At 71.3% G+C, this 94,472-nt stretch carries 80 protein-coding genes, 1 pseudogene and 1 riboswitch (1 of these 82 running past the window's edge); of the genes and pseudogenes, 55 read left to right on the top strand and 26 right to left on the bottom strand.

Going from position 1 to position 94,472, the window contains the following annotated elements; translation table 11 throughout:
* Nucleotides 1-125 precede the first annotated feature (125 nt).
* The 6 genes from AB0P17_RS19385 (at nt 126) to AB0P17_RS19360 (ending at nt 5,860) form a co-directional block, all read left to right on the top strand.
* A complete protein-coding gene (locus AB0P17_RS19385; protein ID WP_365812479.1) occupies nt 126-896 on the top strand; it encodes an enoyl-CoA hydratase-related protein in 771 nt (256 codons plus the stop codon).
* A 136-nt stretch (nt 897-1,032) separates the two neighbouring features.
* Nucleotides 1,033-1,671, top strand: a complete 639-nt coding sequence (locus tag AB0P17_RS19380; RefSeq protein WP_365812477.1) for an ATP-binding protein — start codon at nt 1,033-1,035, stop codon at nt 1,669-1,671.
* A 154-nt stretch (nt 1,672-1,825) separates the two neighbouring features.
* The gene (locus AB0P17_RS19375) at nt 1,826-2,635 is read left to right on the top strand and encodes a polysaccharide deacetylase family protein (RefSeq protein WP_365812475.1); all 810 of its coding nucleotides are present in this window, start codon (nt 1,826-1,828) and stop codon (nt 2,633-2,635) included.
* Nucleotides 2,635-3,909 (top strand): YncE family protein, encoded by a 1,275-nt coding sequence (locus tag AB0P17_RS19370; RefSeq protein WP_365812473.1) that lies wholly within the window; start codon nt 2,635-2,637, stop codon nt 3,907-3,909. Before AB0P17_RS19375 ends, AB0P17_RS19370 begins: the two co-directional genes overlap by 1 nt.
* 79 nt (nt 3,910-3,988) lie before the next feature.
* Nucleotides 3,989-4,747: a hypothetical protein gene (locus AB0P17_RS19365; protein ID WP_365812471.1), complete on the top strand. Its 759-nt coding sequence runs from the start codon at nt 3,989-3,991 to the stop codon at nt 4,745-4,747.
* A 66-nt stretch (nt 4,748-4,813) separates the two neighbouring features.
* Nucleotides 4,814-5,860 carry a CopD family protein gene (locus AB0P17_RS19360; RefSeq protein ID WP_365812469.1) on the top strand — a complete coding sequence of 349 codons (1,047 nt, stop codon included), beginning with the start codon at nt 4,814-4,816 and terminating at the stop codon, nt 5,858-5,860.
* 27 nt (nt 5,861-5,887) lie between these two features.
* Here the strand turns inward: AB0P17_RS19360 and AB0P17_RS19355 are convergent, their stop codons facing one another.
* Nucleotides 5,888-6,985, bottom strand: coding sequence for a L,D-transpeptidase (locus AB0P17_RS19355; protein ID WP_365812467.1), 1,098 nt, complete (start codon nt 6,983-6,985; stop codon nt 5,888-5,890).
* A 312-nt stretch (nt 6,986-7,297) separates the two neighbouring features.
* On the opposite strand from AB0P17_RS19355, the gene AB0P17_RS19350 reads away from it, so the two are divergent.
* Nucleotides 7,298-8,269 carry a family 16 glycosylhydrolase gene (locus AB0P17_RS19350; RefSeq protein ID WP_365812465.1) on the top strand — a complete coding sequence of 324 codons (972 nt, stop codon included), beginning with the start codon at nt 7,298-7,300 and terminating at the stop codon, nt 8,267-8,269.
* Nucleotides 8,270-8,282: 13 nt separating this feature from the next.
* Here the strand turns inward: AB0P17_RS19350 and AB0P17_RS19345 are convergent, their stop codons facing one another.
* The 7 genes from AB0P17_RS19345 to gcvT all read right to left on the bottom strand — a co-directional run bounded on the left by AB0P17_RS19345 (nt 8,283) and on the right by gcvT (nt 16,520).
* Nucleotides 8,283-9,473: an alpha/beta hydrolase gene (locus tag AB0P17_RS19345; protein WP_365812463.1), complete on the bottom strand. Its 1,191-nt coding sequence runs from the start codon at nt 9,471-9,473 to the stop codon at nt 8,283-8,285.
* A 77-nt stretch (nt 9,474-9,550) separates the two neighbouring features.
* On the bottom strand, nt 9,551-10,519 hold the full coding sequence (locus AB0P17_RS19340; protein WP_365812462.1) for a LysR family transcriptional regulator: 969 nt from the start codon (nt 10,517-10,519) through the stop codon (nt 9,551-9,553).
* Nucleotides 10,520-10,699: 180 nt separating this feature from the next.
* On the bottom strand, nt 10,700-11,791 hold the full coding sequence (locus AB0P17_RS19335; RefSeq protein WP_365812499.1) for an aminoglycoside phosphotransferase family protein: 1,092 nt from the start codon (nt 11,789-11,791) through the stop codon (nt 10,700-10,702).
* A 258-nt stretch (nt 11,792-12,049) separates the two neighbouring features.
* The gene (locus tag AB0P17_RS19330) at nt 12,050-13,447 is read right to left on the bottom strand and encodes an L-serine ammonia-lyase (protein ID WP_365812459.1); all 1,398 of its coding nucleotides are present in this window, start codon (nt 13,445-13,447) and stop codon (nt 12,050-12,052) included.
* A 121-nt stretch (nt 13,448-13,568) separates the two neighbouring features.
* Entirely contained in the window at nt 13,569-14,837 is a 1,269-nt protein-coding gene (gene glyA / locus AB0P17_RS19325) for a serine hydroxymethyltransferase (protein WP_365812457.1), read from the bottom strand.
* A gap of 63 nt (nt 14,838-14,900) precedes the next feature.
* Complete coding sequence (gene gcvH, locus AB0P17_RS19320; RefSeq protein WP_365812455.1) at nt 14,901-15,278, bottom strand: glycine cleavage system protein GcvH; 378 nt, start codon at nt 15,276-15,278, stop codon at nt 14,901-14,903.
* Nucleotides 15,279-15,380: 102 nt separating this feature from the next.
* Nucleotides 15,381-16,520, bottom strand: a complete 1,140-nt coding sequence (gene gcvT, locus AB0P17_RS19315; RefSeq protein WP_365812452.1) for a glycine cleavage system aminomethyltransferase GcvT — start codon at nt 16,518-16,520, stop codon at nt 15,381-15,383.
* Between the two features lie 146 nt (nt 16,521-16,666).
* Nucleotides 16,667-16,764: riboswitch (glycine riboswitch) on the bottom strand.
* Nucleotides 16,765-16,983: 219 nt separating this feature from the next.
* Here gcvT and AB0P17_RS19310 point away from each other — a divergent pair.
* The 10 genes from AB0P17_RS19310 to AB0P17_RS19265 all read left to right on the top strand — a co-directional run bounded on the left by AB0P17_RS19310 (nt 16,984) and on the right by AB0P17_RS19265 (nt 28,128).
* Nucleotides 16,984-17,703: an AAA family ATPase gene (locus AB0P17_RS19310; RefSeq protein ID WP_365812450.1), complete on the top strand. Its 720-nt coding sequence runs from the start codon at nt 16,984-16,986 to the stop codon at nt 17,701-17,703.
* Between the two features lie 90 nt (nt 17,704-17,793).
* Nucleotides 17,794-18,528 (top strand): enhanced serine sensitivity protein SseB, encoded by a 735-nt coding sequence (locus tag AB0P17_RS19305; protein WP_365812498.1) that lies wholly within the window; start codon nt 17,794-17,796, stop codon nt 18,526-18,528.
* A 281-nt stretch (nt 18,529-18,809) separates the two neighbouring features.
* Nucleotides 18,810-19,604, top strand: coding sequence for an enhanced serine sensitivity protein SseB C-terminal domain-containing protein (locus tag AB0P17_RS19300; RefSeq protein WP_365812448.1), 795 nt, complete (start codon nt 18,810-18,812; stop codon nt 19,602-19,604).
* A gap of 360 nt (nt 19,605-19,964) precedes the next feature.
* Complete coding sequence (locus AB0P17_RS19295) at nt 19,965-20,963, top strand: ABC transporter permease (protein WP_365812446.1); 999 nt, start codon at nt 19,965-19,967, stop codon at nt 20,961-20,963.
* Nucleotides 20,964-21,005: 42 nt separating this feature from the next.
* On the top strand, nt 21,006-22,766 hold the full coding sequence (locus tag AB0P17_RS19290) for an ABC transporter substrate-binding protein (RefSeq protein ID WP_365812445.1): 1,761 nt from the start codon (nt 21,006-21,008) through the stop codon (nt 22,764-22,766).
* A gap of 160 nt (nt 22,767-22,926) precedes the next feature.
* Complete coding sequence (locus AB0P17_RS19285; RefSeq protein ID WP_365812443.1) at nt 22,927-23,934, top strand: ABC transporter permease; 1,008 nt, start codon at nt 22,927-22,929, stop codon at nt 23,932-23,934.
* A complete protein-coding gene (locus AB0P17_RS19280) occupies nt 23,931-25,070 on the top strand; it encodes an ABC transporter ATP-binding protein (protein WP_365812441.1) in 1,140 nt (379 codons plus the stop codon). The genes AB0P17_RS19285 and AB0P17_RS19280 overlap by 4 nt, the downstream gene beginning before the upstream one ends.
* A 17-nt stretch (nt 25,071-25,087) precedes the next feature.
* Nucleotides 25,088-26,350: a dipeptide ABC transporter ATP-binding protein gene (locus tag AB0P17_RS19275; protein ID WP_365812496.1), complete on the top strand. Its 1,263-nt coding sequence runs from the start codon at nt 25,088-25,090 to the stop codon at nt 26,348-26,350.
* Between the two features lie 216 nt (nt 26,351-26,566).
* Nucleotides 26,567-27,217, top strand: coding sequence for a trimeric intracellular cation channel family protein (locus AB0P17_RS19270; RefSeq protein ID WP_365812494.1), 651 nt, complete (start codon nt 26,567-26,569; stop codon nt 27,215-27,217).
* Nucleotides 27,218-27,294: 77 nt separating this feature from the next.
* Entirely contained in the window at nt 27,295-28,128 is an 834-nt protein-coding gene (locus tag AB0P17_RS19265) for a thioesterase family protein (protein ID WP_365812439.1), read from the top strand.
* A 150-nt stretch (nt 28,129-28,278) separates the two neighbouring features.
* Here the strand turns inward: AB0P17_RS19265 and AB0P17_RS19260 are convergent, their stop codons facing one another.
* A complete protein-coding gene (locus AB0P17_RS19260; protein WP_365812437.1) occupies nt 28,279-29,142 on the bottom strand; it encodes an alpha/beta hydrolase in 864 nt (287 codons plus the stop codon).
* Nucleotides 29,143-29,338: 196 nt separating this feature from the next.
* Here AB0P17_RS19260 and AB0P17_RS19255 point away from each other — a divergent pair, with 196 nt between their 5' ends.
* Complete coding sequence (locus AB0P17_RS19255) at nt 29,339-30,502, top strand: cysteine desulfurase family protein (protein ID WP_365812435.1); 1,164 nt, start codon at nt 29,339-29,341, stop codon at nt 30,500-30,502.
* Nucleotides 30,503-30,506: 4 nt separating this feature from the next.
* Here AB0P17_RS19255 and AB0P17_RS19250 read toward each other — a convergent pair whose 3' ends face one another.
* Nucleotides 30,507-31,247, bottom strand: coding sequence for a peptidoglycan recognition family protein (locus AB0P17_RS19250; protein WP_365812433.1), 741 nt, complete (start codon nt 31,245-31,247; stop codon nt 30,507-30,509).
* A 60-nt stretch (nt 31,248-31,307) separates the two neighbouring features.
* On the opposite strand from AB0P17_RS19250, the gene mnmA reads away from it, so the two are divergent.
* On the top strand, nt 31,308-32,435 hold the full coding sequence (gene mnmA / locus AB0P17_RS19245; RefSeq protein ID WP_365812431.1) for a tRNA 2-thiouridine(34) synthase MnmA: 1,128 nt from the start codon (nt 31,308-31,310) through the stop codon (nt 32,433-32,435).
* A 37-nt stretch (nt 32,436-32,472) separates the two neighbouring features.
* On the opposite strand, the gene AB0P17_RS19240 is transcribed toward mnmA, so the two are convergent.
* The 5 genes from AB0P17_RS19240 to AB0P17_RS19220 all read right to left on the bottom strand — a co-directional run bounded on the left by AB0P17_RS19240 (nt 32,473) and on the right by AB0P17_RS19220 (nt 36,810).
* The gene (locus AB0P17_RS19240) at nt 32,473-33,156 is read right to left on the bottom strand and encodes a hypothetical protein (protein ID WP_365812429.1); all 684 of its coding nucleotides are present in this window, start codon (nt 33,154-33,156) and stop codon (nt 32,473-32,475) included.
* Between the two features lie 296 nt (nt 33,157-33,452).
* Nucleotides 33,453-35,195, bottom strand: coding sequence for an alpha/beta hydrolase (locus tag AB0P17_RS19235; RefSeq protein WP_365812427.1), 1,743 nt, complete (start codon nt 35,193-35,195; stop codon nt 33,453-33,455).
* 25 nt (nt 35,196-35,220) lie between these two features.
* Nucleotides 35,221-35,640 (bottom strand): hypothetical protein, encoded by a 420-nt coding sequence (locus tag AB0P17_RS19230; protein ID WP_365812425.1) that lies wholly within the window; start codon nt 35,638-35,640, stop codon nt 35,221-35,223.
* A 105-nt stretch (nt 35,641-35,745) separates the two neighbouring features.
* Nucleotides 35,746-35,955: a DUF397 domain-containing protein gene (locus AB0P17_RS19225; RefSeq protein ID WP_365812423.1), complete on the bottom strand. Its 210-nt coding sequence runs from the start codon at nt 35,953-35,955 to the stop codon at nt 35,746-35,748.
* Nucleotides 35,956-35,958: 3 nt separating this feature from the next.
* Nucleotides 35,959-36,810 (bottom strand): helix-turn-helix transcriptional regulator, encoded by an 852-nt coding sequence (locus AB0P17_RS19220; protein ID WP_365812421.1) that lies wholly within the window; start codon nt 36,808-36,810, stop codon nt 35,959-35,961.
* A gap of 251 nt (nt 36,811-37,061) precedes the next feature.
* Here AB0P17_RS19220 and AB0P17_RS19215 point away from each other — a divergent pair, with 251 nt between their 5' ends.
* Nucleotides 37,062-37,559 (top strand): ATP-binding protein, encoded by a 498-nt coding sequence (locus AB0P17_RS19215; RefSeq protein WP_365812419.1) that lies wholly within the window; start codon nt 37,062-37,064, stop codon nt 37,557-37,559.
* Between the two features lie 23 nt (nt 37,560-37,582).
* Here the strand turns inward: AB0P17_RS19215 and AB0P17_RS19210 are convergent, their stop codons facing one another.
* The 5 genes from AB0P17_RS19210 to AB0P17_RS19190 form a co-directional block, all read right to left on the bottom strand.
* Nucleotides 37,583-38,359 (bottom strand): alpha/beta fold hydrolase, encoded by a 777-nt coding sequence (locus AB0P17_RS19210; protein ID WP_365812417.1) that lies wholly within the window; start codon nt 38,357-38,359, stop codon nt 37,583-37,585.
* 87 nt (nt 38,360-38,446) lie between these two features.
* A complete protein-coding gene (locus AB0P17_RS19205) occupies nt 38,447-38,776 on the bottom strand; it encodes a DUF427 domain-containing protein (RefSeq protein ID WP_365812415.1) in 330 nt (109 codons plus the stop codon).
* Nucleotides 38,777-38,817: 41 nt separating this feature from the next.
* Nucleotides 38,818-39,642, bottom strand: a complete 825-nt coding sequence (locus AB0P17_RS19200; protein ID WP_365812413.1) for a MerR family transcriptional regulator — start codon at nt 39,640-39,642, stop codon at nt 38,818-38,820.
* Between the two features lie 15 nt (nt 39,643-39,657).
* The gene (locus AB0P17_RS19195) at nt 39,658-40,419 is read right to left on the bottom strand and encodes an ABC transporter permease (RefSeq protein ID WP_365812410.1); all 762 of its coding nucleotides are present in this window, start codon (nt 40,417-40,419) and stop codon (nt 39,658-39,660) included.
* Entirely contained in the window at nt 40,416-41,237 is an 822-nt protein-coding gene (locus AB0P17_RS19190) for an ATP-binding cassette domain-containing protein (protein ID WP_365812408.1), read from the bottom strand. The genes AB0P17_RS19195 and AB0P17_RS19190 overlap by 4 nt, the downstream gene beginning before the upstream one ends.
* Nucleotides 41,238-41,440: 203 nt before the next feature.
* Between AB0P17_RS19190 and AB0P17_RS19185 the strand changes: the two genes are divergently transcribed.
* The 19 genes from AB0P17_RS19185 to AB0P17_RS19095 all read left to right on the top strand — a co-directional run bounded on the left by AB0P17_RS19185 (nt 41,441) and on the right by AB0P17_RS19095 (nt 65,870).
* Nucleotides 41,441-41,980, top strand: a complete 540-nt coding sequence (locus tag AB0P17_RS19185; RefSeq protein WP_365812407.1) for a TIGR00730 family Rossman fold protein — start codon at nt 41,441-41,443, stop codon at nt 41,978-41,980.
* Nucleotides 41,981-42,053: 73 nt separating this feature from the next.
* Nucleotides 42,054-42,743, top strand: coding sequence for an SDR family oxidoreductase (locus AB0P17_RS19180; RefSeq protein WP_365812405.1), 690 nt, complete (start codon nt 42,054-42,056; stop codon nt 42,741-42,743).
* Nucleotides 42,740-43,774 carry a methionine synthase gene (locus AB0P17_RS19175; protein ID WP_365812403.1) on the top strand — a complete coding sequence of 345 codons (1,035 nt, stop codon included), beginning with the start codon at nt 42,740-42,742 and terminating at the stop codon, nt 43,772-43,774. Before AB0P17_RS19180 ends, AB0P17_RS19175 begins: the two co-directional genes overlap by 4 nt.
* A 42-nt stretch (nt 43,775-43,816) precedes the next feature.
* Nucleotides 43,817-46,063 carry an NAD-dependent DNA ligase LigA gene (gene ligA / locus AB0P17_RS19170; RefSeq protein WP_365812401.1) on the top strand — a complete coding sequence of 749 codons (2,247 nt, stop codon included), beginning with the start codon at nt 43,817-43,819 and terminating at the stop codon, nt 46,061-46,063.
* Nucleotides 46,064-46,325: 262 nt separating this feature from the next.
* The gene (locus AB0P17_RS19165) at nt 46,326-48,452 is read left to right on the top strand and encodes a bifunctional diguanylate cyclase/phosphodiesterase (RefSeq protein WP_365812399.1); all 2,127 of its coding nucleotides are present in this window, start codon (nt 46,326-46,328) and stop codon (nt 48,450-48,452) included.
* 225 nt (nt 48,453-48,677) lie between these two features.
* Nucleotides 48,678-48,974: an Asp-tRNA(Asn)/Glu-tRNA(Gln) amidotransferase subunit GatC gene (gatC, locus tag AB0P17_RS19160; RefSeq protein WP_010984178.1), complete on the top strand. Its 297-nt coding sequence runs from the start codon at nt 48,678-48,680 to the stop codon at nt 48,972-48,974.
* A gap of 6 nt (nt 48,975-48,980) precedes the next feature.
* A complete protein-coding gene (gatA, locus tag AB0P17_RS19155; RefSeq protein ID WP_365812397.1) occupies nt 48,981-50,489 on the top strand; it encodes an Asp-tRNA(Asn)/Glu-tRNA(Gln) amidotransferase subunit GatA in 1,509 nt (502 codons plus the stop codon).
* Between the two features lie 8 nt (nt 50,490-50,497).
* A complete protein-coding gene (locus AB0P17_RS19150; protein ID WP_365812492.1) occupies nt 50,498-50,728 on the top strand; it encodes a hypothetical protein in 231 nt (76 codons plus the stop codon).
* Nucleotides 50,729-50,806: 78 nt separating this feature from the next.
* Nucleotides 50,807-52,027, top strand: a complete 1,221-nt coding sequence (locus AB0P17_RS19145; protein ID WP_365812490.1) for an AAA family ATPase — start codon at nt 50,807-50,809, stop codon at nt 52,025-52,027.
* Nucleotides 52,024-52,617: a hypothetical protein gene (locus tag AB0P17_RS19140; RefSeq protein ID WP_365812395.1), complete on the top strand. Its 594-nt coding sequence runs from the start codon at nt 52,024-52,026 to the stop codon at nt 52,615-52,617. Before AB0P17_RS19145 ends, AB0P17_RS19140 begins: the two co-directional genes overlap by 4 nt.
* An 8-nt stretch (nt 52,618-52,625) precedes the next feature.
* Nucleotides 52,626-54,125 (top strand): Asp-tRNA(Asn)/Glu-tRNA(Gln) amidotransferase subunit GatB, encoded by a 1,500-nt coding sequence (gatB, locus tag AB0P17_RS19135; protein ID WP_365812488.1) that lies wholly within the window; start codon nt 52,626-52,628, stop codon nt 54,123-54,125.
* 235 nt (nt 54,126-54,360) lie between these two features.
* The gene (locus AB0P17_RS19130) at nt 54,361-55,617 is read left to right on the top strand and encodes an SLC13 family permease (protein ID WP_365812393.1); all 1,257 of its coding nucleotides are present in this window, start codon (nt 54,361-54,363) and stop codon (nt 55,615-55,617) included.
* 5 nt (nt 55,618-55,622) lie between these two features.
* Nucleotides 55,623-56,120 (top strand): universal stress protein, encoded by a 498-nt coding sequence (locus AB0P17_RS19125; RefSeq protein ID WP_365812391.1) that lies wholly within the window; start codon nt 55,623-55,625, stop codon nt 56,118-56,120.
* A gap of 150 nt (nt 56,121-56,270) precedes the next feature.
* Complete coding sequence (locus AB0P17_RS19120; RefSeq protein WP_365812487.1) at nt 56,271-58,433, top strand: phosphocholine-specific phospholipase C; 2,163 nt, start codon at nt 56,271-56,273, stop codon at nt 58,431-58,433.
* A gap of 187 nt (nt 58,434-58,620) precedes the next feature.
* Nucleotides 58,621-60,843: an MMPL family transporter gene (locus tag AB0P17_RS19115; RefSeq protein WP_365812388.1), complete on the top strand. Its 2,223-nt coding sequence runs from the start codon at nt 58,621-58,623 to the stop codon at nt 60,841-60,843.
* 54 nt (nt 60,844-60,897) lie between these two features.
* Nucleotides 60,898-61,464, top strand: coding sequence for a GNAT family protein (locus AB0P17_RS19110; protein ID WP_365812386.1), 567 nt, complete (start codon nt 60,898-60,900; stop codon nt 61,462-61,464).
* A gap of 76 nt (nt 61,465-61,540) precedes the next feature.
* Nucleotides 61,541-62,236: a hypothetical protein gene (locus AB0P17_RS19105; protein ID WP_365812384.1), complete on the top strand. Its 696-nt coding sequence runs from the start codon at nt 61,541-61,543 to the stop codon at nt 62,234-62,236.
* Nucleotides 62,237-62,474: 238 nt separating this feature from the next.
* Nucleotides 62,475-62,648 (top strand): hypothetical protein, encoded by a 174-nt coding sequence (locus AB0P17_RS19100; RefSeq protein ID WP_365812382.1) that lies wholly within the window; start codon nt 62,475-62,477, stop codon nt 62,646-62,648.
* 114 nt (nt 62,649-62,762) lie between these two features.
* Complete coding sequence (locus tag AB0P17_RS19095) at nt 62,763-65,870, top strand: AAA family ATPase (RefSeq protein WP_365812380.1); 3,108 nt, start codon at nt 62,763-62,765, stop codon at nt 65,868-65,870.
* Between the two features lie 56 nt (nt 65,871-65,926).
* Here AB0P17_RS19095 and AB0P17_RS19090 read toward each other — a convergent pair whose 3' ends face one another.
* From AB0P17_RS19090 to AB0P17_RS19080, 3 genes are all read right to left on the bottom strand, one after another.
* Entirely contained in the window at nt 65,927-66,106 is a 180-nt protein-coding gene (locus AB0P17_RS19090; protein WP_365812377.1) for a DUF6191 domain-containing protein, read from the bottom strand.
* Between the two features lie 52 nt (nt 66,107-66,158).
* Nucleotides 66,159-67,325, bottom strand: coding sequence for a PQQ-dependent sugar dehydrogenase (locus AB0P17_RS19085; protein WP_365812374.1), 1,167 nt, complete (start codon nt 67,323-67,325; stop codon nt 66,159-66,161).
* A 157-nt stretch (nt 67,326-67,482) separates the two neighbouring features.
* The gene (locus tag AB0P17_RS19080; protein ID WP_365812371.1) at nt 67,483-68,499 is read right to left on the bottom strand and encodes an aldo/keto reductase; all 1,017 of its coding nucleotides are present in this window, start codon (nt 68,497-68,499) and stop codon (nt 67,483-67,485) included.
* A 194-nt stretch (nt 68,500-68,693) separates the two neighbouring features.
* Between AB0P17_RS19080 and AB0P17_RS19075 the strand changes: the two genes are divergently transcribed.
* From AB0P17_RS19075 to AB0P17_RS19040, 8 genes and pseudogenes are all read left to right on the top strand, one after another.
* Nucleotides 68,694-69,677, top strand: coding sequence for a 2-hydroxyacid dehydrogenase (locus tag AB0P17_RS19075; protein WP_365812369.1), 984 nt, complete (start codon nt 68,694-68,696; stop codon nt 69,675-69,677).
* A gap of 451 nt (nt 69,678-70,128) precedes the next feature.
* Nucleotides 70,129-73,002 (top strand): EAL domain-containing protein, encoded by a 2,874-nt coding sequence (locus AB0P17_RS19070; RefSeq protein WP_365812367.1) that lies wholly within the window; start codon nt 70,129-70,131, stop codon nt 73,000-73,002.
* A 204-nt stretch (nt 73,003-73,206) separates the two neighbouring features.
* Complete coding sequence (locus tag AB0P17_RS19065) at nt 73,207-75,063, top strand: acetolactate synthase large subunit (RefSeq protein WP_365812365.1); 1,857 nt, start codon at nt 73,207-73,209, stop codon at nt 75,061-75,063.
* A 29-nt stretch (nt 75,064-75,092) separates the two neighbouring features.
* Entirely contained in the window at nt 75,093-75,617 is a 525-nt protein-coding gene (gene ilvN, locus AB0P17_RS19060) for an acetolactate synthase small subunit (protein WP_329822124.1), read from the top strand.
* A gap of 164 nt (nt 75,618-75,781) precedes the next feature.
* Nucleotides 75,782-76,798: pseudogene (gene ilvC, locus AB0P17_RS19055) on the top strand (ketol-acid reductoisomerase); the annotation flags it as partial.
* 303 nt (nt 76,799-77,101) lie between these two features.
* Entirely contained in the window at nt 77,102-78,694 is a 1,593-nt protein-coding gene (gene serA / locus AB0P17_RS19050; RefSeq protein ID WP_365812362.1) for a phosphoglycerate dehydrogenase, read from the top strand.
* 139 nt (nt 78,695-78,833) lie between these two features.
* Nucleotides 78,834-79,475 (top strand): helix-turn-helix domain-containing protein, encoded by a 642-nt coding sequence (locus AB0P17_RS19045; RefSeq protein ID WP_365812360.1) that lies wholly within the window; start codon nt 78,834-78,836, stop codon nt 79,473-79,475.
* Nucleotides 79,476-79,507: 32 nt separating this feature from the next.
* A complete protein-coding gene (locus tag AB0P17_RS19040) occupies nt 79,508-80,776 on the top strand; it encodes an MFS transporter (RefSeq protein WP_365812358.1) in 1,269 nt (422 codons plus the stop codon).
* 94 nt (nt 80,777-80,870) lie between these two features.
* On the opposite strand, the gene AB0P17_RS19035 is transcribed toward AB0P17_RS19040, so the two are convergent.
* Nucleotides 80,871-82,040 carry a helix-turn-helix domain-containing protein gene (locus AB0P17_RS19035; protein ID WP_365812356.1) on the bottom strand — a complete coding sequence of 390 codons (1,170 nt, stop codon included), beginning with the start codon at nt 82,038-82,040 and terminating at the stop codon, nt 80,871-80,873.
* A gap of 263 nt (nt 82,041-82,303) precedes the next feature.
* Here AB0P17_RS19035 and AB0P17_RS19030 point away from each other — a divergent pair, with 263 nt between their 5' ends.
* The 3 genes from AB0P17_RS19030 (at nt 82,304) to AB0P17_RS19020 (ending at nt 85,398) form a co-directional block, all read left to right on the top strand.
* Entirely contained in the window at nt 82,304-83,230 is a 927-nt protein-coding gene (locus AB0P17_RS19030) for a proline dehydrogenase family protein (RefSeq protein WP_365812355.1), read from the top strand.
* Between the two features lie 57 nt (nt 83,231-83,287).
* Complete coding sequence (gene pruA / locus AB0P17_RS19025) at nt 83,288-84,919, top strand: L-glutamate gamma-semialdehyde dehydrogenase (protein WP_365812353.1); 1,632 nt, start codon at nt 83,288-83,290, stop codon at nt 84,917-84,919.
* A 341-nt stretch (nt 84,920-85,260) separates the two neighbouring features.
* Nucleotides 85,261-85,398: a hypothetical protein gene (locus AB0P17_RS19020; RefSeq protein ID WP_365812351.1), complete on the top strand. Its 138-nt coding sequence runs from the start codon at nt 85,261-85,263 to the stop codon at nt 85,396-85,398.
* Nucleotides 85,399-85,488: 90 nt separating this feature from the next.
* Here AB0P17_RS19020 and AB0P17_RS19015 read toward each other — a convergent pair whose 3' ends face one another.
* Nucleotides 85,489-87,063 (bottom strand): metallophosphoesterase family protein, encoded by a 1,575-nt coding sequence (locus AB0P17_RS19015; RefSeq protein WP_365812349.1) that lies wholly within the window; start codon nt 87,061-87,063, stop codon nt 85,489-85,491.
* 182 nt (nt 87,064-87,245) lie between these two features.
* On the opposite strand from AB0P17_RS19015, the gene AB0P17_RS19010 reads away from it, so the two are divergent.
* The 4 genes from AB0P17_RS19010 (at nt 87,246) to AB0P17_RS18995 (ending at nt 93,164) form a co-directional block, all read left to right on the top strand.
* The gene (locus AB0P17_RS19010) at nt 87,246-88,289 is read left to right on the top strand and encodes a 3-isopropylmalate dehydrogenase (protein ID WP_365812347.1); all 1,044 of its coding nucleotides are present in this window, start codon (nt 87,246-87,248) and stop codon (nt 88,287-88,289) included.
* Nucleotides 88,290-88,523: 234 nt separating this feature from the next.
* On the top strand, nt 88,524-89,624 hold the full coding sequence (locus tag AB0P17_RS19005) for a branched-chain amino acid aminotransferase (protein ID WP_365812346.1): 1,101 nt from the start codon (nt 88,524-88,526) through the stop codon (nt 89,622-89,624).
* A gap of 418 nt (nt 89,625-90,042) precedes the next feature.
* Nucleotides 90,043-91,650, top strand: a complete 1,608-nt coding sequence (gene cimA, locus AB0P17_RS19000) for a citramalate synthase (RefSeq protein ID WP_365812344.1) — start codon at nt 90,043-90,045, stop codon at nt 91,648-91,650.
* Between the two features lie 140 nt (nt 91,651-91,790).
* A complete protein-coding gene (locus AB0P17_RS18995) occupies nt 91,791-93,164 on the top strand; it encodes a hypothetical protein (protein ID WP_365812342.1) in 1,374 nt (457 codons plus the stop codon).
* A 98-nt stretch (nt 93,165-93,262) separates the two neighbouring features.
* Here AB0P17_RS18995 and AB0P17_RS18990 read toward each other — a convergent pair whose 3' ends face one another.
* A complete protein-coding gene (locus tag AB0P17_RS18990) occupies nt 93,263-93,880 on the bottom strand; it encodes a YceI family protein (protein WP_365812340.1) in 618 nt (205 codons plus the stop codon).
* A gap of 251 nt (nt 93,881-94,131) precedes the next feature.
* Here AB0P17_RS18990 and AB0P17_RS18985 point away from each other — a divergent pair, with 251 nt between their 5' ends.
* On the top strand, nt 94,132-94,472 hold the 5' portion of the coding sequence (locus AB0P17_RS18985; protein WP_365812338.1) for a hypothetical protein. 169 nt of this gene lie beyond the right edge of the window; 341 of the gene's 510 nt are visible here — the first part of the coding sequence; its start codon is at nt 94,132-94,134; the stop codon falls past the right edge of the window.

The raw sequence follows: 94,472 nt of genomic DNA, 5'->3' as shown, positions 1-94,472 counted from the left end.
AGGCGGAGGAGGGAGGCGACGCGGGAGCGTCGGGTCCTCCGGCTCCACCGTCAACGCCGCCGGGCGCCGCCCATCGGCACGCGACGCCGCCCCACTTCTCCGCCCGACCTCTTAACCTCGTGCGTATGGCATTTGTGAATCTTGAGGTCTCCGGCGGCGTCGGTACGATCCGGCTCGACCGCCCTCCGATGAACGCGCTCGACACCGCCCTCCAGGACCGGCTGCGCGAACTGGCCGTGGAGGCGGGCGCGCGGGACGACGTACGCTCCGTGATCCTCTACGGCGGCGAGAAGGTCTTCGCGGCCGGCGCCGACATCAAGGAGATGCGGGCGATGGACCACGCGGCGATGATCGGGCGCTCCCGGGCGCTCCAGGAGTCGTTCACGGCCGTGGCCAGGATCCCCAAGCCGGTCGTCGCGGCCGTCACCGGGTACGCGCTGGGCGGCGGCTGCGAGCTGGCCCTCTGCGCGGACTACCGCATCGCAGGGGACAACGCCAAGCTCGGCCAGCCCGAGATCCTGCTGGGGCTGATCCCGGGCGCGGGCGGCACCCAGCGGCTCGCGCGGCTGATCGGCCCGTCCCGCGCCAAGGACCTGATCTTCACCGGCCGTCAGGTGCGGGCGGACGAGGCGCTGGCCATCGGACTGGTCGACCGGGTGGTCCCGGCGGCCGAGGTGTACGAGCAGGCGCACGCCTGGGCGGCGAAGCTCGCGCAGGGGCCGGCGCTCGCGCTGCGCGCCGCGAAGGAGTCGGTCGACGCGGGTCTCGAAACGGACCTGGAGACCGGACTCGCCGTCGAACGGACGTGGTTCGCGAGCCTGTTCGCCACCGAGGACCGCGAGCGCGGCATGCGCTCCTTCGTGGAGGAGGGGCCGGGCAAGGCGAAGTTCCTCTGAGAACCGCCCTGTTGGACATGCGTGGCCGCTACGTCAACCCCGTGCATCGCTCGGCGGAACCTTAAGGCGGGCTTAAGGATGCCTGCGCGATCACATTTGGTGATCTTTCAATCGGTTCTCGTCATCGCAGGTCGGGATGGGTGCTCAAGCTCAATTTCTGCCAAGGGCATATGCCGATCACGCCCCCCGGAATGCCTCGTTCCGGGGGGCCGAATACCAGGGAACGGCCACGGTGGGAGCGCCGTGCGGCCATGATGGGGGCATGGCGGGCCTGGAGGGTACGGAGCAGCCGCGGCAGCGCGGACACGCCGCCGCCGAGCGGTGGATACCCTCCGTCGACGACGAACAGGCGCTCAAAGCGCTGGAATTGTTCGGCAATCCGACGGAGGCGGAAGTGCGGCTGCCGTCCCGCCCCGAATCCGCCGCCGCCGCCCGCCGGATCACCCACACCGTGGTGCTGCGTCAGTGGCAGCTCTCGCCGGGGACCGCCGAGTACGCGGTCCTGCTCGTCTCCGAACTGGTCGGCAACGCCGTCCGCCACACCGGTGCCCGCGTCTTCGGGTTACGGATGCTGCGCCGCCGCGGCTGGATCAGGATCGAGGTGCGCGATCCCTCGCGCGGCCTGCCGTGCCTGATGCCGGTGCGTGAGCTGGACACCAGCGGGCGCGGGCTCTTCCTGGTCGACCGGCTCTCCGACCGGTGGGGCGTGGACCTGCTGCCGCGCGGCAAGACCACCTGGTTCGAGATGCGGGTCGCGGACCGCCAGATTCCGTAGCCACCGCGACACCCCGCGACATCTCACGGCACTCCGCCGCGCCTCTTGGCGCGTCATGACGTCGATCGCACGTCGCGCCGCCCCACGACACCCGCGAGGGGCGCCCAGCGGGTCAATCATCAGATTTCATGCCATTTACGCCTTAAATGGGGTCGTGATCCCGATCGACCGCCGCAGTGCACTGCGCGCAGCAGCCGGCGCTGCCGTCACGGGCGCCCTCGCCACCAGCTGCTCCGACACAACCCCCACTTCTGTAAAGCCGTCAGCGGCCGCACCCGGCAACAGCCCGGGAGCCTCGGGCCCCAGCCCCGGCACGGCACGTTCCGCCACGCGGAGCGCCCCCGCGCCCCGGCGCTTCCCCGGGCAGCCCGCCGAGATCGAGCACGGCCCCCGCGACCGCCCCCGCGTCGCCCTCACCTTCCACGGCCAGGGCGACCCCGCCACCGCCACCGCCCTGCTCGCCCAGGCGGAACGCGCCGGGGCCCGGGTCACCGTCCTCGCGGTCGGCACCTGGCTCGACGAACAGCCCGCCCTCGCCCGCCGGATCCTCGACGGCGGCCACGACCTCGGCAACCACACACTGCACCACACCGACATCTCCGCCATGGACGAGGCGGAGGCGTACGCGGAGATCACCGGCTGCGCCCGGCGGCTGCGCCGGCTCACCGGCTCCATCGGCACCTGGTTCCGGCCGTCCCGCACCCAGCACGCCACCCCGCTCGTCCAGCGGCTGGCCCGGCGGGCCGGCTACCCGCACGTCCTCTCGTACGACGTCGACTCCCTCGACTTCACCTCGCCCGGCGCCGCGGCCGTCGTCCGCACCGTCACCGGAGAGATCCGCGACGGCTCCGTGGTGAGCCTGCACTTCGGCTACGCGGACACGGTGGCCGCGCTGCCCGCCCTCCTCGACGCACTGGAACGCCGCGGCCTGCGCGCGGTGACGACCACGGAGCTGCTGACCTGATGCACCGAACTCCTTCCCGCGCCCGCCGCCGCGCCCCGCGCCCCGCCTGCCGCTCCGACCGCCCCGGCTCCCGCCTCAACTCACCCCGTGCCGCACGCTGTTCGAGGCGTCTCGCGGCCGCCGCCGCGGCCTTCTCCCTCGCCGCCGTGCTCGCGGGGTGCGGTGACTCCGGCGAGCCGGTCCGTACGGGGGCCACCGCCACCAAGGCCACGCGCCCGGCCGCCCCGGTGCGGTCTGTGCCCGCCGGTCTGCCGGGCATGCCCCCGGTGCAGGACCCCAAGGACATCTACGCCGCCGACCGTCCCGGCATGCTCTCGCCCGTCGTACGGGGCTTCCCCTCGCGGGTGTACGTGCCCAACACCAACTCGGACACGGTCTCCGTCATCGACCCGGCGACGTACGAGGTCATCGAGACGATCCCGGTCGGCCGGCAGCCGCAGCACGTCGTGCCGTCCTGGGACCTCAAGACCCTCTGGGTCAACAACAACCGCGGCCACACCCTCACCCCGATCGACCCCGCCACCGGCAAGGCCGGCGAACCGGTCGACGTGCACGACCCGTACAACCTCTACTTCACGCCCGACGGCAAGTACGCCGTCGTCATGGCCTCCCTCGACCGGGAACTCGTCTTCCGCGATCCGCACACCATGAAGGTGGTCAAGACGGAGCCGGTCACCTGCGCGGGCGTCAACCACGCGGACTTCTCGGCGGACGGCCGGTACTTCATCGTCTCCTGCGAGTTCTCCGGCGAACTCCTGAAGGTCGACACCGCGAAGATGAAGGTCGTCGGCCAGCAGACCCTGCCCTTCGAGGGGGCGATGCCCCAGGACGTGAAGATCTCGCCGGACGGCGGCACGTTCTACATCGCGGACATGATGGCCGACGGCATGTGGGTGCTGGACGGGAAGAAGTTCTCCACCCCGAAGCTCCTGCCCACCGGCAAGGGCACGCACGGTCTCTACGTGAGCCGGAACTCCCGCGAGATGTACGTCTCCAACCGGGGCGAGGGCTCCATCTCCGTCTTCGACTTCAAGCAGGACAAGCTGACGAAGAAGTGGCACCTGCCCGGCGGCGGCAGCCCCGACATGGGCGGTGTCTCGTCGGACGGCAAGGTCCTCTGGCTGTCGGGGCGCTACAACGCGGAGGTGTACGCGATCGACACCACCAGCGGCAAGGAGCTGGCCCGGATCCCGGTCGGCGGCGGACCGCACGGTCTCGCGGTCTACCCGCAGCCGGGCCGCTACTCGCTCGGGCACACGGGCGTCTTCCGCTGACCGCAACACGCCCGGCAACACGCCCCAATCCGGGTGACGGTCCACGGCCCGCCGCCGCGGAGCGTGGAGGGTGCTCCCCATGACCACTTCTCGCCTGCGGCGGCGGGCGGCGGCCGTCGCCCTCTCCGTCGCCGCCGTGTTCGTCCCCGTCGCCTCGGCCACGGGGGCCGTGTCAGGACCGGAACCGTCCCCCTCGGCCACCGTGAAACCCGCCGAACCCGCCCCGCCGGCCCCGGCCCCGCCCGCGGCGGCGCAGCCCACGCCGCCCGCACCGACCGCACCGCCCGCCCCGGGTACACCAGGCGCACCGGCGGCCCCGGAGGCCGAGCCCGCCCCGGCCCCCGACCGGTGTCCGCTCGTCGAGGACAAGATGTTCGCCGCGGTGGACCACCGGGTCGAGGTCGCGCGGATCACCCCGACGCCGTACTGGCGTACCGACTGCCGGCAGCTCTACCGCGCCGACGACCGGGCGCCGCAACTCGTCTTCGAACAGGGCCTCCACCCCGACGCGCCGGTGGACGGCCGGTACGACCTGAGCCGCCACACCGCGGCCGGGCAGGGCTCGCCGTACGTCTCGGCCGGCTACGACCACGACCTCTACAAGTCCACGGTGGGGGACAAGCCCGTCTACAACTACTACATCGACGCGCCCGGCGGCGTCGACGTCGACCGGACCCTCGGCGCCCCCCGGCAGCCCGAGGGGAGCGACCAGGTCGCCTTCCCCGGCGGCGTCGCCCGGGAACGCGTCGTCGGCGCCTGCCCGGTGGACCTGGCGAAGAAGACCGAGATCATGGCGCAGTGCCAGGACAACCCGCACTACAAGCCCTGGCGCGGCTGACACATCGGCTTCGGGATGCTTATGGTCGCGTTGCCGCCCCGCGCGATCCGTAGAGATGATGAGCAGGTGATATTTCCTGGTCCGTCCGTCGACGCCACCGCCCACGGTTCCGGCCGCAGAGCCAGGCCGACCACCGCGGCTCTCGTCGCGGGCGGGGCGCTGGCGGCGCTGCTCCTCGTACTGCTGGGCGCGAGCGCCGCCGCCCGGGGCACGGGGGAACTGCGCATACCCGGCGCGGGCGCCACCACGGTGCTGCGCGCGGTTGTCTTCGCCGCGCTCGCCGTGCACCTCGGCGAACTCGCGGGCGGCCGGCTCGCCCGCTCCGGAACCGCCCGCTCCGGACCACTCCGTACCGCCCCCGGTACCGCCGTCGGGACTGCCTCCTCGACGGGACCCCTGACCGCCCCCGTGGCGTTCTCCGAGCCGCGCCGCTGGGCCGTCGCCGCGTCGCTCGCCGGGGCCGCCGCCTCGGCCGGGCAGATCGTGCTGCTGGCCCGGGTCAGCGGGCTCGACCTCACCACGGTGTACGGCACCGCCGACGGCCGCCTCCTGCTCGTCATGGCCAACGGCTTCCTGCTGGCCGCCGGCTGCGCCACCCTGACCCGCCCGGCCCTCGCCCTCGTCCCGCTCGCCGCCGTCGTCGGCGCGGAGGCGCTGCGGGCCCACCCGGAGCCGTACACCCCGCTGCTGGGCGCCGCGCTCACCGTCGTCCATCTCACCGCGGCGTCGCTCTGGACCGGCGGGCTGCTGTACGTGCTGCGGGCGATGTGGCTCCGCCGCGGCGTCCCGGGCGGGGCGGGGGACCTGCTCGTCCGGTACGCCCGGCACGCGGGCCGGCTGCTCGCCGCGCTCGCCGCCACCGGCACGGTCTCGGCCCTGCGCAGGCTTCCCGCCGACGTCGTCCTCACGACGGCGTACGGCCGGGTGCTGATCGCCAAGCTCGTCCTGGTGGCCGTGGTGTGCGCGCTGGCGCTGGCGGCCCGGCGCCGGCTGGGCGGGGGTGGCGACCCCACCCGCCCCGCCCGCGCCGAACTGGCCGTACTGGCCCTGGTCGTACTGGTCTCGGCGGTCCTGACGGTGGTCCCGGACCCGCACTGGGTCAGTACCCGCTGACCGGGACCCGGCCGCCGGACGCCCGGGTCACCGCAGGGCGCTGCCCGCCAGCCACCGGCTCCAGGGGATGTTCCAGTCCCCGTAACCGTTGCCCGGATCGACCGTCTCCGGCGTCCCCGTGACCTGTACGACGTCCCCGGGGATGACCTCCTCGAAGAAGCGCCGCGCCGTGCCGTCCGTGGGGAGACCGACGCAGCCGTGCGTGATGTTCTCGCGCCCCGCGTGGACGTCGGCCAGCGGGTTCTCGTGGAGGTAGGTGCCGGAGGACGTCAGATGGACGGCGTAGTTGTAGTAGCCCTTGTACGCGTCGCCGAAGCCGACGGTGCTGGAGTCCATCAGCACCCGGCGCTCCTTGTCCGAGACGACCATGACGCCGTTCCAGGTCTCCATGCCGGGGGCCCCGGCCGTGATGGGGATCCGGGTGGCGACCCCGCCCTTCACGACCGTCATGAAGTGGCCGGGCACGTCGACGGTGGCGACGAGGGACCGGCCGACGGAGAAGCGCCGGTTCAGCGTGCCCGCCGGGCCGGAGCCGGATCCGGGGCGCGGGCCCGCGTGGAGGGTGACCTTCGTGCCGGGGGTCCAGTAGGTGCGGGGGCGGTAGTCGAGGCGCTGGCCGTCGTCGAGGTGGCGGTCCTTCACCCAGCTCCAGGCGCCGGTCACGGGCGGCCTGCTGGTGACGGTCAGGGCCCGTTCGACGGCGGCCCGTTCGGCGGCGGGCACGGGCTGCTCGAAGGTGAGCGACACCGGCATCCCGACGCCGACCACGGCTCCCTCCTCGACGTTGACGTGGACGCCCTCCAGCACGGCGGGCACGGGCGCCGCCGGGCGCGCCGCGGGGCGGACGGTGGCGGCCTCGGTGGCGGGCACGGCCTTGTCGTCCTCGGACGCGCCGGAGCCTCCGGCGCCCAGCAGCGAACAGCCCGTCAGCGCGAAGGCGGCGCACAGGGCCGCGGCTCCCCAGGCGTACGGGACGCGGGGACGGACGCGGTCACGCGCGGACGCGGGGAACGGGGCAGGGAACGGGGCAGGGACAGAGGCAGGGAATGGGGCAGAGGCGGGCCCACGGGCACAGGCGCGGGCGCGGGCGGTGTGATCGGTCTTGATGTCGGCTCCCGGGGTCATCGTGTCCCCCCTCGCTGGTGTTCCGGATGGTGCGGTGGACTTGCGGCATGCGTGAGATCGGCGTACAGCACGCGGGCCGGACAAAGGACATGGGAACGGGTCGGTCGGGACGGAGAACGAATCCGACGCCTTCTACGCCCCGACGTTCCCCCGAATGGTCGGCCGTCCCTACGCCATGACGGGTGATCACACCGTCATCCCGGTCGCCGCCGTCACCGGGGAGGGGGGAGCCTGCCGCACCCGTTGACGCCTGATGATCCCCTTGGGAATGTGTGGAGTCCTGATGCTTTCTGTCCCATCTTGGGAGTCGTCATGCGGGACGTACCGGCACGGAGCGAGTCGCACGGCAACGATGGCAGTGACAGCAGTGACAGCAGTGACAGCAGAGACAGCAGAGACAGCAGAGACGGCGGCCGCGGGCGCGAGGGCCACGCCGCCCGCAGGGGCTTCCTCGGCGGGGCCGCGGCGCTCGGCGGGGCGATGGCGCTGGGCGCCGCACTGCCCCGTACGGCGCGGGCCGCCGCCGCGCCCGGCACGCCCGGCACGGCACGCCCGGCGCGGGCGGCGGCCGCGTGGGAGGACGTGATCAACGGGTCCTTCGGCAGCTACGCCGCCTTCGAGGCGGAGTGGAACTACCGGTACCCCTGGGGAAGTGACCACAACGGCAGCGCCCGGATGTACGGCAGTTCCACCGACCACAACCACATCTATCTCAACTCCGGCGTGCTCACCCTCCAGGCGACCCGGATCACCTGGGACGAGGGCACGAGCAGCTCGACGCCGCACCTGCCGATCCGCTACCACTCGGGCGCGGTGCACGCGAAGAACCAGATCGTGGTGACCGACCAGTTCCCCGACTACGAGGTCAAGGGCGAGTTCCAGGCCCCGAGCGGGGCGGGCACCTGGCCGGCGTTCTGGCTGACCGGGGTCAACAGCTGGCCGCCGGAGAGCGACATCCTGGAGTTCAAGGGGAACACCAACAACTGGTTCAACACCTTCCGCACCTCCTCGGACGTGTCGACCACGATCGTCGGCGTCTCCTCGCCCGGCTCCTGGCACACGTACCGCGCCTGGATCACCAAGGTGAGCGCCACGGACGTGGACATCCACTACTACCTCGACGGCACCTGGAAGGCCGCCCACCGGGGGGCCGGGTTCGTCGGCAAACCGCTCTGGCTGATCGTCAACCTCCAGATGGAGGGCTCCTCGGGCTCCTCGGGGCCGGGCGGCGACACCTTCTACCGGGCGCGGAACGTCTACGTGGGCCGCAACCGCACCGTGTGACCGGCGTACCGGTTCACGGACGGTGGAAGGTCACCTCCGGGTAGGCGGCGGACTCCCCGTCCAGCAGCGGACGCGGTACGTGGCGCAGATGGCGGTCGAAGAAGGCGGCGAGGTACTCCCGGACGATCGCGTTCGCCCGTTCCGGCGGGAGGGTGGCCCCCGTGGGGTCCTCCATGCCGAGCTGGTCGATCACCGCCGAGACATCCGTGAACGAGGTGACGTGCGCCGAACCGGCCACCGTCAGCCAGCGCTTCCAGCCGTCCGGCCGCTCCCAGGTGGTGTCCCAGCTCGCGTCCCCGCCGCCGGGGCGGTGCAGGCTGTCCGTGCCCAGCAGCAGGAACGGGCGCCCGGTGAGCCCGGCGCCGGGCGCCTTCCGGTGGAAGCTGCCGTCCATGTTGACCCCGGCCAGGACGCGTGGGTCGTCGGACATGGTCTGCTCGGCGGAGTCGCCGCCGATGGAGTGCCCCGCCATGCCGATCCGGGAACGGTCGATCAGCCGGGCGCGCTCCCACGCGGGCCGCGCGCCGGCCAGCCGGTCCAGCAGGAAGGAGACGTCGGCGGAGCGTACGTCGGCCACGGCCGGCTTCCCCTCCTCGCCGCGTACCTCGCATGCGACGCAGGAGGTGAAGGAGCCGTCGGGCCAGCTCGTACCGAAGCTCTCGTACGCGTGGTCCACCAGCGCGACGACGTAGCCGCGGCTGGTCAGGTCCTCCGCGAGGAGCGAGAGGGTGAGCCGGGAGAGGGAGAAGCCGGGCGAGAGCACGACGAGCGGATAGCGCCCCGGCAGCGCCCGCACGTCCAGACGGGAGTGCACGCGCGTCGCGCTCATCGGCTCGGCGAGAGAGCCGGGGACACCGTTGTTCATTAGGAAGGCACGGGCCTCGTCGGCCGTCAGATACGGCGCCGGTCGGCCGGTGCCCGGCGCGGCCGGGTAGTACATCGACACCAGCAGCCGGCGCGGCCCCGACTCCGGCACCCACGGATCGGCGCGGTCCCGGTCCACCAGGCGCAGGGTGTCCCGGCCGACCCCGTACGGGCCGGTGGGGCGGGGCAGTTCGGCACCGGCCGCGGCCGGGGAGACGGCCTCGGCGCCGGGTGCGGGGGCCGCGGCGGCCGTTCCGGCGGAGAGCGCCGAGAGGCCCGGGGCGGCGAGGGCGAGGATCAGGGCGGCGGAGAGGGCGTAGGCGCGGGTTCTCTTCGTCATACCGTTAGAGACGACCGGGGCATGGGCGAAGTTGCCGTAATCCGGGGGAAGTCGGGGTGACCGGGGCGTCCGCGGGGTCAGTTGCCCTGCTGCGGGCGTCCCGGCCCCGCGGCGCGCAGGGCCCATGCCGGGGTCCAGATCTCCGGCGCGGTGAGGTGGGGGCGCGCGGCGGCGGTGAGGTGGTCGCGGAGTGCGGTGAGGGCCGGGTGCGGATTGTCGGTGCGCCAGACCAGGCAGTGCGGGTAGACCGGGGCCGGATCGCGCAGGGGGATGCGCCGAAGATCGTGGCCGGCGGGCCAGACGAGGGGGGTGCGCTCGCTCAGGAAGGTCCCCAGCGTCGCGGAGTCCGCGATCGTGTCCAGCAGCGCCTCGACGCCGAAGTCGGGGCCGATGGCGTCGACGGTGAGCCCGAACGCGGCGGCGAGCTCGTCGTAGTAGGCGGCCCACTCCGTTCCCGACCGGTTGCCGGGCATCCAGATCCGCCGGCCCGCGAGCTGGGCGGGGGTGACCGCGTCGGCGGCGGCGTACGGATGGGCCGGCCCGGTGACGAGCTGGAGCGGCTCGTCGAGGACCGGGGCCGCCTCGACCCCTTCGGGAAGCGGCAGTCCGGGCAGGGTGACGGCGCGGAACGTCGCGTCGATCGTGCCGTCGCGTACCGCGGCGAACGCCTCCTCGGCGCTGAAAACCGTCATGACGTCGAGATCGGTCCCGGGATGCGCGCGGTGGAAGTCGCGCAGCAGCCCCGCCGTGGAGAGCCGCCGGCCGATCACGTCGACGCGCAGCGGGCGGCACCCCGGCCGTACGGAGGCGGCGGCCCGCTCCTCGGCCCGCAGCAGCGCGCGGGCGTGCGGCAGGAACGCCTGCCCGTCGATCGTGAGCCGGGCCCCGCGCGGCGCCCGGGTGAAGAGCCGTACGCCGAGCTGTTTCTCCAGCGCGGCGACGCGCTTGGACACGGCCTGCTGCGTGATCGACAGGCTGCCCGCGGCTTCCTGGAACTGGCCCGCGTCCGCGGCGACGACAAAGGTGCGTACGGCGGTGAGATCCATGACCGCCAAGCTAACAGCACAACCGATGGTTGTGGCACGGGGGTGAAATGGTTGTTTGATCCGGTACGCGGGGCTCGCTTTGCTGTCCCGCGTCAACGCACGGTTGCCCGAACCGTGCACCGGAGGTGCCCTACCTCCCCTCGCGGACCACTCGGGCGACAGCCCGGTCAGGCTCCGCAATCAGGGGCCGGCCGCCCCGGCCCTGCCCAGGGCCGCCAGCTCGGCGCGCAGCAGCCCGCTCACATGGCGGTCCCTGGCCTCCTGCTCCGGGCCGGAGAAACCTCTCGGCACCACCTCGACCAGCATGATCAGATAGAGGTAGCAGCGATAGAGGCCGAGCCGCCGCCGGGTCTCGGCGTCGAAGTCGACCCGGCCGCCGGCCGACCGGTATCCGTCGAGGAACGCCCCGTCGCGCTCGATGTCCTCGAAGAGGGCCAGCGAGACCAGCTCCGCCAACGGGTCGCCCCAGAAGGCGCGTTCGCCGTCGATCAGGCCGCTGATCCGGTGCGGCTCGTCCGGGGCGGCCCGGTCGACCAGGATGTTGCCGTCCCAGAGGTCGAAGTGGACCAGGACCGGCGTGGTCACGGCGTCGAGCGGATCCGCCGCGGCGTGCACCGTCTCCCGGATCCGCTCGGCGGGCTCCGGCAGCGGCGCGCCGAACGTGGCCGCGTCGGCCAGGACCGTGTCCACCATGGCGAGGAACGCGGCGCGCCAACCGGGCGGTGAGGCGACGGAAGCGGCCCCCGGCGCCCCGGCGGTCCGGAGGACCCGCGCGGCCTCCGGGAGCTGCGCGGTCTGCGGGTAGCCGAACGCCGGGCCCGTCACCTCGTGCAGCGCCGCCACCAGCCCGCCCAGCTCGCCGCGGAGTCCCGCCCGCTCGTCGTCCCCGATCCGCTCCCGCGCGGCGGACCAGTTGGCGCCGGGCAGGTCGGTCAGCACCAGGAAGTCGGTGTCGATCAGCTCGCGGGAGAAGTCCGCGTACACCACCTCGGGCACCGGCGCCCGGCCCGCCGCGGCGGCGTAGAACAGGCCCTCGGTCCGCATGATGCCGCGCTCGTAGCTCAGCGTCGGCATCGCCGGATCGGGCGCGATCTTGAGTACGAGACCGCTGTACCCCGGCGCGTCCTCGCTCAGGCGGACGCGGTAGACCGTGTTGAAGGTCGCGTCCTCCAGCTCGGTGCGCGAGCGCACCAGGCCGGGATCGACGCCCGCCGCCGCGAGCATCCGGTGGAACTGCTGCTTTCCGGGGCGCCGTTTGTGCAGATTGTGCATATTGTTCACGTATCTGCCTTTCCGTCGCGCGGACCGCGTCCTGCGGGCGGGCAGGGTGATAACCCGGAGGGTACGTCCATGGCTGTCCTCATGACCCCTCCGAACTGCCCCCACAGGGGGTGCGGACGCGTGTGCGCGAGCCGGGCGTGCCGAAAGTATCCGGGAGCGCTTCCAAGGGTCAAGTGTGCCTGAGGGGAGGAGAGTTGCGCAGAATTTAGTTTCCCCGGTGGCCGGTTCACCGGTCCGGCGCCGGGATCCTCAGCACTCGATGATGTTCACCGCGAGTCCGCCCCGGGCCGTCTCCTTGTACTTGACCGACATGTCCGCGCCGGTCTCCTTCATCGTCTTGATGACCTTGTCCAGGGAGACCTTGTGGCTGCCGTCCCCGCGCAGCGCCATCTTCGCCGCCGTGACCGCCTTCACCGCCGCCATGCCGTTGCGCTCGATGCACGGGATCTGGACCAGGCCGCCGACCGGGTCACAGGTCAGGCCCAGGTTGTGCTCCATGCCGATCTCGGCGGCGTTCTCGACCTGTTCCGCGGAGCCGCCCAGCACCTCGGCGAGGGCGCCCGCCGCCATGGAGCAGGCCGAGCCGACCTCGCCCTGGCAGCCGACCTCGGCGCCGGAGATGGAGGCGTTCTCCTTGAAGAGCATGCCGATCGCGCCGGCCGCGAGGAGGAAACGGACCACGTTCTCGTCCTTCTCCTCCGCCGTCGCGCCGCCCGCCGCGAAGTTCATGTAGTAGTGCAGGACGGCCGGGATGATGCCCGCCGCGCCGTTGGTCGGGGCCGTGACGACGCGGCCGCCTGCCGCGTTCTCCTCGTTCACGGCCATCGCGTACAGCGTGATCCACTCCATCGCGTGGGCCTGCTGGTCGCCCTCGGCGCGCAGCTGGCGCGCCGAGTGGGCCGCGCGGCGGCGGACCTTGAGGCCGCCGGGGAGGATGCCCTCCCGGGACATGCCCCGGGAGACGCACGCCTGCATGACCCGCCAGATCTCCAGCAGCCCGGCGCGGATCTCGTCCTCCGTGCGCCACGCCTTCTCGTTCTCCAGCATCAGCGCGGAGATGGACAGCCCCGTGTCGGCGGAGAGCCGCAGCAGCTCGTCGCCGGTGCGGAAGGGGTACTTCAGCACGGTGTCGTCCGGCTTGATGCGGTCCTCGCCGGGCGCGCCCTCGTCGAGCACGGACTCGTCGACGACGAAGCCGCCGCCCACCGAGTAGTACGTCTTCTCCAGCAGCGGCGCGCCCTCGGCGTCGTACGCGGCGACCGTCATGCCGTTGGCGTGGAACGGCAGGGCCTTGCGGCGGTGCAGCACCAGGTCCCGGTCGGCGTCGAAGGCGATCTCGTGCACGCCGAGCAGACTGAGCCGGCCGGCCGCGCGGATCCGTGCCACCTGCTCGTCGGCGCTCTCCACGTCGACCGTGCGCGGCGAGTCGCCCTCCAGGCCGAGGAGTACGGCCTTCGGGGTGCCGTGGCCGTGCCCGGTCGCGCCGAGCGAGCCGTACAGCTCGCACCGTACGGACGCGGTGTGGGCGAGCAGACCCTCGTTCTTCAGGCGGCGCGCGAACAGGCCCGCCGCGCGCATCGGGCCGACCGTGTGGGAACTGGAGGGGCCGATACCGACCGAGAACAGGTCGAAGACCGAGATGGCCACGGTGGTGACTCCTTACAAGGCGGTCGTACGGCGGAAGGCCGCCGTACGGGGGCGGGGGCACCGCACCGCACCGGCCCGCGGGTGGTGGGCACGATGTGCGCGGTGCCCCGCACAGCAGTCGTTACAGGCCCGGGTAGAGGGGGTGCTTCCCGGCCAGCGCGGTGACCCGGGCGGCCAGCGCCTCACGGTCGAACTCCGGCTTCAGCGCCGCCGCGATGATGTCCGCGACCTCGGTGAAGTCCTCGGCCGTGAAGCCGCGGGTGGCCAGCGCCGGCGTGCCGATCCGCAGGCCCGAGGTGACCATCGGGGGGCGCGGGTCGTTCGGGACGGCGTTGCGGTTGACCGTGATGCCGACCTCGTGGAGCCGGTCCTCGGCCTGCTGGCCGTCCAGCTCGGACTCGCGCAGGTCGACCAGGACCAGGTGGACGTCCGTACCGCCGGAGAGCACGGAGACGCCCGCCTCCGCCACGTCCGGCCGGCCCAGGCGCTCGGCGAGGATCCGGGCGCCGTCCAGGGTGCGCTGCTGGCGCTCCTTGAACTCGTCCGTGGCCGCCACCTTGAAGGAGACCGCCTTGCCCGCGATGACATGCTCCAGCGGGCCGCCCTGCTGGCCGGGGAAGACCGCGGAGTTGATCTTCTTCGCCAGTTCCTTGGTGGAGAGGATCACGCCACCGCGCGGGCCGCCGAGGGTCTTGTGTGTGGTGGTGGTGACGACGTGCGCGTGCGGCACCGGGTTGGGGTGCAGCCCCGCGGCGACCAGACCGGCGAAGTGCGCCATGTCGACCATCAGGTACGCGCCGACCTCGTCCGCGATCCGGCGGAAGGCCGCGAAGTCGAGCTGACGGGGGTACGCGGACCAGCCGGCCACGATCAGCTTCGGGCGGGACTCCTTGGCGAGCCGCTCGACCTCGGCCATGTCGATCTGGCCGGTTTCGCCGTCGACGTGGTACGCGACGACGTTGTACAGCTTGCCGGAGAAGTTGATCTTCATGCCGTGGGTGAGGTGCCCGCCGTGGGCGAGGTTCAGACCCATGATCGTGTCGCCGGGGGAGAGCAGCGCGAACATCGCGGCCGCGTTCGCCTGGGCACCCGAGTGCGGCTGTACGTTCGCGTGCTCGGCGCCGAAGAGCGCCTTCACCCGGTCGATGGCGATCTGCTCGACCACGTCGACGTGCTCGCAGCCGCCGTAGTAGCGGCGGCCGGGGTAGCCCTCGGCGTACTTGTTGGTCAGGACGGAGCCCTGGGCCTCCATGACCGCGACCGGCGCGAAGTTCTCCGAGGCGATCATTTCGAGGGTGGACTGCTGGCGGTGGAGTTCGGCGTCGACAGCGGCGGCGACGTCGGGGTCCAGCTCGTGGAGTGAGGCGTTCAGAAGCGACTTCGAAGACATCACGGTCCCTGGGGTGTCTTGGTGCGGGGTCGTCCGGGTGAGCTGCGTCACGTCAGCCCGAGGTCAGTTGCCGGAGAACGTCGTGTATTCCTCGGCGGTGAGCAGGTCCTCCGGCTCCTCCGTGACGCGTACCTTGAACAGCCAGCCGCCCTCGAAGGGCGCGGAGTTCACCAGTGAGGGGTCGTCGACGACGTCCTGGTTCGTCTCGGTGACCTCGCCGGTCACCGGGGCGTACAGATCGCTGACGGACTTGGTGGACTCCAGCTCTCCGCAGGTCTCGCCCGCGGTCACCGTGTCACCGACCTCGGGAAGCTGGGCGTACACGACATCGCCGAGGGCGTTGGCCGCGTACTCCGTGATACCGACCGTCGACACGCCGTCCTCGGCGGCCGTCAGCCACTCGTGCTCCTTGCTGTAGCGAAGCTGCTGGGGGTTGCTCATGACCTGAATTCTCCTGTACGCGAGGGTGTGGTGCGGAACCGCTGTCTTGCGGACCGAGACGGGACGGGCGCGGAGGGCGTCCGTATCACTTCCGGCGCCTGATCACTTCTGGCGCTTGTAGAACGGCAGCGCCACGACCTCGTACGGCTCGTGGGAGCCGCGGATGTCCACGCCGACCCCGGCCGTACCGGGCGCGGCGTGCGCGGCGTCCACGTACGCCATCGCGATGGGCCGGCCCAGGGTCGGCGACGGGGCGCCCGAGGTGACCTCGCCCACGACGGCGCCGTCGGCGACCACCGGGTACCCGGCGCGCGGGACGCGGCGGCCCTCGGCGATCAGGCCGACCAGCTTGCGCGGCGGGGCGGCCGCGGCGCGCTCGGCGGCCGCCGCCAGCGCCTCGCGGCCGACGAAGGCGCCGCCGTTCGAGGTCTTGTCGAACTTCACGACGCGGCCGAGGCCCGCGTCGAACGGGGTCAGGGCGGTGGACAGCTCGTTCCCGTAGAGCGGCATGCCCGCCTCCAGCCGGAGGGTGTCGCGGCAGGAGAGCCCGCAGGGCACCAGGCCCACGCCCGCGCCGGCCTCGGTGAGCGCCTGCCACAGCCGCTCGGCGTGGCGCGGCTCGACGAAGAGCTCGAAGCCGTCCTCGCCGGTGTAGCCGGTCCGCGCGATCAGGGCGGGGACCCCGGCGACGGTGCCGGGCAGGCCCGCGTAGTACTTGAGCCCGTCCAGGTCGGCGTCGGTCAGCGTCTTCAGGATGCCGGGCGACTCCGGGCCCTGGACGGCCAGCAGGGCGTACGCGTCCCGGTCGTCCCGTACGGCGGCGTCGAACCCGGCGGCGCGGGCGGTGAGCGCGTCCAGGACCGTCCCGGCGTTGGAGGCGTTGGCGACGACCATGTACGTGTCCTCGCCGAGGCGGTAGACGATCAGGTCGTCCAGAATCCCGCCGTCCTCCTGGCAGATCATCGTGTACCGGGCGCGGCCCACGGCCACGGCGCCGATGTTGCCGACGAGCGCGTGGTCGAGGAGACGCCCTGCGTCCGGCCCCGTGACGGTGATCTCGCCCATGTGGGAGAGGTCGAAGAGCCCGGCGCGGGTACGGACCGCGGTGTGCTCGTCGCGCTCACTGCCGTAGCGCAGCGGCATGTCCCAGCCCGCGAAGTCGGTCATGGTCGCGCCCAGCGCGCGGTGCGTGGCGTCGAGGGCGGTACGGCGGGGGGTGCTGCTCGGGGGGACATGGCTCATCGGTGTGGCTCCCAGGGCATGACTACGAGGACGATCCTCCCCATCTGTCATCGGAACCTGAGAGGTTCATCACGACCCCGCGTACTGAGGTCATGACTTGCACCTTGGGTGGGGCCGTGACGACACGGCCCGCTTTTCAGATCTGCCTCGTCCGCGCGGTACGGGGCCTGAGAGATTCAAGGGAGGATCTTGCTCCTTCGGCGCCCGGCGCACAGGGCGACCGGGACTCTCCCGCGCGGATTCAAACGGCCGGTATGGAGTTGGCGGGCACATCATCGCACGGGGCGCGGCGACACGGCGCGGCCGGTCGGCACATCTCCGGTACAGGTGAGAGGCTTGCGGGACATTACCAAGTCTTTACACTTCATGGGCAAGAGACATGGGCAGGCCGGACGGGGCGGCCACCGGCCGGGCCGACCGGACCGACCGGGCCGGCACGGACTGAGCTGACAGGGGGACGGCGATGATCTCGCAGGGGTCCGGCGCGTGTGCCACGACCGCGGGCGTGCCCGTACAGCAGGGGGCGGGCGCGCTCGGTGAGGGACCCGTGGGGGTGGTGCCCCCGCCCGCCGGGCCCGCCGTGCGCGACCTGCGGGGGCTGGGGCCGGGCCGGGGGCCCGAGGGGCTGGTCTTCGGCGCCGGGGACCTGGTGGTCGTCTCCGGGCTGCCCGGCAGCGGCAAGTCCACGCTGATCCGGCGGGCCGCCGGGGGCGGCGGCATCGACTCCCAGGACGCGCGGGACCGCTGGGCGCGGCGGATGCCGTCCGTACTGCCCTACGCCGTCTACCGCCCCCTGGTACGGACGGCGCACTACGCGGGGCTGCGGCGTGTGCTGCGCTCGGGCGCGAGCCCCGTCGTGCACGACTGCGGTACGCAGACATGGGTACGGCGCTGGCTCGCCCGGGAGGCCGTCAGACGCGGGCGCCGGCTGCATCTGCTCGTGCTGGACGTGCCGCCGGAGACCGCCCGCGCGGGCCAGCGGGAGCGCGGCCGGGGCGTCTCGGGGTACGCCTTCGCGCGCCACCGCGGCGCGGTCCGCCGGCTGCTCGCGGCGGTGGCGGCGGGCCGGCTCCCGGAGGGGTGCGCCTCGGTGGTGCTGCTCGACCGGGACGCGGCGGGCGGTCTGGAGCGGATCGCGTTCTTAGACGGACCGGTCCTGGGCTCCGCGCCGGGAACGGAGTGACCCGCGCCACGCTCTATTAGGGTGCTGGGTGCCGCGGCAGGTCCCGGGCGGACCGGGCGCCGGGCGTACTGGGTGGAGGGGTAACACGTGGTGAACACTGCATGGCCGGGGAACGAGCTGGAAGAGGTGCTCACCGCCTCGCTCGGCAACGACGCGGCGGGCGGGCGGCTGGTCGAGGTGCTCGGCCGCAGCGAGATCTGGGTACCGCTGCCCAACGGGGGCGGCCCCGACAGTCCCTCGCTCGATCTGCCGACGGTCGAGATCGACGGCGCACCGTACGTCCCGGTGTTCAGCTCGCACCAGCAGTTCCTCCAGTGCGTCGGCGAGCACATGGCGTTCACCGTCGCGCCGGCCCGTGACTTCGCCCGCGGGCTGCCGCCGCAGCTCGGCATCGCGGTCAACCCCGGTGGTGCGGTCGGTGCGCCGCTGCCGCCGCTCGCCGTCGCCGAGCTGTGCCGGGCGGGACGTACCCCGCTCGACGGGCCGGCCAGCGGGGGCCGGGTCAGGCTCTTCGAGCCGGACTGGCAGGAGGACCCGGTCGACTTCCTCTCCGCCGCCGCGGCCGAGTTCGGCGCGGTGGGCACCGTGGCCACCGCCCGGCGCGCGCTCGCCAGCGTCGAGGGCGAGCCGCCGGTGCTCTTCATCGGCGTCCAGCTCTCCTCCTGGGAGGCCGCCGACCGCAACGCGCCGATGGACGCGCTCGGCCGCGCCCTGGGCCGGGTTCCGGTGGCCTGGCCGGTCAACCTCCTGCTGCTGGACCTGACGCAGGACCCGGTCGGCGAGTGGCTGCTGGCGAAGGTCCGGCCCTTCTACGAGCGCGCGTGACCGGAAGGGTACGACCGGCCGGGGCGGGTATGAGCCGTAGTCGCGGGCACGTCTCCGCTCCGGCCACGGCGCACGCGGCCGGAACCAGGCGCCCCGCACCGCCCCGCCTACGCGGCACGCGCACCCGCCGTCAAGTCGGTGTCAGGCCAGCCGCCTAAGCTGGTTTGATGGCTGGACCGGCGTACCGCCCGCGCGGCGGGCGCGCTCCGCGGGTCACGGGGCACCCGGGTGGCGCCGGGGGAGCGGGACGAATGGTGGATCTAAGAGGGGCGGGACCCAGAGTGAGCGCGTCAGGCACCGCGGCGGCCGGGCAGGTCGAGCACATGCTGCGCCAGGTGACGCCGGGACGGTACGACGCGTACGAGGCGCTCCTCCAGGCCCTCGCCGACGACAGCGTCTGGATGCTGCTCTGGCACGGCAGGGCCGGTTCGCCCGACGCCCAGTACGGCAACATGGAGGTCGACGGGCTGGGTTACGCGCCCTGTGTCACCTCCGCCCATGAGCTGTCCGTCAGCGGCTGGACCCGCGCGCACGAAGTGGTGTCCGGCCGCGATATCGCCCGCGCCCTCTACCCGGACCGCTGGGGCATCTGGCTCAATCCGCACTCCCCCGGCGGCGGCCTCGGTATTCCGTGGCTGGATCTGCGCCGGATCGCCACCGGTCTCGACCGGATGCCCGCGGGCCCGCTGCGGCTCTCCGAGCCCGCCATCCAACTCCCGCAGTTCTACGCCCTGCTCACCCAGAACGCGCACCGCACCCCCGCCGTACGGTCGTTGCGCCGGGCCTGGGTGCAGCCCGCGCTGGGCGCCCCGTACCTGGCGATCGGGCTCGACCTGTACGACACGAGCCCGGCCTCCGTGGACTCCGTACGCGCGATGATGAGTCAGTCGATCGCCGCCGTCCCCGACGGGTTGCCCGTCTCCACGGTCGCGATGTCCGACGAGTACGACCCGGTCACGATGTGGCTGCGGGTCAACTCCCGCCCGTTCTACGACCGGGAGGCGCACGCGGCGCACGCGGCGCCCGTCCAAGCCTCCGGTTACGGCTATCCGCCCCCTGCCTCTCGCGCATACTGAATCCGCCACGGGGGAGACAATAAGTGGGTCAAACATGCCTGTTCTGGTCGAATCTGACGGGGTGATGACCGATGTCGTCCGCTGAGGCGTCAGAGGTGTCCGTATAACGGTAACCCTCTGATCGCATCACGGTTGAGCAACCATTCTCCGATGGGGCTGGCATGTGATCGCGATAGGGCTGAAGACTCCCTCCAGCAGGTGGCATCGGCACGTATGTGCGACAGATGTGTGGGCGACGCGCTGACAGAAGCGGATCTCCCGAACCGGGGGGACCACCATGCGACATCAACGAAGCGAACTGAGCCGCTACAGCGGCGGTCACAGGCCGGCCACCGTCGGCCGAGAGGGGTCTCCAGCGCAATGACGGCACCGATCGAGACCACCGGTCCGGCGGCGAAAGCGCAGCCGGAAGCGGTGCTGGAAGGCGCCGGGGGCAAGCAGATCGAAGGCCGCTCGCTCGGCCGGATCGCCTGGACGCGTTTCAAACGGGACAAGGTCGCCATGGCGGGCGGCGTCATCGTGATCCTGCTGGTCCTTGTCGCCGCACTCTCCAAGCCGATCCAGTCGGTCTTCGGCCTTGACCCCGACGCCTTCAACCAGGACCTCGTCGACCCCGTGCTGCTCGCGCCCAAGGGCAGCTTCGGCGGCATCAGCTGGGACCACCCGCTGGGTGTCGAACCGCAGACGGGCCGGGACATCCTCGCCCGCATCATCGAGGGCTCCTGGGTCTCCCTGGTCGTCGCGGCCGGGTCCACGCTGCTCTCGGTCGTCATCGGTGTCGTGATGGGCGTCGTGGCCGGCTTCTACGGCGGCTGGGTCGACAGCGCCATCAGCCGCATGATGGACACCTTCCTCGCCTTCCCGCTGCTCCTCTTCGCGATCTCCATCTCGGCGTCGCTCCAGGGGCAGGTGTTCGGGCTCGAAGGGCTCTCCCTGCGCATCGCCGTGCTCATCTTCGTGATCGGCTTCTTCAGCTGGCCGTACATCGGCCGCATCGTGCGCGCGCAGACCCTCAGCCTGCGCGAACGGGAGTTCGTGGAGGCGGCCAGATCGCTCGGCGCGCGCGGCCCGTTCATCCTCTTCCGGGAACTGCTGCCCAACCTGATCGCGCCGATCCTCGTCTACTCGACGCTGCTGATCCCCACCAACATCCTCTTCGAGGCTTCCCTGAGCTTCCTCGGCGTCGGTATCGCCCCGCCGCAGTCCTCATGGGGCGGCATGCTGTCCACCGCGGTCGACTTGTACGAGGTCGACCCGATGTTCATGATCATTCCTGGCATGGCGATCTTCATCACCGTGCTCGCCTTCAATCTGCTGGGGGACGGTCTGCGTGACGCACTCGACCCCCGTGGCAAGTAATCGCGGCCCGGCCGCACCATCGATCGAGGGGGCTTTCCTCAGGTGAACAGCAGAAAGACAGCATCGGCCATAGCCGTCACGCTGGCGTTGGCACTCGGTGCGACCGCCTGCGGCAGCGGTGACAGCAAGGACAAGGACGGCAATGGGGGCGGCAGCGCGAAGGCCGATGCCGGACTGAGCAGCATCGTCAACGCCAGCACGAAGAAGGGGGGCACGGTCACGTACGAGCACTCCAGTGGCCCCGACTCCCTGGACCCGGGCAACACGTACTACGGCTGGGTGCAGAACTTCTCCCGCCTGTACGCCCGTTCGCTGGTGACGTTCAAGCCCGCCGCCGGCAAGGAAGGCCTCACGGTCGTCCCCGACCTGGCGACCTCCCTCGGCAAGGGCAGCCCGGACGCCAAGACCTGGACGTACACCCTCCGCAAGGGCATCAAGTTCCAGGACGGCACCGAGATCACCTCCGCGGACGTCAAGTACGCGATCGAGCGCTCCAACTTCGCGCCCGAGGCGATGTCCAACGGCCCGACGTACTTCAAGGCCTACCTGGACGGTGGCGACAAGTACAAGGGTCCGTACAAGGACAAGTCGCCCGAGGGTCTCAAGTCCATCGAGACGCCGGACAAGTACACGATCACCTTCAAGCTGAACAAGCCGTTCGCGGACATGGACTACCTGGCCGCGTTCTCGCAGACGGCCCCGGTCCCGCAGAAGGCAGACACGGGCGCCGAGTACGTTAAGAAGATCGTCTCCTCCGGTCCGTACAAGTTCGACTCGTACAGCGAGAGCCGCGGCGCGACGCTCTCCCGGAACCCCGAGTGGGACCCGGCGACCGACCCGATCCGCAAGGCGCTGCCGGACAAGATCGAGCTGAAGTTCAACGTCAACGCCACGACGATCGACGAGCACCTGCTCAACGACACGATCACCGCGGACATCGGCGGCACCGGTCTGCAGTCGAAGACGCAGCCCAAGGTGCTCGTCAAGGCCGACGAGAAGGCCAAGACGGACAACCCGTACGCGGGTGCGCTCCAGTACCTGGCGATGAACGTCAACGTGAAGCCGTTCGACAACATCGAGTGCCGCAAGGCCGTCCAGTACGCGGTGAACAAGGCCGGTGTGGTCGACTCCATCGGTGGCTCGGTCAAGGGTGACCCCGCCACGACGATGATCCCGCCGTCGGTCGCCGGCTACAAGAAGTTCGACCTGTACCCGACCGAGGGCAACAAGGGTGACGCGGCCAAGGCCAAGGAGCACCTCACCAAGTGCGGTCAGCCGAACGGCTTCAAGACCTCGCTGACGGCGCGCTCCGACCGTCCCGACGAGGTCACGGCGGCGACGCAGATCCAGCAGAGCCTGAAGGCGATCGGTATCACCGCCGACATCAAGCAGTTCCCGTCGGACAAGTACTTCACCGACTTCGCGGGCTCGCCCAAGTGGGTCCACGACAACAAGGCCGGCCTGATGATGATGGCCTGGGGTGCCGACTGGCCCACCGGCTACGGCTTCCTCGACTCGATCGTGAACGGCTCGGCCATCAAGCCGTCCGGTGGCACGAACCTGATGGAGCTGAACGACCCGAAGATCAACAAGGCGCTGACCGACGGCATCGGCACCCTCGACGCCACCGCCCGTGGTGACAAGTGGGCCGAGGTCGACAAGCTGGTGCTGGAGAACGCGTCCGCGGTGCCGCTCTTCTACCGCAAGAACCTGCTCTACCGCCCGGAGTCGGCGACCAACGTCACCGTCGCCGAGTCGTACCTCGGCATGTACGACTACGTGCTGATGGGCTCGTCCAAGTAAGTCCGCAGGACCCTCCGAGCGGGCTCGGAACAGACTCCGAGCCCGCTCGGTCACACATTCAGTAACACCTGTTACATCAATCAGCACCCCCCCGAAAGGCAGGTGAAGGTGCCGGATCGTACGGGCGCACCCCGCCCGGACGCCCCGACACCGCACGGCTGTGGCTGCGTACATCATCCGACGCGTATTCGCCGCGGTGTTGCTGCTGCTGGTGGTCAGCGCAGTCACGTTCGCGATCTTCTTCCTGGTGCCCCGGCTGGGCGGCCAGACGACCGACTCACTGGCCGCCCAGTACGTCGGTAAGGGCGCCGATCCCGACGCCATCGCCGCCATCAAGGCGAACCTGGGGCTGGAGGATCCGCTCTACCTCCAGTACTGGCACTTCATCAAGGCCATCGTGGTCGGCGCCGAGTACAACCTCGGCCCCAACCCCTCGGTGTGCAACGCGCCGTGCTTCGGCTACTCCTTCAAGACCCATGTCGAGGTGTGGCCCGAGATCGTCCAGCGCGTCCCGGTCACCTTCTCGCTCGCCATCGGCGCGGCGGTCATCTGGGTCGTCTCCGGTATCGCCATCGGCGTGCTCTCCGCGCTCAAGCGGGGCTCGATCTTCGACCGTCTGACCATGAGCGTCGCCCTCGCCGGTGTCTCGCTGCCGATGTTCTTCACCGGCCTGGTCTCCCTCGCCCTCTTCAGCTCCCACTGGCAGATCTGGGACGTCGAGTTCGTACCCTTCTCCGAGAACCCCGGGGAATGGGCCTGGAACCTCATCCTCCCCTGGTGCACCCTCGCCTTCCTGTACTCCGCCCTCTACGCGCGGCTCACCCGCGCCGGGATGCTGGAGACCATGGGCGAGGACTACATCAGAACCGCGCGGGCCAAGGGCCTCCAGGAGCGCACGGTGGTCGTCAAGCACGGCCTGCGCGCCGCGCTCACCCCGCTCATCACCATCTTCGGCATGGACTTCGCGCTGCTCCTCGGCGGCGCGGTCATCACCGAGCGCGTCTTCTCCTTCCAGGGAATGGGCGCGTACGCCATCCAGGGCGTGACCAAGAGCGACCTGCCCATCGTGATGGGTGTGACGCTGGTCGCCGCCTTCTTCATCGTTCTCTGCAATCTGCTGGTGGACCTCGTGTACGCCGCGATCGACCCCCGGGTGAGGCTCTCATGAGCGACGTGAGCAAGACGCAGCACGCGAGCGGGGACGACGCGGGTAAGAGCGCGGCGGGTACGGATGCCGGTACGGAGGCCGGTACGGAGGCCGCCGCCGGTGCTCCGGCGGCGAAGGACGCGTTCCTCTCCGTACGGGACCTGCGCATCCACTTCGACACCGACGACGGCCTCGTGAAGTCCGTCGACGGCGTCAGCTTCGACCTCCAGGCCGGCAAGACCCTCGGCATCGTCGGCGAGTCCGGCTCCGGGAAGTCCGTCACCTCGCTCGGCATCATGGGGCTGCACACCTCCGAGCGCGCCCGCATCTCCGGCGAGATCTGGCTGGACGGCGAGGAGCTGATCGGCGCGGGCCCCGAGCGGGTGCGCCGGCTGCGTGGCCACAAGATGTCGATGATCTTCCAGGACCCGCTCTCCGCGCTGCACCCGTACTACAGCATCGGCGCGCAGATCGTGGAGGCGTACCGCGTCCACAACAAGGTCGACAAGAAGACCGCCAAGAAGCGGGCCGTCGAGATGCTCGACCGGGTCGGGATCCCCGAGCCGGCCCGGCGCTACAACGACTACCCGCACCAGTTCTCCGGCGGTATGCGTCAGCGCGCGATGATCGCGATGTCGCTGGTGAACAACCCCGAGCTGCTCATCGCCGACGAGCCGACGACCGCCCTCGACGTGACCGTCCAGGCGCAGATCCTCGACCTCATCCGGGACCTCCAGAAGGAGTTCCACTCGGCGGTCGTCATCATCACCCACGACCTCGGCGTCGTCGCCGAGATCGCGGACGACCTGCTCGTGATGTACGCCGGGCGCTGCATCGAGCGCGGCGCGGCGGAGAAGGTCTTCTACCAGCCGCAGCACCCCTACACCTGGGGGCTGCTGGGCTCGATGCCCCGCATCGACCGCGAGCAGACCGACCGGCTGGTGCCGGTCAAGGGAACCCCGCCCAGCCTGATCAACGTCCCGTCCGGCTGCGCCTTCAACCCGCGCTGCCCGTACGCCGACGTCCCCAAGGACGACCTCACCCGTACGGTCCGTCCCGACCTGCGGGAGATCACCGACGGGCACTTCTCCGCCTGCCACATGTCGCGCGCGGAGCGGGAAAAGATCTGGACCGAAGAGATTGCGCCGAAGCTGTGACTGAGCTGACGAAGAAGATTCCGGAGCAGGTCGCGGCGGACGGGGCCGCCGCGGGCGGTTCCTCGGAGGGCCCGGAGCCGATCCTCAAGGTCACCGGCCTGGTCAAGCACTTCCCGATCACCAAGGGCGTGCTGAAGCGCAAGGTCGGCGCCGTCCAGGCGGTCGACGGGCTCTCCTTCGACGTACGTCCCGGGGAGACCCTGGGCGTCGTCGGCGAGTCCGGCTGCGGCAAGTCGACCATGGGCCGGCTGATCACGCGGCTGCTCGAACCGACCGGTGGCAAGGTCGAGTTCGAGGGCAAGGACATCACCCACATGTCCGCGGGCGCGCTGCGGCCGATGCGCCGCGACATCCAGATGATCTTCCAGGACCCGTATGGCTCGCTGAACCCGCGCCACACCATCGGCGGGATCGTCTCCACCCCCTTCAAGCTCCAGGGCATCGAGCCCGAGGGCGGCGTGAAGAAGGAGGTGCAGCGGCTGCTGGAGCTGGTGGGCCTGAGCCCCGAGCACTACAACCGCTACCCGCACGAGTTCTCCGGCGGACAGCGCCAGCGCATCGGTATCGCGCGGGCGCTGGCCCTCAACCCGAAGCTGGTCGTCGCCGACGAGCCGGTCTCGGCGCTGGACGTGTCGATCCAGGCCCAGGTGGTGAACCTGCTGGACGACCTCCAGGAGGAGCTGGGGCTGACGTACGTGATCATCGCGCACGACCTCTCGGTCATCCGCCATGTCTCGGACCGGATCGCGGTGATGTACCTCGGCAAGATCGTCGAGCTGGCGGACCGCAAGTCGCTGTACGAGTCGCCCAAGCACCCGTACACGAAGGCGCTGCTGTCGGCCGTGCCGGTGCCCGACCCGAGCCGGCGCGGCGGCAAGAGCGACCGCATCCTGCTCAAGGGCGATGTGCCGTCGCCGATCTCGCCCCCGACCGGCTGCCGGTTCCACACCCGCTGCTGGAAGGCGACGGAGGTCTGCAGGACGACGGAGCCGCCGCTGATCCAGCTCGCGCCGGGCCATCAGGCGGCCTGCCACCACCCGGAGAACGCGCCGGACCAGCGTCCGCGGGACACGGTCTCGGTGGCGTCGCGGGAGACGATCGAGCTGGCGGACGTGTCGGACGGCGCGGATGCGTCGGACGTATCGGACGGCGCGGACGTGGCAGACGGTGCGGAGCCGTCGACCGACGCCAAGGCCGAGGCCAAGCCGGAGGCCAAGCCCGACACGTCGACGGAGACCACGCCGGACTCCGGTTCGGACGCCGGCGGCAGCTCCGAGTAGCGACCCGTACGAGGAACATCGAGCACACCTGAGGCCCGGCGGACATCCGCCGGGCCTCAGGTGTACGGGTCGGCTGGCCTCGGCGGTGCGGGTGGGCGGGCCTCGGCGGTGCAGTGCGGCGGGCCTCGGCGATGCGGGTCGGCGGGAGGGGTGGGCCCGATCGGGGGTGTCCGGCGGGAGCGGCACAATGTCCGGGTGCTCCACACCCTCTTCACCCTGTTCACCCCGTCCGTCCAGCACGCGCTCGACCTCGCCGGCATCTTCGTCTTCGCGATCTCCGGCGCCCTGCTCGCCGTACGCAAGAACTTCGACGTCTTCGGCATGGCGGTGCTGGCCGAGATCACCGCGCTGGGCGGCGGGCTGCTCCGTGATCTGATCATCGGGGCGGTCCCGCCCGCCGCCTTCACCGATCTCGGCTACTTCTCCATGCCGCTGGTGGCGACCGCACTGGTCTTCTTCCTCCATCCGCACGTCGAGCGGATCCAGGGCGCCGTCAATGTCTTCGACGCGGCGGGGCTCGGGCTCTTCTGTGTCACCGGGACCGTCAAGGCGTACGAGTACGGGCTCGGCCTCACGTCCTCGGCCGTGCTCGGTCTGGGGACGGCGGTCGGCGGCGGGGTGCTGCGTGACGTGCTCGCCAACGAGGTGCCCTCGCTGCTGCGCTGGGACCGCGACCTCTACGCGGTGCCCGCCATCGTCGGCGCGACGATGGCGGCGCTCTGCATCCGCTTCGACGTGCTCAACGGCCTCACCATGGGGATCGCCGTCCTGACCGCGTTCGTTCTGCGGCTGCTCGCGATGCGCTTCCACTGGCGGGCGCCGCGCGCCTGGAACCGCCGCTCGGCGACGGTGGAGGAGCCCGCGTGACGCCGCCGGGCCGGAGCGCCTCGTGCCGGTAATTTTAAGCTACCGCTTAGTAAATTCATGTTGTACGGTTGCGTTCCATGGCACAGGCATCCATCGGTGACAGCGAGTTCGACCGCGAGACGGCCGTCACCCCCGGCGCTCCGGGCGTCTACGACACGCGGCTCTTTCCGGGCTGGACCGTCATGAACATCGTCAACGGCGGCTATCTGCTGGCCGTCATGGGCCGCGCGCTCGGCGACGCGCTGCCGCACTCCGACCCGTTCGCGGTCTCCGCGCACTACCTCACCCCCTCGGTGCCGGGTCCGGCCGTCGTGCGGACCGAGACCGTCCGCACCGGCCGTACGCTCTCCACCGGCCAGGCCTCCCTCTTCCAGACCGGTGAGGACGGGAGCGAGGTGGAGCGGATCCGGTTCCTCGCCTCGTACGGTGACCTGGACGCCCTCCCCGACGACATACGCACGGCGGCGAAGCCGCCCGAGATGCCACCGCTGGAGCGGTGCGTCAACACCGCCGAAGCGACCCTGCCGGCCGGTGACTTCACCATTCTCGACCGGCTCTCCATGTGGGTCGACCCCGCCACGGTCGGCTGGGCCGTGGGCGAGCCCTCCGGCCGGGGCGAGATGCGCGCCTGGTTCGGACTCGCGGACGGCCGTGCCCCCGACCCGCTCTCGCTGCTCTTCACCGTCGACGCGCTGCCGCCGACCTCCTTCGACCTGGGCCTGCGGGGCTGGACCCCCACGGTCGAGCTGACCGCCCACATCCGCTGCCGCCCGGCGCCGGGGCCGCTCCGGGTCGCCGTCACCACCCGTAACCTGGCCGGCGGCTTCCTGGAGGAGGACGCGGAGGTCTGGGACAGCGCGGACCGGCTGGTGGCCCAGTCCCGCCAACTGGCCCGCGCGCCCCGCGCCTGACGGGTCTCCCGGGACGGCAGGGATTCCCGGTCGGCAGGAACTTCTGGACGGCAGGGATTCCCGGGCGGCAGGGAATCCTGGTCGGGTGAAGTCCGACCGGCTGCTCTCCATCCTCCTGCTGCTCCAGACCCGCGGGCTCCTGGGCCTGGCCTAGTCCCCGGGGCGAAATCGGCCGCCGAGCAGAAAACGGCCGACCGCCGCCGTGAGTTCCGCCGGTGCGTCCTCCTGGACAAGATGGCCGGTATTCGCCAACAGCCGCAGCTCGGCGCCCGGAATCAGCGCCGCCAGTTCCGCCCCCTTCGCAGGGGGGATCCAGGTGTCCTCGGCGCCCCAGCAGATCAGCACAGGAAGCTCCAGCTCCCCGTACCGGCCCTGGATCTCGTCCGTGTACCGCTGGTCGTTCTGCCGGATCTGGCGATAGAACGCGGGTTGGCCCGCCGCCCCGCACCAGTCGTCGACCAGCCGTTCCAGGACCGGGGCGGCCAGCCCCTGATGGCTCGCGGAGGAGACGTACTCCCGCACCAGCGCCCGGTGCAGCGCGGGCGGCAGCTGGGTGAAGACATCGCTGTGCGCGCCGAGCAGCCGGTACGCCGGCGAACCCCAGGGTGCCAGCGCCACCGGATCGACCAGCGCCAGTCGTTCGTACGCGGCGCCGTGCAGGAGGTGGGCGCGCAGGGCCACGCACCCGCCGAAGTCATGGGCGACGACGGCCGGCGGACGACCGGGGCCGCCGCTCAGGCCCCAGTGGTCGAGGAGTTCGGTGAAGACCCGGGCCTGGGCGTCCAGCGACACGTCCTGTCCCGCGCCCTTCTCCGAAGCTCCGTACCCCGGCATGTCCCAGACGAGGACGCGGTGGTCCGGCGCGAGGGCGCGGGCGACGGCGCGCCAGACGTACGAGGAGAACGGTGTTCCGTGCAGCAGTACGACGGGCGGCAGGCCGGGCGAGCCGAGTTGGGCCCAGCGAACCTCGCCGGACGAGCTGGGAAACGTACGGTCGAGGATCCACTCTGTCATGACCGTAACGCTAAACACTCGTGACGGTGGCGGGCAAGCCCCGGTTGCCCGTGGGCCCCGGCCGCTCCCACCCGGCCGGCTCCGGTCGACCCCGGTAGGTCCTGGCCGCTTCTGGCCGGTCCTGGCCGGTCCCCGGTGACCCCGCGCCATACCGGATGCGTCCGCGCCCGTCCGCGCTCGTAGAATCGAGCCCACCATGGCTTACCTCGACCACGCCGCGACCACTCCGATGCTGCCGGAGGCGATCGAGGCGATGACCGCCCAGTTCGGCCTCGCCGGCAACGCCTCCTCGCTCCACGCCGCCGGGCGCCGGGCCCGCCGTACCGTCGAGGAGGCCCGTGAGACGTTCGCGGAGGCCCTCGGCGCGCGCCCCAGCGAGGTGGTCTTCACCTCGGGCGGCACGGAGGCCGACAACCTCGCCGTGAAGGGGCTGTACTGGTCCCGCCGCGACGGCGACCCGGCCAGGACCAGGGTGCTCGCCAGCCCCGTGGAGCACCACGCCGTCCTCGACGCCCTCGAATGGCTCGGCGAACACGAGGGCGCCACCGTCGAATACCTCCCCGTCGACTCCTACGGGCGGGTGTCGCCCGAAGCGCTGCGCGCGGCCATCGAACGGAACCCGCTCGATGTCGCCCTCGCCACCGTCATGTGGGCGAACAACGAGATCGGGACGATCCTGCCGGTCCCGGAACTGGCCCGGGTGGCGGCGGAGTTCGATGTTCCGCTGCACTCGGACGCGGTCCAGGCCTTCGGCCAGACCGAGCTGGACTTCGGTGCCTCCGGTCTCGCCGCGATGACCGTCTCCAGCCACAAGATCGGCGGCCCTTACGGCATCGGCGCCCTGCTGCTCGGCCGGGAGTACACCCCGGTGCCCGTGCTGCACGGCGGCGGCCAGGAGCGCCATGTCCGCTCCGGCACCCTCGACGTGCCCGCCGTCGCCGCCTTCGCGGTAGCGGGCCGGCTCGCCGCCGAACGGCGCGAGGAGTTCGTCCGCGAGATCGGCGCCCTGCGGGACGAACTGATCACGGCCGTACGGGCCGCCGTCCCCGACGCGGTCCTCGGCGGCGACCCCCACCGCCGCCTCGCCGCCAACGCGCACTTCAGCTTCCCCGGCTGCGAGGGCGACTCCCTGCTCCTGCTGCTCGACGCCCAGGGCATCGAGTGCTCGACCGGCTCCGCCTGCACCGCGGGCGTGGCCCAGCCGAGCCATGTCCTGCTGGCCACCGGCAGCGACCCGGACCTGGCCAGGGGCACCCTGCGGTTCTCCCTCGGTCACACCTCCACGGCGGCGGACGTCGAGGCGGTCGCCCGGGCCATCGGCCCGGCGGTCGACCGCGCGCGCAACGCCGGCCTGAGCTGACGGCTCAGGCCCCCCGCGCGGCGACCGACGCCGACGGCGAGGGCCCGACCGGCTCCGCCTCCCGTACCAGCTTCAGATAGCGGGGCCAGTCCCAGTGCGGCCCGGGGTCCGTGTGGTCCGTCCCGGGGACCTCGACATGCCCGATGATGTGCTCGCGGTCGACGGGTATCTCGTATCGTCGGCATATGTCGGCCGTCAGCCGCGCCGACGAGCGGTACATCGCGTCCGTGAACGACTCGGGCTTGTCCACGAAGCCCTCGTGCTCGATACCGATCGAGCGTTCGTTGTAGCTCCTGTTCCCCGCGTGGTACGCCACGTCCAGCTCGCGGATCATCTGCGCGACCTGTCCGTCCTCCCCGACCACGTAGTGCGACGCCGCGCCGTGCCCGGGGTCCTGGAAGACCTTCAGCGCCACCTCGTAGCTGCCCTGGACGACATGGACGACCACCCGGTCGATGCGGAAGTCGTCGGGCCGGTCGGCCCGGCGCCAGTTCGCAGACGAGGCCGCCACCCACTCCGACGGGGCGTAATCCAGCTCACCCTCCTTGCGGGGCTTCGCGACCCCCGGAACCTGCCACCAGAACCGCGCCAGCTCGTTCCGCGCCAGCACGCCCCCGCCGACCACGGCCGCCGCGCCGCCGATCAGCACCGCCCTGCGGCCGATCTTCTTCCTGTCCGAGGACGCGGGCGCCCGGCGGCTGCCCCTCGCGCCGCGGCCGGCCGTACCCTGCTCGTTCTCGTCCATATGATCGTGAACGCATATCCGCGCGACTGTGGTTCCCCCGGGCCGTACCCTGGTTGGGCTATGACTCAGAATTCCCAGCGTTCCCTGCGCGTACTCGCCGCCATGTCGGGCGGCGTGGACTCCGCCGTCGCCGCCGCCCGCGCCGCCGAGGCGGGCCACGACGTCACCGGCGTGCACCTCGCGCTCTCCGCCAACCCGCAGTCCTTCCGTACCGGCGCGCGCGGCTGCTGCACCATCGAGGACTCCCGGGACGCGCGCCGTGCCGCCGATGTGATCGGCATCCCGTTCTACGTGTGGGATCTCGCGGAACGCTTCCGCGAGGACGTGGTCGAGGACTTCGTCGCGGAGTACGAGGCGGGCCGCACCCCCAACCCGTGCCTGCGCTGCAACGAGAAGATCAAGTTCGCGGCGCTGCTGGACAAGGCGCTCGCCCTGGGGTTCGACGCGGTGTGCACGGGCCATTACGCGACGGTCGTCACCGCCCCCGACGGCTCCCGCGAGCTGCACCGGGCCAGCGACATGGCCAAGGACCAGTCGTACGTCCTGGGTGTGCTGGACGAGCGGCAGCTCGCCCACGCGATGTTCCCCCTCGGCGACACGCTCACCACCAAGGACGAGATCCGCGCCGAGGCGGAGCGCCGGGGCCTGGCCGTGGCGAAGAAGCCCGACAGCCACGACATCTGCTTCATCGCGGACGGCGACACCCAGGGCTTCCTCGCGGACCGCCTGGGCCGGGCCGAGGGCGACATCGTCGACGAGTCCGGTACGAAGATCGGCAGCCACGACGGCGCGTTCGGCTTCACCATCGGCCAGCGCAAGGGCCTGCGCATCGGCCACCCGGCCGCCGACGGCAAGCCGCGCTACGTCCTGGACATCTCCCCGGTCGACAACCGCGTCACGGTCGGCCCCGCCGCCTCCCTCGACGTCACCGCCCTGACGGCCCTCAAGCCCCGCTGGTGCGGCACCGCCCCCGCCGGTCCCGGCGCCTACACGGCCCAGCTCCGCGCCCACGGCGGCGAGACCCCGGTGACGGCCGAGCTGATCGACGGCACCCTCCACGTCCGCTTCGCCGAACCGGTCCGCGGGGTCGCCCCCGGCCAGGCGATCGTCCTGTACGACGGCGCCCGCGTCGTGGGCTCGGCGACGATCGCGACGACGGAACGCCGCAGGGGGGCGCTGGCGGGCTGACGCCCGCCGGGGGCCGTAGGCGGCCCGGACGTCGGCCTCAGCGCATGTACGGCGGCGGCCACTCCCGTTCCCACGCGGCGGACACAGTGATCACGGCCCCTCCGCGAGGACGCTCGACCACGGCCCCGGACTCGTACTCGTCCGGCGTCAGAGCCAGCATCGCGTCGCCGCCCTGAGCCGCGACCTCCTCGGGCGGTGCCTCGAAACGCCAACCGCGTTCGGTCAGCTTGCGCACCAGCCGCTGATAGGCGCGCTCGGCGACAGAAGCGTCCTCACAGGTGTACGTCCACTGATGCTGTCCCACACAGGAGCCGTCCTGGCTCCGGACGTACACGTAAGGCTTTTCCTCGGAGGGCCAGCCGCCGATGAGGCCGTCCAGAACCTGGCTGGAGACGTCCCTCACGCCGCTGAGGGCCTGCTGCCGCACCTTCAGCTCGGCCTTGGTCGTGGGGGTGGGAAGGCCGAGGTCTTTTGAGACAGGGGCCTTGACCTCGTCGGGCTCCTTGTCCCAGAAGCAGGGGGAGGTGACGCCCACGCTGAGCTGGCCGCCGACGCCCATGGCCACCTGCATGAGGAAGTCGTCCGGCTTGCTGCGCAGGTTGGCGCCGACGGCCCTGCGCTCGTAGTCCGGTGCGGCATCGACGGTGTGACCGGCGGCTTTCCAGTTCTCGAAGACCTGGCGAACGATGTCCTTGCCCTGGTCGAGAGGGATGTCCCGCATCCAGTAGCCACGTGTCAGCGTGACACGGTCTTCTGACCCACCGTCACTCGGGTCCAGACAGGGCTTCACGCCTCCCCCGAGGGGCTCCAGACGCGGTACAGGATTTACGCCATGCACTGCTTGCTGAATCAAATCATCGGCTGTGCGTTCGGCTTGCCCCATATCCATGGGAGTGCCTCCATCTTCATTGGCAGATCCGTTCGATGTCTGAGAGGACGGGGAGCCCCCTCCTCCGGTGCTGCAGCCCGCCAGTAGAAGAAAAGCCAGGACGAGGCCGGTCAGTAGGCGCCTACTATTCACTCTGAACGTGCCCCGCTCGTCGGATATTCCCCATTTGCTATGAGGCCCATATTTCTTAGAGATTCGGAATATTCGTCCCAGTAGAGACTGTGTGCAGAGAAGGGTGGAAGCTTATTTCCGTCCTGAACTCCGAATGAATTTCCGCCGAATTCCTGCGAGGTTGGATCGGTGCCGAAGGGTCGGTGACCCCAGTCGCGAGGGTCCCAGAACGTGCGAGTCGGAAGTTGCGCTACGAGGTCATTCTTTGCCTTGCCCGCCCATACCGCCTCCGGGGGAAGATTGAGGTCGCGAGCGTGATCCACGCCGACTCCAGGGCTGCCGATGAAGATGACGGCATCGGCGGGTGGGGTCTCGTCACCCGCCAGCATTTTGCCCGTGACGAGAGATCCGTAGCTGTGGCCGATCACGGTATCGTTCGCGGGCGGACCCTGATGGGATGCTTGCAAGCCGTCCAAGAAATCATTGAGAACGGGCGCTCCGGCGTTGGCGCGATTCTCGCTCGCGACGGAAATTGGGCCCTGTGGTGCGTCGTAGCCGAGCCACATGAGTGAGGCATATTTCGTTCCCTGGGCTCCATGTTTGGAGGATTCGAGGTAGAAATTCTCGGCCCGAACAATATCCTTGCCGATTCCTTCAAGGTCGGTATTCATTCCGGGAACATATGTAGTGATGTTATCGGCGGTGTCAGGGTTCCCCACGGAGACAATGGCATGTCCTTCTTTCTCGGTGTCCACGCCGAGGAGATAGAGCTCCGGTAGATCTTTTTGCCCAGCTGTGTCGAGGTGATCCTGCACCGATCTGAGCCCCTTCAGGTCCTCGTCGATCGCCTTGATCCGCCGCGTGGCCTTCTGGTACCCGTACCGGTCGTAATGGCCCATTCTGTCCTTCTGGCTCACCAGTGCGGCGCGCTCCAGCTCCAGGTCCGCCGTGGTGGTCCGCAGTACGGTGCGGTTCGCCTCGTCCCGTACCTCCGCCGGCAGCCCGTCGAGAGCGCCGATGCTCGCCGGGTAGAGCGTGGCGAATTCATCGCGCTGTTCCTGTGGCAGTTGCCGCCACCAATCAGCGTTCTCCGCCGGGCTTTTGTCCTTAGGGATGTCCTTGGCGTCGGCGTAGTCTCCGGCGGCTTTGCGTACGGCACCGATGTCCTTCGCCGCGTCCGCCCACATCCGGGCGGTGACCTCCAGTCCGTCGGCAGCCTTGAGCTTGGAGAGCGCTTCGGAGTAGCGAGAATGGATTTCGGCAGCTTCGCCTACGGCCGTCGCGAGCAACTCGGCGATCTCCTCCGCCTTGCCCTTGTTGGCGTCTCCCCCTCCCTCGCCTTTCCCGGGCAGGAGCGGGATCGGAGCGCCGGGCCGGGCGGTTCCCGCGCCGGGAGCGTTGGGAGCGGGAGCCAGTGGAGAAGGCGGGTATTCGACCGAGCCGTCGGGCTTGACCGTGAAGCCGAGGGACTCGGCGTTTTCGAGGGCCTGCTTCACCTTGCGCTGCGGGCCGGCGAGTTCAGAGGCGAAGCCGTTCAGTGCGGTACGGATCAACCCGCATTCGGTATGGAGGTACTGGAAATTTCGGCTGAGCCGCCCGAGGTCCTTCAGCGCCGCCTTGGCGGCTTTGCCCCGCTGCGACTTCTGAAGTGTGGCGATCATCTCCTGATCGACCCGGTCCATGGCCACGCTCGCTCGCGCGCTGACCTTGCCCCAGCCGTCGGCCGCCTGCTCGTACTCGTTCCGCTTGATGTCGCGCACGTGTTGCCACGTCAACACGCCCGGCTCACCTGCCCTCTTCGGGCGGCTTGGGAATGAGCCGCTGGAACGAATCCTTGACCTCGGTGTTGGTCTCCCCGAAATCCCGTCCGACCGCTTTCAGCGCCCCGTCAAGCCGGGAACACTCGTTGCGCACGTTGCCGAGCCGCTTGTCCCATCCCTTGTGTACTTCTGCCAGAATGGCGCCGATCGTGAACCCTTCCAGGCCCCAGGTGACCCCGTCGTGCGCAAGATCCAGATCGCTGCGAGCTGTTCCGGTCGTCGTGTGCAGTTCGGCGGCAACCCCTGCGGCCGTCGTCCAAGGAGCCGCGTCCTGCTGAAGATCGGCCTCTCCGCCCGCATCGCCGGGGCCAGCCGAGGCGAGCCGTGTCTGCGCCTTCGGCTCGGCCGGTCCGAAGAGTTCTTCCCACTGTGGGCTCAACGTCATGAGCCTGCCCCCCCATGAAGCACGTTGACAACAGCGCGAGTTGCGATCGCGAAGTTATCACGCGGGCTGTCAAGAGCGGAGTGGCCGAGGAGGGCGCGGCGGCTGTCAGGTCTGGATAGGGTCGAACCGCCCGGCCCGCACTGCGGATATCAGCGTCTGGAAGGCGGCCTGGCCCATTGTGGTGATCCGGGTGGGACGGGTGCTGTCGCGGAGGGCGACGGTGTTCGGCCCTGTGACGGCGATTTCGACGCAGTTGTTGCCGCCATCGCCCGAGAACGAAGACTTCACCCAGCGCAACTCTGATACGTGGGACACCTCTCACAACTCCTTGGCAATGGAACGGATGAACTCCCTCGACTTCGAAGGAGTCAACGCCACCTGTTCGGCCAAGTCCAGTCGCGTACGGAAGTTGGCGAGCTGAGTCGGTGAGTCGATGAACACCGCGCCGGTAGGCGTGTCCATCTGAACTGTGTCCAGGTGTGGATTGGATGCCTCGGCGTACAGGAGCGAGGTGTCCAGCAGGGCGAAGCCTCCTGCGGTGAACGGGATCACTCTCAGAGTGACGTTGGGGCGCTCGCTGGAGTCCAAGAGGTGCCGTAGCTGCGTGCGCGCAGTGTCTCGGCTGCCGAGGCGCATCCTCAGTGCGGCCTCGTGGATGACACCGACGTAGAAGACGGCATCGTCCCTCGTGATCACTGACTGCCTCGCCAAGCGGTGCGCTACCCGGAGTTCCACTTCCAGACGCGGCAGGGGGGGAACGGGGAGTTCGAAGGTCGCCCGTGCGTGATCCTCGGTCTGGAAGAGGCCGGGCAGGTGTGCGGTCTGGACTGTGCGCAGCCGCACCGCGTCGTGTTCAAGTTCGGACACGTCCAGAAAACCGGGTGGGATCTTGCCTCGGTACTCGTCCCACCAGCCGCTCCTTCGCCCACCGGTCATTTCCGCCAGGCAGTTGACCAGGTCTGTGTCGTCGCACTCGTAGATGCTGGCCAGACGGCGTAGGCGCTCTTCGCTGATGCCGAAGCGTCCGGCTTCGATGTTGGAGATCATCGTGCGGTCCGAGCCCAGCAGTTCGGCGGCCATCGGGCCGGACATACCTGCTGCGTCCCGGAGTCGCCGCAGTTCGGCTCCGAATCGACGTTGGCGAATGGTGGGTGCTTGTCGTGGTGCCATGCCGTCCTCTTCTCGGTCAGCGCACAGTCTGCCGACGGCGCGGTAGCCGGATCCACCGGAAGCGCGAATAAAACTCGTTCGGGTGAAGTGGGTAGCACGGGTTTTAGGTGATGCCTTACTGTCTGGAATTGCTCACTCGCTCAACGTCATAGGAAGCGCACCGGGTTGGACCTGCCCCAGCACAACTGGCAGGCGCGGTCCAGGCATTGCCACCGCCGACGCCACGACATCACGCACCCAGGAGGTGTCCCGTGAATCCGGAACCCCACCCCCAACTCCACCCGATCCCCATCCCGTTCAACGAGCCCTGGCAGTACGAACTCGGCTTCCCCTGCGACCCGCGCGGGCCCCGGATCGCCCGTACGACGCTGCGGGCCGTCCTCACCGCCCATGGGCTCACCGAACTCATGTACCGGGCGGAGCTGCTGGCGTCCGAGCTGACGACCAACTCCGTACGGCACACCAAGGGGCCCGCTTCGCTCCGGCTGCACTGGTTGTGCCCCGTACTGCGCGTCAGTGTGTGGGACATGAGCCCGGATCTCCCCGAGCGTTCGGGGGTGGGCAGTCGCGGTGGCGGGGAGAGCGAGGGCGGGCGCGGGCTCGTGATGCTCGACCTGGTCGCCGATCGGTGGGGCGGTTGCGCCGTGGGGGAGGGGCCGTACGGGGCCGGGGGCAAGACCATCTGGTTCGAACTCGCCCTGGACGGCGGGCCGCCCCCTCTCGGTGGTGTGACCGCCCTCGCGGCCTGAGCGCTGAGCGGCCGGGCGGGGCCCTACGCCGCGAAGAACTCCTCCAGGACCGGTGCCAGTACATGCGGGGCCACCTCGTGGGTCTGGCCCGTCAGGGTGCGGTGCCGACCGCGCGGGAGGGCGCGGGCCGCCGCGCGGGCGGCGTCGCGGACGACCGGGGGGCTCGCGCCGCCGTCCACGATCATCGCGCGGGTGGTGACCGCAGAGAGGCGGCGGACCGGGATCAGCCCCTCGCCCAGCACCTGGTCGTCGTAGGCGAGGGTGTGCGCCACCGCCGCCAGGTCCGGCCACAGCGGGGAGCGGCGCATCACCTCGATCGTCGCCGGATGCAGCTCCATGGCCGACAGGAACAGCTCCACCGCCGCGTCCCGCTCACCGCGCGCCAGCAGCTCCGTGAGGCGCTCCGTGTACGCGGCCCTCGCCCGCAGGGCGGCCGGATCGGTCGCGTACGGCGGTTCGTACACCGCGAACTGGGTGACCGGCAGCCCCGCCGCCACCGCCTCCAGGACCAGCGCGCCGCCCGAGGCGACGCCGTACAGCGCCGCGCTGCCGCCCGCCACCGCGAGGAGCGCCGCGAGGTCCTCGACCTCACGCTCCACGGCGTACGGGGCCCGGTCGCCGCTGGCGCCCCGGCCGCGCCGGTCGTAGGTGATCGTCGTGAAGCGCGGCGCGAGCAGCCGGGCCAGTGGCGCCTCCGACTCCGCCGTACTGAACGCGCCGCCCACCAGAATCACCGGCGGTCCCTCGCCCGACCGCCGGTAAGCGATCGGGGTGCCGTCCCCCGACTTCACCTTGCACACGTTGTCCATGGAGAGTCAGACCGGCGGGCCGCGCCCAACTCATCGCTCCACGGCAGAAGTTTTCGCGGTGGATTTCCGCCGGCCTTCTCAGGCGGCCACCACCTCGGTGTCGTAGAAGCAGAAGTGGTCCTTGACCTGGGCCACTTCGGCCTTCGGGGTCGGGTAGGCCCAGACCAGGTCCGGCGCGTCCGGCAGTGACCAGTAGGACGCGTCGCCCTTGAACGGGCAGTGGGTCGTGGTGTCCGAGGGGGTCAGCAGCTCCGTCCGTACGTCCTGCGGCGGGAGGTAGTAGCGGGCCGGGCAGCCGGTCTCGCGCAGCACCAGCGGAGCGCGACTCTCCGCGACGACCTGTCCGTCCCGTACGACGCGCACGTGCTCCGTGCCCTGCTCGACCGTGATGCGGTGTCCTGTGGCCATGGTGCTCGGTCCCTTCGGGGGGTGCGGTTCCGGTTCACTCTCTACTGTTCAGCAACGTCGCGCGCCGGGCTCTTCCCGGAGGGTGGCAGCCCGGTGCCGAGCCGGGCGGCAGGCACCCGCTCGACGCGGGTCCAGCCCCGCCAGCCCCGTTCTTCCAGGATTGCCAGGAGTCGCTGGGCACCCGGTGAGGAGTTGGCCATGGTTGAGTCCATCAGGTCGACGAACTGGTCGTCCATGGCGTTGTCACCCAGCTCGCCGGCCTCCTCCGCGCGCATCATCAGGCGCTCCAGGATGTCGGCGATCTCGACGGCCCGAGCATCGTCGGCCGACCAGTCGAGTGACCCACTGAGAAGGCTGTAGAGCCTCACCATGTCGGGGTGGTCCAGTTCCTCGTGCTTCTTGGCGATCACGGCGTCCATCTGATGCGGCACCTGGGCGGCGATCATGATCCAGGCATCCCGCTCCAGCTCGATGTACCGCTCCTCGACGCCGAGACCCCGCAGCCGGTCGAGGTAGTCCACGACGCTCTGGGGGAGCGCCAGGTGCTCTCCGGCGGCGAGCCGGGCGAGCCGTCCGCGGGTGCCCCGCAACCGCCGGATCTCGGCGCGCAGGTCCTTGTCGATCTCCTGGACGCCGTCGGCGAACTCCTCCGGGCCGGCGTCGAGGAGTTCCTGCACCCGGGCCAGCGGCACGCCGGCATCCGCCAGGGTGTGGATCCGGATCAGGCGCACGACCGCGGCGGCGTCGTAGCTGCGGTAACCGGACCGGTCGCGCTCGGGCTCCGGCAGCAGCCCGATCTGGTGGTAGTGGCGTACCGCCCGCACCGTCACCCCGGCGTACGCCGCGAGCCGGCTGATGGTGAGCATGGGCCTCAGCCTGCCTCAGCCGAGCTTCCGGCGGAAGGCGCCCATCGCGAAGACGTACGCCACGACCAGGATGCCGACGCACCACGCGCAGGCGATCCAGACGTCGTCCCCGACCGGCCGCTGGGCGAACAGGTCGCGGATCGTGTTGACGATCGACGTCACCGGCTGATGCTCGGCGAACCAGCGCACCGGGCCGGGCATGGTCTCCGTGGGCACGAACGCCGAGCTGATGAACGGCAGGAAGATGAGCGGGTAGGCGAACGCCCCCGCGCCCTCGACCGACGCCGCGGAGAGCCCGGGGATCACGGCGATCCAGGTCAGGGCCAGGGTGAACAGCAGCAGGATGCCGGCGACGGCGAGCCAGGCCGGCACGCCCGCTCCTGAGCGGAAGCCCATGAGCAGCGCGACGCCCACGACGATCACGAGCGAGATCACATTGGCGACCAGAGAGGTGAGGACATGGGCCCACAACACACCTGACCGTGCGATCGGCATGGACTGGAATCGCTCGAAGATTCCGCTCTTCATGTCGGTGAACAGCCGGTACGCGGTATAGGAGATGCCCGACGCGATCGTGATGAGCAGGATGCCGGGCAGCATGTAGTTGACGTACGGGACCGACCCGGTGTCGATCGCGCCGCCGAAGACGTAGACGAACATCAGCATCATGGCGACCGGTGTGATGACGGTCGTGATGACGGTGTCCACGCTGCGTGTGACATGGCGCAGGGTCCGCCCCGTGAGAACAGCGGTGTCGCCCAAGAAGTGCGCGTTCATTCCCGTCCCTTGGTTGTCTGTGCCGTGTCTGTGACGGTGGTGTCGCTCGTGCCGTCGCCGCCGATGATCGCGAGGAAGATCTCCTCCAGGGTCGGCTGCTTCTCGACGTACTCGACCGTGGCGGGCGGGAAGAGCCGCTTGAGCTCCGCGAGGGTGCCGTTCACGATGATCCGGCCCTGGTGGAGGATTGCTATCCGGTCGGCCAGCTGCTCGGCCTCGTCCAGGTACTGCGTGGTGAGCAGTACCGTCGTGCCGTGGCCGGCGAGCTCCTTGACCGCCTGCCACACCTCGATGCGCGCCTCGGGGTCGAGCCCGGCCGTCGGCTCGTCCAGGAAGATCACCGGCGGATTCCCGATGAGGCTCATCGCGATGTCCAGCCGGCGGCGCATCCCACCCGAATACGTCGACACCCGGCGCGCGCCCGCCTCGGTCAGCGAGAAACGCCTCAGCAGGTCGTCGGCGATCGCCGCCGGGTCCTTCAGGTGGCGCAGCCTGGCGACGAGTACGAGGTTCTCCCGACCGCTGAGGATCTCGTCGACGGCCGCGAACTGCCCGGTGAGGCTGATGGACTCGCGCACGTTCCCGGGGTGCGTGGCGACGTCGAAGCCATGGACGCTCGCCGTTCCCGCGTCGGCCTTGAGGAGCGTGGCGAGGATCCTCACGGTCGTGGTCTTGCCCGCCCCGTTGGAGCCGAGCAGGGCGAAGATGCTGCCCCGCGCCACGTCGAAGTCCACGCCGCGCAGCACGTCGAGCTTGCCGTACGACTTCTCCAGACCCCGCACGCGCATCGCCGGACCGGCGATCGATTGGGCCGTCATGGTCATCCGCCTCCTTTGCGGAGCTGTTCCCGGCGACTGCGAGGAAGCTCCTGCCGGAAGGATGGAGGGTTGACCCGGCGTCAAGGTCAAGCCCGCTCCGACCACGGCGCCGGAACCCCTGCGACCGCCCTGCCGGAGGCTCCGCGCGGCGGGTGCTCGCCGATCCACTCCCCATCACAGGGGCAGCCCGTACCGTTCACCCCATGAATATCTGTGTCTTCCTCTCCGCCGCCGACCTCGACGAGCGCTACACCCGCCCCGCCCGGGAATTCGCCGAGCTGATCGGCAAAGGCGGCCACACCCTCGTCTGGGGCGGCTCCGACAGCGGGCTGATGAAGGTCGTCGCGGACGGCGTGCAGGACGGCGGCGGCCGGCTGGTCGGGGTCTCGGTGGACTTCCTCCAGGCCGTGGCCCGGCCCGACGCCGACGAGATGGTGATCGCGAAGGACCTCGCGGAGCGCAAGGCCCTGCTGCTCGCCAAGTCCGACGCCGTCGTGATCATGGTCGGCGGTACGGGGACGCTGGACGAGGCCACCGAGATCCTGGAGCTGAAGAAGCACGGCATGCACCGCCACCCCGTCGTGCTGCTCAACACGGCCGGTTTCTACGACGGGCTGAAGGAGCAGTTCCGGCGGATGGAGGACGAGGGCTTCCTGCCGCTGCCCCTCACCGACCTGGTCTTCTTCGCCGAGGACGGGATCAGCGCGCTCGCCTACCTGGAGGAGGCGGTCGGCGTTCAGTGACCGCCGAGGTGATCGCCGAGGTGATCGCCGAGGGCGTGCGGCCGTCGGGTTCCGGTGATGCGACGATGACCGCATGGCTACCCATCTCATCACCGGTGCGGGCTCGGGCATCGGCGCCGCCGTCGCGCGCCGCCTGCACGGACGCGGCGACGACCTGATCCTGTTCGCCCGCGACGCCGGGCGCGCGAAGGACCTCGCGCGGGCCTTTCCCGGCGCCCGCACCCTCGTCGGCGACCTGGCCAACCCCGAGCGGCTCTCCTGGGCGCTCGGCCAGCAGGAACTCCCGGACCGGCTCGACTCGCTGCTGCACGTCGCGGGCGTCGTCGAACTCGGCGAGGTCGGGGAGCTGACGCCGAAGGCGTGGCACGGCCAGCTCACCGTCAACCTGATCTCCCCGGCCGAGCTGACCCGGCTGCTCCTGCCGCAGCTCCGCGTCTCCCGGGGGCAGATCGTCTTCGTCAACTCGGGCGCCGGGCTGACCGCCCACGCGCAGTGGAGCGCGTACGCCGCCTCCAAGCACGGCCTCAAGGCACTGGCCGACGCGGTACGCGCGGAGGAGCGGCCCCACGGCGTACGGGTCACCTCCGTGTACCCGGGCCGTACCGCGAGCCCCATGCAGGCCAAGGTGCACCAGCAGGAGGGCAAGGAGTACGACGCGTCCCGCTGGATCGACCCCGAGTCGGTCGCGACGACCATCGTGGCGGCGCTCGACCTGCCGCGCGACGCGCAGATCGACGACGTGACCGTACGGCCGGGCCGATGAGCGAGCCGATCAACGGGGCGTCCGGCGACGCCGGACCCGCCGTACCCCTCTGGGGGCCCGCCACCGGGGTCGGCTCCATGCCCGGCGGCGACGCACGGGAGGCCGCCCGTGCCGTCACCGGCACCTTCGAGGACTTCCCGTACCTCCCCGAACTCCCCGCCCGGGGGCCGGGCGCCGACATGATCGGCCGTACGACCGGGCTCCTCGCGGAGATCTACGCCCGCGTGGAGCCCAGCGGCTGGCGGATCGGGGACCGGCCGGGCCGGGACACCAAGCGGGCCAGGTCCTGGCTGGGGGAGGACCTCGACGCGCTGGAGGAGTTCACCCAGGGGTACGAGGGGCCGCTCAAGGTCCAGGCCGTCGGGCCGTGGACGCTCGCCGCCGCACTGGAGCTGCGGGGCGGCGAGTCGGCCCTCGGCGACCCCGGAGCCTGCCGGGACCTCACCGCGTCGCTGGTGGAGGGGGTGGCCGGGCACCTCGCGGACGTACGGCGCCGGGTGCCGGGCGCCGTCCCCGTACTCCAGATCGACGAGCCGTCCCTCACCGCCGTGCTGCGCGGGCGGATCAGGACCGCCAGCGGCTACCGCACCCACCGGGCGGTGGACCGGCAGGTCGTGGAAGGCGCGCTGCGCGAGATGACCGCGCTCGCGCCGGGGGCCGTGGTCGTGCACTCCTGCGCGCCGGACGTGCCGTTCGCGCTGCTGCGCAGGGCGGGCGCGGCGGCCGTCTCGTTCGATTTCGGCCTGCTCACCGAGCGTGACGACGACTCGATCGGGGAGGCGGTCGAGGCCGGTACGAAGCTGTTTGCCGGGATCGTGCCCGGCGTCGAGGGCCCGTTGTCAGACCCTGCCGGTAGCGTCATGGGTGTCAGGACGCTGTGGCGCAGGCTGGGGCTGGATCCGGGGACCCTCACGGGCTCCGTGGTGCTCACGCCGGCCTGTGGGCTCGCGGGTGCCTCACCCGCGTACGCACACGCCGCGCAGGCGCACTGCGTCAGGGCCGCGAGATCCCTCGCGGACAACCCTGAGTGACGGTCCCGGATGACGGGCCATGGTGAACGGGAGGACGAGACGGTGGCTGGCGAACAGCAGAGCGCGGTGCCCGCGGAGGCACGGGAGCGGCACGGCCTCCTCGCCGAGCAGATCGAGGAGCACCGCTTCCGGTACTACGTGAAGGATCAGCCGATCGTCAGCGACGGCGAGTTCGACCGGCTGCTGCGCGCCCTGGAGGCGCTGGAGGAGACGTACGCGGAGCTGCGCACGCCCGACTCGCCGACCCAGAAGGTCGCGGGGGCGTACGAGACGGACTTCGCCGCGGTCCAGCACCGCGAGCGGATGCTCTCCCTCGACAACGCCTTCGACGACGAGGAGTTGGGGGCGTGGGCCGACCGCGTCGCCAAGGACGTGGGCACGCCGGACTTCCACTACCTGTGCGAGCTGAAGGTCGACGGACTCGCGGTCAACCTGACGTACGAACACGGCAGGCTGACCCGTGCGGCGACCCGGGGCGACGGCCGCACGGGCGAGGACATCACGCCCAACGTCCGTACGATCGCGGAGATCCCGCACCGCCTCGAAGGCGAGCGGATCCCGGCGCTGGTCGAGATCCGCGGTGAGGTCTACTTCCCGATGGAGGCCTTCCAGGAGCTGAACGCGCGTCTGGTGGAGGCCGGTGACAAGCCGTTCGCCAACCCGCGCAACGCGGCGGCGGGTTCGCTCCGCCAGAAGGACCCGAAGATCACCGCGACGCGCCCGCTCCACATGGTGGTGCACGGCATCGGGGCCCGCGAGGGCTTCGACATCGACTGCCTCTCCCACGCCTACGAACTGCTGCGGGAGTGGGGGCTGCCGACCGCCCGGCACAACAAGGTGGTCGGATCGGTCGCGGAGGTCCGGGAGTTCATCGCGTACTTCGGGGAGAACCGCCACTCCGTGGAGCACGAGATCGACGGCGTGGTCGTCAAGCTCGACGAGATCCCGCTCCAGGGCCGGCTGGGCTCCACCTCGCGCGCGCCGCGCTGGGCCATCGCCTGGAAGTACGCGCCCGAAGAGGTCAACACGAAGCTGGTGAACATCCGGGTCGGCGTGGGCCGTACGGGGCGGGTCACCCCCTATGCCCAGGTCGAGCCGGTCACGGTCGCCGGCTCCGAGGTCGAGTTCGCGACCCTGCACAACCAGGACGTGGTGCGGGCCAAGGGCGTCTGGATCGGGGACACGGTCGTGCTGCGCAAGGCCGGTGACGTCATCCCGGAGATCCTCGGCCCGGTCATCGACCTGCGCCCGGACGACGCCTTCGAGTTCGTGATGCCGACCGAGTGCCCCGAGTGCGGTACGCCGCTGCGCGCGATGAAGGAGGGGGACATCGACATCCGCTGTCCCAACGCGCGTACCTGCCCCGCCCAGTTGCGCGAGCGGCTGTTCTATCTCGCCGGGCGCAAGTGCCTCGACATCGAGAACTTCGGCTATGTGGCCGCGGCGGCCCTGACCAAACCGCTGGAACCGGCCATTCCACCGCTGCTGGACGAGGGAGATCTCTTCGACCTCACCATCGAGCGGCTGCTGCCCATCACGGCGTACGTACTCGACCAGGACAGCGGGCTGCCCAAGCGCGATCCGAAGACCGGCGAGGAGAAAATCGCCACCGTCTTCGCCAACCAGGCGGGCGAGCCCCGGAAGAACGCCCTCGCGATGCTGGAGAACATCGCGGCGGCCAAGGAGCGCCCGCTCGCCCGGATCATCGCCGGTCTGTCGGTCCGTCATGTGGGGCCGGTCGCCTCCGAGGCGCTGGCCAGGGAGTTCCGCTCGATCGACCGGATCGACGAGGCCACGGAGGAGGAACTGGCGGACGTCGCCGGCGTCGGACCGATCATCGCGGCCTCTCTCAAGGAGTGGTTCGCGGTCGACTGGCACCGGGAGATCCTGCGCAAGTGGCGTGCGGCGGGCGTCCGTATGGAGGAGGAGGGCTCGGGCGAGGACGAGGGCCCACGGCCTCTGGAGGGGCTCACGGTCGTGGTGACGGGCACGCTGGAGCACTACACACGGGATGGCGCGAAAGAGGCGCTGCAGAGCCGTGGAGCGAAGGTGACCGGGTCGGTTTCGAAGAAGACCGCCTTTGTGGTGGTCGGTGAGAACCCCGGGTCGAAGTATGACAAGGCGATGCAGTTGAAGGTGCCCGTCCTGGACGGAGCGGGGTTCGCGATCCTGCTCGAACAGGGCCCGGACGCCGCCAGGGAGGCCGCGCTCACCCCCGAGGAGCCCGCGGCCACCGGGGAGGAGGCCCCGTCGTCACCCGAGGAGGCTCCGGTTCCGCCGGTGGAGTGAGGCGGTTCCGTTCTCGCGGTGCGTGGCTTCACACCGTCGATTTCGGGCCGTCAACCTCACCCGTTCGGCGCATACCAGATGGATAAGGATGGGCCGGTCGCATTCGGGCAACAGATGTAGAGCGCTGCCCGTCGAGGCCTTTCGCGGCCTACTGTTGGGATGTGCGCCTGTCGAACACGGCTCAGTAGTCCGATTCCAGCCGTGTTGCACGACAACGTGCCATCGCGTGGCATCGGCTCCGCCGGCTGTGAGAGGGACGGGAATGAAACCGACCGAGAGCGCCGCCCCGGTCTCACCCCCGCGCGGATTCGCGGGATTTGGGGGCATAGCGGCCAGAACGCCCGTTCTGGTGGTGGGACTCGCCGTTGTCGCCCTGGTGACCGGCGTGGTGGGGACGCTACGGAACGGCCACGCGCTGTTCCCCGGCTCCGACGCCGGCTGGGCGCTGGCCGTCCTCACCGGAATCATCGTCGGCCATCTCGTCGCGCTCGGCCGCGACCGCTGGTGGGGCGGGACGGGCTCCGGCGCCGCGCTCACCCTCGCCGTGCTGCTGCTGTACGGCTGGGTCGCGGCCGGACTGGTCAGCGTGACCGTCGTCGTGCTGGTCGGACTGGCCCGCAGGCACCGCTGGCGCCAGGGCGTCCTGCACGGCGCCGCGGACCTGCTCGGGACCGGGGCCGCCGCGCTCGTCCTCGCGCTGTTCGGCGTGGTCCCCACCGTCGAGCGGCCCTGGCAGCCGCTCGGCTGGACCCTCGGTGACGTTCCGGAAGTCCTGCTCGCGGCGGCCGCCCAGCTCACCGTCACCCGGGTGCTGCTCCGGTACGCGCGGGCCCCGCAGGGCGGGGCACTGCACGCCGCCGGGCGCCCGGCCCTCTACCGGCAGGGGCTCTTCGCGGTCGCGCTCCTCGGCATCGCCCCGCTGATCTGTGTCGTCGCGATGTCGCAGCCGGTGCTCCTGCCGCTCTTCGCCATCCCGCTGATAGCCCTCGACTCCACGCTGTGGATCGCCAGAGCGCGCGCGGAGGAACAGCTCCGCGACCCGCTGACCAAACTCCCCAACCGGCAGTGGCTGCTGGAGCGCACCTGGTCGGCCCTGGAGGAGGCGGAGAACCAGGACGCCCGGTCGGCGCTGGTCCTGATCGACCTGGACCGGTTCCGCTCCGTCAACGACACCCTCGGCCATCTCGCGGGTGACCGGCTGCTGCTGCAGATAGCGGACCGGCTCCGGCTCGCCCTGCCGCGCGGGGCCGAGGCCGCGCGGCTCGGCGGCGACGAGTTCGCCGTGCTGCTCCCGACCTGCGACTCCACCACCAGCGCGCAGCGCGTCGCCCGCCATCTCGTGGCCGACCTCTCGTCCCCGCTCGACCTCGACGGCCTCACGCTCGTCCTGGAGGCGAGCGCCGGGGTGGCCGTCTATCCCGAGCACGCGCTGGACGCGGAGGGGCTGCTGCAGCGGGCGGACGTCGCCATGTACCAGGCGAAGCGGGACCGTACGGGTGTGGAGGTGTACGAGTCCAAGCGGGACTCCAACACCCCCGACCGCCTCGGGCTCCTCGGCGATCTGCGCCGCGCGCTGGACGCGCGGGAGGTGGAGCTGCACTACCAGCCGAAGGTCCGCTTCGACGGCCAGGTCGCCGGTCTGGAGGCGCTGGTGCGCTGGGTGCATCCCGAGCGTGGCCGCGTCCCTCCGGACGAGTTCATCGCGATCGCCGAGTCCTCCGGTCTGATGCCTCACCTCACGGAGTACGTACTGGACACCGCTCTCGCTCAGGTCGCCCGGTGGCGATCTCAGGGACTGATGGTGCCGGTCGCCGTCAATGTCTCGCCGCGGGACGTGCACACCCCGGGTTTCGCGGGCGCGGTGGCGGCCCGGCTGGCCCGGCACGGCGTCCCCGCCGGATCCCTCCAGCTGGAGATAACGGAACACGTCCTGCTGGAGGACCCCCAGCGCGCCGCCGACACTCTCGCCGGTCTCACCGGTCACGGGGTGAAGATGTCGCTCGACGACTTCGGCACGGGGTACTCCTCGCTGGTCCATCTGCGGCGGCTCCCGGTGAGCGAGCTGAAGATCGACCGTTCCTTCGTGGCCCGGCTCGCGGTCGACACCGAGGACGCGGAGATCGTCCGCTGCACGGTCGACCTGGCGCACTCCCTGGGGCTGCTGGTCGTCGCGGAGGGCGTCGAGGACGACGTGACCTGGGAGCGGCTGCGGGACCTCGGCTGCGACGCCGTCCAGGGCTGGCTGGTGGCCGCGGCGATGCCGCCCCACGAGGCGACGGCCTGGCTGCTGGCCCGCGGCGAGCGCGGCTGGCAGCGCCCGGCCGAGCTGGAGGCGGCGCGGGCCCGTGAGTCGCGGGCCCGCGAACAGTCGGGCCAGGCGGTCACGTAGGGCCGGGCGGTGGTGCGGTGAGGCGGTCGCGTACGGCCCGGGCGCGGTGCGGTGACCGGGTCGCGTACGGCCTGACCGAAGTGCGGTGGGACGGCCCGGGAGGCCCGGTGTGCGGGGTGGCCCGGGCCGGCCGCGGGTGCGGGCGTCCGGCCGTTTCGTGAGCAGGGGGGCCCGCCCCATAGGATTGGGGCACAACCCATCACACTCACCCCTGAGGATCGCTGCATGCCTGGCATCACGCGCGAGGAGGTCGCCCACCTCGCCCGGCTGGCGCGTCTGGAGCTGAAGGCCGAAGAGCTCGACCACTTCGCCGGACAGCTCGACGACATCATCGGCGCGGTCGCCCGCGTATCCGAGGTAGCCGACCAAGACGTACCGCCGACCTCCCACCCGCTGCCGCTGACGAACGTCATGCGCGCGGACGAGGTCCGCCCGTCGCTCACCCCCGAGCAGGCGCTTTCCGGCGCCCCTGCCCAGGAGCAGCAGCGTTTCAAGGTGCCGCAGATCCTGGGGGAGGACTAAACAGTCATGACCGACACCGCCAAGACGGACATCATCAAGCTCACCGCCGCCGAGATCGCCGCGAGGATCGCCTCCGGTGACCTCACGGCCGTCGAGGTCACCGAGGCGCATCTCGCGCGCATCGAGGCCGTCGACGAGAAGGTGCACGCCTTCCTGTACGTCGACCGCGAGGGCGCGCTCGCGCAGGCCCGCGCCGTGGACGCGAAGCGCGCGGCGGGCGAGAAGCTCGGCCCGCTGGCCGGCGTCCCGCTCGCGCTGAAGGACATCTTCACCACGGAGGGGATTCCGACCACCGTCGGTTCCAAGATCCTCGAAGGCTGGCTCCCGCCGTACGACGCGACGCTCACCAAGAAGCTCAAGGCCGCCGACGTCGTCATCATCGGCAAGACCAACATGGACGAGTTCGCCATGGGGTCCTCCACGGAGAACAGCGCGTACGGCCCGACCGGCAACCCCTGGGACCTCACCAAGATCCCCGGCGGCTCCGGCGGCGGCTCGTCCGCCTCGCTCGCCTCGTACCAGGCGCCGCTGGCCATCGGCACGGACACCGGCGGCTCGATCCGCCAGCCCGCCGCCGTCACCGGCACCGTCGGCGTCAAGCCGACGTACGGCGCGGTCTCCCGGTACGGCATGGTCGCCTTCTCGTCCTCCCTCGACCAGGGCGGTCCCTGCGCCCGTACGGTGCTGGACGCCGCGCTGCTGCACGAGGTCATCGCGGGCCACGACCCCCTCGACTCGACCTCCATCGACGCCCCGGTCCCGCCGGTCGTCGAGGCCGCCCGCAACGGCTCGGTGGCCGGGATGCGCGTCGGTGTCGTCCAGCAGTTCCGCGGTGAGGGATACCAGGCCGGGGTCCTCCAGCGGTTCGACGAGTCGGTCGAGCTGCTGCGGGAACTGGGCGCCGAGATCGTCGAGCTGGACTGCCCGTCCTTCGACCTCAGCCTCGCCGCGTACTACCTGATCGCACCGTCCGAGTGCTCCTCGAACCTCGCGCGCTTCGACGCCATGCGCTACGGACTGCGCGTCGGCGACGACGGCACCCGCTCCGCCGAGGACGTCACCGCCCTCACCCGCGAGGCGGGCTTCGGCGACGAGGTCAAGCGCCGCATCATCCTCGGCACGTACGCGCTCAGCTCCGGGTACTACGACGCGTACTACGGCTCCGCCCAGAAGGTCCGCACCCTCATCACCCGGGACTTCGAGAAGGCCTTCGAGCAGGTCGACGTGATCGTCTCCCCGACCTCGCCGACCACCGCCTTCGGCATCGGCGAGCGCACCGACGACCCGATGGCGATGTACCTCGCCGACCTGTGCACCATCCCCGTCAACATGGCGGGCAACGCGGCGATGTCGCTGCCCTGCGGCCTCGCGCCGGAGGACGGTCTGCCGGTCGGCCTCCAGATCGTCGCCCCCGCCATGCAGGACGACCGGCTCTACAAGGTCGGTGCCGCCGTCGAAGCGGCCTTCGTGGAAAAGTGGGGGCACCCGTTGCTGGAGGAGGCACCGTCACTGTGAGCAGTGCAATGAGCAAGGCCAAGGGCTTCAAGAAGTCCAAGACCGGTACGTACCTGTCGATCGGCGGCAGCGTGTTCGGCGCGGTCAGCGCCGTGAAGCAGATCAAGACGGCCCGCAAGGAGCAGGACACGCTCAAGCTGATCGACGCGACGGTCTCCGCGGTGGCCGTCGTGACGACCCTGGCGCTCCTGTTCCGCGAGCTGAAGCGCCTGGGCGACGACGACGTCCTGCTGGGCTGACCGCACCGGAGCGGGGCCTTCGCAGGCCCCGCTCCCGGATTCCACACCGCCGTACACCAAGGAAGGGGGGTGACACGCATGATCACCCGCATCGAACTGGAGGGATTCAGGTCCTTCCGTGACTGCGCCGTCGACCTGTCCCCCTTCACGGTGCTCGTCGGACAGAACGGCTCGGGCAAGACCAACCTGCTGGAGGCGATCGATCTCGCCGCGCGGCTGACGAACGACCGGCTCGGTCGTTGTGCGTCGGCCGACGGGGTCCGCTGGAGCGCTGACCTGCAGCCGGACGATGGACTGCGGGGCCGGGTCGTCGACCTCTTCCACCGGTACGGCGACGGTACGGCCGCCGACCGGATCCGTATCGTGCTCTGTTACCTCCAGTCCAACGTTGTCCAGGGCATGCGGCACCTGCGGCTCGCCCTCGACATCGCCCGGGAGGGGGAGGCGTCCCGCCCCGACGTCCATGGGACGCTCACCCTGCTGCCGGACGCCCCTGACGGGTGGGGGCTGACCGGGGAACAGCGGGCGCAGATTCGGCGGAGCGCCGAGGACGATCCTTCCTTGCCGAGTCGCACCCCAGGTCTCCGCTGGTACCGGCTGGTTCCGGACGCGGACAGGGCCCGCCAGGACGCGGACCTCCACGACGACCGGCACATGGCCCGTGACGCACACAACCTTTCCGCCGTGCTGGGTCGGTTGCTCCAGGGTGAGGGGGAAGCCGCCCACGAGGCGCTGCTGCTGAAAGCCGACGCCGTCGCCGTACTGCCCGGACTCACCGATCTGCGCGCCGCCGCCGACTCGCACCGGGGGGCGTGGGAGCTGGAGCTGAGCTACCGGGACGCGGCCCCCACCCCGGCCCGGCTGGCCTCCGACGGAACCCTTCACGCGCTGTCGGTGCTCGTGGCGGCCCACGACGGGAGCGCTGCGGACACCTCTTCGGCCGCCCGTGACGTTCGAGTCCCCGACCGGTGCACCACGCTGATGATCGAGGACGTCGAGAACGGTCTCCATCCCGGTCAGGTCAAGGAACTGGTACGACGGCTCCGCCGCCGCACCGGACAGGCGACGCTCCAGCAGATCATCGTCACCACCCACTCGCCGGTCGTGCTCGCCGCCGTGTACCCCGGCCACCCCGGCGACGTGCTCTTCGTCGACACTGTGACCCGGGTCGGCGGCGGCGAGACACCGTCGCGGCACAGCAGGATCCGTTCCCTGGCCGAATCGGGGGAGCGGGGCACGTACGTCCCCGCCCGCGAGGCGCGCCAGTATCTGGAGACCGCGCAGGCAGGCAACGGGTGACCCGATATCTGACGGTCGGCCTGCTCGCGGAGGGGCCGGAGGACGAGATCTTCCTGGGCACCGTCGCCGTACGCCAGCTCAAGGAGCTGGCGTCGCACCACAGCGGGCACTTCGACGTGGGCGACACCCCCCTGCGGGGCCGGTACTCCACCGCCCGCACCGCCCACGAACAGATCTGCGCGGAAGCGGCGGACCTGGCCGAGGACTGTGACCTGCTGCTGATCCACAACGACCACCGCGAGCGGAACAAGATCGAGAAGATTCGCCAGGACGTCGTGCTGCCCTCCCACTGCCGTATTGTCGGAGTGGTCCCCGTGCGTGAGACGGAGGCATGGCTGCTCGCCGACGGTCCACTCCTCGGCTCGCTGCCGGGAGCGGTGCCCGCACACATCCCCGCCGGCGCGCGGGATGTGGAGAAGACCGCGGACCCCAAAGCCCTGCTCGCCCGCGTTCTGCCCGGGGGCGACAGCAGGGAACTGGCCGGGTTCCTCGGCGAACGTGTTGATCTGGACCGTCTGCGAACCCTCCCCGCGTACCAGATGTGGTGCGCCGAACTGACGGCTGCCTTGAAGGAGTTGCGTTTTCTGTGACCGCCACGATGAGCCTGGTGCCTTTTGAGGACGCCCTCGCCGTGTACGACCCCGTCATGGGCCTGGAGGTCCATGTCGAGCTGGGCACCAGGACCAAGATGTTCTGCGGCTGCTCGACCGAGCTGGGCGCCGCGCCCAACTCGCAGACCTGCCCGACCTGTCTGGGCATGCCGGGCTCGCTCCCGGTCGTCAACGCGATCGGCGTCGAGTCCGCCATCAAGATCGGCCTCGCCCTCAACTGCGAGATCGCCGAGTGGTGCCGCTTCGCCCGGAAGAACTACTTCTACCCGGACATGCCGAAGAACTTCCAGACCTCCCAGTACGACGAGCCGATCGCCTTCAACGGCCATCTGGACGTCCAGCTGGAGGACGGCGAGATCTTCCGCGTGGAGATCGAGCGCGCCCACATGGAGGAGGACACCGGCAAGTCGACGCACGTCGGCGGGGCCACGGGCCGGATCCACGGCGCGTCCCACTCCCTGCTCGACTACAACCGCGCCGGCATCCCGCTCATCGAGATCGTCACCAAGCCCATCGAGGGTGCCGGCGCGCGCGCCCCCGAGGTCGCCAAGGCGTACGTCGCCGAGTTGCGCGAGCTCATCAAGGCGCTCGGCGTCTCCGAGGCCCGGATGGAGATGGGCCAGATGCGGTGCGACGTGAACCTGTCCCTGCGCCCGAACGGCCGCGAGGAGTTCGGCACCCGCTCCGAGACCAAGAACGTCAACTCGCTGCGCAGCGTCGAGCGCGCCGCCCGCTTCGAGATCCAGCGCCACGCCGCGGTGCTGAACAGCGGTGGCACGGTCCTCCAGGAGACCCGGCACTTCCACGAGGAGGACGGCTCCACCACCTCCGGCCGGATCAAGGACAACGCCGAGGACTACCGGTACTTCCCGGAGCCCGACCTCGTGCCCGTCGCCCCGTCGCGCGCCTGGGTGGAGGAGCTGCGCGCCGCGCTGCCCGAGCTGCCGCGCGTACGCCGCAACCGGCTCCGCGAGGAGTGGGGCGTCACCGAGCACGACATGCAGTCGATCCTCAACGCGGGCGCGATCGAACCGATCGTCGCCACGATCGGCGCGGGCGCCCCGGCCGACCAGGCCCGCAAGTGGTGGATGGGCGAGCTGGCCCGTAACGCCAACGAGTCCGGCCGCGCGCTGGACGAGCTGCCCATCACGCCCGGGCAGGTCGCCCGCGTCGCCGCGCTCGTCGCGGCCGGCGACCTCAACGACAAGCTGGCCCGCCAGGTGATCGAGGGCGTGCTCGCGGGCGAGGGCGACCCCGACACCGTCGTCGAGAAGCGCGGGCTCAAGGTCGTCTCCGACGACAGCGCGCTCGGCGCCGCCGTGGACGAGGCGATCACGGCCAACGCGGCCGTCGCCGACAAGATCCGCGCCGGTAAGGTCGCGGCCGCGGGCGCGCTGGTCGGCGCGGTCATGAAGGCCACACGCGGCCAGGCCGACGCGGCGCGCGTACGCGAGCTGATCCTTGAGCGGCTCGCCCCGAAGGAATAGACAAGCACAGACAAGCACAGACAAGCACTGACAGGCGCTGGCAAGCACTGACAGGCGCTGGCAAGCACTGACAGGCACCACCGGGAGAGGCCGCGCATCGCGGGCCGAACCCGGTTCGTACACCACACGCCACTGGGGGCGGCGCACCGGCAACGGTGCGCCGCCCCCGTGGCTTCGCACCCCTCGGCTCCGGGCCCGTCCGCACCACCACGATCACGAGGCAGAGCAGATCCCAGTGAACACCGTCGCCGCCGAGATCGTCTCCGTCGCCCTGCTCGTCGCCGTCCTCGCGTTCGCCGTCGTCCGTCCGCGCGGCCTGCCCGAGGCCGTCGCCGCCGTCCCCGCGGCCCTGCTGCTCGTCGCCCTCGGCGCGGTCTCGCCGCGGGAGGCATGGGAGCAGACGCACACCCTGCTGCCCGTGGTCGTCTTCCTCGCCGCCGTGCTCGTCCTCTCCCAGCTCTGCGACGAGGAGGGGCTGTTCACCGCCGCGGGCGATCTGGTGGCGCGCCTGTGCGGCGGCAGTCCGCGGGCGCTGCTCGGCGGGGTGTTCGCCGTCGCCGCCGTCATCACCGCCGTGCTCAGCCTCGACGCCACGGTCGTCCTGCTCACCCCGGTGGTCTTCGCGACCGCCGCGCGGGTCGGCGCCCGGCCCCGGCCGCATGTCTACGCCTGTACGCATCTGGCGAACTCCGCCTCGCTGCTGCTGCCGGTCTCCAACCTGACCAATCTGCTGGCGTTCACGGCGAGCGGGCTCTCCTTCACCCGGTTCGCCGCGCTGATGGCCCTGCCGTGGCTGGCGGCGATCGCCGTCGAGTACGTCGTCTTCCGCCGCTTCTTCGCCGCCGACCTCGCCGCGGGGGCGCACACCCCGAGGACGGACGAGCGGCGCGGCGTTCCGGTCTTCACCCTCGTCGTGCTGGGACTGACGCTGGCCGGGTTCGCCGTCACCTCGTTCGCCGGGATCGAACCGCTGTGGGCGGCCGTCGCCGGTACGGCCGTACTCGCCGTCCGCGCCCTGCGGCAGCGGCGTACCACCCCCGCGAAGCTGGTCCGCGCCGCGTCCCCCCTGTTCTGCCTCTTCGTCCTCGCGCTCGGTGTCGTCGTCAAGGCGGTCGTCGACAACGGACTCGACACCGGGATCAGCCGGCTGCTGCCCGGCGGCTCCTCCCTGCTCTCGCTGCTGGCCATCGCCGCGGTCGCCGCCGTACTGGCCAACGTGATCAACAACCTCCCGGCCATCCTGGCCCTGCTGCCGGTCCTCGCGCCGGCCGGCCCGGGGCCCGTGCTCGCCGCCCTGATCGGGGTCAATCTGGGGCCGAACCTGACCTATGTCGGGTCGCTCGCCACCCTGCTCTGGCGGCGCATCCTGCACGAGCACGACGCCGAACCCCGGCTCGGTCACTTCACCCGGCTCGGACTGCTGACCGTGCCTGCCACGCTGGCCGTCTCCACCGTGGCACTGTGGGGCACTCTGCGACTGATCGGAGGCTGACCGCTGTGCCGCACCCACCTGCCGCGACCGATCCGCCGGCCGGCGCCGCGCCGCGGACCGCGCTCGTCTGGATCACCGAATCCACCTGGCCCGCCTGCGTCGACGCGGCCCGCGAACGCGCCCCGCACGACGCCGTGGTGCTGCTCCACGTCAGCGACGACGAGGTCGCCGAGGCCGCCCACCGCGCGTATGCGGGGCTCCTCGGCCGGGGCCACCGCCCGGACCGCGACCCCGGCGCGCGGCTCGAAGCCCTCTCCGGCACGGCCGCGGCCGATCTGCTGGAAGCCGCCGCGCACCGGCTGGGCCGGCCCTGTGGGCTCCTGGAGCACCACGGGCGGGTGGAGCACGAGGTGGTACGGGCGGCGGCCGACGCGGATCTGCTGATCTGCGCGCGCGACGGCGAACGCGGCCATCCGGGGCCGCACAGCCTCGGCCACGCGACCCGCTTCGTCGTCGACCACGCGACGTGCCCGGTCCTGCTGGTCTGGCCGTACGGGGCGTAACGGCCCCGGCGGGGCGGTTCGGGCACCCGCCGGCAACGGCGCGGCGGGCCGCCCCGGGGACGTTCACCTGGTGGACGCGCCGGGGTCTTCCCGCTGCCATCCGCCCTCACTACCGTCCCGGACATGTCACCGGAGATGGAGCGCGGAACGATGTCGCGCAGAAGAGTACTCGCCCTCGGCTCGGGCGCCGTCGGCGCGGCGGCCGCCGGGTCGGTGCTGCCGCCGTCCCTCCAGGCGGCGCTCGCCGCGGGACCCGCGCCCGGCGGGATGCGGGCGATCAAGCACGTGGTCGTGCTCATGCAGGAGAACCGGTCCTTCGACCACTACTTCGGCACCCTGCGCGGCGTACGGGGCTTCGGCGACCGCAACGCCGTCGAACTGCCCTCCGGGAACCCCGTGTTCGCCCAGCCGGGCCCGGAGTCCGGCACCGTACTGCCGTTCCCCGTACGGGACGCCGCCACGACGCAGCGCAAGGACCTCCAGTACATCGGCGCCCTCGATCACTCCTGGGAGGGCGGCGCCACGGCCTGGAACGACGGCTGGATGGACCGCTGGGTCTCCGCCAAGACCGCCGCCACCATGGCCTACTACGACCGGCGTGACATCCCGCTGCACTACGAGCTGGCGGACACGTTCACCATCTGCGACGCGTACCACTCCTCCGTCCACACCTCCACGAGCCCCAACCGCAACCACCTCTGGAGCGGCTGGACCGGCTACGAGGCCGACGGGCGGCGCGCCGTCGGCAACGACGCGTACGACGAGGCGGCCCACCCCGGCTACCCGTGGCCGACCTACGCCGAGCGGCTGGAGAAGGCGGGCCGGAGCTGGCGCACGTACACGGAGTGGGAGAACTTCACCGACAACAACATCGAGTTCTTCACCACGTTCAAGGACATAGCCCGCAAGGCGCTCACCCGGGCCCGCGCCCTGCCCGGACAGCCCGGCGCCGCCGGCTTCACCTACATGGAGGCGTTCTACGCCGCCGTACGCGACGCCGACGCCGCCGGCGACACGGCCGGGCGCACGCGGCTGCTCGCGGCCCTGGAGGAGGGCGTCGCCACGCTCACCGCCCGCGAGCGGTCGCTCTTCGAGCGCGGGCTGCGCCGGGTCGAGACCGGGACGCTCGCCGCGGCGTTCCGCGCCGACGTGGCGGCCGGGACGCTGCCCGAGGTGTCGTACCTGGTGCCCTCCGCGGTCGACTCCGAGCACCCCGGCTCCTCGTCGCCGGTCGCCAGCGCCTCCCTCGTCTACCAGGTGCTCGACGCGCTCGGCGCGCATCCGGACGTGTGGCGGCAGACCGTCCTGCTGATCAACTACGACGAGAACGACGGCTTCTTCGACCATGTGCCGCCGCCCGTGCCGCCCGTCGACGACCCCGACGAGCGCTGGCAGGGCCGTCCCACCGGGCTCGGCATACGGGTCCCGCTGCTGGTCGTCTCGCCCTGGACCGTGGGTGGCTACGTCTGTTCGCAGGTCTTCGACCACACCTCCGTCATCCGCTTCCTGGAGCGGTGGACGGGCGTCGAGGAGCCCAACATCACCCCCTGGCGGCGCGCCGTCGCCGGCGATCTGACCTCCGCGTTCGACTTCCGGCGGGGCCGCGTGCTGCCCGAGGTGGAACAGCCGGGCGCGATCCCGCCGTTCACCGGCCGCTGGCACCCCGTACCCCCGGCCGAGCAGCGGATGCCCGTACAGGAGAAGGGCGCGCGCCCGGCCAGGCCGCTGCCGTACCAGCCGGACGCGCATGGGCGGGTGGCCGCGGACGGGCGGACGTTCACGGTCGCGCTCAGCAACACGGGCCCGGCCGGCGCCCACTTCGCGCTCTACCCGTACGCCGGTGAGTTCGCCGTCCCGCAGCACCGCGATGTAAGGGGCACGGCACAATGGACGGTGCCCCTTACCGGCCGGAGCGGTACGGACCGTGACATCTACCGTTTCACGATCACGGGTCCGAACGGCTTCCGCCGGGAGTTCTCCGGCCCCGTCGCCGGCGACGGGGCCGAGGTCGCCTCGTCCGTCGACCACCACGACCGCGATGTGCACCTCACCCTGACCAACCGGGGGACGCGTCCGGTCACCTTCACCGTGCGGCCCCTCGGGTACGTCGACGAGGCCGATCTGGACGGCTGGACGCGCCGGATCACGGTGAAGCCGGGGCGCAGCAGGCGCGTCGTGCACTCGGCGGCCGACGCGCACGGCTGGTACGACATCGAGGTCACCACCGAGGCCACCGCCGACGGCGCGGGCGTGCCGTTCCGCCGCCGGCTCATGGGGCACGTCGAGAACGGGCGGCCGAGCGTCGCCGGGTAGCCGGTAGCCAGGCAGCGGGGTGGCCGGGTGAGGCATCTACTGTGAGTAACCCCACCAAGTGGACAAAGGATCACTAAGGATCAATTCCGGCTGCGATAGTGGCTCTCCGTAGGTCACGCGTTCTTTGCGGGCTCCCCCCACGGGCCGTTCCCGGTAAAGATGCACGAACCACTCAGGGAGCAGTCCGTTGGCAGCCCTCGCGCGATGGTGCGTCACCCACCGGCTTCTCGCCGTCCTGTTCTGGCTGCTCGCGCTCGGCGGTACCGCGGCCGCCGCGGGGGTGATGGGGACCTCGTACTCCAACGACTACGAGGTCCCCGGCACCGAGTCCGGGCGGGCCACCCGGCTCCTGGACACCGCCTTCCCGGGGCTCGGCGGCGACAGCGACACCATCGTCTGGCACACGGAACGCGGCTCCGTCCGCGACCCCGGCGTCGAACAGCGGACGGGGGAGATGCTCGGCGAGGTCGCCGGCCTGCCCGGCATATCCTCCGTCGTGAGCCCCTACACGGCCGAGGGCGCGGAGCAGATCAGCGCGGACGGCCGCACCGCCTACGCGCGGATCACCTTCGACCGGCAGGCCGACGACATCCCGCCGGCGCAGGCGCGCGCCCTGGTCACCACCGCGACCTCCGTGGCGGAGGCGCCGCAGGCGGCGGAGCGGGGCCTCACGGTCGAACTGGGCGGCAGCGCCGTGGCCCTCACCGAGACCACCACGACGCACACCGCCGAGATCGTCGGCGTCGCCGTGGCGGCCGTCGTGCTCTTCCTCGCCTTCGGCTCGCTCGCGGCGGGGCTGCTCCCCATCGCGACCGCGCTCGTCTCCGTGGGCACCGCGTACGCGGGCATCGCGCTGCTCGGCCACGCGATGACGGTCGCCGACTTCGCGCCCATGCTGGGCCTGCTCATCGGGCTCGGCGTCGGCATCGACTACGCGCTGTTCATCGTCGTACGGCACCGCAAGGGCCTGCAGCGCGGACTGACCGTCCCCGAGGCCGCGGCGAACGCCGTCGCCACCACCGGCCGGGCCGTCGTCTTCGCCGGAGCCACCGTCTGCATCGCCCTGCTCGGCATGCTGATCCTGCGCCTGGGCTTCCTCAACGGGGTCGCGATCGCCGCCTCGCTGACGGTCGTCCTCACCGTCGCCGCCTCCGTGACCCTGCTGCCCGCCCTGCTCTCGTACACGGGCACGCGCGCGCTGAGCCGGCGCCGGCGCGCGCGGCTCGCCGCCCACGGCCCGTTGCCGGAACTCCCCACCGGGTTCGCCGTCCGCTGGTCCCACTTCGTCGAACGCCACCCCAAGCTGCTGGGCGCCGTCGCGACCGTGGTGATGCTGGTCCTCGCGCTCCCCACCTTCGCGCTCCACCTCGGCACCTCCGACCAGGGCAACAACCCCGCCACGGCCACCACCCGCAAGGCGTACGACCTGCTCGCCGAAGGGTTCGGTCCCGGCGTCAACGGGCCGCTGACGCTGGTCGCGCGTGTGGACAGTGCCGCGGACCGGCTCGCCATGGACCAGCTCCCCGACGCGCTCCGTGCCACGGCGGGAGTCGCCTCGGTCGGGCCGGTCGTCTTCAACAGCGGCGGCGACGCCGCGCTGCTCACCGTCGTCCCCGAGTCGTCCCCGCAGTCGCACCGCACCAGTGAGCTGGTCGACCGGCTCCGTACGGACGTCCTGCCCGCCGCGGCGACGGGCACGTCCCTCGCGGTGTACGTCGGCGGCGTCACCGCGAGCTACGACGACTTCGCCGACATCATCATCGGCAAACTCCCCCTCTTCGTCGGTGTGGTCATCGCACTGGGCTGTCTGCTCCTGCTGCTGGCGTTCCGCTCCGTGGGCATCCCTCTCAAGGCCGCGCTGATGAACGTGGCCGCCGTCGCCTCGTCCTTCGGAGTCGTCGTCGCGATCTTCCAGTGGGGATGGGGGAGCGAACTGCTGGGGCTCGGCAGCGCGGGCCCCATCGAGCCCTTCCTGCCGGTGATCATGGTCTCGGTGCTCTTCGGGCTCTCCATGGACTACCAGGTCTTCCTGGTCAGCCGGATGTACGAGGAGTGGCTGGAGACCGGCGACAACGCGCGCGCCGTGCGGGTGGGGCTCTCCGAGACCGGCCGGGTGATCAACTCGGCGGCGGTGATCATGATTTCGGTCTTCCTCGCCTTCGTGCTGAGCGGCGACCGCGTCATCGCCATGTTCGGCATCGCCCTGGCCACGGCGGTCGCGCTGGACGCCTTCGTGCTCCGGACCCTCCTGGTACCCGCCCTGATGCATCTGCTCGGCGGCGCCAACTGGTGGCTGCCGCGCACCCTGGACCGCTGGCTCCCCCGCATCAGTATCGAGGCGCCGGAACGCCGCGAACATGCGAAGATCCCCGTGCCGCGAGAGAGCGAGAACACGCCGCTCGTCCGGTGAACCACACCACCGGAGCCGCACAGGGGCGCGCACCGACCGCACAGGGGGATCACCATGTTCGCCGTACCACTGGGGGACGGGGCCGAACTGCGCCCACTGGAGAGCTGGCAGGCCGAGGAGTTCCTGGCCCACATGGACCGCGCCAGGGACCTGGTCGACGAGCACATCCAGCTCGCGCGGGCCGTCACCGACCTGGAGTCCGCCCGGGCGCTGCTCACCTCGTACGCGCAGAAGCAGGCGGCCGACACCGGGCGCCTCTACGGGATCTGGCTCGGCCCGACGCTCGTCGGCGGCGTGCTCTTCCGTGTCTTCGACGCGGGCACGGGGAACTGCGAGGTCGGCTGCTGGCTGGAGCCCGCGGCGACGGGGCGCGGACTGGTCACGCGCGCGGCCGGGGTCCTGATCGACTGGGCGGTCGGGGAGCGCGGGATGGAACGCGTCGAGTGGCTCGTCTCGTCGGAGAACGAGGCCAGCATCAGGGTCGCCCGGCGGCTGGGGATGACCCGGGACGGGGTGCTGCGGCGGAACTACCCGTACCGCGGCGTACGGCACGACACGGAGGTCTGGTCGGTCCTCGCCCCCGAGTGGCGTGCCCGAGCAGTGCGTCCGATGGAGAGATGATCACGATCGGGTGCGCTCAGGAGTGAATTTCCGCGTTCTCAGGAAGTTCTCATACCCGGCCCCTAGCGTGCGACGTATGAAGTCCACCCCCGAGACCCAGACCCCCGAGCCGGAGACGGCCGAGGCCCCCACGACCAAGGCGGCCGAGGCACAGGCCGACCTGAAGCCGGCCGGCGCCACCGGTGCCGCGGACGCCGCCGACCCGGCGGAGCAGCCCAAGGCGGACCTGAAGAAGAGCGACACCACCGCCGACGCCACCACGGACGATGCCCCGGCCGCCGACGCCGACGCCGACGCCGTTACCGGGGCCGACAAGGCCGACGGGAACGAAGAGGCCGACGAGGCCGACGAGAATGACGACGACCTCGACCTCCTCGACGAGGCCCCCGCCGCCGCGTCCGGTCTCGGCGCCGCCGCCGCGGCCGTCGTCGCCGTCTGTCTGGGCATCGTCGCCCTCACCGGCACCTGGACCAGCAGGGTCCTCGCGGAGCGCCAGGGCCTGGTGGGACAGCTCACGACCGGCCAGTCCGCCACCGCCGAGCAGCAGATCTCCGCGATCTACGGCGACGCCTGGCATGTCACGGCCGCCGTCAACGGCGGAGTGGCCCTGGTGGCCCTGCTCCTCGGCGTGATCGTGCTGACGCTGCGCCAGCGCGACGGCTGGGTACGGCCCTTCGCGCTCGCCGGTGCCGTGCTCGGCTTCCTGGGACTGCTCATTTCCATGGCCATGTACTTCGACCTGTTCGCCGCCCTGCCGACCACCGGCGCCTGAGCAGCCGTTCCCTCCTCCCTGCTTTCCCCCTCCTCCCCCCACAACTGTCCGCCCCTTCACGGCCTAAGGTCCCCGCTCCACTGCCAGGGCCTTAGGCCGTAGGTATGTCCGGCCCTGGTTTCTAAGGCCCCGGGGCCCGTCAAGATGCGGCACTCTCCCGATGCGGCCCCGCCCCCTGGGAGACGAAGGTAGAGGCATCACCAGATGCCCGACCGCCTTCGTTCCAGGGAGCCCCGGAATGTTCGAGTACGAACTCCAGAAGATCCACGCCGCCGAGCTGATCCGCAGGGCCGAGCACCAGCGGCTCGTCCGGGAGGCGGGCACGGCCCGCCGCTGGGCCCGGCGAACCGCCAGGAACGCCCCTGAGGGGCCGGTGAGACAGCGCCGTGGCCGGTTCGCCCGGGCCGTCTGAGCCCGGCCCCGGCACGCCGCACGGGCGGGTCCACGGGCCCGGCACGCTCATGGCCGGGCCCCCGGCCCCGACGTCCGCCGAATAACAAGTGCCGCGTTGTCAGAGGGCTGTGCGATGCTCGGCGATGTGGAGACCAGGTCGCTCAGCCCGGTGTTCGTCGGCAGGTCGGCCGAGTTCACCGCGCTCACGTCAGCGCTCGCCCGCGCCACCGCGGGCGAGCCCCAAGCCGTGCTCGTCGGCGGTGAGGCGGGCGTCGGCAAGACCCGCCTCATCGAAGAGCTGCACCGGGCGGCCTGCGACGACAAGGCCGTCGTCGCGATCGGCGGATGCGTCGAGATCGGCGCGGACGGACTGCCGTTCGCGCCCTTCTCCACCGCTCTGCGCTCCCTGCGCCGCAGGCTCCCCGACGAGCTGATGGCCGCGGCCGAGGGACAGCAGGACGAGCTGGCCAGGATCCTGCCCGAGCTCGGCCACTCCAGCCGGGACGCGCAGGGCGAGGACGGCACCGCCCGGCTCTTCGAGCTCACCGCCCGGCTGCTGGAGCGGCTGGCCACCGACCGTACGATCGTGCTCATCCTGGAGGATCTGCACTGGGCGGACGCCTCCACCCGCCATCTCCTCGCCTATCTCTTCCGCTCCCTGCGCCGCGGCCGGCTCGTCGTCATCGGCACCTACCGATCCGACGACCTGCACCGCCGCCATCCGCTCCGCCCGCTCCTCGCCGAGCTGGACCGGCTGCGCTCGGTCCGCCGTATCGAACTGCCCCGCTTCAACCGCGCCGAGGTGCGCAGCCAGCTCACCGGCATCCTCGCCGCCGAGCCGGGCCCGGACCTGCTGGAGCAGATCTTCGAACGCTCGGACGGGAACGCCTTCTTCGTGGAGGAGCTGGCCTGCTCCCTCGGGTCCGGCTGCGGCACCGGACTCAGCGACTCCCTGCGCGATCTGCTGCTCGTCCGGGTCGAGACACTGCCCGAGGACGCCCAGCGCGTCGCGAGGATCGTCGCCGAGGGCGGCACCACCGTCGAGTACCGGCTGCTGCTGGCCGTCGCCGGGCTCGCCGAGGACGAGCTGATCGAGGCGCTGCGGGCCGCCGTCGGCGCCAGCATCCTGCTGCCGACGGCGGACGGGGACGGATACCGCTTCCGCCACTCCCTCGTCCGCGAGGCCGTCAGCGACGACCTGCTGCCCGGCGAGCGCTCCCGGCTCAACCGGAGATACGCCGAGGTGCTGGAGGCCGACCCCTCACTCGTCCGCGCCGACGAGCGCACCACGCGCCTCGCGAGCCACTGGTACCACGCACACGACCCGGCGAAGGCGCTGCCCGCCGTCCTCCTCGCCTCGGTGGAGGCCCGCGAGCGGTTCGCGCACTCCGAGCAACTGCGCCTGCTGGAGCGGGCCATGGAGCTGTGGGACGACGCCCCCCGGGCGGTACGGGCCACGCTGCGCCCGCCGGACGACATCGAGGTCTACCCACCCTGTGGAGGAGCCTCCGAGTCGTCCCCCCTGCGCTATCTCGACCTGATGGCCGAGGCGACGGTCGCCGCGCGCTCCAGCGGCGAACGCGAACGCGCCCTGGCCATAGCCAAGAAGGCCATGCGCCTCCTGGAGGGCGAGTCGGAGGGGAAGGACCCGCTGCGCGCGGCCTGGTTCTGGATCCAGCGCTCCCGGCTCGTCCAGGACCTCACCCGCGGCGACGGCTGGTGCGAACTGGCCAACGCCCAGGAGCTGGTGCGCGGACTCCAGCCCTCCGCCGTGCACGCGGAGGTCCTCGCCAATGTCGCCTCCTGGGGCGCCCTGCACCGGCCGGGACCCGAGAGCCTGGCCGCCGCCGACCGGGCCGTGGAGTACGCCCGGCTGGTCGGTGCCGAGCGCACCGAACTGCACGCCCGGCTCACCCGGGGCTGGCTCACCGCCGACGCCGGCGGCATCGAGGCGGGCATCGCCGAGATGTACGCGGCCCGCGACCGCGCCGCCGAGCTGGGCTCCGTCGGCATGCAGGGCCGCGCGGCCAACAATCTCCCGTCCACCCTGGAGAGCATGGGACGCTCGGAGGAGGCGGTGAAGACCGCCCTGGAGGGCGTCGCCTTCAGCCACCAGCGCGGACTCACCGACACGGAGGCATGGGTCCGCACAAACTTGGCCCAGTCCCTCTTCTCGCTGGGCCGCTGGCCGGAGGCGGACACGGTCCTCGACGAGACCGTGGAGCTGGCGCGCTCCAACAAGGCGCGGGCCCTGCTCGCCGTACGCCGCGCGGAACTGGCCCTGGCCAGGGGCGACTTCGACGAGGCGGAGCGCCAGGTGGAGCTGAACCGCGGCTTCCTGGGCACCCACGACCTCCAGCCCCAGCACATCATCACCCCGGCCCGGCTGAAAATGGTCGCCCTGGCCCGGCGCGGCGCGCTGGCCGAGGCGCGCGCCGAGTTCGAGCGGATGGCCACGGGCGGCTTCCCGCTCGGCACCCACCGGTACGCACTGCCGCTGCTCTGTACGGCGGCGGCGATCGAGGCCGACGCCCGGGGGCTGCCCGGCGCCGAGGCGGGCCGCGCGCAGGTGCTGGCGGCGGTCCGCACCCACGCCAAGCGGCTCCCGACGCTGGTGCCCGTCTGGGCGGCGTACGGGCTCATGCTGGAGGCCGAACTGGCGCGCGCGGAAGGTGGGAAAGGGCCGCGGCCGTGGGCGCGCGCGGTGGCGGCCCTCCACGACCTCGACCGCCCCTACGAACTGGCGCTCGCCCGGCTGCGCTGGGCGGCGGCCCTGCTCGACTCGGGTTGCGACCGTGCCGAGGCGGCGGCGCTGCTCGACCTGGCGCACGCCGCGGCCGGGCGCCTCGGCGCGCGTCCGCTGGCCGAGGAGAGCACGCTCCTCGCCACCCGGGCCAGGATCACCCTGGGAGCCGGCCCCGCGACCGGGTCGGGGCGCCGCCCGGGCGGCGCGTCGGACCGGCCCCGGACGCGGCGCGGCGGCGACGCGAGCGGAGGCGGGAGCCCGGACACCGCGGCCGACCCGGTCCGCGAACTCGGGCTCACCCGGCGGGAACAGGATGTGCTGCGGCTGGTCTCGGCGGGCCACAGCAACCGCAGGATCGCCGAGGAGCTGTACATCTCCCCGAAGACGGCCAGCGTCCACGTCTCCAACATCCTGGCCAAACTGGGGGTTTCGGGCCGTACGGAAGCCGCCGCGATCGCCCACCGGCTGCGCCTCTTCCCCGAGACACAGGTCTGAGGGACAGCAGTCTGCGAGATACCGGTTCGAGAAGGGACTCCGCCCCTTGAAGGGGGCTATTCCGCGTCCGGTGGCTGGTCCGGCTCGTCCGCCGTTCTTATCGTGACCTTTCCGGAGGCCAGGTCTATCGGCCCTCTGCCCGGGTCATTGCCGTTGACGTCCACCCGGCTCAGTTCCAGCCGCTTCTGCTCCTCATGCGTGTGTTTGCGACCCGGGGCGAAGAGCTCCTCGATCATGTTGAACACAGCATGCCCACCCTCCTGAAACGACCGCCCGCACCTCGCGGAGTTACGAAACCTCCAGCAGCAGGATCCGGTCGTCCCCCGACCGCGGTGTGCCCCGGTTGTCGGTCTCGCTGGTCACCAGCCACACCCTGTTCCCGCCGGCGGCCACCACCGTACGCAGACGGCCGTACTCCCCTTCGAGGAACGACTGAGGGTCGGCCGAGGATTCCCGGCCCGCCAGAGGAATTCGCCAGAGCCGCTCGCCGCGCAGTCCCGCCATCCAGATCGAGCCCTCCGCGTAGGCGATACCGCTGGGCGACGCCTCACTCGTCGCCCACTGCTCCACCGGGTCGACGTAACCCGCCTTCCCGGCCTTCCCCTCGGCGGTCGGCCAGCCGTAGTTCTTTCCCGGCTCGATCAGATTCAGTTCGTCCCAGGTGTTCTGCCCGAATTCCGCGGCCCACAGCCGCTTCTCGGAATCCCAGGCCAGGCCCTGCACATTGCGGTGCCCGAGCGAATAGACCAGCGAATCCGGCTCCGGATTACCGTGCACCGGTTGGCCGTCCGGAGTCATCCGCAGAATTTTTCCGGCCAGCGATTCCCGGTCCTGGGCGAGCCCGGTGTCCCCGGTCTCGCCGGTGCCCGCGTAGAGCATCTTGTCCGGTCCGAAGGCGATCCGGCCGCCGTTGTGGATGGTGCCCTTGGGAATGCCCCGCAGCACGGTGTCGGGGGCGCCCAACTGCTGCCCCGCGGGCTTTCTCGTGTCGTGGAACATCCGCGCGATGCGGTTGTCCCCCGCGGTGGTGAAGTAGGCGTAGATCAATTGGTCCGACGCGTACGTGGGGGAGACCGCGATCCCGAGCAGACCGCCCTCCCCGGCCGGGGCGACCCCCGGCACCGATCCCATCACGGTCTTCCCGCCCGTCTCGGCGTCGACCCTCGTGATCGTCCCCTCGTCGCGCGAGGAGACCAGCAGATCACCGTCCGGCAGCGCAGCGAGCCCCCAGGGCGAGGCGAGCCCCTCGGCGACCGTCGACACCACCTTCACCGAGCCCTTGGCGGGGGCGGCGGACGGCGTGGCCGCCGCCTCCCGCGACGCCGACGGCGACGCCGCCGTCCCCGAGGAGGGGGGCCGCTCGAACGCCGGGCCCACCCCCTCGTCGGAGGAGCACCCCGTCGCCAGGAGAAGGGCGGCGGCAGCCCCCACGGCCGTCCCTGCTGAACGCTTCACGGTCCCGGTCCCTTCAACGGCTGCGGTTCTACCTGTTCTTACACCGCGAGCCCCCGCGAAGGTTCCCCAACCCGTGGACCGATGTCGCCGATCCGGGTCCCGCCGAGGGCCCGCGGAGACTCCCGCGCGGCCCGTCCCGGGTGCCGGCCCCGGCCCCTCACTCCCAGGACGCCCGCACCGGCGGCAGCGCCGCTATCTCGGCCACGTCCCGCTCCGTCAGCGCCAGTTCCGCCGCCCGCGCGTTCTCCACCGCCCACGGCTCCCGCTTCGTCCCCGGCACCGGTACCACGTGCCGCCCCCGTCCCAGCACCCACGCCAGCGCCACCTGCGCGGGGGTCGCCCCGTGCCGCCGGGCCACCCGCCGCAGCCCCACCACCAATGGCTGGTTCGCGGCCATCATCTCCGCCGTGAACCGCGGATGGCGGGCCCGTACGTCGTCCGGCTCGAATCCCTGCCCCGGGGTGAGCGTGCCCGTCAGGAAACCGTTGCCGAGCGGCATCGCCGCCAGGAAACCGATGCCGCGCGCCTCGCACCACGGCAGCAGCCGCTCCAGCGCCTCCGGCGACCACACCGACAGCTCCGCCTCCACCGCGCTCACCGGGAACACCTGCTGCACGCGCTCCAACTGCCGGATCGTCGCCGCGTGCAGATCCTCGCCGGGCCCCCGGCGCGCCGTCCGCGCCCCCGCCCCGGCCGCCCGCGCGCCCACCGCGCACAGCCCGAGCGCCCGCACCTTCCCCGCGCCCACCAGCTCCGCCATCGCCCCCCAGGTCTCCTCGACGGGCACCTCGGGATCGGCACGGTGCAGCTGGTAGAGATCGATCACATCGGTCTGGAGCCGCCGCAGCGAGGCGTCACAGGCCCGTCGCACATACTTCGGGTGGCCGTTGGCGACGATGTGCTGATCACCCACGAGCAGCCCGCACTTGGTGGAGACGAAGGCCTCCGCGCGCCGCCGCCCGAGCACCCGTCCCAACAGCAGCTCATTGGTGAACGGGCCGTACATGTCGGCGGTGTCGAGCAGGGTCGTACCGGCGTCCAGCGCCGCGTGCACCGTGCGCAGCGACCGGTATCCGTACTGCTGGGAGGTGGTGTAGGCCCAGTGCATCGGCATGCAGCCGAGCCCGACCGCGCCCACTTCGAGCGCCGCCGCACCGATTGTCCTGCGCTCCAACGCCGTACCCCTCCCTCGTGCCGCCCTCAAACTAACCTCATCCACCTGCGGATCCCGCCTTCGGGACCTACCGGTGACCCGCCCGATGATCTTCCCTCGGACCCCTCGGCGGAGTCACCGCAGGACCCGGTGACGGACGCGCCGCCGTACCGGGCGCCGGGTCCGCGCGCCGTGCGTCGCATAGCCTCCTGACCATGACTCCTGACGTATGGCTACCGATTCCGGCCGCTGAGATCGAAGGACTGCCCGAGGGACCGCGGTACGTACAGTGGGACGGGGAGGACGAGTTCCCCGCCGACCCCGCCGACTGCGCCTTCTACGTCGTGCCGTACATGCGGCCCCCGGAGACCGTCGTACGGCCGCTCGCCGCCATGACATCCCTGCGCGTCGTCCAGACGCTCTCCGCCGGCACCGACAACGTGGCGCCCGCGCTCGGCGTGCTGCCCGCCGGAGTCAGACTGTGCAACGCCAAGGGGGTCCACGAGGCCAGTACGGCCGAACTCGCGCTCACCCTCACGCTCGCCTCCCTGCGCGGCATACCGGGCTACGTACGGGGCCAGGACCGCGAGGAGTGGCGCGCCGGCTTCCGCCCCGCGCTCGCCGACCGGTCCGTGCTGATCGTCGGTTACGGTTCGATCGGCGCCGCCATCGAGGACCGGCTCACTCCGTTCGAGTGCGCGCGGGTGACGCGCGTCGCGCGCTCCGCACGCACCACGGAGCGCGGGCAGGTGCACGCGTTCACCGAACTGCCCGCACTGCTGCCCGAGGCCGATGTGGTGATTCTCTCCACGCCGCTCACCGAGGGGACGAAGGGCCTGGTGGGAGCGGAGTTCCTGGCGCGGATGAAGGACGGCGCCCTGCTGGTGAACGTCGCGCGCGGGGCCGTCGTCGACACCAAGGCGCTCCTCGCGGAGCTGGAGAGTGGCCGGATCGAAGCCGCCCTCGATGTGACAGATCCGGAACCGCTGCCCGCGGGACATCCGCTCTGGCATGCTCCGGGTGTCCTCATCAGCCCCCACGTCGGCGGACCCACCTCGGCCTTCCTGCCGCGCGCCAAGCGCCTGCTGGCCGGCCAGCTCACCCGGTTCGCCGCCGGGGACGAACTGCGGAACGTCGTCCTCACGACCGAAGGGCCGACCGGATCGACGGAAGGACCGAAGGGATCATCCGCCGCCTGACCACCCGCCGCCCGCCGCGGCGTCCGCCTCACCGACCGCCCCGCCGTCCGGGGTGCGGCCTGCCGCGCCGTCCCGGGCGCCGTCCGGATCCCGCCGCGGCCGCGGCGGGATCGGGCGCCCCGGGGCACGCCGTCGCACGAGCGGCTCGCAGCCACGCTCCGCACCCGTCCGGGCACCCTCGATACCGACAACTCCGCTGGTCGTCACGGAGAGTAGAAGAACTATGGCCCTGAGTGACGAGTCTGGTGTATCGTCCCGATCTGGGGGTTGCGCCGCGCGTGGGGCGGCGCAGCGGAGTGATCGAAATCCGAGGGGGGCGACGGGCGATGTACGGCCAATGGACGAACGATCCGACGCGGCAGGGGCGTCGGCGGCGACCTCCGGACACCCCGGCGCGCGACCCGCGCCCGTCGGCGGTGCCGGTGACGGAGACGTCTTCAGGAGCGGTCCGGTGAGCGCCGAGGGCGTGCTCGTGCGCGGGCGTCAGGCCTCCGGCGCGGGGACGGGGCTGGCCGCCCAGCTCTTCCTCGCCCTGATCTGCGGCGGATACGCGACCGGTGCGGCGGTGGGCTGGGGATCGGAGAAACTCGCCCTGTTCATGGGCGACTTCGGACTGAGCCTCGCCGCCCTGATCGCCGCGGTCTCCTGCTTCTTCTACGCACGCGGCCACACCAGCCGCTTCCGGCCCGCGTGGCTGCTCTTCTCCTTCTCCTCCGCGATGGCCTCGGCGGGCAACGCGGTCTGGGGGTGGTACGAGGTCATCCTCGAAGAGCCCGTCCCCAGTCCCAGCCTCGCCGATCTCTTCTTCCTCTGCTTCGCGCCACCCGCCATCGTCGGCCTGCTCGTCCTCGCCAAACGGCCGGTCAGCAGGGCCGGCTGGGTCTGCCTCGCGCTGGACGCCTGGCTGATCGGCGGCTCGCTGCTCACGCTCTCCTGGAGCCTCGCCCTCGCCCGGACCGCGCAGTTCCAGGGCGAGAGCGTCACCCAGGCGGCGCTCTCCCTCGCCTACCCGCTGCTGGACATCGTCCTCGTCAGCATGGTGCTGGCCCTGCACTTCCGTAAGGCCGCGGGCAGCCGCTCCGCGGTCAACACCGCGATCGCCGCGCTCGCCCTGACGGTGCTGTGCGACGCCCTGTTCACCTCGCCGCTGCTGCGCGAGACGTACCGCTCGGGCCAGCTCCTGGACGCGGGCTGGTTCGCCGGGTCGCTGCTCCTCGCGTACGCGCCCTGGGGCGTCCGGCGCGTCCCCGAGGCCCCGGCCCCGTCCCGGGAGGACCGCCAGGTCCGGCCGGCCGCGCCGATCGCGGGCTCCCTGGCCGCGCTCACGCCGTATCTCGCCGCGGCCGTCTGCACGCTGGGGATCCTGTACAACGTCACCGAGGGCCGCAAGGTCGACCGGGTGGTGGTCCTCACCGGCTGCACGGTCGTGCTCGCCCTGGTCGTGCGGCAGGGCATCATGCTCGTCGACAACATCGCCCTCACCCATGAGCTGGCGCACAAGGAGAGCCACTTCCGCTCCCTGGTCCAGGGGTCCAGCGATGTCATCATGATCGCCGCGCCCTCCGGGATACTCCGCTACGTCAGCCCCGCCGCCACCGGCGTCTACGGGCGCGAGGCCGAGGATCTCGTCGGCGCCGAACTCGCCTCGATCATCCACCCCGACGACCTGGGCCGGGTCGTCCACGAAGTGCGCCGCTTCCTGGCCGCCCCACCCGCCGACGAGCCCACGACCCGCATCGAGTGCCGCTTTCGCTCCGGGGCCGGCGACTGGCTCAATGTGGAGTCCACGGTCAACCGCCACCAGGGCGGGCTGATCTTCAACAGCCGGGACGTCACCGAACGGGTCCGCCTCCAGGCACAGCTCCAGCACAACGCCGAACACGACCCGCTCACCGATCTGCCCAACCGGGCGCTCTTCACGCAGCGGGTCAGGCAGGCCCTCTCCGGCCGCCGTACGACCGATCCCGGCACGGCGGTGCTCTTCATCGACCTCGACGGTTTCAAGGCCGTCAACGACCGGCTGGGGCATCAGGTGGGGGACGAACTCCTGATCCTCGCCGCCCACCGGCTCCAGGACTCCGTCCGGGCGGGCGACACCGCCGCCCGGCTCGGCGGTGACGAGTTCGCCGCCATCGTCCTCGGCGACGGCTCCGGCGACCAGGCGGCCCGGGAGTACCAGGTCCACGAGATCGCCGACCGGCTGCGCCTCCGGCTCTCCCAGCCGTACAAGATCGACGGCAACGACGTCCGCGTCGCCGCCTCCATCGGCGTCGCCTTCGCCGAGCCCGGCATAACCCCCACCGACCTGATGCGCAACGCGGACCTCGCCATGTACCGCGCCAAGGCGGGCGGCAAGAACCGCGTCGAGATGTACGCGCCCCAGATGCAGGCCGACGTGGTCCGCAGGACCGAGCTGGCGGCCAGACTCCGCACCGCACTGCACGACGGCGAGTTCGCCCTGGTCCACCAGCCCGTGGTCCATCTCACCTCGGGACGGGTCTCCGCCGTCGCCGCCCAGGCCCGCTGGCGCTCCGCCCAGGGCATCCTCTTCACCCCGGCCGAGTTCCTGCGCGGCGCCGACGACGGTGACCGCACCTCGGAGCTGGGCCGCTGGCTCCTCGAAGAGGCCGTCAAGCAGGCCGCCGAGCGTTCCGACATGGGGTACTCCGCGCCCGTCTCCGTACGGATCCCGGCCCGCAGGCTCCTCGACAAGTCCCTGCCGCTCGGCAGCGTCAGCTCCATCGAGGGCCTGCTGATGCGGCACGGGCTGCCCTCCGGGGCCCTGATGATCGAACTGTCCGACCATGACCCGCGGGCCTCCCTGGACGATCTGGAGCAGCGCCTCGTCGCGCTGCGCCGCCTCGGCGTGCGGATCGCGCTCGACGGCTTCGGCAGCGGCTACGCGGCGATAAACGCCCTGCGCCGCCTCCCCGTCGACGTGCTGAAACTCGACCGCGGCCTGGTCGAGGGTGTAGTGGAGTCCGGGCGGCTGCACAAGATCACCGCGGGGCTGCTGAGGATCGCCTGCGACCTGGGGTTGCAGTCCGTCGCCGAAGGGGTCGACCTCCCCGAGCAGGTGACCGCCCTGCGCGCCATGGGGTGCACCCACGGCCAGGGCATGGCTTTCTCCGGGCCGCTCGACGAGTACCGGCTGCGCCGGGCCCTGGTGACCGGTTCGTACCCCATGCCGGGCACCAACGCCCTGCCCGTCCTCGCCGGCACCGGCGGCCCGGGCCCCGTACGCCACTCCCGTCAGCCGGTCTCCGACCGGATTCCCCAGCCATCGATCCGCTCAAATAGTGAGACTCCCGTCCCACCCACTTGACAGCCGGGGCGCGCCGGAGGGAGGGTCATTTCCATGCGCACCCGAATTCTCGTACTTGGACAGCGCGTCGGCTGACGCAGAGCCCCCTTCCCGCTCTGCAGACCGCACCCGACGCGCTCCCCTCGCTTGCCTCACGGCACGAGGGGTTTTTTGTTGCACCGGCACACCACAAAACTCGCAAAAACCCTCAGCTTCGAGAAGAGAATGCCGATGACCGAGCAGGCCACCGGGGCCCACCATCCGCAGCCGCGGGCCCGTAACGGCGGACCGTCCTCCGCCTCAGTCGAGCACGTCACGGGCGCGCAGTCGCTCATCCGCTCTCTTGAAGAGGTGGGCGCCGAGGTCGTATTCGGCATCCCCGGCGGCGCCATCCTCCCGGCGTACGACCCGATGATGGACTCCACCCGCGTCCGGCACGTCCTCGTCCGCCACGAGCAGGGCGCGGGCCACGCCGCGACGGGCTACGCCCAGGCCACCGGCAAGGTCGGCGTCTGCATGGCCACCTCCGGCCCCGGCGCCACCAACCTGGTCACCCCGATCGCCGACGCGCACATGGACTCCGTGCCGCTCGTCGCGATCACCGGTCAGGTCGCGAGCAAGGCCATCGGGACGGACGCCTTCCAGGAGGCGGACATCTGCGGCATCACCATGCCGATCACCAAGCACAACTTCCTCGTCACCAAGGCCGAGGACATCCCGCGGACCATCGCTGAGGCGTTCCACATCGCCTCCACGGGCCGGCCGGGCCCGGTCCTCGTCGACATCGCCAAGGACGCCCTCCAGGCCCGTACGTCCTTCTCCTGGCCGCCCACCCAGGACCTGCCCGGCTACCGCCCGGTGACCAAGCCGCACGCCAAGCAGATCCGCGAGGCCGCCCGGCTGATCACCCAGGCCGAGCGCCCCGTCCTGTACGTCGGCGGCGGCGTCATCAAGGCCGGCGCCACCGCCGAGCTGAAGGTCCTCGCCGAGCTGACCGGCGCCCCCGTCACCACCACCCTGATGGCGCTGGGCGCCTTCCCCGACAGCCACCCGCTGCACGTGGGGATGCCGGGCATGCACGGTTCGGTCACCGCCGTCACCGCGCTCCAGAAGGCCGACCTGATCGTCGCCCTCGGTGCCCGCTTCGACGACCGCGTCACCGGCAAGCTGGACAGCTTCGCGCCGTACGCCAAGATCGTCCACGCGGACATCGACCCCGCCGAGATCGGCAAGAACCGGATCGCGGACGTGCCGATCGTCGGGGACGCCCGCGAGGTCCTCGCCGACCTCGTCCAGGCCGTCCAGGCGGAGCACACGGAAGGCCACGTCGGCGACCACACCGCGTGGTGGCGCGATCTCAACCGGTGGCGCGAGACCTACCCCCTCGGCTACGAACAGCCCGGGGACGGCTCCCTCTCCCCGCAGCAGGTGATCCAGCGCGTCGGCCGGCAGGCCCCCGAGGACACGATCTTCGTCGCGGGCGTCGGCCAGCACCAGATGTGGGCCGCGCACTTCATCGAGTACGAGAAGCCCGCCACCTGGCTGAACTCCGGCGGCGCCGGGACCATGGGGTACGCCGTCCCGGCGGCCATGGGCGCCAAGGCCGGGCAGCCGGACCGTACCGTCTGGGCGATCGACGGCGACGGCTGCTTCCAGATGACCAACCAGGAACTCACCACCTGCGCGCTCAACAACATCCCGATCAAGGTCGCGATCATCAACAACGGGGCGCTCGGGATGGTCCGCCAGTGGCAGGCCCTCTTCTACAACCAGCGCTACTCCAACACCGTCCTGCACTCCGGTGACGGCGGTACGGACGGCCCCAGCCGCGGCACCCGAGTCCCGGACTTCGTCAAGCTGTCCGAGGCCATGGGCTGTGTCGCCCTGCGCTGCGAGTCCCCGGACGATCTCGACGCGGTCATCGCCAAGGCCAACGCCATCAACGACCGCCCCGTCGTGGTCGACTTCATCGTCCACGAGGACGCCCAGGTGTGGCCGATGGTCGCCGCCGGCACTTCGAACGACGAGGTCATGGCCGCCCGGGGCATCCGCCCCGACTTCGGCGACAGCGCCGACGACTGAGCCGCGAGAACGAGAGAAGAGACCGACACATGACCAGGCACACGCTCTCCGTTCTGGTGGAGAACACCCCCGGTATCCTCGCCCGGATCGCCGCGCTGTTCTCCCGCCGCGGTTTCAACATCGACTCCCTCGCCGTCGGTGTCACGGAACACCCCGACATCTCCCGCATCACCATCGTGGTCAATGTCGAGGAACTGCCCCTGGAGCAGGTGACGAAGCAGCTCAACAAGCTGGTGAACGTCCTGAAGATCGTCGAACTCGAGCCCGGCGCTGCGATCCAGCGCGAGCTCGTTCTGGTGAAGGTCCGCGCCGACAACGAGACCCGCTCCCAGATCGTCGAGATCGTCCAGCTCTTCCGCGCCAAGACCGTCGACGTGTCACCCGACGCCGTCACGATCGAGGCCACCGGATCGAGTGACAAGCTCGACGCCATGCTCAAGATGCTGGAGCAGTTCGGCGTCAAGGAGCTGGTGCAGTCCGGGACGATCGCCATAGGGCGTGGCGCGCGGTCCATCACGGACCGCAGCCTGCGGGCCCTGGACCGCAGCGCCTAGGGCCTTTCGTCCGGGCCTCCCACGCCCCGAGGGTCCGCCCTTCGGCACGGGAGGTCCCGGACAGGACCCCGCCCGGTCCGCTCGCATGCCGAGACCGGGAGACCGGCTTCGCCCCGCCGCCGTACGGTGGGACGCAAGCTTCGACATTTCACAGAAGTGCACACCAAGGAGAAGACCCAGTGGCCGAGCTGTTCTACGACGACGATGCCGACCTGTCCATCATCCAGAACCGCAAGGTCGCGGTCATCGGTTACGGCAGCCAGGGCCACGCCCACGCGCTGTCGCTCCGTGACTCGGGTGTCGACGTCCGGGTCGGCCTGCACGAGGGCTCCAAGTCCAAGGCCAAGGCCGAGGAGCAGGGCCTGCGCGTGGTGACGCCCGCCGAGGCCGCCGCCGAGGCCGACGTCATCATGATCCTGGTGCCGGACCCGATCCAGGCCCAGGTGTACGAGGAGTCCATCAAGGACCACCTGAAGGACGGCGACGCGCTGTTCTTCGGCCACGGCCTCAACATCCGCTACGGCTTCATCAAGCCGCCGGCCAATGTCGATGTCGCGATGGTCGCCCCCAAGGGCCCGGGCCACCTGGTCCGCCGCCAGTACGAGGAGGGCCGCGGCGTTCCCTGCATCGCCGCCGTCGAGCAGGACTTCTCCGGCGCGGCGTTCGCGCTGGCCCTGTCGTACGCGAAGGGCATCGGCGGCACCCGCGCCGGCGTCATCAAGACGACCTTCACCGAGGAGACCGAGACCGACCTGTTCGGTGAGCAGGCCGTGCTCTGCGGCGGTACCGCCGCGCTGGTCAAGGCGGGCTTCGAGACGCTGACCGAGGCCGGCTACCAGCCGGAGATCGCGTACTTCGAGTGCCTCCACGAGCTGAAGCTGATCGTGGACCTCATGTACGAGGGCGGCCTGGAGAAGATGCGCTGGTCGGTCTCCGAGACCGCCGAGTGGGGCGACTACGTCAGCGGCCCGCGCGTCATCACCGACCAGACCAAGGTCGAGATGAAGAAGATCCTGGCCGAGATCCAGGACGGTACGTTCGCCAAGAACTGGATGGACGAGTACCACGGCGGTCTGAAGAAGTACAACGAGTACAAGAAGGCCGACAGCGACAGCCTGCTGGCCACGACCGGCGCCGAGCTCCGCAAGCTCATGAGCTGGGTCGACGACGAGGACGCGTAACACCGTGCGCGGGCGGCCCCGGGGCGGCTCCTGATCTCCGGCACGACCGGCGGAGAAGGGGCCGGACCGGGGCCGCCCGCGCACCGGCGACGCACGGACGCTGCCGCCGGGCCGCACGTACGAGTGATCCTGTCGCGGGGGCGGAACAGCAGCCGTCGGCAGCATTACACTGCTCAACACATACGCGTCAGGCCCACAGCGTCGTGCGTCTTTCACGCGGTTAGGGCGCGCTCCGCCCTAGGACCCCTCCACCGCATGCGGCCGTCGGGACGGCCGTCCGCAATGGGACTTGTGAGGACTCACGTGAGCTCGAAACCTGTCGTACTCATCGCTGAAGAGCTGTCGCCCGCAACCGTCGACGCGCTCGGTCCGGATTTCGAGATCCGGCACTGCAACGGCGCCGACCGCGCCGAGCTGATCCCGGCCATCGCCGACGTGGACGCGATTCTCGTCCGCTCCGCGACCAAGGTCGACGCCGAGGCCGTCGCCGCGGCCGGCAAGCTGAAGGTCGTCGCCCGCGCCGGGGTGGGCCTCGACAATGTCGACGTCTCCGCCGCCACCAAGGCCGGCGTGATGGTCGTCAACGCGCCGACGTCGAACATCGTCACCGCCGCCGAGCTGGCCTGCGGTCTGCTGGTGGCCACCGCACGCCACATCCCGCAGGCCAACACCGCGCTCAAGAACGGCGAGTGGAAGCGCTCCAAGTACACGGGCGTCGAGCTGAGCGAGAAGACCCTGGGCGTCGTCGGCCTCGGCCGGATCGGCGTGCTCGTCGCCCAGCGCATGTCCGCCTTCGGCATGAAGATCGTCGCGTACGACCCCTACGTGCAGCCGGCCCGCGCCGCGCAGATGGGCGTCAAGCTGCTCACGCTCGACGAGCTGCTGGAGGTGTCGGACTTCATCACCGTGCACCTGCCCAAGACCCCCGAGACGATCGGCCTCATCGGAGACGAGGCGCTGCACAAGGTCAAGCCGTCGGTCCGGATCGTCAACGCCGCGCGCGGCGGGATCGTCGACGAGGCGGCGCTCGCCTCCGCCCTCAAGGAGGGCCGGGTCGCCGGCGCCGGTCTGGACGTGTACGCGAAGGAGCCCTGCACGGACTCCCCGCTCTTCGAGTTCGACCAGGTCGTCTGCACGCCGCACCTCGGCGCCTCCACCGACGAGGCGCAGGAGAAGGCGGGCGTCGCGGTCGCCCGTTCCGTACGGCTCGCGCTCGCCGGTGAGCTGGTCCCCGACGCGGTCAACGTCCAGGGCGGGGTCATCGCCGAGGACGTACGCCCGGGCCTGCCGCTCGCCGAGAAGCTGGGCCGGATCTTCACCGCCCTCGCGGGCGAGGTCGCGGCCCGGCTCGATGTCGAGGTGTACGGCGAGATCACCCAGCACGACGTGAAGGTGCTCGAACTCTCCGCGCTCAAGGGCGTGTTCGAGGACGTCGTCGCCGAGACGGTGTCGTACGTGAACGCGCCGCTGTTCGCGCAGGAGCGCGGCGTCGAGGTCCGCCTCACGACCTCCAGCGAGTCCCCGAACCACCGCAACGTGGTGACGGTGCGCGGCACGCTCGCCGGCGGCGAGGAGGTCTCGGTCTCCGGCACCCTGGCCGGGCCGAAGCACCTGCTGAAGATCGTCGCGATCGGCGAGTACGACGTGGATCTGGCGCTGGCCGAGCACATGATCGTGCTGCGGTACGAGGACCGCCCCGGCGTGGTCGGCACGGTCGGCCGGATCCTCGGCGAGGCCGGGCTGAACATCGCGGGCATGCAGGTCTCGCGGCGGGAGGAGGGCGGCGAGGCGCTGGTCGTCCTCACCGTCGACGACACGGTCCCGCCGGCCGTGCTCACGGAGATCGCCGCGGAGATCGGCGCGGTCTCGGCGCGCTCGGTGAACCTGACGGACTGACCTGGACGTTCACGGCCGAAGGGCCCGGTGGGATCGACGGATCCCACCGGGCCCTTCGCCGTTTCCCCCGGGTGCCGCCGCGCGGGGAGATGTGAAAGATTTATTGCGCAACTTCTCTTTCGCATCTACGGTGGGGGCCATGCGACCCCAGCGTGAACACGAACACGAACACGAACACGAGCACGAACACGGGCACGAGCAGACGCACGAGCGGATCACCGACCTGTCCCGGCTCAAGGCGTTCACCAACCCGCTGCGCCTGCAGCTCTACCGGGCGCTGTACGCCGCGGGCACCGCGACCGCCTCCCATCTCGCCGAGCAGCTCGACCAGGCGCCGTCGCTGGTCAGTTACCACCTGCGCAAGCTGGCCGAGCACGGCTTCGTGACCGGGGCGAGCGGCCGGAGCGCCGACGGCCGGGAGCGGTGGTGGCAGGTGGCGTCGGAGGAGGGCTGGGGCTACCGCGACTCGGACTTCGCGGACACGCCCGAAGGAGCCGCCGCCGTCGGCGCGCTGACCCGCGGCATGCACGACATCCGCACCGCCCAGTACCTCGGTTATCTGGACGAGCGGTCGGCCTGGGGCAAGGAGTGGACCGACGCGTCCTTCAGTGCCGAGTGGCTGCTCGACCTGACCCCGGCCGAACTCGCCGAGATGAGCGCGGAACTCCAGGCCCTGTCCCGGCGCTGGCGGGAGCGCGGCCGGGCCGCCGCGGCGGCCGGCGACACCGAGGGCCGCGAGCACGTCTCCGTGCACCTCTACGGTTTTCCGTTCCGGCCCTGACCCGGCCGTTTCCCGACACCCTGGAGCCGGCCATGGCCGCCGCAGAGACCGCCCCGCCCGAACCCGCCACCACGCCGGCCCATCGCGACGGCAATGTGCTGCGCTGGCTCGCCGCGCACACCGTTTCCCTCGTCGGCGACAGCGTGTACTTCGTCGCCCTCGGCTGGTCCGCCCAGCAGGCCGCCGGCCCCGCCGAGGTCGGTCTCGTCATGGCCGCCGGGGCACTGCCGCGGGCGCTGCTCATGCTCGGCGGGGGCGTGCTGGCCGACCGGTTCGACCCCCGCCGGGTCGTTCTCGGCAGCGACGCGCTGCGCTGCCTCCTCATTCTCTCGGTGGCCGCCGGTATCGCGCTGACCGCGCCGGCCCTGTGGATCCTCGTCGCGGTGGCGCTCGTCTTCGGCGCCCTGGACGCGCTCTTCGTACCCGCGATCGGGGCCCTCCCGCCGCGCATCACCGGCCCCGGCCAGCTGGCCCGGGTCACCGGCATGCGCTCCCTGTCGATGCGCCTCAGCCAGATCGCGGGCCCGCCGATCGGCGGCCTGGCCATGGGGTTCGGAGGTACGGCGGCCACCTTCGCCGTCGCCGGACTGCTCTTCGCGCTCTCCCTGCCGCTCCTGCTGACGGTACGGATACGGCCCCTCGCGCGTGGCCACGAACGGCCGGAACCCGGCACGGTGGGGCAGGACCTCCTCGACGGCCTGCGCTACATCGCCCGCCACCGCCTCATCGGCCCGCTCGTCGCCGTCGGCGCCGTCTGCGAGCTGGGCCTCACCGGCACCCTCAACGTCGGCATGGTGCTCCTCAACGCCGAGCGCGGCTGGGGGGCTTCGGGGTACGGCTGGATCGTCGGCAGCTTCGGCGCGGGGGCGGCGGCCGGCGCCACGCTGCTCGCCGTCGCCGGCCGGCTGCCCCGGGCCGGCCTGGTGCTGGCCGGGACGCTCTTCGCGGCGAGTGCGGGCGCGGCCACCCTCGCGCTGGTGCCGGCGCTCTGGACCGCCGCGGCGCTGGCCGTGGTGACCGGACTGAGCGCGGGCGTCTTCGGCGGCCTGAGCAGCACCCTCGTACAGACCGCCGCGGACCCGGCCTTCCTCGGCCGGGTCACCTCCGTCGTCATGCTCACCATGGTCGGGCTCGCGCCGCTCAGCTATCCGCTGGTCGGCGCCGCCATCGGAGCCTGGGGCGCCGCCCCGGTGTTCCTCGGCTGCGGGGCCTTCGGCTGCCTGGGGGTGGTCGTCGTCCTGGCCTGCGAGGCGGTACGGCGCGCCGAACTGCCCCGGCGGGATCCGCAGGTCGGCTTCTGACCTGTCCGGCCGGTCTTCCCGGTCTTCGTGGACCCTTACGGACCAGTTGTCACGGACCAGCCTCCGGCGCGGGCCCTCGGCGGCGCGGCGGCGGTCACAGGCGGGCCGCCTTCAGGGCCATGTGCAGCAGCAGGCGGTCCTCGCCCTCGGCCAGGTCCAGGCCCGTGAGCTGTTCGATCCGGGAGAGCCGGTAGTAGAGCGTCTGCCGGTGGATGCCGAGCGCCGAGGCCGTACGCCCCGCCTGGCCCGCGTGGTCGAGGAAGACCTCGGCGGTGTGCGCCAGTTCGGCGTGGACGGGGTACAGCAGCTCCACCACCGCCGGGTCGGGTGCCGTGGGCAGCGCGGTCAGCAGCCGGTACGCGCCCAGCGCCGTCCACCGCGCCACCGGGCCGAGCCGGGGCTGGGCCACCGAGGCGCGGGCCGCCGCCACCGCCTCGCGCCATGCCGCCGGCAGCTCCGTCAGCCCCCGGCGCGGGGCGCAGATCCCGGCGCCCGCGGCCGGCCCCGCCGTGGCGCGCAGCCGTGCCGCCGCCGTCAGGACGGCCGGCTCCGCGTCCGGCGAGCGCAGCCGTACGAGGAGGGCCAGCGCCCCGTCGCCGTCCCGCCCCGTACGGGGCGCCTCCGCCGCGCGGGCCGGCGGGAGGGGGAGGGTGCAGAGCGCCGCCGTCCCCGGCACCGTCCGTACCGGCGGCTCCTCGGCGCCCCACGGCGCCACGCAGAGCAGGACGTGGGCCCCGTCCGCACTGGGGCCCAGCGCCGTGCGCAGCGCGGCCGACGCCATCTCCCGCTGCCAGCCGGATTCCGCCGTGAGGACGGCCCGCAACTCCCTGGCCAGGTCCGTGCCCGCCTTCGCCTCGTCGGCGAGGAGTTCGCCGATCCGGGACGTCACCTCCATGGCCGCCGCGAGCGTGGCCCCGCTCGGCCCCGGGCCCGCGTCGTCGAGCAGCCATACGTAGCCGAGGACCCGCCCCCGGTGGCGTACCGGCAGACAGATGCGGCCCCGGAACACCCCGGCGTCCGGCGCCGCGGGGATCCGGACGGGGCCGGACGCGTGGGTGATGCCGAAGTTCTCGAACCAGGCGCGGACCGCGGGCGTCGACCGCCGCGTCAGGATCGAACGCGTCCTGACCGGGTCCATCGCCGTGTCGTCCTCGCTGTCGTGCACCCCGAAGGCGATCAGTCCGAAGTCCCGGTTCTCCAGGGTCGCCGGGACGCCGAGCAGGGCCGAGATCTCGTCGACCAGTTCCTGGTAATCGTCCTTCACCCGGACATTCTCCCACCGCTTTCAGACATCTGTCTGAGATCCGGGCCACGGATGCGTGACAGGTGTCGATGGCAGAGGATCGGGTCGATCCCTAGGTTTCACAGTGGTTCCTCCGCCGGTTCCCCCGCCGTACCGGAACTGATCATTTCCGCACCACCGCACCACCGCCCTACCGCCACAGCCCTGCTGCCACGGCCTCACCGGCTCCCGCCGCCCCCGTCGTCGCACCGTGCCGCACCGTTCGATCCACCGTGGAGGTCCCTGTGCTGGGTCCCGTGATCCTTGCCGCGTCCCGCAGCGACGTCCTGCGCCGCACCCTTTCGGCCGCCCCCGTCACCAAGCCCGTGGTGAACCGTTTCATCGCCGGCGAGTCCGTCGAGGAGACCACCCCCGTCGTCCGGTCCCTCGCGGAGCAGGGTCTGGAGATCACGCTCGACGTCCTCGGCGAGGACATCACCGACCCGGCCGCGGCGCTGGCCGCCCGGGACGCGTACCTGCGGCTGATCGAGGCCCTCACCCCGCTGGAGCTCGGCACCCGCGCCGAGATGTCGGTGAAGCTCTCCTCCTTCGGCCAGGCGCTGCCCGGCGGGTACGACCTCGCCCTGAAGAACGTCACCGCCGTCGTCGAGGCCGCCGCCGCCATCGGCACCACGGTCACCCTCGACGCCGAGGACCACACCACCATCGACTCGACGCTCGCCATCCACGCCGAGCTGCGCGCACGCTTCCCGGAGACCGGCGCCGTCGTCCAGTCGTACCTCTTCCGTACGGAGGAGGACTGCCGGGTCCTGTCCGCCGCGGGCTCGCGCGTGCGCCTCGTCAAGGGCGCCTACAAGGAGCCCGCCTCCGTCGCGTACCAGGACAAGGCCGAGGTCGACCGCGCGTACATCCGCTGCCTGCGGATTCTGATGGACGGTTCCGGGTATCCGATGGTCGGCACCCACGACCCGCGCATCGTCACCATCGCGCAGGACCTCGCCCGCCGCGCCGGGCGCAAGCCGGACGAGTACGAGTTCCAGATGCTGTACGGCATCCGGGAGGCCGAGCAGTTCCGGCTGGCCGCGGACGGACACCGGATGCGGGTCTACATCGCGTACGGAACGGACTGGTACGGCTATTTCATGCGCCGCCTCGCCGAGCGCCCCGCCAACCTCGCGTTCTTCCTGCGCTCACTGGTCAGCCGCGGCTGAACCGGCCCACCCCACCGAAGACCGAGTAGATTTGCAGATGAAGGAGATGCGGTCCCCATGGACGCTGTGACCCAGGTTCCCGCGCCGGTCAACGAGCCGGTGCACGGCTACGCCCCCGGCTCGCCCGAGCTGGCCCGGCTGGAGGTCAGGCTCAAGGAGCTGGCCGAGAACCCCGTCGACCTGCCGATGACCATCGGCGGTGAGAAGCGGATGGGTGGCGGCGAGCGCGTCGACGTCGTCCAGCCGCACAACCACGGGGCCGTCCTGGGGACGTTCGCCGGCGCGACCCGGCAGGACGCCCAGGACGCGGTCGACGCCGCCTTGGCCGCCGCCCCGGCCTGGCGCGCGATGGCGTTCGACGACCGCGCCGCGATCATCCTGCGCGCCGCCGAACTGCTCGCGGGACCGTGGCGCGAGAAGCTCGCCGCCGCGACGATGCTCGGCCAGTCCAAGACCGCCCAGCAGGCCGAGATCGACTGCCCCTGCGAGCTGGTCGACTTCTGGCGCTTCAACGTCAAGTACGCCCGTGACCTGCTCGCCGAGCAGCCGCCCGCCAACTCCCCGGGCGTCTGGAACCGGCTCGACCACCGGCCCCTCGAAGGCTTCGTCTACGCGATCACGCCCTTCAACTTCTCGGCGATCGCCGGCAACCTGCCCACCGCACCCGCCCTCATGGGCAACGTGGTCGTCTGGAAGCCGTCCCCGACGCAGACCCTCGCCGCGGTGCTGCTCATGGAGCTGCTGGAGGAGGCGGGGCTGCCCAAGGGCGTCATCAACCTCGTGACGGGCGACGGCATCGCCGTCTCCGACGTGGCGCTGACCCACCCCGAGCTGGCCGGCATCCACTTCACCGGCTCGACCAGGACCTTCCAGCACCTGTGGAAGACCGTCGGCGCCAACATCGAGACGTACCGCTCCTACCCGCGGATCGTCGGCGAGACCGGCGGCAAGGACTTCGTCGTCGCCCACCCGAGCGCCGACCGCGCCGTTCTCAAGACGGCGCTGACCCGCGGTTCCTTCGAGTACCAGGGCCAGAAGTGCTCCGCGTCGTCGCGCGCGTACATCCCCGCGTCGATCTGGCACGACGGCTTCCAGGAGGAGTTCGCGGCCGAGGTCGACGGGATCGCCATGGGCGACGTCACCGACCTGACCAACTTCATCGGCGCCGTCATCGACGAGCGCGCCTTCGCCAAGAACAAGGCCGCCATCGACCGCGCCGCGGCCGACCCGAGCTGCACGATCGTCGCGGGCGGCACGTACGACGACTCCGTCGGCTACTTCGTCCGGCCCACCGTCATCGTCTGCACCGACCCCGAGAACGAGGTCTTCACGACCGAGTACTTCGGCCCGATCCTCGCGGTGCACGTCTACGACGACGCCGACTACGAGGCCGTGCTCGACCAGATGGAGTCCGTCTCGGCGTACGCCCTGACCGGCTCCGTCATCGCGGGTGACCGCGCCGCCGCGGCTCACGCGATGGAGAAGCTGCGCTACGCCGCCGGCAACTTCTACATCAACGACAAGTCGACCGGTGCCGTCGTCGGCCAGCAGCCCTTCGGCGGTGGCCGGGCCTCCGGCACCAACGACAAGGCGGGCGCGCCGCAGAACCTGATGCGCTGGACGCTGACCCGCGCCATCAAGGAGACCCTGGTCCCGCCGACGGACTACCGCTACCCCCACATGGGCTGACGCCCTCGGGGCGCCGCCGCCACGTCGCCCCCCCGGATTCCGCCCTCGTACCGGTTACCACACCCCTCCGGTACGGGGGCGGCTCCGTGACCGCCGGCCCCGAGTGACGAAGGCCACCGTCTCAGATAGTAGGAAGTCCGAGTAATCGTGAAGACAGAGCGGCCTCCCTCGCTTAGCTTGGAATGAGCCGAACGTCTCGCTCCATCGAGCGAATGGCGGCCGTTGGCACGCGCCCCCACGCAGGCAATCCCTGCCGCGTTTGCCCCCGCCCCTTCCGGCACCTCGCAGATGCATCACGCTGCCCCGTCGCGTGGTTCAGCTATCTCAAGGAGTCGATCACCATGGCCGAGACGACCGTCCGGCGTGTCCGCCGCACGCCCCGCACCCCCCTCACCGGAGAGTCCGAGCGCAAGAACGCCGCCGCCGCCCTCCAGCGCGCTCTCGACCGGAGGGACAACGGCGGCGCCACCGGTCACTGACCGGCGCGCCACCGCGAGAGCGCCGCGCCGGCCGGCACGGCCCCGACGGCCGCCGGGACCGCACACCCGTCGGCCGTAGGCGCGGCGGACTCAGCGGGTGATGGCGAAGTGGTCCACCCGGTGGCCCGTCTCCGCGAGCGCGGAGACCGTGAGCGCCGGGCGGGGGCCCGCCGTCACCTCCACGGCCAGGAAAGAGAACCCGGTGTAGCGCACGCGCGACCACTCCACGGTCTCCGGGGCCTTCGCGCCGCCCTTCGCCCAGTGGTACGAGGGAACGGCCTCCACATCGGCCACCTTGCCCTCGTAACTGTCCGGTACGGGGAAGTCGTACAGCGCCTTGCCCGCGCCGCCCGCCGTCACGTACACGATGCCGTCCCGCACCGAACTGACGGACTCGCCGACCGGGACCTTGCGCCGGACGGCGCCGCCGCGCAGCGCGTCCGTCCGCTCGTACACGTGGTTGTGGCCGTTGACGACCAGATCGACCTTGTGCTTGTCGAAGAGCGGCACCCACGCGTCGCGCACCCCGCCGTCCGACGCGTGCGCGTTCGTCGTGGAGAAGGCGCAGTGGTGGAAGAAGACCACGACGAAGTCGATGTCCTCGTCCCCGCGCAGCTCACCGAGGCGCCTGTCCAGCCAGCGCGTCTGGGCGCCGTCCGTGTACCCGGTGTTGGCGCGGATCTCGTTCGACACGTCGTTGGCGTCCAGCGCCACCACACCCACGTTGCCGTACGTGAACGAGTAGACGCCCGGCGCCCCCACCGGGTCGAGGCCGCCGCCCGGCAGCGACCAGCGCGCGTTCTGCCCGCCGTAGCCGTGCGGCGAGTACCAGGCCTCCATGTCGTGGTTGCCGGTGGTCACCATCCACGGCACCCGGGAGGCCACCGACTCCGTCTGCGCGAGGAACTGGTCCCACACCCGCGCGTCGTACGTGTCCGACGCGGACCCCTGCCCGCTGCCGTCCGCGTAGCAGATGTCCCCCGCGTGCAGGTGGAAGACCGGGTTCTGGCCCAGGATCACCTGGTCGTTGGCGAGCGCGTCGTACGAGACGCCCTGGTCGCCGAAGGCCGTGAAGACGAAGGGACCGGGGTGCGACGGGGCCGTACGGAACGTCCCGACCGTCCCGAGGTTGCGCCCGTCCGCCGGGTCGAAGCCGCTGTGGCCGACGCCGTAGTAGTACGTCGTGCCGGGGCGCAGGCGCTCCAGTGAGACATGCAGGTAGTACTGGTCCACGGCGGGCAGCTTCGCCGACAGCGACGGCGTGTGCAGCGGCCGTACCTCGGCCTTGATCTTCCGGCTCAGGTCCCAGGGCTCCGTCCCCACCCGCAGGTACGGGTCCCGCACCGGCAGCGGCACCTGCCAGGACACCGACATCATCGTCCGAGGGTCCGCCCCGAAGGCGAGATGACGGCCGAAGGGCGCGACCAGCGCCCCGTCCACCCGGGCGGCGGCCGACGACGGCAGGAATCCGGGGGCGGTCGCCGTGGCCCCGGCGTTGGCGGCGCTGGCGCCCAGCAGCCCGGCGCCCGCCATGGTGGACGCCACGACGGTCCCGGCGCGCAGCACGCCGCGCCGGGAGATCCGGGACCGCAGGTACTCGTGCTGCTCCGGCATGGTCATACGGGAGGCGAGACGGTCGGGAATCCCGACGCGGGGAGTTTCCATGTGGTGACGGTGACACCGACCGGTGGCGTATGTCTGTATTTGAGGCGTCGAAACGGCAACATCGACGCCGTCAAAGGCGTCCCTCTGACGCCCGGGTCGCGTCCGAGTGACGCCCGATACGCGAGGTGTCCACAGAATGGACGCACCGTGTCAGCGGATGGGACGCGGAGTAGGGTGCGGACATGTCTCGCAGCCTCAATCTCGCAGTGATCCCCGGTGACGGCATCGGCCAGGAGGTCGTGGCTCAGGGCCTCAAGGTCCTGAGTGCGGTTCTCCCGCAGGATGTGAAGCTGGAGACCAAGGAGTACGACCTCGGCGCGCGCCGCTGGCACCGTACCGGGGAGACCCTCCCGGACACGGAGCTGGAGGCCCTGAAGGGGCACGACGCCATCCTGCTCGGCGCGATCGGCGACCCGTCCGTGCCGTCCGGCGTCCTGGAGCGCGGGCTGCTGCTCAAGCTCCGCTTCGCCTTCGACCACTACGTGAACCTGCGTCCGTCGAAGCTCTTCCCCAACACGGAGACCCCGCTGGCCGGCCGCCCGGACATCGACTTCGTCGTCGTCCGCGAGGGCACCGAGGGCCCGTACACCGGCAACGGCGGCTCGCTGCGCACCGGTACGCCCGCCGAGGTGGCCACCGAGGTGAGCCTCAACACGGCGTACGGCGTCGAGCGGGTCGTCCGCGACGCGTACGAGCGGGCCAACTCCCGTCCCCGCAAGAAGCTGACGCTGGTCCACAAGAACAACGTCCTCGTCTACGCGGGCCACATGTGGAAGAACATCTTCGACCGGGTGGGCCAGGAGTACCCCGAGGTCACCACCGACTATCTGCACGTCGACGCCGCGACGATCTTCTTCGTCACCCAGCCGGAGCGCTTCGACGTGATCGTCACCGACAACCTCTTCGGTGACATCCTCACCGACCTCGCCGCTGCCGTGACCGGCGGCATCGGCCTGGCCGCGTCCGCGAACATCAACCCGGACCGTACGTTCCCGTCCATGTTCGAGCCGGTCCACGGATCGGCCCCGGACATCGCGGGCCAGGGCAAGGCCGACCCCACGGCCACCGTGCTCTCCGTCGCCCTGCTGCTGAGGCACCTCGGCTTCGACGCCGAGGCCGTCCGGATCGAGGAGGCCGTCGCGGCCGATCTCGCCGGGCGGGACGGCACGGCGTCGCGCACCACCGACGAGATCGGCGACGCGCTCGCCGTACGCGTAGCGAGCTGACCCGCGACTGACTCTCCACGCAGCCGCCGGGTCCACCGCCCGGCGGCTGCTTCGTGCTGTGCGGCCGCCGGGTACCGACATCAGTTCGCGGATCGCACTCACCCCCATTTCCCGCACCACCCCGCCCGGGCGATAATCGCTGTGGGCCGCGGCATGCGGGAATGCTCGGACGTCCTATCAGCAGTAGCGGCGTGAGCGCGGTCCGTCACACCCACACGTGAAGGACGAGTATTCATGACCACGCCCACGACCGCGCCCGCCATCGAGCTCAAGCCCTCCTCGCACCCGCTGTCCGACGCGGAGCGCGAGGCGCTGCTCGCCGACCCGGGCTTCGGCCGTCACTTCACCGACCACATGGTGACGATCCGCTGGACCGAGGGCAGGGGCTGGCACGACGCGCAGCTCGTCCCGTACGGACCGCTCTCGATCGACCCGGCCAACATGACGCTGCACTACGCGCAGGAGATCTTCGAGGGGCTCAAGGCCTACCGGCTGCCCGACGGTTCGGTCGCCACCTTCCGCCCCGAGGCCAACGCCGCCCGCTTCCAGAGCTCGGCACGCCGCCTCGCCATGCCGGAGCTGCCCGCCGAGACCTTCATCGCGGCGTGTGACGCGCTGGTCCAGCAGGACAAGGCGTGGGTCCCCGCGCACGGCGGCGAGGAGTCGCTGTACCTGCGCCCGTTCATGTTCGCGACCGAGGTCGGCCTCGGCGTGCGCCCGGCCAACGAGTACCTGTTCCTGGTCATCGCCTCGCCCGCCGGCGCGTACTTCCCCGGCGGCGTGCAGCCGGTCTCCGTCTGGCTCTCGGAGAACTACGTCCGCGCCGTCCCCGGCGGCATCGGCGACGCCAAGACGGGCGGCAACTACGCGGCCTCCCTGCTCGCCCAGGCCGAAGCGGCCGAGAAGGGCTGCGCCCAGGTGGCCTACCTCGACGCGGTCGAGCACCGCTGGGTCGAGGAACTGGGCGGGATGAACCTGTACTTCGTGTACGGCGACCGCATCGTCACCCCGGAACTCACCGGCTCCCTGCTGGCGGGGATCACCCGGGACTCGCTCCTCACCCTCGCGAGCGACCTCGGCTACACCTCCGAGGCGGGCCGGATCTCCAAGGAGGACTGGCGCCGCGACACCGAGAACGGCACCCTCACGGAGGTCTTCGCCTGCGGTACGGCCGCGGTGATCACCCCGATCGGCACCGTCAAGTCGGCGGACGGCGAGTGGACGCAGTCGGGCGGTGAACCCGGCGAGGTCACCCTGAAGCTGCGCTCGGCGCTGCTCGACATCCAGCGGGGCATCGCGCCCGACCTCCACGGCTGGATGCACCGGCTCGGCTGACCTGCGAGGCCGACGTGTGAGTCCGGCGTGTGAGGCCGGCGTGCGCGTACGTGGTTGACGTACGAGGGGGCCGTGCCCGCATCCCCGCGGGTGCGGCCCCTCGGGTTTCCGCGCGTTCCGCCCGGTCCCGGGGTTGCTCGTTCGTATCGTGAGACGGGTCTTTCCGGACGCGCGAGACGTGCGAAAATCGGCCCGTGCCCTCGTTCGCCATGATTATCGGCAGCAAGCGCGCCGGTCCGCAGTGACCGCCCCGTACCACCCTGTACGGCGCGGCCATCGTGCCCCAGACCCGCGCGCAGACCTCTCGCACCCGCGAGGGGTTTTTTCGTTTTCCGGCCCCACCCCGGCCGAGAGCGAGCGGCACGCGATGATGGGGGCAAGTGGAGCCAGACCTTCCACTCGACAGGAGCAGGACACCATGACCACAGAGTCCACGGCGGCCGACGACGGTTTCCATGTCTTCGACACGACCCTGCGCGACGGGGCGCAGCGCGAGGGCATCAACCTGACCGTCGCCGACAAGCTGGCCATCGCCCGGTATCTGGACGACTTCGGCGTGGGCTTCATCGAGGGCGGCTGGCCCGGGGCCAACCCGCGCGACACCGAGTTCTTCGCCCGCGCCCAGCAGGAGATCGACTTCCGGCACGCGCAGCTCGTCGCCTTCGGCTCCACCCGCCGCCCCGGAGCGAAAGCCTCGGAGGACCCCCAGGTCAGAGCCCTGGTCGAGTCCGGCGCCCCGGTGGTGACGCTCGTCGCCAAGTCGCACGACCGCCATGTCGAGCTGGCCCTGCGCACCACGCTGGACGAGAACGTCGCGATGGTCCGCGACACCGTCTCCTACCTGCGTGAGCAGGGCCGCCGCGTCTTCGTCGACTGCGAGCACTTCTTCGACGGCTACCGCGCCAACCCCGAGTACGCCAAGTCCGTCGTACGCGCCGCCACCGAGGCCGGCGCCGACGTGGTCGTCCTCTGCGACACCAACGGCGGCATGCTGCCCGCGCAGATCCAGGCCGTCGTCCACACCGTCCTCGCCGACACCGGCGCCCGCCTCGGCATCCACGCCCAGGACGACACCGGCTGCGCCGTCGCCAACACCCTCGCCGCCGTCGACGCGGGCGCCACCCACGTCCAGTGCACGGCCAACGGCTACGGCGAGCGCGTCGGCAACGCCAATCTCTTCCCGGTCGTCGCCGCGCTGGAGCTGAAGTACGACAAGCGGGTCCTGCCCGCGGGCTCGCTCGCCGAGATGACGCGGATCTCGCACGCCATCGCCGAGATCGTCAACCTCGCGCCCTCCACCCACCAGCCGTACGTCGGTGTGTCGGCCTTCGCGCACAAGGGCGGGCTCCACGCCTCCGCGATCAAGGTCGACCCCGACCTCTACCAGCACATCGCCCCCGAGCGGGTCGGCAACACCATGCGGATGCTCGTCTCCGACATGGCCGGCCGCGCCTCCGTCGAGCTGAAGGGCAAGGAGCTCGGCATCGACCTCGGCGGCGACCGCGATCTGGTCGGCCGGGTCGTCGGCCGGGTCAAGGAGCAGGAGCTGAAGGGGTACACGTACGAGGCCGCCGACGCCTCCTTCGAACTGATGCTCCGCGAGGAGGTCGAGGGCCGGCCGCGCCAGTACTTCCGCACGGAGTCCTGGCGCGCGATCGTCGAGGACCGCCCCGACGGCACGCACGCCAACGAGGCGACGGTGAAGCTGTGGGCCAAGGGTGAGCGCATCGTCGCCACCGCCGAGGGCAACGGCCCCGTCAACGCGCTCGACCTGGCCATGCGGGCCGGGCTGGAGCGGATCTACCCGCAGCTCGCCAAGTTGGAGCTGGTGGACTACAAGGTCCGCATCCTGGAGGGCCGGCACGGCACGGAGTCCACCACCCGGGTGCTGATCACCACGAGCGACGGCGCGGGCGAGTGGTCGACGGTGGGCGTCGGCGAGAACGTGATCGCCGCGTCCTGGCAGGCGCTGGAGGACGCGTACACGTACGGGCTGCTGCGCGCCGGGATCGAGCCGGCGGAGTAACGGACGGAGCGGCGGGCGCGGCGCGCGGGCGCCGGTTCTCGGGGCCGTCCGCGCCCCGCCCGGCCGTCCGCGCGGCGTGCTTCTTCTTTTGCTCCGTCTTTGCCCGTCCGGTATTGCCCCGCTTCGGGTAGCGTCGACGTATGAGGTCGAGGCTGATTTCCATACTGTTCGGGCTGGTTCTCGCTCTGTCGGCCACCGCCTTCGTGGCGGCGCCCGGCGCGTCGGCCGCCACCACGGGCCCCGAGACCGTGGCCGAGGCGCTGAAGAAGGGCCCGGTCTATGTGGATCCGGGGGCCAGGGACCAGCTTTCGGCGGCCCAGGCCGATGCCCTGGCGAAGAAGATCAAGGACGCCGACAAACCGCTGTTCGTGGCGGTCCTCCCGGACACCGCGCGGTTCCCGGCGGCGAGCGTGCTCCGTACCGTACGGACCGACACGGGAGTGACCGGGCTGTACGCCATCCGGCTCGGCGACCGGTTCAACGCCGGCGCCGACCCGTCCGTCCTCTCCCGTCAGGCCGTCTCGAACCTGGTCGCCGGGGTCAAGGCGGGCGGCGCTCCCGTCGACGCCGCGACCCAGCTCTCCGACTTCGTCGACCAGGCGCTCCCACAGACCCGCGGCCAGGCCCCGGCCTCCTGGGACGGCGGATCGGGCTCGGGCGACGGCGGGGGCAGTTCGTCCGCCGGGCTGATCGTGCTCGGCTCGGTCGTCGTCGTGGGCGGCGCGGGCGCCTACGCCGTGGCGCGCAGGAACCGCCGGAAGCAGCTGGAGCGCGAGCAGGCGGCCCTGGACAAGCTGCGGGTCGTCGTGGACGAGGACATCACCGCGTTCGGCGAGGAGCTGGACCGGCTCGACTTCCACCCCGCGGAGGCGGGCGCGGACGACGCGATGCGCGGCGACTACGAGCACTCCCTGGACGCGTACGAACGGGCGAAGTCGCTGATGGGTTCGGCCCGGCGGCCCGACGACGTGCGCGGGGTGACCCGGGCGCTGGAGGACGGCCGCTTCTCGCTGGCCACCCTGGCCGCGCGCCGGACGGGCGCCCCGCTGCCGGAGCGCCGGCTGCCGTGCTTCTTCGACCCGCGCCACGGCCCGTCGACCACGGACGCCGAGTGGTCCCCGCCCGCGGGGGTCCGGCGTACGGTCCCGGTCTGCGCGGCCGACGCGGCGCGGCTGGCCGACGGCGAGGACCCGATGACCCGTACGGTCCAGACCGACCAGGGGCCGCGCCCGTACTGGGACGCGGGACCGGCGTACGGCCCGTGGGCCGGCGGCTACTTCGGCGGCGGGCTGCTGCCGGGGCTGCTGGTGGGCACGATGCTCGGTTCGATGATGGCGAGCCCCGCGTACGCCGCGGACTTCGGCGGCGGTGACGGCTCCGGCTTCGCCGGCGGCGACTACTCGGGCGCGGACTTCAACCCGGACGACTTCGGGGGCGGCGGTTTCGGCGGGGGAGGGGACTTCGGGGGCGGCGGCGACTTCGGCGGGGGCGGCGGGTTCGACGGCGGCTTCTGACGAGGGCCGCCGGACCCGCCCCACCTCACACGCCGCACCGCACCCCGCCCTGCGCGGCACTCCACCCGGTCGCGTACCCGCCCCGTACACACGCGGCCTCAGGCGGCCTCGGGGCCCTGCTTGATCGCGGAGATGTCGAAGTTCAGCTTCACCTTGTCGCTGACCAGGACGCCGCCGGTCTCCAGCGCCGCGTTCCAGGACAGGCCCCAGTCGGAGCGCAGGATCGTCGCACTGCCCTCGAAGCCGACGCGCTCGTTGCCGTACACGTCGGTGGCCGAGCCGTGGAACTCCAGGTCGATGGAGAGCGGCCGGGTGACGTCCTTGATCGTCAGGTCGCCGGTGACGCGGTACGTCTCGGCGTCGATCTGCTCGGCGGCGGTGGAGCGGAAGGCCATCGTCGGGAACGTCTCGGCGTCGAAGAAGTCCGCGCCGCGCAGGTGGCCGTCACGGTCCGGCACGCCCGTGTCGATGCTGGCGATCGAGACGTCGAGCGTCGCCGTGGAGTTCGCCGGGGCCGAGCCGTCCAGGTGGAGCGTGCCCTCGTGCTCCGTGAAGGTGCCCCGCACATTGGTGACCATGGCGTGGCGCACGGTGAAGCTGATGGTGCTGTGCGCGGGGTCGATGGTGTACGCGCCGGTCAGCGCGGCCAGGGCGGGATCCGCCTCGACGGTGGCGACCGGGGCCTCGCTGTCGTTCTTGCGGCCGAAGAGAGCCATGATTCCTCCAGGTGCGGTGGCGTGTGCCTGTGTTCGTTGTTTAACCTTCAACGAGTTTCACCTTAGACCTGTCTCGTTCGAAGTTCAACAACATCGCGAGATTCACACGAACGGGTGAGGAGAATCCTCTGGCGGACGCGCGTAGACATCGGGCAGGATCAGCCCCGCACCGCCGGTACCGCCCGCACCACCTGCTCCACCGCACCGCCTACGCCACGACGTCACGGTTCTCAGCAGGAGGCCATCCCCCCATGAAAATCCGCTCCGTCCTCAGTGCCCTCGCCCTGGTCCTGGGCGCGCTCTTCGCCCCCGGTTTCGGTGTGTTCAGCTCCGCCACCGACGCCCAGGCGGCCACGAAGATCACGCACGCCACGGCGACCTCGATGTTCAACTCGTCCGGCATCGGCTGGGTCTCCAGCGGTGGCTGCTCCGACCGGAACAACGCGAGCTGTACCTCGTTCGACCAGCTCAACCTGGACACGGCCAAGGGAGCGCAGACGCTGAAGAGCGCCACCGGCTGCGCCCTCACCATCACCGGAGGTACGGAGACCGGCCACGCCAGTGGCACGTACTCGCACTGGAACGGCTACAA

Source organism: Streptomyces sp. NPDC088124, assembly GCF_040685895.1.
In the GTDB taxonomy this organism is placed as follows: domain Bacteria; phylum Actinomycetota; class Actinomycetes; order Streptomycetales; family Streptomycetaceae; genus Streptomyces.
Note: the sequence above shows the minus strand (reverse complement) of the source record. Positions and strands in the feature narration are given on the sequence as shown.

Excerpts from the sequence above, each read along its gene's own strand:
- AB0P17_RS19385 (WP_365812479.1), top strand. The coding sequence starts at position 126 with ATGGCATTTGTGAATCTTGAGGTCTCCGGCGGCGTCGGTACGATCCGG.
- AB0P17_RS19380 (WP_365812477.1), top strand. The coding sequence starts at position 1,033 with ATGGGTGCTCAAGCTCAATTTCTGCCAAGGGCATATGCCGATCACGCC.
- AB0P17_RS19370 (WP_365812473.1), top strand. The coding sequence starts at position 2,635 with ATGCACCGAACTCCTTCCCGCGCCCGCCGCCGCGCCCCGCGCCCCGCC.
- AB0P17_RS19365 (WP_365812471.1), top strand. The coding sequence starts at position 3,989 with ATGACCACTTCTCGCCTGCGGCGGCGGGCGGCGGCCGTCGCCCTCTCC.
- AB0P17_RS19355 (WP_365812467.1), bottom strand. The coding sequence starts at position 6,985 with ATGACCCCGGGAGCCGACATCAAGACCGATCACACCGCCCGCGCCCGC.
- AB0P17_RS19350 (WP_365812465.1), top strand. The coding sequence starts at position 7,298 with ATGCGGGACGTACCGGCACGGAGCGAGTCGCACGGCAACGATGGCAGT.
- AB0P17_RS19345 (WP_365812463.1), bottom strand. The coding sequence starts at position 9,473 with ATGACGAAGAGAACCCGCGCCTACGCCCTCTCCGCCGCCCTGATCCTC.
- AB0P17_RS19340 (WP_365812462.1), bottom strand. The coding sequence starts at position 10,519 with ATGGATCTCACCGCCGTACGCACCTTTGTCGTCGCCGCGGACGCGGGC.
- AB0P17_RS19335 (WP_365812499.1), bottom strand. The coding sequence starts at position 11,791 with ATGCACAATCTGCACAAACGGCGCCCCGGAAAGCAGCAGTTCCACCGG.
- glyA (WP_365812457.1), bottom strand. The coding sequence starts at position 14,837 with ATGTCTTCGAAGTCGCTTCTGAACGCCTCACTCCACGAGCTGGACCCC.
- gcvH (WP_365812455.1), bottom strand. The coding sequence starts at position 15,278 with ATGAGCAACCCCCAGCAGCTTCGCTACAGCAAGGAGCACGAGTGGCTG.
- gcvT (WP_365812452.1), bottom strand. The coding sequence starts at position 16,520 with ATGAGCCATGTCCCCCCGAGCAGCACCCCCCGCCGTACCGCCCTCGAC.
- AB0P17_RS19310 (WP_365812450.1), top strand. The coding sequence starts at position 16,984 with ATGATCTCGCAGGGGTCCGGCGCGTGTGCCACGACCGCGGGCGTGCCC.
- AB0P17_RS19295 (WP_365812446.1), top strand. The coding sequence starts at position 19,965 with ATGACGGCACCGATCGAGACCACCGGTCCGGCGGCGAAAGCGCAGCCG.
- AB0P17_RS19280 (WP_365812441.1), top strand. The coding sequence starts at position 23,931 with ATGAGCGACGTGAGCAAGACGCAGCACGCGAGCGGGGACGACGCGGGT.
- AB0P17_RS19265 (WP_365812439.1), top strand. The coding sequence starts at position 27,295 with ATGGCACAGGCATCCATCGGTGACAGCGAGTTCGACCGCGAGACGGCC.
- AB0P17_RS19260 (WP_365812437.1), bottom strand. The coding sequence starts at position 29,142 with ATGACAGAGTGGATCCTCGACCGTACGTTTCCCAGCTCGTCCGGCGAG.
- AB0P17_RS19255 (WP_365812435.1), top strand. The coding sequence starts at position 29,339 with ATGGCTTACCTCGACCACGCCGCGACCACTCCGATGCTGCCGGAGGCG.
- AB0P17_RS19250 (WP_365812433.1), bottom strand. The coding sequence starts at position 31,247 with ATGGACGAGAACGAGCAGGGTACGGCCGGCCGCGGCGCGAGGGGCAGC.
- mnmA (WP_365812431.1), top strand. The coding sequence starts at position 31,308 with ATGACTCAGAATTCCCAGCGTTCCCTGCGCGTACTCGCCGCCATGTCG.
- AB0P17_RS19240 (WP_365812429.1), bottom strand. The coding sequence starts at position 33,156 with ATGCGGGACATCCCTCTCGACCAGGGCAAGGACATCGTTCGCCAGGTC.
- AB0P17_RS19230 (WP_365812425.1), bottom strand. The coding sequence starts at position 35,640 with ATGACGTTGAGCCCACAGTGGGAAGAACTCTTCGGACCGGCCGAGCCG.
- AB0P17_RS19220 (WP_365812421.1), bottom strand. The coding sequence starts at position 36,810 with ATGGCACCACGACAAGCACCCACCATTCGCCAACGTCGATTCGGAGCC.
- AB0P17_RS19205 (WP_365812415.1), bottom strand. The coding sequence starts at position 38,776 with ATGGCCACAGGACACCGCATCACGGTCGAGCAGGGCACGGAGCACGTG.
- AB0P17_RS19200 (WP_365812413.1), bottom strand. The coding sequence starts at position 39,642 with ATGCTCACCATCAGCCGGCTCGCGGCGTACGCCGGGGTGACGGTGCGG.
- AB0P17_RS19195 (WP_365812410.1), bottom strand. The coding sequence starts at position 40,419 with ATGAACGCGCACTTCTTGGGCGACACCGCTGTTCTCACGGGGCGGACC.
- AB0P17_RS19190 (WP_365812408.1), bottom strand. The coding sequence starts at position 41,237 with ATGACGGCCCAATCGATCGCCGGTCCGGCGATGCGCGTGCGGGGTCTG.
- AB0P17_RS19185 (WP_365812407.1), top strand. The coding sequence starts at position 41,441 with ATGAATATCTGTGTCTTCCTCTCCGCCGCCGACCTCGACGAGCGCTAC.
- AB0P17_RS19180 (WP_365812405.1), top strand. The coding sequence starts at position 42,054 with ATGGCTACCCATCTCATCACCGGTGCGGGCTCGGGCATCGGCGCCGCC.
- AB0P17_RS19175 (WP_365812403.1), top strand. The coding sequence starts at position 42,740 with ATGAGCGAGCCGATCAACGGGGCGTCCGGCGACGCCGGACCCGCCGTA.
- AB0P17_RS19165 (WP_365812399.1), top strand. The coding sequence starts at position 46,326 with ATGAAACCGACCGAGAGCGCCGCCCCGGTCTCACCCCCGCGCGGATTC.
- gatC (WP_010984178.1), top strand. The coding sequence starts at position 48,678 with ATGCCTGGCATCACGCGCGAGGAGGTCGCCCACCTCGCCCGGCTGGCG.
- gatA (WP_365812397.1), top strand. The coding sequence starts at position 48,981 with ATGACCGACACCGCCAAGACGGACATCATCAAGCTCACCGCCGCCGAG.
- AB0P17_RS19150 (WP_365812492.1), top strand. The coding sequence starts at position 50,498 with ATGAGCAAGGCCAAGGGCTTCAAGAAGTCCAAGACCGGTACGTACCTG.
- AB0P17_RS19145 (WP_365812490.1), top strand. The coding sequence starts at position 50,807 with ATGATCACCCGCATCGAACTGGAGGGATTCAGGTCCTTCCGTGACTGC.
- gatB (WP_365812488.1), top strand. The coding sequence starts at position 52,626 with ATGAGCCTGGTGCCTTTTGAGGACGCCCTCGCCGTGTACGACCCCGTC.
- AB0P17_RS19120 (WP_365812487.1), top strand. The coding sequence starts at position 56,271 with ATGTCGCGCAGAAGAGTACTCGCCCTCGGCTCGGGCGCCGTCGGCGCG.
- AB0P17_RS19110 (WP_365812386.1), top strand. The coding sequence starts at position 60,898 with ATGTTCGCCGTACCACTGGGGGACGGGGCCGAACTGCGCCCACTGGAG.
- AB0P17_RS19105 (WP_365812384.1), top strand. The coding sequence starts at position 61,541 with ATGAAGTCCACCCCCGAGACCCAGACCCCCGAGCCGGAGACGGCCGAG.
- AB0P17_RS19100 (WP_365812382.1), top strand. The coding sequence starts at position 62,475 with ATGTTCGAGTACGAACTCCAGAAGATCCACGCCGCCGAGCTGATCCGC.
- AB0P17_RS19095 (WP_365812380.1), top strand. The coding sequence starts at position 62,763 with ATGCTCGGCGATGTGGAGACCAGGTCGCTCAGCCCGGTGTTCGTCGGC.
- AB0P17_RS19090 (WP_365812377.1), bottom strand. The coding sequence starts at position 66,106 with ATGATCGAGGAGCTCTTCGCCCCGGGTCGCAAACACACGCATGAGGAG.
- AB0P17_RS19075 (WP_365812369.1), top strand. The coding sequence starts at position 68,694 with ATGACTCCTGACGTATGGCTACCGATTCCGGCCGCTGAGATCGAAGGA.
- AB0P17_RS19065 (WP_365812365.1), top strand. The coding sequence starts at position 73,207 with ATGCCGATGACCGAGCAGGCCACCGGGGCCCACCATCCGCAGCCGCGG.
- ilvN (WP_329822124.1), top strand. The coding sequence starts at position 75,093 with ATGACCAGGCACACGCTCTCCGTTCTGGTGGAGAACACCCCCGGTATC.
- AB0P17_RS19045 (WP_365812360.1), top strand. The coding sequence starts at position 78,834 with ATGCGACCCCAGCGTGAACACGAACACGAACACGAACACGAGCACGAA.
- AB0P17_RS19040 (WP_365812358.1), top strand. The coding sequence starts at position 79,508 with ATGGCCGCCGCAGAGACCGCCCCGCCCGAACCCGCCACCACGCCGGCC.
- pruA (WP_365812353.1), top strand. The coding sequence starts at position 83,288 with ATGGACGCTGTGACCCAGGTTCCCGCGCCGGTCAACGAGCCGGTGCAC.
- AB0P17_RS19020 (WP_365812351.1), top strand. The coding sequence starts at position 85,261 with ATGGCCGAGACGACCGTCCGGCGTGTCCGCCGCACGCCCCGCACCCCC.
- AB0P17_RS19015 (WP_365812349.1), bottom strand. The coding sequence starts at position 87,063 with ATGGAAACTCCCCGCGTCGGGATTCCCGACCGTCTCGCCTCCCGTATG.
- AB0P17_RS19010 (WP_365812347.1), top strand. The coding sequence starts at position 87,246 with ATGTCTCGCAGCCTCAATCTCGCAGTGATCCCCGGTGACGGCATCGGC.
- AB0P17_RS19005 (WP_365812346.1), top strand. The coding sequence starts at position 88,524 with ATGACCACGCCCACGACCGCGCCCGCCATCGAGCTCAAGCCCTCCTCG.
- cimA (WP_365812344.1), top strand. The coding sequence starts at position 90,043 with ATGACCACAGAGTCCACGGCGGCCGACGACGGTTTCCATGTCTTCGAC.
- AB0P17_RS18995 (WP_365812342.1), top strand. The coding sequence starts at position 91,791 with ATGAGGTCGAGGCTGATTTCCATACTGTTCGGGCTGGTTCTCGCTCTG.
- AB0P17_RS18990 (WP_365812340.1), bottom strand. The coding sequence starts at position 93,880 with ATGGCTCTCTTCGGCCGCAAGAACGACAGCGAGGCCCCGGTCGCCACC.